The sequence below is a fragment of the Bordetella sp. BOR01 genome, from assembly GCF_019218885.1.
Classification (GTDB): Bacteria; Pseudomonadota; Gammaproteobacteria; order Burkholderiales; family Burkholderiaceae_B; genus Bordetella_A.
Genome location: NZ_JAHUWT010000001.1, coordinates 1,355,064 through 1,465,875 on the forward strand (window position 1 = coordinate 1,355,064; position 110,812 = coordinate 1,465,875).

The 110,812-nt window shown below is 66.5% G+C and carries 110 protein-coding genes (2 of these 110 only partly in view); 50 read left to right on the forward strand and 60 right to left on the reverse strand.

Features of this window, described 5'->3' with window-relative positions; all coding sequences use genetic code 11:
- The 4 genes in view from KW845_RS06535 to KW845_RS06550 are tightly spaced (at most 33 nt apart) and all read left to right on the forward strand, a layout consistent with a single transcriptional unit that may run on beyond the window.
- A protein-coding gene (locus KW845_RS06535; RefSeq protein ID WP_218368324.1) for a type I restriction-modification system subunit M crosses the window boundary here: on the forward strand, positions 1–348 show its final stretch. 2,166 nt of this gene lie to the left of the window's left edge; the window shows 348 of its 2,514 coding nt (coding positions 2,167–2,514); its start codon lies off the left edge, out of view; it ends in the stop codon at positions 346–348.
- Positions 339–2,240 carry a restriction endonuclease subunit S gene (locus tag KW845_RS06540; protein WP_218368325.1) on the forward strand — a complete coding sequence of 634 codons (1,902 nt, stop codon included), beginning with the start codon at positions 339–341 and terminating at the stop codon, positions 2,238–2,240. The genes KW845_RS06535 and KW845_RS06540 overlap by 10 nt, the downstream gene beginning before the upstream one ends.
- Positions 2,241–2,273: 33 nt before the next feature.
- Positions 2,274–5,426, forward strand: a complete 3,153-nt coding sequence (locus KW845_RS06545; protein ID WP_218368326.1) for a type I restriction endonuclease subunit R — start codon at positions 2,274–2,276, stop codon at positions 5,424–5,426.
- A complete protein-coding gene (locus KW845_RS06550; RefSeq protein ID WP_218368327.1) occupies positions 5,426–6,142 on the forward strand; it encodes a M48 family metallopeptidase in 717 nt (238 codons plus the stop codon). Before KW845_RS06545 ends, KW845_RS06550 begins: the two co-directional genes overlap by 1 nt.
- Here the strand turns inward: KW845_RS06550 and KW845_RS06555 are convergent.
- Positions 6,136–6,456 (reverse strand): hypothetical protein, encoded by a 321-nt coding sequence (locus KW845_RS06555; protein WP_218368328.1) that lies wholly within the window; start codon positions 6,454–6,456, stop codon positions 6,136–6,138. The two genes, KW845_RS06550 and KW845_RS06555, sit on opposite strands and share 7 nt — an antisense overlap.
- A gap of 216 nt (positions 6,457–6,672) precedes the next feature.
- Here KW845_RS06555 and KW845_RS06560 point away from each other — a divergent pair, with 216 nt between their 5' ends.
- Positions 6,673–7,509: an alpha/beta fold hydrolase gene (locus tag KW845_RS06560; protein ID WP_218368329.1), complete on the forward strand. Its 837-nt coding sequence runs from the start codon at positions 6,673–6,675 to the stop codon at positions 7,507–7,509.
- A gap of 15 nt (positions 7,510–7,524) precedes the next feature.
- Here KW845_RS06560 and KW845_RS06565 read toward each other — a convergent pair whose 3' ends face one another.
- From KW845_RS06565 to KW845_RS06595, 7 genes are all read right to left on the reverse strand, one after another.
- Positions 7,525–8,430, reverse strand: a complete 906-nt coding sequence (locus KW845_RS06565) for a LysR family transcriptional regulator (RefSeq protein ID WP_218368330.1) — start codon at positions 8,428–8,430, stop codon at positions 7,525–7,527.
- Between the two features lie 71 nt (positions 8,431–8,501).
- On the reverse strand, positions 8,502–8,966 hold the full coding sequence (locus tag KW845_RS06570; protein WP_218368331.1) for a DUF1348 family protein: 465 nt from the start codon (positions 8,964–8,966) through the stop codon (positions 8,502–8,504).
- A 29-nt stretch (positions 8,967–8,995) separates the two neighbouring features.
- The gene (locus KW845_RS06575) at positions 8,996–11,062 is read right to left on the reverse strand and encodes a pyridoxamine 5'-phosphate oxidase family protein (protein WP_218368332.1); all 2,067 of its coding nucleotides are present in this window, start codon (positions 11,060–11,062) and stop codon (positions 8,996–8,998) included.
- Positions 11,063–11,126: 64 nt separating this feature from the next.
- On the reverse strand, positions 11,127–11,744 hold the full coding sequence (locus KW845_RS06580) for a glutathione S-transferase family protein (protein ID WP_218368333.1): 618 nt from the start codon (positions 11,742–11,744) through the stop codon (positions 11,127–11,129).
- Between the two features lie 158 nt (positions 11,745–11,902).
- Positions 11,903–12,223, reverse strand: a complete 321-nt coding sequence (locus KW845_RS06585) for a chaperone modulator CbpM (RefSeq protein WP_218368334.1) — start codon at positions 12,221–12,223, stop codon at positions 11,903–11,905.
- Entirely contained in the window at positions 12,220–13,161 is a 942-nt protein-coding gene (locus tag KW845_RS06590; RefSeq protein WP_218368335.1) for a DnaJ C-terminal domain-containing protein, read from the reverse strand. The genes KW845_RS06585 and KW845_RS06590 overlap by 4 nt, the downstream gene beginning before the upstream one ends.
- Positions 13,162–13,298: 137 nt before the next feature.
- On the reverse strand, positions 13,299–14,477 hold the full coding sequence (locus tag KW845_RS06595) for a LacI family DNA-binding transcriptional regulator (RefSeq protein ID WP_218368336.1): 1,179 nt from the start codon (positions 14,475–14,477) through the stop codon (positions 13,299–13,301).
- Positions 14,478–14,597: 120 nt separating this feature from the next.
- Between KW845_RS06595 and KW845_RS06600 the strand changes: the two genes are divergently transcribed.
- From KW845_RS06600 to KW845_RS06610, 3 genes are read left to right on the forward strand one after another with little or no spacing between them, the layout of a single operon-like run.
- Positions 14,598–15,572, forward strand: coding sequence for a tripartite tricarboxylate transporter substrate binding protein (locus tag KW845_RS06600; RefSeq protein ID WP_218368337.1), 975 nt, complete (start codon positions 14,598–14,600; stop codon positions 15,570–15,572).
- A gap of 16 nt (positions 15,573–15,588) precedes the next feature.
- Positions 15,589–16,392, forward strand: a complete 804-nt coding sequence (locus tag KW845_RS06605; protein WP_218368338.1) for an aldolase/citrate lyase family protein — start codon at positions 15,589–15,591, stop codon at positions 16,390–16,392.
- A gap of 19 nt (positions 16,393–16,411) precedes the next feature.
- The gene (locus KW845_RS06610; protein ID WP_370628187.1) at positions 16,412–18,172 is read left to right on the forward strand and encodes an IlvD/Edd family dehydratase; all 1,761 of its coding nucleotides are present in this window, start codon (positions 16,412–16,414) and stop codon (positions 18,170–18,172) included.
- A 71-nt stretch (positions 18,173–18,243) separates the two neighbouring features.
- On the opposite strand, the gene KW845_RS06615 is transcribed toward KW845_RS06610, so the two are convergent.
- A complete protein-coding gene (locus tag KW845_RS06615) occupies positions 18,244–19,233 on the reverse strand; it encodes a tripartite tricarboxylate transporter substrate binding protein (protein WP_218368339.1) in 990 nt (329 codons plus the stop codon).
- A gap of 111 nt (positions 19,234–19,344) precedes the next feature.
- Between KW845_RS06615 and KW845_RS06620 the strand changes: the two genes are divergently transcribed.
- Complete coding sequence (locus KW845_RS06620; RefSeq protein ID WP_218368340.1) at positions 19,345–20,277, forward strand: LysR family transcriptional regulator; 933 nt, start codon at positions 19,345–19,347, stop codon at positions 20,275–20,277.
- Between the two features lie 20 nt (positions 20,278–20,297).
- On the opposite strand, the gene KW845_RS06625 is transcribed toward KW845_RS06620, so the two are convergent.
- From KW845_RS06625 to KW845_RS06650, 6 genes are all read right to left on the reverse strand, one after another.
- The gene (locus KW845_RS06625) at positions 20,298–21,275 is read right to left on the reverse strand and encodes a tripartite tricarboxylate transporter substrate binding protein (RefSeq protein ID WP_218368341.1); all 978 of its coding nucleotides are present in this window, start codon (positions 21,273–21,275) and stop codon (positions 20,298–20,300) included.
- Positions 21,272–22,567 carry an amidase gene (locus KW845_RS06630; protein WP_218368342.1) on the reverse strand — a complete coding sequence of 432 codons (1,296 nt, stop codon included), beginning with the start codon at positions 22,565–22,567 and terminating at the stop codon, positions 21,272–21,274. Before KW845_RS06630 ends, KW845_RS06625 begins: the two co-directional genes overlap by 4 nt.
- A 189-nt stretch (positions 22,568–22,756) precedes the next feature.
- A complete protein-coding gene (locus KW845_RS06635) occupies positions 22,757–23,521 on the reverse strand; it encodes a citryl-CoA lyase (RefSeq protein ID WP_218368343.1) in 765 nt (254 codons plus the stop codon).
- Between the two features lie 32 nt (positions 23,522–23,553).
- Positions 23,554–25,269 carry an AMP-binding protein gene (locus tag KW845_RS06640; protein WP_218368344.1) on the reverse strand — a complete coding sequence of 572 codons (1,716 nt, stop codon included), beginning with the start codon at positions 25,267–25,269 and terminating at the stop codon, positions 23,554–23,556.
- The gene (locus tag KW845_RS06645; RefSeq protein ID WP_218368345.1) at positions 25,262–26,245 is read right to left on the reverse strand and encodes a tripartite tricarboxylate transporter substrate binding protein; all 984 of its coding nucleotides are present in this window, start codon (positions 26,243–26,245) and stop codon (positions 25,262–25,264) included. Before KW845_RS06645 ends, KW845_RS06640 begins: the two co-directional genes overlap by 8 nt.
- A gap of 204 nt (positions 26,246–26,449) precedes the next feature.
- Complete coding sequence (locus KW845_RS06650) at positions 26,450–27,355, reverse strand: LysR family transcriptional regulator (protein ID WP_218368346.1); 906 nt, start codon at positions 27,353–27,355, stop codon at positions 26,450–26,452.
- 89 nt (positions 27,356–27,444) lie between these two features.
- Between KW845_RS06650 and KW845_RS06655 the strand changes: the two genes are divergently transcribed.
- The 6 genes from KW845_RS06655 to KW845_RS06680 all read left to right on the forward strand — a co-directional run bounded on the left by KW845_RS06655 (position 27,445) and on the right by KW845_RS06680 (position 34,069).
- Positions 27,445–28,263, forward strand: a complete 819-nt coding sequence (locus KW845_RS06655; RefSeq protein WP_218368347.1) for an SDR family oxidoreductase — start codon at positions 27,445–27,447, stop codon at positions 28,261–28,263.
- A 74-nt stretch (positions 28,264–28,337) separates the two neighbouring features.
- On the forward strand, positions 28,338–29,543 hold the full coding sequence (locus tag KW845_RS06660; protein ID WP_255592404.1) for a Rieske 2Fe-2S domain-containing protein: 1,206 nt from the start codon (positions 28,338–28,340) through the stop codon (positions 29,541–29,543).
- Positions 29,544–29,582: 39 nt separating this feature from the next.
- A complete protein-coding gene (locus tag KW845_RS06665) occupies positions 29,583–30,563 on the forward strand; it encodes a tripartite tricarboxylate transporter substrate binding protein (protein ID WP_218368348.1) in 981 nt (326 codons plus the stop codon).
- 11 nt (positions 30,564–30,574) lie between these two features.
- Positions 30,575–32,281 carry a thiamine pyrophosphate-requiring protein gene (locus tag KW845_RS06670; RefSeq protein ID WP_218368349.1) on the forward strand — a complete coding sequence of 569 codons (1,707 nt, stop codon included), beginning with the start codon at positions 30,575–30,577 and terminating at the stop codon, positions 32,279–32,281.
- 3 nt (positions 32,282–32,284) lie between these two features.
- Entirely contained in the window at positions 32,285–33,244 is a 960-nt protein-coding gene (locus tag KW845_RS06675) for a PDR/VanB family oxidoreductase (RefSeq protein ID WP_218368350.1), read from the forward strand.
- Between the two features lie 15 nt (positions 33,245–33,259).
- Positions 33,260–34,069 (forward strand): HpcH/HpaI aldolase/citrate lyase family protein, encoded by an 810-nt coding sequence (locus KW845_RS06680; RefSeq protein ID WP_218368351.1) that lies wholly within the window; start codon positions 33,260–33,262, stop codon positions 34,067–34,069.
- Positions 34,070–34,082: 13 nt separating this feature from the next.
- Here KW845_RS06680 and KW845_RS06685 read toward each other — a convergent pair whose 3' ends face one another.
- Positions 34,083–35,063: a tripartite tricarboxylate transporter substrate binding protein gene (locus KW845_RS06685; protein WP_218368352.1), complete on the reverse strand. Its 981-nt coding sequence runs from the start codon at positions 35,061–35,063 to the stop codon at positions 34,083–34,085.
- A 199-nt stretch (positions 35,064–35,262) separates the two neighbouring features.
- Here KW845_RS06685 and KW845_RS06690 point away from each other — a divergent pair, with 199 nt between their 5' ends.
- From KW845_RS06690 to KW845_RS06710, 5 genes are all read left to right on the forward strand, one after another.
- A complete protein-coding gene (locus KW845_RS06690; RefSeq protein ID WP_218368353.1) occupies positions 35,263–36,171 on the forward strand; it encodes a LysR family transcriptional regulator in 909 nt (302 codons plus the stop codon).
- Between the two features lie 202 nt (positions 36,172–36,373).
- Entirely contained in the window at positions 36,374–39,730 is a 3,357-nt protein-coding gene (locus KW845_RS06695; protein WP_218368354.1) for an acetate--CoA ligase family protein, read from the forward strand.
- 36 nt (positions 39,731–39,766) lie between these two features.
- Positions 39,767–40,657: an SDR family NAD(P)-dependent oxidoreductase gene (locus KW845_RS06700; protein ID WP_218368355.1), complete on the forward strand. Its 891-nt coding sequence runs from the start codon at positions 39,767–39,769 to the stop codon at positions 40,655–40,657.
- Positions 40,658–40,694: 37 nt separating this feature from the next.
- Positions 40,695–41,144, forward strand: coding sequence for an Rrf2 family transcriptional regulator (locus KW845_RS06705; protein WP_218368356.1), 450 nt, complete (start codon positions 40,695–40,697; stop codon positions 41,142–41,144).
- A gap of 124 nt (positions 41,145–41,268) precedes the next feature.
- Positions 41,269–42,156, forward strand: a complete 888-nt coding sequence (locus KW845_RS06710; protein ID WP_218368645.1) for an NAD(P)/FAD-dependent oxidoreductase — start codon at positions 41,269–41,271, stop codon at positions 42,154–42,156.
- Between the two features lie 22 nt (positions 42,157–42,178).
- On the opposite strand, the gene KW845_RS06715 is transcribed toward KW845_RS06710, so the two are convergent.
- Positions 42,179–43,393, reverse strand: coding sequence for an MFS transporter (locus KW845_RS06715; RefSeq protein ID WP_218368357.1), 1,215 nt, complete (start codon positions 43,391–43,393; stop codon positions 42,179–42,181).
- A 106-nt stretch (positions 43,394–43,499) separates the two neighbouring features.
- Between KW845_RS06715 and KW845_RS06720 the strand changes: the two genes are divergently transcribed.
- Positions 43,500–44,093 (forward strand): TetR/AcrR family transcriptional regulator, encoded by a 594-nt coding sequence (locus KW845_RS06720; protein ID WP_218368358.1) that lies wholly within the window; start codon positions 43,500–43,502, stop codon positions 44,091–44,093.
- 4 nt (positions 44,094–44,097) lie between these two features.
- Here the strand turns inward: KW845_RS06720 and KW845_RS06725 are convergent, their stop codons facing one another.
- Genes KW845_RS06725 through KW845_RS06735 form a run of 3 tightly spaced genes read right to left on the reverse strand, consistent with a single transcriptional unit; the run spans position 44,098 to position 45,566 of the window.
- Positions 44,098–44,772 carry a glutathione S-transferase family protein gene (locus KW845_RS06725; RefSeq protein ID WP_218368359.1) on the reverse strand — a complete coding sequence of 225 codons (675 nt, stop codon included), beginning with the start codon at positions 44,770–44,772 and terminating at the stop codon, positions 44,098–44,100.
- Positions 44,773–44,790: 18 nt separating this feature from the next.
- Positions 44,791–45,219, reverse strand: coding sequence for an SRPBCC domain-containing protein (locus KW845_RS06730; protein WP_218368360.1), 429 nt, complete (start codon positions 45,217–45,219; stop codon positions 44,791–44,793).
- The gene (locus tag KW845_RS06735; RefSeq protein WP_218368361.1) at positions 45,216–45,566 is read right to left on the reverse strand and encodes a helix-turn-helix transcriptional regulator; all 351 of its coding nucleotides are present in this window, start codon (positions 45,564–45,566) and stop codon (positions 45,216–45,218) included. Before KW845_RS06735 ends, KW845_RS06730 begins: the two co-directional genes overlap by 4 nt.
- A gap of 136 nt (positions 45,567–45,702) precedes the next feature.
- Between KW845_RS06735 and KW845_RS06740 the strand changes: the two genes are divergently transcribed.
- Positions 45,703–46,110, forward strand: a complete 408-nt coding sequence (locus tag KW845_RS06740) for a YbaN family protein (RefSeq protein ID WP_218368362.1) — start codon at positions 45,703–45,705, stop codon at positions 46,108–46,110.
- A gap of 50 nt (positions 46,111–46,160) precedes the next feature.
- Here KW845_RS06740 and KW845_RS06745 read toward each other — a convergent pair whose 3' ends face one another.
- From KW845_RS06745 to KW845_RS06755, 3 genes are all read right to left on the reverse strand, one after another.
- Positions 46,161–46,484, reverse strand: coding sequence for a multidrug efflux SMR transporter (locus KW845_RS06745; RefSeq protein WP_218368363.1), 324 nt, complete (start codon positions 46,482–46,484; stop codon positions 46,161–46,163).
- Position 46,485: 1 nt separating this feature from the next.
- Entirely contained in the window at positions 46,486–47,127 is a 642-nt protein-coding gene (locus tag KW845_RS06750) for a glutathione S-transferase family protein (RefSeq protein WP_218368364.1), read from the reverse strand.
- 153 nt (positions 47,128–47,280) lie between these two features.
- On the reverse strand, positions 47,281–47,733 hold the full coding sequence (locus KW845_RS06755) for a MarR family winged helix-turn-helix transcriptional regulator (RefSeq protein WP_218368365.1): 453 nt from the start codon (positions 47,731–47,733) through the stop codon (positions 47,281–47,283).
- 121 nt (positions 47,734–47,854) lie between these two features.
- On the opposite strand from KW845_RS06755, the gene KW845_RS06760 reads away from it, so the two are divergent.
- A complete protein-coding gene (locus tag KW845_RS06760) occupies positions 47,855–48,472 on the forward strand; it encodes a hypothetical protein (protein ID WP_218368366.1) in 618 nt (205 codons plus the stop codon).
- Between the two features lie 20 nt (positions 48,473–48,492).
- On the opposite strand, the gene KW845_RS06765 is transcribed toward KW845_RS06760, so the two are convergent.
- Together KW845_RS06765 and KW845_RS06770 are read right to left on the reverse strand one after the other, a co-directional pair.
- A complete protein-coding gene (locus KW845_RS06765) occupies positions 48,493–49,200 on the reverse strand; it encodes a glutathione S-transferase N-terminal domain-containing protein (protein WP_218368367.1) in 708 nt (235 codons plus the stop codon).
- A 106-nt stretch (positions 49,201–49,306) separates the two neighbouring features.
- On the reverse strand, positions 49,307–49,513 hold the full coding sequence (locus KW845_RS06770) for a hypothetical protein (RefSeq protein ID WP_218368368.1): 207 nt from the start codon (positions 49,511–49,513) through the stop codon (positions 49,307–49,309).
- Positions 49,514–49,735: 222 nt separating this feature from the next.
- On the opposite strand from KW845_RS06770, the gene KW845_RS06775 reads away from it, so the two are divergent.
- The 3 genes from KW845_RS06775 to KW845_RS06785 all read left to right on the forward strand — a co-directional run bounded on the left by KW845_RS06775 (position 49,736) and on the right by KW845_RS06785 (position 52,101).
- Entirely contained in the window at positions 49,736–50,335 is a 600-nt protein-coding gene (locus tag KW845_RS06775; protein ID WP_218368369.1) for a UdgX family uracil-DNA binding protein, read from the forward strand.
- A 90-nt stretch (positions 50,336–50,425) separates the two neighbouring features.
- Complete coding sequence (locus tag KW845_RS06780) at positions 50,426–50,878, forward strand: MarR family winged helix-turn-helix transcriptional regulator (RefSeq protein WP_218368370.1); 453 nt, start codon at positions 50,426–50,428, stop codon at positions 50,876–50,878.
- Positions 50,875–52,101: a multidrug effflux MFS transporter gene (locus KW845_RS06785; protein ID WP_218368371.1), complete on the forward strand. Its 1,227-nt coding sequence runs from the start codon at positions 50,875–50,877 to the stop codon at positions 52,099–52,101. The genes KW845_RS06780 and KW845_RS06785 overlap by 4 nt, the downstream gene beginning before the upstream one ends.
- A gap of 30 nt (positions 52,102–52,131) precedes the next feature.
- On the opposite strand, the gene KW845_RS06790 is transcribed toward KW845_RS06785, so the two are convergent.
- The 3 genes from KW845_RS06790 to KW845_RS06800 all read right to left on the reverse strand — a co-directional run bounded on the left by KW845_RS06790 (position 52,132) and on the right by KW845_RS06800 (position 55,807).
- Positions 52,132–53,982, reverse strand: coding sequence for a choice-of-anchor I family protein (locus KW845_RS06790; protein WP_218368372.1), 1,851 nt, complete (start codon positions 53,980–53,982; stop codon positions 52,132–52,134).
- A 101-nt stretch (positions 53,983–54,083) separates the two neighbouring features.
- The gene (locus KW845_RS06795) at positions 54,084–54,986 is read right to left on the reverse strand and encodes a DMT family transporter (RefSeq protein WP_218368373.1); all 903 of its coding nucleotides are present in this window, start codon (positions 54,984–54,986) and stop codon (positions 54,084–54,086) included.
- The gene (locus tag KW845_RS06800) at positions 54,983–55,807 is read right to left on the reverse strand and encodes a helix-turn-helix domain-containing protein (RefSeq protein ID WP_218368374.1); all 825 of its coding nucleotides are present in this window, start codon (positions 55,805–55,807) and stop codon (positions 54,983–54,985) included. The genes KW845_RS06795 and KW845_RS06800 overlap by 4 nt, the downstream gene beginning before the upstream one ends.
- A 98-nt stretch (positions 55,808–55,905) precedes the next feature.
- On the opposite strand from KW845_RS06800, the gene KW845_RS06805 reads away from it, so the two are divergent.
- Positions 55,906–56,166, forward strand: a complete 261-nt coding sequence (locus KW845_RS06805) for a hypothetical protein (RefSeq protein WP_218368375.1) — start codon at positions 55,906–55,908, stop codon at positions 56,164–56,166.
- A gap of 88 nt (positions 56,167–56,254) precedes the next feature.
- Positions 56,255–57,484 carry a zinc metallochaperone GTPase ZigA gene (zigA, locus tag KW845_RS06810; protein WP_218368376.1) on the forward strand — a complete coding sequence of 410 codons (1,230 nt, stop codon included), beginning with the start codon at positions 56,255–56,257 and terminating at the stop codon, positions 57,482–57,484.
- Positions 57,485–57,516: 32 nt separating this feature from the next.
- Here zigA and KW845_RS06815 read toward each other — a convergent pair whose 3' ends face one another.
- The 7 genes from KW845_RS06815 to KW845_RS06845 form a co-directional block, all read right to left on the reverse strand.
- Entirely contained in the window at positions 57,517–58,500 is a 984-nt protein-coding gene (locus KW845_RS06815; RefSeq protein WP_218368377.1) for a tripartite tricarboxylate transporter substrate binding protein, read from the reverse strand.
- A 145-nt stretch (positions 58,501–58,645) separates the two neighbouring features.
- The gene (locus KW845_RS06820; protein WP_218368378.1) at positions 58,646–59,638 is read right to left on the reverse strand and encodes a tripartite tricarboxylate transporter substrate binding protein; all 993 of its coding nucleotides are present in this window, start codon (positions 59,636–59,638) and stop codon (positions 58,646–58,648) included.
- A 75-nt stretch (positions 59,639–59,713) separates the two neighbouring features.
- On the reverse strand, positions 59,714–60,991 hold the full coding sequence (locus KW845_RS06825) for a CaiB/BaiF CoA-transferase family protein (protein ID WP_218368379.1): 1,278 nt from the start codon (positions 60,989–60,991) through the stop codon (positions 59,714–59,716).
- Positions 60,992–60,995: 4 nt separating this feature from the next.
- Positions 60,996–62,135, reverse strand: a complete 1,140-nt coding sequence (locus tag KW845_RS06830) for an acyl-CoA dehydrogenase family protein (RefSeq protein ID WP_218368380.1) — start codon at positions 62,133–62,135, stop codon at positions 60,996–60,998.
- A 12-nt stretch (positions 62,136–62,147) separates the two neighbouring features.
- Positions 62,148–63,344 (reverse strand): acyl-CoA dehydrogenase family protein, encoded by a 1,197-nt coding sequence (locus KW845_RS06835; RefSeq protein ID WP_218368381.1) that lies wholly within the window; start codon positions 63,342–63,344, stop codon positions 62,148–62,150.
- A gap of 14 nt (positions 63,345–63,358) precedes the next feature.
- On the reverse strand, positions 63,359–64,540 hold the full coding sequence (locus tag KW845_RS06840) for an acetyl-CoA C-acyltransferase (protein WP_218368382.1): 1,182 nt from the start codon (positions 64,538–64,540) through the stop codon (positions 63,359–63,361).
- A 42-nt stretch (positions 64,541–64,582) separates the two neighbouring features.
- On the reverse strand, positions 64,583–66,703 hold the full coding sequence (locus KW845_RS06845; protein WP_218368383.1) for a 3-hydroxyacyl-CoA dehydrogenase NAD-binding domain-containing protein: 2,121 nt from the start codon (positions 66,701–66,703) through the stop codon (positions 64,583–64,585).
- A 148-nt stretch (positions 66,704–66,851) separates the two neighbouring features.
- Between KW845_RS06845 and KW845_RS06850 the strand changes: the two genes are divergently transcribed.
- Positions 66,852–67,775 carry a LysR family transcriptional regulator gene (locus KW845_RS06850; protein ID WP_218368384.1) on the forward strand — a complete coding sequence of 308 codons (924 nt, stop codon included), beginning with the start codon at positions 66,852–66,854 and terminating at the stop codon, positions 67,773–67,775.
- A gap of 18 nt (positions 67,776–67,793) precedes the next feature.
- Here KW845_RS06850 and KW845_RS06855 read toward each other — a convergent pair whose 3' ends face one another.
- Positions 67,794–69,068 (reverse strand): allantoate amidohydrolase, encoded by a 1,275-nt coding sequence (locus KW845_RS06855; RefSeq protein ID WP_218368385.1) that lies wholly within the window; start codon positions 69,066–69,068, stop codon positions 67,794–67,796.
- Between the two features lie 96 nt (positions 69,069–69,164).
- Between KW845_RS06855 and KW845_RS06860 the strand changes: the two genes are divergently transcribed.
- A complete protein-coding gene (locus tag KW845_RS06860) occupies positions 69,165–69,896 on the forward strand; it encodes a bifunctional 2-polyprenyl-6-hydroxyphenol methylase/3-demethylubiquinol 3-O-methyltransferase UbiG (protein WP_218368386.1) in 732 nt (243 codons plus the stop codon).
- 21 nt (positions 69,897–69,917) lie between these two features.
- Here KW845_RS06860 and KW845_RS06865 read toward each other — a convergent pair whose 3' ends face one another.
- A complete protein-coding gene (locus tag KW845_RS06865) occupies positions 69,918–70,661 on the reverse strand; it encodes a class I SAM-dependent methyltransferase (protein ID WP_218368387.1) in 744 nt (247 codons plus the stop codon).
- A gap of 45 nt (positions 70,662–70,706) precedes the next feature.
- On the opposite strand from KW845_RS06865, the gene KW845_RS06870 reads away from it, so the two are divergent.
- The 5 genes from KW845_RS06870 (at position 70,707) to KW845_RS06890 (ending at position 74,334) form a co-directional block, all read left to right on the forward strand.
- Complete coding sequence (locus tag KW845_RS06870; RefSeq protein ID WP_218368388.1) at positions 70,707–71,387, forward strand: glutathione S-transferase family protein; 681 nt, start codon at positions 70,707–70,709, stop codon at positions 71,385–71,387.
- Between the two features lie 29 nt (positions 71,388–71,416).
- Positions 71,417–71,767, forward strand: a complete 351-nt coding sequence (locus tag KW845_RS06875) for a GFA family protein (protein WP_218368389.1) — start codon at positions 71,417–71,419, stop codon at positions 71,765–71,767.
- Between the two features lie 93 nt (positions 71,768–71,860).
- Positions 71,861–73,144: an MFS transporter gene (locus tag KW845_RS06880; RefSeq protein WP_218368390.1), complete on the forward strand. Its 1,284-nt coding sequence runs from the start codon at positions 71,861–71,863 to the stop codon at positions 73,142–73,144.
- Positions 73,145–73,175: 31 nt separating this feature from the next.
- Entirely contained in the window at positions 73,176–73,751 is a 576-nt protein-coding gene (locus KW845_RS06885; RefSeq protein ID WP_218368391.1) for a flavin reductase family protein, read from the forward strand.
- An 82-nt stretch (positions 73,752–73,833) separates the two neighbouring features.
- Complete coding sequence (locus KW845_RS06890; RefSeq protein ID WP_218368646.1) at positions 73,834–74,334, forward strand: DinB family protein; 501 nt, start codon at positions 73,834–73,836, stop codon at positions 74,332–74,334.
- Positions 74,335–74,359: 25 nt separating this feature from the next.
- On the opposite strand, the gene KW845_RS06895 is transcribed toward KW845_RS06890, so the two are convergent.
- Complete coding sequence (locus KW845_RS06895) at positions 74,360–75,637, reverse strand: MFS transporter (protein WP_218368392.1); 1,278 nt, start codon at positions 75,635–75,637, stop codon at positions 74,360–74,362.
- A 131-nt stretch (positions 75,638–75,768) separates the two neighbouring features.
- Between KW845_RS06895 and garD the strand changes: the two genes are divergently transcribed.
- The 4 genes from garD to KW845_RS06915 are packed head-to-tail and all read left to right on the forward strand — an operon-like array spanning position 75,769 to position 80,028.
- Positions 75,769–77,331, forward strand: coding sequence for a galactarate dehydratase (gene garD, locus KW845_RS06900; RefSeq protein ID WP_218368393.1), 1,563 nt, complete (start codon positions 75,769–75,771; stop codon positions 77,329–77,331).
- 50 nt (positions 77,332–77,381) lie between these two features.
- Positions 77,382–78,020: a GNAT family N-acetyltransferase gene (locus KW845_RS06905; protein WP_255592411.1), complete on the forward strand. Its 639-nt coding sequence runs from the start codon at positions 77,382–77,384 to the stop codon at positions 78,018–78,020.
- Between the two features lie 23 nt (positions 78,021–78,043).
- Entirely contained in the window at positions 78,044–78,262 is a 219-nt protein-coding gene (locus KW845_RS06910) for a SlyX family protein (protein ID WP_218368394.1), read from the forward strand.
- 5 nt (positions 78,263–78,267) lie between these two features.
- Positions 78,268–80,028, forward strand: a complete 1,761-nt coding sequence (locus KW845_RS06915; protein WP_218368395.1) for an ABC transporter ATP-binding protein — start codon at positions 78,268–78,270, stop codon at positions 80,026–80,028.
- A 21-nt stretch (positions 80,029–80,049) separates the two neighbouring features.
- Here KW845_RS06915 and KW845_RS06920 read toward each other — a convergent pair whose 3' ends face one another.
- Positions 80,050–80,676, reverse strand: coding sequence for a TetR/AcrR family transcriptional regulator (locus tag KW845_RS06920; RefSeq protein ID WP_218368396.1), 627 nt, complete (start codon positions 80,674–80,676; stop codon positions 80,050–80,052).
- A gap of 79 nt (positions 80,677–80,755) precedes the next feature.
- On the opposite strand from KW845_RS06920, the gene KW845_RS06925 reads away from it, so the two are divergent.
- Both KW845_RS06925 and KW845_RS06930 read left to right on the forward strand, forming a co-directional pair.
- A complete protein-coding gene (locus KW845_RS06925) occupies positions 80,756–81,961 on the forward strand; it encodes an ABA4-like family protein (RefSeq protein WP_218368397.1) in 1,206 nt (401 codons plus the stop codon).
- 544 nt (positions 81,962–82,505) lie between these two features.
- Positions 82,506–83,999: a Hint domain-containing protein gene (locus KW845_RS06930; protein ID WP_370628188.1), complete on the forward strand. Its 1,494-nt coding sequence runs from the start codon at positions 82,506–82,508 to the stop codon at positions 83,997–83,999.
- On the opposite strand, the gene KW845_RS06935 is transcribed toward KW845_RS06930, so the two are convergent.
- Together KW845_RS06935 and KW845_RS06940 are read right to left on the reverse strand one after the other, a co-directional pair.
- Complete coding sequence (locus tag KW845_RS06935) at positions 83,996–84,997, reverse strand: OmpA family protein (protein ID WP_218368399.1); 1,002 nt, start codon at positions 84,995–84,997, stop codon at positions 83,996–83,998. The genes KW845_RS06930 and KW845_RS06935 overlap by 4 nt on opposite strands.
- Entirely contained in the window at positions 84,994–85,923 is a 930-nt protein-coding gene (locus tag KW845_RS06940) for a motility protein A (protein WP_255592412.1), read from the reverse strand. The genes KW845_RS06935 and KW845_RS06940 overlap by 4 nt, the downstream gene beginning before the upstream one ends.
- 176 nt (positions 85,924–86,099) lie before the next feature.
- On the opposite strand from KW845_RS06940, the gene KW845_RS06945 reads away from it, so the two are divergent.
- Together KW845_RS06945 and KW845_RS06950 are read left to right on the forward strand one after the other, a co-directional pair.
- Positions 86,100–86,483 (forward strand): helix-turn-helix transcriptional regulator, encoded by a 384-nt coding sequence (locus tag KW845_RS06945; RefSeq protein WP_218368400.1) that lies wholly within the window; start codon positions 86,100–86,102, stop codon positions 86,481–86,483.
- Positions 86,480–87,064 (forward strand): SRPBCC family protein, encoded by a 585-nt coding sequence (locus KW845_RS06950; protein ID WP_218368401.1) that lies wholly within the window; start codon positions 86,480–86,482, stop codon positions 87,062–87,064. The genes KW845_RS06945 and KW845_RS06950 overlap by 4 nt, the downstream gene beginning before the upstream one ends.
- A 9-nt stretch (positions 87,065–87,073) precedes the next feature.
- Here the strand turns inward: KW845_RS06950 and KW845_RS06955 are convergent, their stop codons facing one another.
- From KW845_RS06955 to KW845_RS06975, 5 genes are all read right to left on the reverse strand, one after another.
- Positions 87,074–87,487, reverse strand: a complete 414-nt coding sequence (locus KW845_RS06955; RefSeq protein WP_218368402.1) for a DUF4168 domain-containing protein — start codon at positions 87,485–87,487, stop codon at positions 87,074–87,076.
- Positions 87,488–87,619: 132 nt separating this feature from the next.
- Positions 87,620–88,897: an RNA polymerase sigma factor gene (locus tag KW845_RS06960; RefSeq protein WP_218368403.1), complete on the reverse strand. Its 1,278-nt coding sequence runs from the start codon at positions 88,895–88,897 to the stop codon at positions 87,620–87,622.
- Positions 88,894–89,304 (reverse strand): VOC family protein, encoded by a 411-nt coding sequence (locus KW845_RS06965; RefSeq protein WP_218368404.1) that lies wholly within the window; start codon positions 89,302–89,304, stop codon positions 88,894–88,896. Before KW845_RS06965 ends, KW845_RS06960 begins: the two co-directional genes overlap by 4 nt.
- 41 nt (positions 89,305–89,345) lie before the next feature.
- Positions 89,346–89,756 (reverse strand): YciI family protein, encoded by a 411-nt coding sequence (locus tag KW845_RS06970; RefSeq protein ID WP_218368648.1) that lies wholly within the window; start codon positions 89,754–89,756, stop codon positions 89,346–89,348.
- A gap of 131 nt (positions 89,757–89,887) precedes the next feature.
- Positions 89,888–90,241, reverse strand: coding sequence for a YciI family protein (locus tag KW845_RS06975; RefSeq protein ID WP_218368405.1), 354 nt, complete (start codon positions 90,239–90,241; stop codon positions 89,888–89,890).
- 134 nt (positions 90,242–90,375) lie between these two features.
- On the opposite strand from KW845_RS06975, the gene KW845_RS06980 reads away from it, so the two are divergent.
- The 4 genes from KW845_RS06980 to KW845_RS06995 are packed head-to-tail and all read left to right on the forward strand — an operon-like array spanning position 90,376 to position 94,671.
- Complete coding sequence (locus tag KW845_RS06980; RefSeq protein ID WP_218368406.1) at positions 90,376–91,476, forward strand: NYN domain-containing protein; 1,101 nt, start codon at positions 90,376–90,378, stop codon at positions 91,474–91,476.
- Between the two features lie 40 nt (positions 91,477–91,516).
- A complete protein-coding gene (locus KW845_RS06985) occupies positions 91,517–91,963 on the forward strand; it encodes a GNAT family N-acetyltransferase (RefSeq protein WP_218368407.1) in 447 nt (148 codons plus the stop codon).
- Positions 91,964–91,999: 36 nt separating this feature from the next.
- On the forward strand, positions 92,000–92,929 hold the full coding sequence (locus KW845_RS06990) for a ZIP family metal transporter (protein WP_218368408.1): 930 nt from the start codon (positions 92,000–92,002) through the stop codon (positions 92,927–92,929).
- A gap of 32 nt (positions 92,930–92,961) precedes the next feature.
- On the forward strand, positions 92,962–94,671 hold the full coding sequence (locus KW845_RS06995) for a SulP family inorganic anion transporter (protein WP_218368409.1): 1,710 nt from the start codon (positions 92,962–92,964) through the stop codon (positions 94,669–94,671).
- An 11-nt stretch (positions 94,672–94,682) separates the two neighbouring features.
- On the opposite strand, the gene KW845_RS07000 is transcribed toward KW845_RS06995, so the two are convergent.
- Genes KW845_RS07000 through KW845_RS07010 form a run of 3 tightly spaced genes read right to left on the reverse strand, consistent with a single transcriptional unit; the run spans position 94,683 to position 97,232 of the window.
- The gene (locus tag KW845_RS07000) at positions 94,683–95,309 is read right to left on the reverse strand and encodes a DUF937 domain-containing protein (RefSeq protein WP_218368410.1); all 627 of its coding nucleotides are present in this window, start codon (positions 95,307–95,309) and stop codon (positions 94,683–94,685) included.
- Positions 95,306–96,781: a DHA2 family efflux MFS transporter permease subunit gene (locus KW845_RS07005; RefSeq protein WP_218368411.1), complete on the reverse strand. Its 1,476-nt coding sequence runs from the start codon at positions 96,779–96,781 to the stop codon at positions 95,306–95,308. The genes KW845_RS07000 and KW845_RS07005 overlap by 4 nt, the downstream gene beginning before the upstream one ends.
- 31 nt (positions 96,782–96,812) lie before the next feature.
- A complete protein-coding gene (locus tag KW845_RS07010; RefSeq protein ID WP_218368412.1) occupies positions 96,813–97,232 on the reverse strand; it encodes a VOC family protein in 420 nt (139 codons plus the stop codon).
- Positions 97,233–97,337: 105 nt separating this feature from the next.
- On the opposite strand from KW845_RS07010, the gene KW845_RS07015 reads away from it, so the two are divergent.
- Positions 97,338–98,165: a hypothetical protein gene (locus tag KW845_RS07015; protein ID WP_218368413.1), complete on the forward strand. Its 828-nt coding sequence runs from the start codon at positions 97,338–97,340 to the stop codon at positions 98,163–98,165.
- Between the two features lie 46 nt (positions 98,166–98,211).
- On the opposite strand, the gene alkB is transcribed toward KW845_RS07015, so the two are convergent.
- The 9 genes from alkB to gorA all read right to left on the reverse strand — a co-directional run bounded on the left by alkB (position 98,212) and on the right by gorA (position 107,258).
- Positions 98,212–98,862: a DNA oxidative demethylase AlkB gene (gene alkB, locus KW845_RS07020; RefSeq protein WP_218368414.1), complete on the reverse strand. Its 651-nt coding sequence runs from the start codon at positions 98,860–98,862 to the stop codon at positions 98,212–98,214.
- 34 nt (positions 98,863–98,896) lie between these two features.
- On the reverse strand, positions 98,897–99,622 hold the full coding sequence (locus KW845_RS07025; protein WP_218368415.1) for a 2OG-Fe(II) oxygenase: 726 nt from the start codon (positions 99,620–99,622) through the stop codon (positions 98,897–98,899).
- 69 nt (positions 99,623–99,691) lie between these two features.
- Positions 99,692–100,030, reverse strand: a complete 339-nt coding sequence (locus tag KW845_RS07030) for an I78 family peptidase inhibitor (RefSeq protein WP_218368416.1) — start codon at positions 100,028–100,030, stop codon at positions 99,692–99,694.
- 84 nt (positions 100,031–100,114) lie between these two features.
- Complete coding sequence (locus tag KW845_RS07035; RefSeq protein WP_218368417.1) at positions 100,115–101,092, reverse strand: AraC family transcriptional regulator; 978 nt, start codon at positions 101,090–101,092, stop codon at positions 100,115–100,117.
- 31 nt (positions 101,093–101,123) lie between these two features.
- Positions 101,124–103,385 carry a xanthine dehydrogenase family protein molybdopterin-binding subunit gene (locus KW845_RS07040; protein ID WP_218368418.1) on the reverse strand — a complete coding sequence of 754 codons (2,262 nt, stop codon included), beginning with the start codon at positions 103,383–103,385 and terminating at the stop codon, positions 101,124–101,126.
- Positions 103,386–103,396: 11 nt separating this feature from the next.
- Positions 103,397–103,855: a (2Fe-2S)-binding protein gene (locus KW845_RS07045; protein WP_218368419.1), complete on the reverse strand. Its 459-nt coding sequence runs from the start codon at positions 103,853–103,855 to the stop codon at positions 103,397–103,399.
- A gap of 137 nt (positions 103,856–103,992) precedes the next feature.
- Complete coding sequence (locus tag KW845_RS07050) at positions 103,993–105,120, reverse strand: 3-deoxy-7-phosphoheptulonate synthase (RefSeq protein ID WP_255592414.1); 1,128 nt, start codon at positions 105,118–105,120, stop codon at positions 103,993–103,995.
- 74 nt (positions 105,121–105,194) lie between these two features.
- Positions 105,195–105,827, reverse strand: coding sequence for a LysE family translocator (locus tag KW845_RS07055; protein WP_218368420.1), 633 nt, complete (start codon positions 105,825–105,827; stop codon positions 105,195–105,197).
- A gap of 72 nt (positions 105,828–105,899) precedes the next feature.
- Positions 105,900–107,258, reverse strand: a complete 1,359-nt coding sequence (gorA, locus tag KW845_RS07060; protein ID WP_218368421.1) for a glutathione-disulfide reductase — start codon at positions 107,256–107,258, stop codon at positions 105,900–105,902.
- A gap of 179 nt (positions 107,259–107,437) precedes the next feature.
- Between gorA and KW845_RS07065 the strand changes: the two genes are divergently transcribed.
- Complete coding sequence (locus tag KW845_RS07065) at positions 107,438–107,734, forward strand: hypothetical protein (RefSeq protein ID WP_218368422.1); 297 nt, start codon at positions 107,438–107,440, stop codon at positions 107,732–107,734.
- A gap of 28 nt (positions 107,735–107,762) precedes the next feature.
- On the opposite strand, the gene KW845_RS07070 is transcribed toward KW845_RS07065, so the two are convergent.
- Positions 107,763–109,250 carry a PLP-dependent aminotransferase family protein gene (locus KW845_RS07070; protein ID WP_218368423.1) on the reverse strand — a complete coding sequence of 496 codons (1,488 nt, stop codon included), beginning with the start codon at positions 109,248–109,250 and terminating at the stop codon, positions 107,763–107,765.
- 64 nt (positions 109,251–109,314) lie between these two features.
- Here KW845_RS07070 and KW845_RS07075 point away from each other — a divergent pair, with 64 nt between their 5' ends.
- Positions 109,315–110,028: a GNAT family N-acetyltransferase gene (locus tag KW845_RS07075; protein ID WP_218368424.1), complete on the forward strand. Its 714-nt coding sequence runs from the start codon at positions 109,315–109,317 to the stop codon at positions 110,026–110,028.
- Positions 110,029–110,054: 26 nt separating this feature from the next.
- Here the strand turns inward: KW845_RS07075 and KW845_RS07080 are convergent, their stop codons facing one another.
- Positions 110,055–110,812, reverse strand: partial view of a DMT family transporter gene (locus KW845_RS07080; protein WP_218368425.1) — the 3' portion only. 148 nt of this gene lie beyond the right edge of the window; the window shows 758 of its 906 coding nt (coding positions 149–906); the start codon falls outside the window, past its right edge — the gene reads right to left on this strand; it ends in the stop codon at positions 110,055–110,057.

Sequence of the window (110,812 nt, forward strand, 5' to 3'; positions counted from 1 at the left end):
GACGAACTACGGGTGCTGCTGGATTGGTTGAAGCTGGCCGCCGAGGAGTCGGCGCTGAAGAGGCATGTGAAGGAGGCCGATGCCGCGCTGGACGCGGCCGCCTATGCCCAGTACCCCAAGCTCGCTGAAGCGGAGGTGCAGGCGCTGGTGGTGGACGGCAAATGGCTCGCCACTTTGGACGCGGCCGTGCATGGCGAGATGGACCGATTGAGCCATCAGCTTACGGCGTGGGTGAGGGAGTTGGCAGAACGATACCAGGCGCCGCTTCCTAAACTAAATGAGCGGGTCATGGAATTGGAAGCGCGAGTGAATCAGCATCTGGAAAAGATGGGGTTCGCATGGAAGTGAGTGAGTTCAGCGCGGCCTACAAAGTATCGGTCGGTTTTAAACAAACCGAGGTTGGCTTAATCCCGACCGATTGGGTAATCAAGCCTGCAAAGCAGATAAGCGAACCGGTGAGAGGTAGCTCCCCCCGGCCCGCAGGTGACCCACGATTCTTCAATGGTGACTTCTTGCCATGGCTGACCGTGGCTTCACTAACGAATGTACCCGAATCGCAGCTCTTTATCTCAGAGACTGCAACTTCACTTACTGAGGAAGGAGCGAACTACAGTCGCACGCTGCAGCCCGGCACGCTGATTATTGCGAATAGCGGGGCTACGCTCGGGGTGGCGAAGATTCTGGGTATAAAGTGTTGCGCGAACGACGGTATTGCCGCGCTATTGCGAATTGAAAAAGATATTTGTCCAGAGTACTTGGTTCACTTCCTCAATACTCAGACAAAGAGACTCCGAGAGGTAATTGCTACCGGAAACGGGCAGCCGAATTTGAACACGGGATTGATCGGCGAACTCAAGTTCCCATTTCCGCCGACCTTCGGTGAACAGAAAGCCATCGCCGACGCGCTCTCCGACGCGGATGCCCTGATCGAATCGCTGTCGCAGCTGCTGGCCAAGAAGCGCCAAGTCAAACAAGGCGCCATGCAGGAACTGCTCTCCGGCAAGAAACGCCTGCCGGGGTTCAATGCTCCCTGGGGCAGAAAAAATATTGGAAGCTTTACTGATTGCACAGCGGGTGGCACACCCAGCACAAACATCGACGCGTACTGGGGCGGCGACATTCCCTGGATGAGTTCTGGGGATCTCCACTTGAAGCATGTGAATAAGGTTGACGGGAGGATCACGGACGAAGGACTACGAAACTCGAGCACGAAGTGGATTCCCCCGAACTGCGTCTTGATTGGTCTTGCTGGCCAAGGAAAGACCAGAGGAACGGTCGCAATCAATCAAATCCCGCTATGCATCAATCAGTCGATTGCAGCGATATTCCCAGTGGACTCGTACGATCCCAATTTCCTATATTTCTATTTGGATAGCAGGTACGAAGAATTGCGGGAACTATCGGCAGGTGATGGTGGACGAGGGGGTTTAAACCTTAGTCTCATTCGAGGGCTGGAGGTTCCCGTTCCGCACCTTGATGAGCAGCAAGCCATAGTCCAAGCGCTTTCTGATTTGGACTCTGACATCGCTATTGCTGAAGCGCGACTTGCCAAAGCGCGCGATATCAAGCGAGGAATGATGCAAGAGCTACTGACCGGTCGCATTCGGCTGGTCCAGCCTGGTTCTAACGTCATTCCGCTGCCGATCAAGCCCGCCGCCGCCAATCCCCCCTCATCCCAACCCGGTCACAGCTGGCAGATCAACGAAGCCGTTGTTATCGGTGTACTAGCCCAGCGTTTTGGCAACGAGAGGTTCCCGCTGCCTCGAAAGCGCCGCGTGAAGCTGATGTACCTGCTGCACCGCCACGTTGAAGGCCGTGCAGAGGGCTATCTGAAGAAGGCTGCCGGTCCCTATGACTCGAACACCAAGTACAAGGGTCCGGAGGCGATTGCGTTGAAGAACGGTTACGTTCGGGCGTTGCGCAACGACAAATACGAGGGCTTTGTGGCAGGCGACAAAATCCATCAGGCGCAGCACTACTTTGAACAGTGGTACGGCACGACCACGCTGGAATGGCTGGAGCGCTTCCACTACCGAAAGACCGATGACCTCGAACTGCTGGCGACGGTGGATATGGCGGTGGTGGATCTGACCGCCGCCAGCCAGCCGGCTGACGTGGTCGACGTCAAACGCGTCATTGCTACCCACCCGGAATGGGCGCCCAAGCTGTCTCGCGAACTGTTCTCGGACGACCGTATCGCCAGTGCCATTGCCGAGTGCCAGGCGCTATTCAACGGCTGACCCGGCTGCTGCCAAATTGAGAGGAGCCCTGCCATGACATCAATCGGACAAGCGGAACGTGCCACACAGAACCGTGTGGTGGCGCTGTTTCGCGATGAGCTGGGTTGGCGCTACCTCGGTGACTGGTCAGACCGCGAGGGCAACGCCAACGTCGAAGAGCACCTGCTTTCGCCCTGGCTGCAGAAGCGCGGAGCCACGCCGGCGCAGATTGGCGGCGCGCTGCTGCGCCTCCGTACCGAGGCGGGCAACCACCACCGCACACTGTATGCGAATAACCAGGCTGTCTACGGCCTGCTGCGCTACGGCGTGCCGGTGAAGACTGCTGCCGGCGCACCGACCGAGACTGTGCATCTGATCGACTGGCAGCATCCGGAAGCGAACGACTTTGCGATTGCTGAGGAGGTGACGTTCAAGGGCGACCGCACGCGCCGACCCGACCTAGTGCTGTACGCCAATGGCATCGCCATTGGTGTTATCGAGCTGAAGAACAGCCGGGTATCGGTGGGTGACGGCATTCGTCAATGCTTGTCCAACCAGTTGCCGATGTTCCATGAGACTTTCTTCAGTACGGTGCAGTTCGTCTTCGCGGGCAACGATTCGGAAGGGCTGCGCTACGGCACCGTCAAGACCGAAGAGAAGATGTTCCTGAGGTGGAAGGAAGACGAGACCGACGACAGCCGCTTCAAGCTGGATAAATACCTGCTGAAGCTGTGCGACAAGGCGCGGCTGGTCGAACTGATGCACGACTTCGTGCTGTTCGACGGAGGCGTGAAGAAGCTGCCGCGTGTGCACCAGTACTTCGGCATCAAGGCGGCGCAAGCACATGTACGGGAGCGCAAAGGTGGCATCCTCTGGCACACGCAGGGCAGTGGTAAGAGCATCGTGATGGTGCTGTTGGCGCGCTGGATTCTAGAAAACCGACCGCAGGCGCGGGTGGTCATCGTGACCGACCGAGACGAACTGGACAAGCAGATCCAGCGCGTGTTCACCGATGCCGGTGAGAAGCCGCACCGCAGCCGCAGCGGACGTGACCTGATGACGCAACTGTCTCACCGCGCACCGCGCTTGCTGTGTTCGCTAGTGCACAAGTTCGGTGTGGAGGCGCGCGGGCGCGACAAGCACGAGTTCGAAGCCTTTATCCAGGAACTGGAGGCGCAACCTGCAACGGCGGTGGGCGAACTGTTCGTGTTCGTGGACGAATGCCACCGTACCCAGAGCGGCCGGCTGCACCGGGTGATGAAGGCGCTAATGCCTGAGGCCGTTTTCATCGGCTTCACTGGTACGCCGCTGCTCAAGGACGACAAGCAGTCCAGTCTGGAGGTGTTCGGCGGCTACATTCACACCTACAAGTTCAGCGAGGCGGTAGAAGATGAGGTGGTGCTGGACTTGGTGTACGAGGCGCGCGACATTGACCAGCGGCTGGGTTCGCCCGCGAGGATCGATGCCTGGTTCGAGGCGGCGACCGAAGACCTGAATACCTGGCAAAAGAACGAACTCAAGGCCAAGTGGGGCACAATGCAGCAAGTGCTGAGTTCGCGTTCGCGCATGCAGCGTGTGGTGGACGATATCAAGTTCGACTTCAGCGTCACCAAGTTCGGCAGGCCCCGGTTGTCCAGCGGGCGGGGCAACGCCATCCTGGTGGCTTCCAGTATTTACGAGGCCTGTAAGTACTTCACACTGTTCAACGCGGCGGGCACCGGTTTCAAGGGAAAGTGCGCCATCGTCACCTCGTACAACCCGCTCGCCAAGGACGTGACCACCGAAGAAGTGGGTGCCAATACCGAGAGCGACAAGCAGTTCATCTTCAACACCTACACCGAGCTGCTGAAGGGTGTGGAAGCCAAGTCCGGCATGAGCGCTACCGAGACCTACGAGGAATGGGCTAAGGCCTTGTTCGCCAAGGAGCCGGCCAACATGAAACTGCTGGTGGTGGTGGACAAACTGCTCACCGGCTTCGACGCGCCGCCGTGCAGCTACCTGTACATCGACAAGTCCATGCAGGACCACGGCCTGTTCCAGGCCATCTGCCGCACCAACCGGCTGGACGGCGAGGACAAGGAGTTCGGCTACATCGTCGACTACAAGGACCTGTTCAAGAAGGTGGAGAAGGCCATTGCCGTCTACACCTCGGAGCTAGACCACAGCGCGGGTGGCGCCGACCCCGAGGTGATGATGAAAGCCCGGCTGGATACCGGCCGCAAGAGGCTGGACGACGCGGTGGAAGCGCTGGCTCTGCTATGCGAGCCTGTGGCACCACCGCGCGGGGAACTGGAGCACATCCGCTACTTCTGCGGCAACTCTGAGATCGCCACCGACCTGGCAGTCCACGAACCGCAGCGGGTGATGCTGTACAAGGGCGTGGTGGCTCTGCTGCGTGCCTGGGCGAACGTGGTTGACGAGTTGGAGACTGCCGGTTACTCGGAAGCCGATGGCATACGCCTTCGCGCGCTTCTGGATCACTATGTGAAGCTGCGCGAAATCGTGCGCAAGGCCAGCGGCGAGACGCTGGACCTGAAGCCCTACGAGGCTGACATGCGGCACCTGATCGATACCTACATCGAAGCCGATGAGCCACGGCAGATTTCGCCCTTCGAGGGCGTCGGCTTGTTGGACCTGATCGTGAAGACCGGCATTGCGGATGCCATCGCCGCCAAGCTGGGTGAACTGAAAGGCAGTCGCGATGCGATTGCCGAGACGATCGAAAACAACGTACGCAGCAAGATCGTTCGGGAGCACCTGAACGACCCGGCGTTTTATGAGCGCATGTCGGCGTTGCTGGACAGCATCATCAAGCAACGCAAGGAGAAGGCAGACGAGTACGAACAGTACCTGCAGCGCATTGCGCACCTGGTGCAGCAGGTGGAAGCGGGGAGGGCAGAGAATGCTCCTATCGAACTGACCACACCGGGGCGGCGGGCTCTCTACAACAATCTGCAGCCTTGGCTAGCGGCTCAGCCTGAAAAGCACTCTGCCGAGTCGGCGTCGTCATCTGGCGCAGAAAGCGCGAACCCTGCATTGACCTTGGCACTGCGAATCGACCAGACCATCAAGGCAGTGCGGCCCGATGGCTGGCGAGGCAATCCTGCGAAAGAAAACACGATCAAGGCAGCCCTGTTCGTGCTGCTGCAGGATACAGATCAGGTCGAACGTATCTTCCTGATAGTCAAGACGCAGGGAGAGTACTAATGCCATCCCGCATCACCTTGGGCGCGATCGAAGCGGATGTCGTGTTCAAGGACATCCGCAATGTACATCTGACGGTGTTGCCACCTAAGGGGCGAGTTCGTATTTCTGCGCCACGACACATGGCGCTCGATACGGTCCGTGTCTTCGCGCTGTCCAAACTCGGCTGGATCAAGGCGCAGCGCGAAAACATGGCGGCCCAGGAACGAGAGGCGCCGCGCGAGTATCTGGAACGCGAGAGCCACTACGTCTGGGGCCGACGCTACTTGCTGAAGTTGGTCGAGGTGGATGCCGCTCCCTCGGTCGAGCTTCGCCATCGAGCGCTGGTTCTCGCGACACGATCAAGCGCTGACGCCGCAGCCAGGGATACTGTGCTTGCGCGGTGGTATAGGGAACAGGTCAGACTCCGCGCCGCGACACTGGTGGCTGAGTGGAGTCGTACCCTCGGTTTGGATACCCCCCGCATTCATGTCCAACACATGAAGACGAAGTGGGGAAGTTGTTCCCCGGCTCGCAGGTCGATCCGTCTCAACACTGAGTTGGCCAAAAAGCCGCCCGGATGTCTTGAGTACATCGTGGTGCATGAACTCGTACATCTGTTGGAGCCGACCCACAACGAACGCTTCAGGGCGCTTATGCGTACTTTCCTGCCAGAGTGGGAGGAGCGACGACGTGAACTGAATCAGTTGCCCGTTAGGCATGAAGAATGGGACTACTGAAGAATGTAGTCAGCTTCGGAAGGAAGCCTTGGTGTTGTCGTTCGAGTTAGGTACCATTCGATGCGGTTGATCATGGTGTCGCCAGAGTCGTCACCCCGCAAATCGCTCCATCTCCCGCGCCAGCAAAAGATGTGCGTTTCTGACGGTAAAAGCGACGGTAAGGCTTCATGTCGATCACAGCCAATCCCTTTAATCACGCGGGCTTGCGAGCCCCGTTGATGATGGAGTGGGAGTAATCCCACATCTGAAACAGGCCCGGCACGAAAATCGATCAAACCCTTGTTATCAAGGGTTTTTTCTTTTTCGCGCGGCATGGCCCTGTACCGTCCGGCACCACCGTACAGATTCTGCGACAGGACTTACTCTTTAAACCAGCATGCCGGTAGAATTAAGCGGCCCAGGACTCCTCTTTCAGCCGTCGTAGCGTGCTGATTTCGGGAGCGGCCGTCGCCGCGGCCCCTTTCCAAGGCGTTTTTACTTTCGAGGCTGAAGCTGCATTTGCCGCCCACCTAACTGAAGGAGAAGAAACCATGGGCTTCACTACTACTAAAGACGGTACCGAAATCTTCTACAAGGACTGGGGGCCGAAGGATGCCCAGCCGGTCATGTTCCACCATGGCTGGCCGCTTTCGTCGGATGATTGGGACGCACAGATGCTGTTCTTCCTGTCGAAGGGTTATCGCGTTGTCGCGCATGACCGTCGTGGGCACGGCCGCTCTGCGCAGGTCTCGGAAGGCCACGATATGGATCACTATGCCGCCGACGCCTTCGCGGTCGTCGAGGCGCTCGATTTGAAGAGCGCCGTCCACATCGGCCATTCCACCGGCGGCGGCGAGGTCGCCCGCTATGTGGCAAAGCACGGTCAGCCTGCCGGCCGCGTGGCCAAGGCGGTTCTCGTTTCTGCCGTCCCGCCGCTGATGCTGAAGACGGCATCCAACCCGGAAGGCCTGCCAATCGACGTGTTCGATGGCTTCCGCTCGGCGCTGGCCGCCAATCGTGCGCAGTTCTTCCGCGATGTGCCGGCCGGCCCGTTCTACGGCTTCAACCGTGACGGCGCGGCCGTGTCCGAAGGCGTGATCCAGAACTGGTGGCGGCAGGGAATGCTGGGCAGCGCCAAGGCCCACTACGAAGGCATCAAGGCTTTCTCGGAAACCGACCAGACGGAAGACCTGAAGGCGATCACCGTGCCGACCCTTGTGTTGCATGGGGAAGACGACCAGATCGTGCCAATTGCGGACTCGGCGCTGAAATCGGTCAAGCTCTTGAAGAACGGCCAGCTCAAGACCTATCCCGGCTTTTCGCATGGGATGCTGACGGTCAACGCTGATGTCCTGAACAAAGACCTGCTTGCCTTTGTGAAGAGCTGATTCGCTTGAGTCGGGTCAGAAATCGCCGTCTGCGTTGAGCAAGCGGTTTCCTCGCAGGCGCGACACCGCCAGGTCGACGAAGGTCCTGACCTTGGCGGGCGCCTGGCGGCCCTCTGGGTACAGCACATGGATGGGCAGGGGCGGCGCTTCATAGTCGCTGAGCACGACCTGCAGTTTTCCCGCGAGCAGGGCGGGGCCGATCTGGTAATGAAGCACTCTGGTCAGGCCTCGGCCGGTGCTGGCCGTTGCGATGGCGGCTTCATTGGTATTGCACTGGAGCACTGGATCGACGATGACCCGCTGGTCGCGGGCGAATCGCCATTCTGGCGATGCCCAGGCGCTGTTCGAGGACGCAATGCGATGATTCTTCAGGCCTGCCGGCGTGGTGGGGGTGCCATGGCGCTCGAAGTATTCCGGCGCGCCGCAGATCACGTGGCGGACCGCGCCGACCTTGATCGCGGTAAAGCCGGAGTCCGGTAGATGGCCGATGCGCACGGCGACGTCGATGCCTTCTTCAACGATGTTGACGGGGCGGTCGACAAAGAAGGTTCGGGCGCGCATGGTGGGATAGGTATCCAGGTACTCGGTGACGATGGGCAGCACGTACATCTGCCCAAACATCGCGGAGGCCGTGATGACCAGGGTTCCGGACGGCTTGGCATAAGAGCCGGCCGCCGCTGCCTCGGCTTCGGAGATGTCTGCCAGGATGCGCCGGCAGTCGTCGAAGTAGCGTGCGCCTGCCTCGGTCATTTTCACCGAGCGGGTGGTTCGCACAAAGAGGCGGGCGCCGATCAGTTCTTCAAGGCCGGCGACGGCCCGCGTAACTGCCGGGGCGCTCATGTGCAGATGGCGAGCGGCCGCGGCGAAGCTTTCCGTTTCTGCGACTTTTACAAAAATCCGCATCGCCTGCCATCGATCCATTCGCCTTCTCCCTGGGCCGGACGGTATGCAGGCATTATCCCCCAAGGCGCAGCTTGCGTGGTGGCCGCGTGCTAGAAGCCGAAGTCGCTGAGGCCGGGATGGTCGCCGGGCCGGCGGCCGAGTGGCCAGCGGAATTTGCGTTCGGTTTCCGTAATGGGATGTTCGTTGATGCTCGCGTGCCGCGCGCGCATCAACCCGTCTTCGGCGAATTCCCAGTTTTCATTGCCGTAGGCCCGGAACCATTGGCCGCTGTCGTTGTGATATTCGTAGGCATAACGCACGGCGATACGATTGCCCGTATGCGCCCACAACTCTTTGATGAGCCGGTATTCAAGTTCAGCATTCCATTTGCGCGTGAGAAAAGCTTCTGCTTGTGCGCGGTTGCTCACGAACTCGACACGATTGCGCCACCGGGTATCGAGTGTGTAGGCGAGCGCGACCTTGGCGGCGTCGCGGCTGTTCCAGCCGTCTTCGGCAAGACGCACTTTTTCGATGGCGGTCTGTTCATTGAAAGGGGGCAGTGGCGGGCGGGACATGGTGTTCTCCTTGAGCAGGGTTGCGTGCCTCATAGCGCGAGCTGGATGAGATTCTCGGTGCCGGTTTGCTGTTGCGCCGGGACTGCGCAGCAGATGAGTACTTCGCCGGCCTCTACCTTCGCGGTCGGCTCTTTCACGTAGGTGACAGCGCCCTTGATCAGCCGGGTGCTGCAAGTGCCGCAATTGCCTTCGCGACAGCTGAATTCGGGTTCCAGGCCGCGCGCTTGCGCAAGGTCGAGCAATGTGCCGGTGTCCGGCATCCAGCGCGACTCTTTGAGTGCGTTCATGAAGGTGACCGATACGGGCTTGCTTGACGGTGGCGGCCGGGTTGGCGCGCAGGCATGGGCGTCTGTGGTTCGCGCAAGCGACGCAGGCCCGAACGCTTCAGCGTGGATCCTGCTGTCGGCGATGTTGTAGCCCCGCAAGCCGTCGTAGATTGCCTGCATGAACGATGGCGGGCCGCAAAGGTAGAAGTCGTAGTCGTCGAACGCCAGGAAGCGGCCAAAAAGCGCCATATCGATGCGGCCGGCCGCGTCGTAGTCGACACCGTCCTCGGCGTCGGTGGTGTCGCTTAGCACTTGAACGCGTTTGACTGCGCCTTGCGCGGCGGCGACCAGTTCGGCCAGCTCGTCGTCGAAGGCGCGATCCCGCTTCGAGCGGGCCGCATAGAACAGTGTGGTGGGCCGGATCCGTTGCTTGCGCAGCCCTTCGTAAACGATGTGCCGCAGCATCGCAAGCATCGGTGTGATCCCTACGCCTGCGGCCAGCAGCACCACCGGGCGGTTGGCGCGGGCGTCGATGGTGAAAGCCCCGGCTGGCGCGCGGGCTTCGATGGTGTCGCCCACGCGGAGCTGGTCGTGCAGGTGTTGCGAGACCAGGCCGTCACGTTTGACGCTGATGCGGTAGCTATCGTCCGAGGGCGCGACCGAGAGCGTATAGGTGCGGATAACGGGCTTGTCCGAGCCCGGCAGGGTGATGCGCATGGGTAGGTGTTGCCCCGCCAGATGCGGCAAGAGCCCTGCGCCGTCGTCGGGCGTCAAATAGAAAGAACGGATCGAGGCGCTTTCCTGGACAATCCGGGAAACCTTCAGCGGGCGCCAGCGAGTCGCCGCCTGGGCTGCGCGCAACCGGTCTTGCGCTTGGCGCCAGTCGCCCGTCATCAACGAATTGGCCGACCATCCTTCATTCTGGAAAGCCCAGCGCAGCGCGAGCGCGTCGCGCCGCCGCACGATCCGGCGGGGCCGGAACGTCCAAAGCCGCTCGGCGCCCTGAAACGCGGCGATTTCCGGGGATTCCAGCACCACTTGGGCATCGCCTGTCAGTTGAAGCACGTCACCAGTCTGGAAATCAACGAAAAGAAGTCCCGCCTTGCCATTGAGCAAGATATTGCCCAGGGTCGCGAAAAAGAGGTTGCCGTCGAAATCGGGAACGGTGAACGTGCCATCCTTTGCGACACGAACGAAACCCGCCTTGCCGCCGCGGTGCGAGACGTCCACTTGACGGCCGTCTGCACGATCGGCGTAAGAGGCAACGAAAAAGGTGTCGGCCGCCTCGATGAGCGCGCGGGCCGCCGCATCCAGCGCCGGCAGTTCTTCGATTGCCCCGGTGCAGGCCTGGCCGGGATCGCGGTCGAAAGCCACGTCGCGCAGTTGAATATACCGAGGGCAGTTGCCGAAGCTCTGGTCTACGTCGACCCGCAACCCATCGGCCGCGGCCGACAGGAATCCGTTCATGCGGTTGCGGCGGCGCGTGCCCATATCGATTCCGAGCAGGCCGACAGCGGCCCCCTCGGTCATGTCCTGACTGGCAGGATCGGCGGGATCGGGCCGCGCGGCGATGTCGAGGACGGTTGGCGCGGGCGAGGACATGAAGCCTGGCCTGCCCTCGAGGAGGGTCGCCCAGGCATCGCCCTGGCGATCCACGCTGCCCAGCACGATGAACGGAAGCAGCGCGTAGAAGTCGCGATGCTGGTCGGGCATGTAGTCGCGTACGACCCGCTGGCCGACCACCGCCATCCGCTCGGCGACGCCGAGTTTCTCTTGAATGAACTTCTCGCCGTCGTGCCAGACCGCCGGCTTTGCCAGTCTCTTGCCCATTGCCGTTTTCCTTTCGGTATTCGGTATTACGGGCGCGCCGCCAGAGGCGCCCCGCGCCGGGAGGTCACGCTGCAGCGGTGAGGCCGGCAGGTGTCTGCACGAAGGAGACAAAGCCCGGCAACGCCTCTACCCGGCGCAGAAAACGGTTGACTGCCGGATAAGCGGCGAGATCGACGTTGCCCTCGGGGGCGCGGGCAACGTAGCTATAGATTGCGACATCGGCGATGGTCGGGTGGTCGCTGGCCAACCAGTCGCGGTCCGCCAGGTGTTTCTCGAGCCTGGCCAACAGGACATGCGCTCGTTCCACCACTTCTGTGGCGTTGTATCCCGCGCCGAAAACCGTGATCAGCCTGGCCGCGGCCGGCCCGTAGGCGAGCTCGCCGGCCGCGACGGATAACCAGCGCTGCACCGCGGCAGCGCCGCGCGCGTCTTCGGGCAGCCATTCACGGCGGCCAGCCTTCTTGGCCAGGTAGACGAGGATGGCATTCGAGTCCGCGATGGCGACGCCGTCATCCTCGAGCACCGGCACCTGGCCGAATGGGTTGAGCGCGAGGAACTCGGGTTTTTTGTGCGCGCCCGATTTGAGGTCGACTTCGACCAATTGGTGCGGCAGGCCGAGCAGCGACACGAAAAGCACGACCCGGTGCGCATGTCCCGACAAGGGGTGATGATGGATTTTCATGGTTCCTGATCCGGTTTGCTGGGCCGGGCTGATTCCCGATCCATATCGCCAGTCTGGGACCAGATGTCCTTGAGGGGAATAAGCTCTCTGGACACTTCATCATTGCGCCAGATGGAATAATCGCGGGATGCCGAGCAATGGCCTGAAGGCTTGCCCGGCTAGCCGTCGGACCTGTCCAGCGCGCGCAACTGCGCCCGCAATTGCCGCACTTCCTGGCTCAGGTCCAGGATCAGCGCCGCCGCATCCAGGCAAGCGCCGAAGTCGCGCTCGAGCCGGCGGGTTTCCAGGGCGCGCTGCAGGTCGCCGCTGTGAAAGCGCCAGTCCACGGGCCGCGAGCCTTGCGCCTGGACGATGCCTACCTGCACCAACTGCGTTACCCATTCCACTTCTGCCCCGCAGGCGCGCGCGAGATCGTCTGCGCTAAGCGGTTCGGCCTTGCCCACGAGGGTGCCGCTGGCGGCGATGACTACCGTTTTCATGATTGCACCTCCAGGTGGCGCCGCGGGTTGAAGGGCAGGTCTTGCTGCAGCTTGCGGTAGGCGGCACGCGCGGCCTCGGTGTCGGCGGGCGGCAACACCAGTTCCAGCACCAGGTACAGGTCTCCGGGCGGGTCGCCTGGAATGCCCCGGCCGCGCAGGCGCAGCTTGCGGCCGTTGCCGGAACCGGCGGGCACGCTTACTTCCACCATGCCACCGGGCGTGGGGGCGTTGACGCTGGCGCCCAGCGCCGCCTCCCAGGGGGTGACCGGCAGAGTCATGTACAGGTCGCGCCCTTCGGCGCGATAGCGGGAATGGGGCTTGAAGCGCACCTCGAGGTACAGGTCGCCGTTTTCACCGCCACCGTGGCCGGGCATGCCCTGGCCGGCCAGGCGTATGTACTGGCCTTCGCGCACGCCAGCCGGGATGCGCACGTTGAGTGTGCGCGTTTGCATTTGCGGGCGGCCCTGGTCGTCCATATGCACCGAACGCAGGCTGATGTCGCGGGTGGCGCCCTTGAGGGCGTCTTCCAGGTCGATGTCGATGACGGCATGGTGGTCTTCGCCGCGGGCGCGGAAATCTTGCCGCGGGGCGTGGCGCGCCCGGTTGCCAAACAGCGATGAGAAAAATTCGCTGAACTGGGCCTCTTCGCCCGGCGCGGTGGCGTGGTGGAATTCGAAGCCCTCGTCCCAGCCGGGCGGTGGCTGGAAGTCGCCGTTGGGCGATGCGCCTGTGGCGAGTTTGTCGTAGGCCTGGCGCTTTTCCGTGTCGCGCAGCACGTCGTAGGCTTCATTGATGTCGCGCATGCGTGCCTCGGCATCGCTTTCCTTGCTGACATCGGGATGATATTTGCGGGCAAGCTTGCGATAGGCGCGCCTGACGTCGTCATTGGACGCATCTTGCTTGACGCCCAGCGTTTGGTAGTAGTCCTTGAATTCCATGCAGATTCTCCCGCTTATCTCGGCAGAGGTAGCAACTGATCCCGGAGAAGGGCTGGCTTTGCACAGGGACCATGGGGTGCCGGCCGCAAATCGCATGCCGGCCGGCCTTGCCATGATCTCGCCCGCCTACCCGCTTGTTATAGCACCTTGCCGTGGACGCTCGACGGACCTGGCGCCGCGGCGCCTGGTGTGCGCCTGGCTTGATCGATCTTGCTGCTGGGCCGCACCGCTAACTGGCATGCCACATGATGCACGGTAGGCGGGACGGCCTCTTGCGGCGGTGCCTGCATGGCGGCAAGCAGGGCGGCCGCGGCCTGTTGCCCGATTTCGTAGGGGCGCGTGCGTACGCTGGTCAGGCCGGGTTCGATAATTTCCGCCAGGGGCACATCGCCAAAGCCGGCCACCGCGCAGTCGCGCGGAATCGATATCCCCATGGCAGGCGCGCGCAACAGGGCGCCGATGGCCAGATGGTCGTGCGCGAACACGATGGCTTCGGGCCGCTGCGCCGGCGATTCCTGGACCAGCCGGGCCATGTGCGAGACGCCGGCGGCGTAGTCGTCGGCATCTGCTACCCGCACGATGTCGGCCACCAGCCCGGCTTGCGTCATCGCCTGGGCATAGCCTTGCGCGCGGCGTTCGGCCCGGGTGTCGTGCGCGGCGCCACCCAGGGCGAAGCGGATGCGGCGTGCGCCTTGCTGCAGGAAATGCTCGGCCAGCATCTTGCCCACGTCGCGCTGCGCAAAGCCCACTTGGTGGTAGGGGCGGCCTGCCAGGATTTCCCAAGCCTCGACCACCGGAATGCGCAGGGTTTGCAGCAAAGTCTCGATGGCGGGATCGTGATCGCCGCGGGTCAGCACCAGGCCGCTGGGATGCCAGCCCACGAAGGCGCGTATCGCGCGCGCTTCGGTGTCTAGCGAGTATTCGCTGTTGGCCAGCAGCAGTTGCAGGCCCTGGGCCTCGAGCGTGTCGTCCATGCCGCGCACCATGTGCGCGAAGGTGGGGCTGCTGACGTTCTGCATGACGGCGCCGACCGGCCCACCGTGGGTCGAGGCCAGGCGGCGGGCCACCTGGCTGGGCATGTAGCCGGTGCGGGCGACCACGGCGTCCAGGCGTTCGCGCAGCTTCTGCGAGACCTTGTGGGGCGCGTTGAAGTAGCGCGACGCCGTAACGGAAGACACGCCGGCCAGGGCAGCCACGTCGTGGATCGTGTAGTGGCCGAGCTTGGGCCGTGAGCGGGCGCGTGCCTGGGGTTCGGCATCGTCGGCGGCGGACGAGGCGCCGCCAGGATGGCGGCCGGGCCGGGGAGAGGTCGTCATGGCTTGCACTATACCCTTGCAAGCACAAAATGGCACCGGTACCATTACGAATGGAACCGGTATCATTTTGGCCGGTTACTGCATAACGACGCCCCTTATCCGGCAATCTGGAGACACACCATGACGATTTCAAGCCTGTGCAGCGCGCTCTTGGCCGCGGCGACACTGGCCGCCGTGCCGTTGGCCCACGCGGCCGGCTACCCCGGCAAGCCCATCACGCTGGTGGTGCCGCAGCCCCCGGGCGGCGCCGCCGACGCGGTGGCGCGGCCCTTTGCACAGGCGCTGGCCGACCGGCTGGGCCAGCCGGTCGTGGTCGAGAACCGGGCGGGCGCCAACGGCAACATCGCGGCCGCCTATGTGGCGCAGCGGCCGGCCGACGGCTACACCATTTTCTACGGGTCGATCAGCACACTGGCGGTCAACCCCCACTTGTATAAATCGCCCGGCTTCGATCCCTTCAAGGACTTCCAACCCGTTACGCTGACCAACCAGACGCCCAATGTGCTGGTGGTCGGCGCGCAGACGCCTTACCAATCGGTGGCCGATGTGGTGAAGGCGGCCAAGGCCCAGCCTGGCCAGCTTGCGTTCGGGTCGGCCGGCAACGGCAACACCATGCACCTGACCGGGCTGCAGTTCCAGGCCAGCACCGGAACCGACCTGGTGCACGTGCCCTACAAGGGCGGACCGGCCGCGCTGACGGATGTCATGGGCGGGCAGATTCCGATGATGTTCCATAACCTGTCGGCCGTGTTGCCGGTGGCGCAGTCGGGCAAGGTGCGCATCCTGGCCGTGGCAGACGAGAAGCGCTCGCCCTTGGCGCCCGACGTGCCCACCATGGCCGAGGCCGGTGCGCCGGACACGGTGCAGATCGCCTGGAGCGGCATGCTGGTGCGGCGCGGCACCCCGGCGCCCATCGTAGAGCGCCTGCACAAGGAAATGGTGGCCATTCTGGCCACGCCGGAATTCCGCAAGCCTCAGGAAGCCCAGGGCAGCGAGATCCTTTCTTCCACCCCCGAGGAATTCGAGGCCCGCCTGAAGGCCGATTCCCAGCGCATGGCCGAGGTCATCAAGGCCGGCAACGTGCATATCGACTGAGATCCATCCCTATCCCATGCCTGCTTCCAATCTTTTCAAGCGCGCCTTGCAGGCGCGCCAGGCACAGATCGGCCTGTGGTCGACTTTGCCGTTTCCCATGGTGTCCGAGTTGATCGCCGGCGCCGGCTTCGACTGGTTGCTGATCGACACCGAGCACACGCCCAGCGATCCGATCGTGGTGCAGCAGTTGCTGCAGGCCGTGGCGGCCGAGCACGACCGGCCGGCGTCGGCCGTGGTGCGTCCGGCCTGGAACGACACGGTGCTGATCAAGCGCCATCTGGATGTGGGGGCGCAGTCGCTGCTGCTGCCCTTTGTGCAGAACCGCGCTGAAGCCGAGGCGGCGGTGGCCGCCACGCGGTATCCGCCGCGCGGCGTGCGCGGCATGGGCGGTTCGATGCGCGCGTCGCGTTTTGGCCGCGATGCCGGCTACGTGCAGGATGCCGAGCGCGAGCTTTGCGTGCTGGTGCAGATCGAGACCATGGATGCCCTGGAGCAGCTCGAGCAGATTGCCTCGGTCGAGGGGGTGGATGGCGTCTTTGTCGGCCCGGCGGATTTATCCGCCAGCCTGGGCGTGGCCGGTGAATTGCAGCACCCGAAGGTGCGGGCGGCGATCGACAGCGCCATTGCCCGCATCCTGGCCTGCGGCAAGGCGCCAGGCATCTTGATGCTGGACGAGCCGCGTGCGCGCGAATGCCTGGACCTGGGGGCCTTGTTCGTGGCGGTGGCCACTGACCAGGTCCTGCTGCGCAAGGCCTGCGACGACACCGCGGCACGCTTTGCGGCACGCCAGGCCGGCGATACGGCGCCCGCCACCTACTGAGCTGCAAGGAGACCCCCTCGTGACCACTCCCTCACGCAAGACGCCCGAGACCCTGCGCAGCCACCGCTGGTTCGCCAGCGACGATATCCGTGGCTTCGCGCATCGCCAGCGCATGCAGCAGCAAGGCTTGAACCGTGAAGAGTTCATGGGACGGCCGGTGATTGCCATCATCAACACCTGGAGCGATTTGTCGCCGTGCCACGTGCACCTGCGCGAGCGCGCCGAAGCCGTCAAGCGCGGCGTGCTGCAAGCAGGCGGCTATCCGCTGGAATTGCCGGCGCTCAGCCTGGGCGAAGTGATGGTCAAGCCCACCACCATGCTGTATCGCAACCTGCTGTCCGTCGAATGCGAAGAACTGCTGCGCAGCCTGCCCATCGACGGCGCGGTACTGATGGGCGGTTGCGACAAGACGCCTCCCGCGCTGGTGATGGGCGCGCTGTCCATGGATTTGCCCGTCATTTTCATGCCGGCCGGCCCCATGCTGAACGACCGGTACCGGCGCGAGGCGGTGGGCGCCGGCACGCACACCAAGAAATTCTTCGCCGAATACACCATCGGCGCCATCGACCAGCGCGAGTGGGTGGCGATGGAATCGCGCATGACGCGCAGTGTCGGCACCTGCAACACCATGGGAACCGCCAGCACCATGACCGCCATTGTCGAGGCGCTGGGGCTGTCGCTGCCGGGCGCCATGGCGATCCCGGCCGTGGATGCGGCGCATACCCGCATGGCCTGGCAGTGCGGGTACCGCGCGGTGGAGATGGTGTGGGAAGACCTGAAGCCGTCGCGTATTTGCACGGCCGCGGCGTTTCGCAACGCCGTGGTCACCTATGTGGCGCTGGGCGGGTCGACCAACGCGGCCGTGCATTTGCCGGCAATGGCCGGGCGCGCCGGCATCGAGCTGGGCCTGGACCAGATCGATGCCATCGCGCGCGACGTGCCCGTGATCGCCAACCTATATCCGTCGGGTACCCGCCTGATGGAAGACTTTTTCTACGCGGGGGGCTTGCCGGCCGTGCTGCGCAAGGTGGCGGCGCATCTGGATCTGTCGACCCTGACCTGTACCGGCCGCACGCTGGGCGAGAACCTGGCCGATTGGCCGCAGGCGGACGATGACGGCACCATCCTGGATCCCGCCGCGCCGCTCGGGCATGGAGTGGCCGATTGCGCCGAGGCCGGGCTGGCCATGGCGGTCGTGCGCGGCAACCTGGCCCCCGACGGCGCGGTCATCAAGCCGTCTGCGGCCAGCCCGCATTTGCTGCGCCATACCGGCCCGGCCCTGGTATTCGATTCCAACGCCGAGATGTTCGCGGCCATGGCCGATCCGGACCTGGACGTGGACCAGAACACGGTGCTGGTGCTGCGCAATGGCGGGCCGATCGGCGGGCCCGGCATGCCGGAATGGGGCAATCTGCCCATCCCGAAGAAGCTGCTGCAAAAGGGCGTGCGCGACATGCTGCGTATTTCGGATTCGCGCATGAGCGGTACCCACTACGGTACCTGCGTGCTGCACGTGTCGCCCGAGTCGGCCGTGGGCGGGCCGCTGGCACTGCTGCGCACCGGCGACCAGGTGCGGCTGGACGTCGGCGCGCGCAGCCTGGACATGCTGGTGTCCGAGGCCGAGCTGGCCGAACGCCGCCGCCAGTGGTCGCCGCCGCCGCGCCCGCATGTGCGCGGCTTCACCCGCATCTACCAGAACGAAGTGACACAAGCCCACCTGGGGTGCGATTTCGCCAGCCTGTCGGGCAATGCGCCCACGCCCGAGCCGCCCATCTACTGACTGGCGCCATGTCCATGCCTGGCATTACCGAGCGCCATGCCATCGAGGTGCCGCCGATCGTGGGGCAATGGTCAGTGCGCCTGGATGCCGGCCGCCTTGATGACGGTGCCCCAGCGGCGGGATTCCGATTCGACGAAGCCGGCGAAATCGGCGGGGCTGCCCGTCATGACTTCGGCGCCTTGCCCGGTTACGGTGCCGGCATAGGCCGGGTCTTTGACGACCTGGCCGACCGCGCTGTTGAGCTTGCTTACGATGTCATCCGGCAGGCCCGCGGGGCCGATGACGCCGAACCAGTTCGAGGCCACCATGTCCGGCAGGCCTTGTTCGCGAAAAGTGGGAACATCGGGCAGCGCGGGCAGGCGCTGCTCTGACGTGACGGCCAGGATCTTTATCTTCGGATCGGCGCCGCCCGCATGCGGCATGAAGAGGCTGGCCAGGTCCATCATGAAGTCCACATTGCCGCCGATCAGGTCGTTGATGGCGGGCGCGCCTCCGCGATAGGGCACGTGCACTGCATCGATGCCGGCCTCGCGCTTGAACAATTCGGCCACCAGGTGCGACGCGCCGCCCGCGCCCGTGGACGCGTAGTCGATTTCGCCGCGCCGGGCCTTGGCATAGGCCAGGAACTCGGGCAAGGTCGAGTAGGGTGATGATGCCGCCACTGCCAGTACCAACGGGCCTTTTTCCAGCGGAGCCACTTTAGTGATCCGGGCCGGGTCGTAGGAAAGGTGCTGATACAAGGCCGCGTTGATCGCCATGGGGGCGAAATTGCCCAGCCCGATTACATAGCCATCCGGGGTGGCCCGCGCAATCGCGTCGGTGCCGATGTTCCCGCTGGCGCCAGGCCGGTTCTCGACCACGACCGCCTGCCCGAAATGCGTGGCGAGCCGCTGGGCGAGTTGCCGCGAACGGGTGTCGGAACTGCCGCCCGCCGCGTAAGGAACTATGAAAGTGATGGGTTTCGTGGGATATTGCTGGCCATGCGCGGGCTGCAAGGCAGCACCCAGAGCGAGCATCGCGGGCAATGCAAATCGGGTCAGAGCAAGCTTGGTGTGGTTCATGCAACCCCCTGTATGTGGACTGGCGGGCCATGAGGCCAGGCCCTCTTTCTTGTTGCCGTTCATTCTAGGGACGCGCCCGTGCAAGCGTCCAATTTGAGATTCCATCCGATTATGTTGAACTCCGAATCAATCGCACTCGACGGGCGCATCCTCCAATGCTTTTGCGCCGTGGCCGAAGAGCTGCATTTCGGACGCGCGTCGGCCCGCCTTTTCATCAGCCAGCCCGCGCTCAGCCAGCAGATCAGGCGCCTGGAAGACTTGGTCGGCCATCCGCTGTTCGTGCGTACTACCCGTAGCGTCCGACTGACGCCGGCCGGCGAGGCCATGTATGTGCATGCCCGCCGGATCACGGCCGAAATGGAAGTCTTGCTGCATGCCGCGCGTCGCGCCGCGCTGGGCGAGACAGGGTCGATATCGCTGGGCCTGAACGCCAGTGCCACGTGTTCCCCGGTAGTGGACGCGCTGCATTCGTTCACGCAAGCGCACCCGCTGGTGAAGGTGGAGTTGCGCGAGATGAACTCGAACGTGATGGAGTTGGCCCTGCTGCAGGGCGCGCTGGATGTGGGCGTCATGCGGCCGGCCGACTGGGACACCGATACCGGTACCGAGCTCGACGCCACGGTCGTCTACGAAGAAAACTTGATGCTGGCCGTCAGAACCGACCATCCCTTGAACCTGGGCCGCGAGATCACGGTGCAAGAGATTGCGCAATTCCCGCTGATCGGCTATTTCGAGGCCACTTCGCCCTATGTGCGGCGAACCGTGCAGGCCATGTTCGCCGAAGCAGGCGTGGTGCCGGAGTTCGTGCAGGAAAGCCTGCTGCCCACTGTGCTGACACTGGTCGAGGCGGGCGTCGGCGTGGCCATCGTGCCGTCTTCGCTCGAGCGTGCGTTCCAGCCGGCCTTGTCGTTCTTGCCGATTGCCGGGCAATCGCATCGCCGGCTCGAGCTCGTGGTAGCGACCCTGAAATCGCAGAAAAACGTTGCCGTGCGCAACCTGATCGCGTGCCTGGTCAGCATGGCGTCGGCCCCGGGGCGCCGATAGGGCCGGGGGCTGACGCGGGCTTATTCGGCCTGGGCGTTGGCGGCCGCGACCACTTCTTTCCATTGCTGGAATTCCGCCTGCTGGCGCTTGGCCAGTTCGGCCGGGCCGTCATGCAGCATGCTCACACCCAGCTTCTGGAACCTGGCGGCCGTGTCAGGGTCGGCCAGCACCGACTCGATCGCCGCGTACAGGCGATCGACGGCGGCCTGGGGCGTGCCCTTGGCTGCATAGAAAGCCACCCACAAGTCACCGGTGACGCCGGGGATTTCTTCGTTCAGGGTCGGCACGTCGGGCAGCAGCGGATCTCGCGATTCGCTGCTGACGGCCAGGGCCCGCAGTTTGCCCGATTTGACGTTCTCCACGGCCGACGGCAGGCTGGCGAAAACAATGGGGACCTGGTTGCCCAGCACGTCGGCCATGGCGGGTGCGACGCCGCGATACGGCACGTGCTGCAGTTCGAGCTTGCCGCGCGATTTCAGCATTTCGCCCAGCAGGTGATTCAAGGTGCCCGAGCCTGACGAGGCATACGAATACTTGCCAGGATTGGCCTTGACTAGGGCGACGAACTCTTTCAGGTTCTGCGCTGGAAACTCGGCATTGACGCACAACACGTTCGGCACCACCCCCACGGCGGCGATGGGCATGAAATCTTCAATGGGGTCGAATTTCGCGTCCTTGTATACCCACGGCACGATCAACTGATTGCTGTTGCCCGTGAACAGGATGGAATAGCCGTCGGCCGGCTCGCGCAGCAGGGCCTGGGTGCCTACCACGCCGCCCGCGCCGGGCTTGTTGTTGACGATCATGGGCTGGCCCAGGGCCGGAGCCAGCTTCTCGGCCATGATGCGGGCCACGATATCCACCGTGCCCCCGGGCGCGGTGGGGGTGATGAGGTTGATGGGGCGCTGCGGGTAGCTGTCGGCCGCGCAGGCGGTGCCGGCGACCAACAGGGTGGCGGTGAACGCCAGGCTCTTGGCCAGGATAGTCTTGAGAGTCATGCCAGGTTCCCCTGTTCAGTAATGAGTTTGTGTATGTCATTGCCCCAGGCCAGCAGGTGCGCGTCGGCGTTCCAGTTGGCCACGAGTTGTACTCCTATCGGCAAGCCGTCGGGCGTGGTGCCGGCGGGCAGGTGCAGGCACGGCCATCCCAATACCGACCAGATCTTGTTGAAGGCCGACGAACCCGTGCTGCCCAGCCCGCGCGGCGCGGCACCCGGTGTGCTGGGGGTCAATATCAGGTCGGCATCGCCGGCCAGTTCGTGCCAGTCCGTCCTCAGCCTGGCCTGCAGACGGCGCATGTCGCGGTAGTCGCGAACAGGGATGGCCAGGCCGGCCTTCACCGTGTCCAGCAAGTTTTTGCTGAGCTTGTCGGCGTGTACGCGTGCTACCGGCGCCAGGCTGCGGGCGAATTCGTATTCCATGATCACGGCGTGTGCCCGGGCCAGCGCCGCCATGTGCGGGCTTTCCGGCACAAGTGTGCACGACACGCCATGTGCGGCCAGTTTTTCCCGGGCGGACTGCAATGCCGCCTGTCCATCCGGGTCCAGGCCCTGGATCGGGCTATACGGAAACACGGCGATCCTGAGACTGTGTACCGGCTTGGGCGCCGCATCGCTTTCGTACGGCAGCAATACTCTGGCCACCTCATCGACATCGCCGACCGCCTGGCCATACCAGCCGATGACGTCCAGCGATTCGCAAGTGACTTTCATGCCGTCGCGCAGCAGCGCGGCGTACGAGGGCTTGAAACCCACCACCCCGCAGAACGCCGCGGGCCGGATCACCGAACCGCCGGTCTGGGTGCCCAGTGCCAGGGGCACCATGCCCGCCGCTACGGCAGCGGCCGATCCGCTGGATGATCCGCCTGGCGTGTGCTGCGGCGCGTGCGGGTTGCGGGTGGGCCCGGGGCGCCGGAAAGCGAATTCAGTGGTTACTGTCTTGCCCAACGGCACGGCGCCGGCGGCCCGCAACAGGCCGACGCTGCCAGCGTCAAAAGCGGCGCAAGTGGCCGCGGTGGCCGGCGAGCCGCAGCGGGTGGGCATGGCGGCGACATCGATGATGTCTTTCACGCCGAATGGAACGCCCGCCAGCGGCCCTTGCCGGTTCATGTTCCTGGCGGTCTCGGCGAGCGCGGCTTCCGATTCCACGTGCGCCCAGGCATGAATATCGGGTTCGCGCCGCGCAATGGCCTGCAACGCATGCCGCGCGGTATCGAGCGGGTCGTCCAGGCCCGCACGCACACGCTGGGCGATGGCATGAACGGAGACTTCGTGGGGGGCGGCAATACTCATGGGCGGATTCGCGGCGGTCAGTTACTGGCCCGGCCAAGTGCCGGGTGACTGGCGAATGATAGGAACGCGCCTGTGAGCCGTCCAATTCGAAGTTCGGGCGGATTGAGTTGCAGCCGTGATGAATCGAAGCGGCCTTGCGCTGCTGGCCGCAGCGCAAGGCCGATGTACCCTTCAACCCGATAACCCGGTTCAGTCGGCCGAGTACGGGATGGCTTCGTCGACTGTTTCCCAGATGTAGGCGCCCGAGGGCTCGCGGCTTTCTTCCAGGATGTGGCCGACCAACCCGGCCGAACGGCTGATCACGGCGACGCCGCGCATGATCTTCTGCGGGATGTCGATCTCGCCCAGCAGGGCGGCCGTGGCGCCGGTGGCGTTGATGGTGATGTGGCGGCCGTAGACGGCGTCGACCTCGGCGGACAGCGTGCGCAGCGCCTCGATGTGCCGGCCCGGCACGCCCGCGCTTTCGGCAATGGCCAGTAGCTTGGGCGTGCGCGGGTCGTCCGGCTTGTGGTGAGGGTGGCCGAAGCCGTGCAGGGGCTTGCGGGCCTGGTGGTGGCGTTCGGCGATGGCGCGGGCCCGGGCCTGCATGCCCTCGGGGGCGGCCAGTATCTCTTCCAGGCTGGCCGCGCAGCCTTCCATCGTGCCGATGAATGTCGTGCCCACGCCCAGCAGGCCGGCGGCCACGGCCGCCTGCAACGCATCGGGCGCCGAGTGATAGATCAGGCGCGTGGCAATCACGCTGGGCGTGATGCCGTGTTCCATCAGTGTTACCAGCACCGCGTCCAGCACGCGCGTTTCGGTGGCTGTGGGCTTGCGGCCATACAGGTGGAACAGCGTCATCTCGGTGAAAGTCAGCTCGCCGATCAGTTCGTTGACCAGGTCGGCTTCGCGGATGTAGATCGCCTTGCTGTCGGAGCGGGCGATGGATGTCTTGGGGACGGGTTTGGTTCTCATGTAGGCGAACTCCAGTAAATGCGTTGCGGGGGTCAGCGCGCCACCAGGACGCCGGCGCGTTCGCGGTCCCAGAGCGTATCCAGGCGCGCTTCGGCTTGCTGGCGCAGCTTGTATTTTTCGATCTTCTGGCTCAGCGTCATGGGCATGCTCTCGACCACGTCGATGTAGCGCGGCACCATGAAGTAAGCCAGGTTGCGGTTGCAGTGTTCCAGCAAGTCGGCGCCGTCGAACGATGCGCCCGGACGCAGGGTGATGCTGGCGGCCACTTCGTCTTCGCTGGCCGCCCGCACCGGATAGACCGCCACATCGGCGACGGCGGGATGAGTGCGGATGACTTCCTCGACCTCGAAGGCCGAGATATTCTCGCCACGGCGCCGGATGGCATCCTTGATGCGGTCGGTGTACCAGACGTAGCCGTCTTCGTCCATCCAGCCGCGGTCGCCGGTATGGAACCACAGGTTGCGGCGGCTGGCCAGGGTGGCATCGGGCTGCTTGTAGTAGCCCAGCGATGCCCCCCAGGGGTTGTTGTTGCGCAGCAGGATCTCGCCCGGCGTGCGCAGCGGCATGTCGAAGTCATCTTCGTCCACGATGCGCACCTCTACGCCTGCGCGCGGCAGCCCGCAAGAACCCAGCTTGTCGCGCCGGCTTTGCGTGTTGTAGGCTGCGCCCAGGCAGTAGTCGGTCAGGCCGAACGCACTCATGATCTGCATGCCGAAGCGCTGTTCGAATTCCGCCGCGAAACTGGGCACGGGGGCCAAATGGCAGCGCCGCACGCGGTGGTTGCGGTCGTCGGGCGAGGGCGCTTGCTTCCACAAGAAGTTGGTGACTGCTCCGACGCCGTTGAAGACGGTGGCGCCGCTTTCGCGCACGTGCCGCCAGAAATTGCTGACCGAGAACCGCGCCGCCAGCGCGATGGCGGAACCCGCCATCAGCGATCCCATGGTGCTGCCCAGGAAGGCATTGCCATGAAACAGCGGCAGGCAGACATAGGCAATGTCGTCGGGCGTGTACTCGTGATGGAAAGCCACGTCAGTGCCCCAGTAGACGAGCTGGGCATGGCTGAACATGATGGCCTTGGACGGGCCCGTGGTGCCCGAGGTGAACATCAGCATGGCCAGGTCGGAAAAGCGCGGGGCTTCGCGCGGGGCGGCGGGTTCGCCTGCCGGCATCGGGGTGGCTGGCGGCGCCATGAGATCGGCGAAATCAACCAGGCGTGCGCCCGAGGCCAGCGCCTGGCCGGGTTGCCAGGCGGCCGGGGCGGCCGGGGTGGCCGCGCCGTCGCGCGGCACGCGCACCACGAATACCTGTGTCACCAGCGGCACGGTTTCACAGATTTCCAGAAAGCGCGGCAGCAGCGCTTCTTCGACGATCAGCGCGGCGCAATCGGCATGGCTGAGGAAGTAGGCCAGCAGCTGGCCCTTGGCGGCCGCGTTGACGGGCACTGTGACATAGCCGGCGCGCGCGGCGCCCCACATGGCCAGCAACTGCTCGGGGCAGTTGTCCATCAGTACCGCGACATGGCTGCGCGTGGCCACGCCATGCCGGGCCAGGCCCGCGCCCAGGCGGCGCGTCTGCGCGTCGATGTCGCCATACGACCACTGTTGGCCGGTGGGCAGCCAGGTCATGAAGGTCTTGCCGGCACAGCGCCGGGCACGCTCGGCCAGCACCTCGTCCAGCGTGGCAGTGCGGGCGTCGAAGTCCAGGCGGGGCGGGCGATGCTCGCCGTTGTCGTATGCGATGCTATTCAAGTCTGGCTCCACTGATGCGTATCATCTCTAACCATTTCTTGCGCTCGGCCGGCAAGGCGGCGCCCCATTCCCGCATGTCGGCGAAGTCGGTCTCGAAACCTTGTTGCCGGGCCAACTGGGCATATTCAGGCGAGCGGGCGATGGCCGACAGGCCGTCGGACAATTTCTGCACGGCTTCGTCCGGCGCGGCGGCGGGGGCGAAGACGGCGTTGAACGAGAAGAACTCATAGCCCGGAAATCCGAGTTCGGCCACGGTGGGCAGGTCGGGCAGGCTGACCGAGCGCCGCGGCCCGGTTACGGCCAGGGCGCGCACATTGCCCGCCTTGATCTGCGCGGCAGCGGTCGTCAGTGCCGAGAAAGTGAAATCGACGCGGCCGCCGATGGTGTCCATCAGGGCCTGCGGCTGGGTCTTGTAGGGCACGTGCAGGACGTTGATGCCGGCGCTGGCCAGGAACAGCGCGGCGGAAAGGTGTTGCGCGCTGCCGCTGCCGGCCGATGCGTAGCTGAGCTTGCCGGGATTGTTGCGCGCGTGCTCGACCAGATCCTGCACCGACTGGAAGGGCGATCGGCGGGGCACGACCAACACCAGCATCACCGACGCCAGCCGCGCCACCGGCCGGAAATCCTTGACCGGATCGAAGGGGACGCTGTTCATCAGCGCCTGGTTGGTGTAGTGGCCCGGGCCCGTGAACAGAAAGGTGTAGCCGTCGGGCGTGGAGCGGGCCACGTAGTCGGTGCCGATCACCCCATTGGCGCCCGCCTTGTTCTCGACCACGATGGGTACTTTCCATTGCGGCCCCAGCCGTTCGGCCACGAAGCGGGTGATGGCGTCCAGGTTGGTTCCCGGTCCATAGGGCTGCAGGAATGTGACGGGGCGCGTGGGCCAGCCGTTCGCGCGCGCGGCGGGTGCCACGAGCCAGGCCGCCGAGGCGGCCCCTGCGGCGAGCAGGCGGCGGCGTTGGCTTTGAAAAGCCATGAGGGGGTCTCCTTTCTGTAGTTCTTGGATCAGGCAGGGCGCCCGTTCGAAAGAGGGGGCACTCGCGCGGGTACGGCATGATATGGTCAATATTCCGAACAAAGGTTCGATATTTCGAACAAATGGTACTGCCTGCCGGTGCCCCGGCATGCAGCCCTCGGTAATTCGAAATATCGAACGCAGCCTGCCGCGCGGCGATGACGGCTATGGGTGCTGCGCTGCCGTGCGGCGGCGCGGCCAGGCTCGCACGTGCTTGATGAAGCGCGCCAGCGCCGGATCGTCGTCGTCTTTTCGCCAGGCGAAGTGGGCCAGCGATTCGCTGACGTTTTCGCGGATGCCAAGATACTTGACCCCGGGAATGCCGGACGCCGTGAAAGCGCGCGGCACCACCGCCACGCCGCCGCCCTGGGCCACCAGCAGCACGGCGCTGATCCAGTGCGTGACATTGTGCTGGATGTGCGGCGAGAAACCGGCGGCGGTACTCATGGCCAGCACGCTGTCGAAGTAGCTGGGCGACGTGTCGCGCGCGAACAGGATCCAGGGCTCATCGGCCAGCATGCGCAAGCTGATGGTCTTGTGCCGCGCCACGGGGTGGCCGGCGGGAACGCAGCACACGAAGGATTCGCGCCGCACGGTGATGTAGTCGAGCACGGGCGGCAGCACCGATGCATGCAGGAAGCCGCCGGCAAGCCGGCGATGCTCGATGGCATCGGCCTGCGCCGCCGAGCCCATCTCGCACAGGGAGACGTCCACGCCGGGTTGCTGCGCTTCGTATGAGCGCATCATTTGCGGCAGGCCGCGCAACAGCATGCCGCCGGTGTATCCCAGCCGCAATTGGCCCAGGGCCCCGCCGCCGGTGCGCCGCGTGATGGCGCACGCCAGCTCGAACTGTGCCAGCGTGCGCTGCGCCTGCGGGTACAGCGCACGCCCCGCTGCCGTGAGCGTGACCGACTTGGTGTTGCGTTCGAACAGCTGCGTGCCCAGCTCGGATTCCATCTGCTTGATGGCGGTGCTGAGGGGCGGCTGCGAAATGCACAGGCGCGCGGCGGCCTTGCGAAAGTGCAGTTCTTCGGCCAGGACGACAAAGTACTTGAGTTGGCGGATTTCCATCACTGATTCGGCATGAGTATCAGTTGAGCCAAATATTCAATTGGACTGGATCAATAGTCAAGCCATAAAGTGCCTGCAGGCGGTCACCCATGAACCGCCACAAGGCCAAGATGAACGAGACAAAATCCCCCGAGAGCGAAGGTTCCTGTACGCGTACGGCCATCGTCACCGGCGCCGCGCGCGGCATAGGCGCCGCCACCGCCATCGCGCTGGCGCGGCGCGGCATACACCCCGTGCTTGCCGTGCGCGACCCAGCTGCCGCCGAGCCGGTGCGCGCGCAGATCGAGGCGCTGGGCGCCACCTGTACGATCGAACCGTGCGATGTTACCCGCGATGCCGATGTCGCCGCGCTGGTCGCGCACACGCTGCAGTCGCGCGGGCGGCTGGACGCGGTTGTGAACAACGCCGGCATGATCGGCCCCATTGCGCACCTGGCCGAGGGCGACGCCGACGCGTGGGCGGCCAATGTCGCCACCAACCTGCTGGGACCTTACCGGCTGGCGCGCGCCGCGCTGCCGGCGCTGCAGGCGCAGGGCGGCACGGTGCTGAACGTGAGCACCGGCGCGGCCCACACGCCGCGCGAGGGCTGGTCGGCCTATTGCAGCGCCAAGGCCGCGCTGGCGATGCTGAGCCGCTGCATGGCGCATGAATACGGGGCGCTCGGCATCGCCGTCTACAGCTTCCAGCCCGGTGTCGTCGATACCGACATGCAGGTGCAGATACGCGCATCGGGCATGAACGAGATCAGCCGCATTCCGCGGGAAAAACTGGCCGCCGCGGATCATCCCGCGCGCGTCATGGCGTGGCTGGTGGAGACGCGTCCCGAAGACCTGCGGGGCCAGGAACTTTCCATTGCCGACGAGTCGCTGCTGGCCCGCGCGATGGCCGCTGCCTCTGCAGGCGCATGAGCCGTTGCAACTGAATGGCGCCGAGGCGGCTTCCAGATGCCGCCGGGCTTCAATGCTTTGACACTGGAGATCCAATGAGTGCATCCGCCCCCGCGCCAAGCCGCGCGGAACAACTCAAGCTGCTGACACAGACCGCCCGCGATAGCGAGATGGGGCGCCTGCTGCGCATGTTCTGGCACCCCGTGGCCCTGTCCAGGGACGTTGCGCCGGGCGACGCCATCCCCGTCCGGGCCTTCTGTGCAGAGCTGACCTTGTATCGGGGCGACACGGGCACCGTGCACCTGGTGGGCGGGCGCTGCCGGCACCGCCAGACCGTGCTGCATACAGGCTGGGTACAGGGCGACACCATACGCTGCATGTACCATGGCTGGCAGTATGACGGCGACGGGCAGTGCGTGCAGCGGCCGGCCGAGAAAGAAGCGCGCGTGCCGCCGGCGTGCAAGATTCCCGGCTACCCGGTGCGCGAGTATTGCGGGCTGGTGTTTGCCTACCTGGGCGACGGGCCGGCGCCCGAGTTCGATCTGCCGCGCAAGGATGTCTATGAAGTGCCCGGCGCGCTGATCGTGGCTACGCGCGAAACCTGGAACCTGAACTGGTTCCAGCAGATCGAGAACTCGCTCGATGCGGTGCATGTGAGCTTCGTGCACCAGGCATTGCGGGTGGGGCCGTTTGGCGATGCGGTCACGACCATGATGCCGGACCTGTCGTATGAAGAGAACGAGGCCGGCATCGAGCAGACCGCCACGCGGGCGCACGACAACATCCGCAAGAGCGACTGGACCTTTCCCAACAATAATCACGTGGTGGTGCCCGGCCTGGAAAAAGGCGACCCGTGGATCGACTTCGGCATCTGGATGGTGCCGCAGGACGACGAGCACAGCACGCGCTTTACCTTGTACGTGATGGCGCCGGGCAGCGACGCGGCCAACGAGCGGTTCAATGATTACTTCCGCAAATTCGGCACCTACAACGCGGACGATCATCATGATGAGCTGTTCCACCAGCGCAAGGGCCCGCCCGAAGAAGACTTCCTGGCCGGGCTGATCTCGGCGCAGGATTACGTCGCGCAGAAAGGGCAGGGCACGATCGCGGATCGCAGCCTGGAGCTGCTGGGCAAGTCGGACCTGGGGGTGGTGACGCTGCGGCGCATATTCTGGCGTGAACTGGATGCGCTGCGCAACGGGCAGCCCACCAAACAGTGGCGCAAGCGCGCCGTGCCGTTGTCGCTGCCGACGCAGCCCGGATCGAAACCGGCTGCCGAGAAAGAATCGGTCGCATAACAGGGGCCATCGCCCCAGCCAGGAAAAAGGAGACAACAAATGAATGCATGGACATGCGCGCTGGCGGGCGCAACCTGTCTGGCGCTGTGCCCGCACGTGGTGCTGGCACAGGACGACGTGGCGAAGGACTACCCGTCCAGGCCGATTCGGCTGGTTGTTCCCTATTCGGTGGGAGGCGGCACCGATGTCCTGGCCCGCCTGGCGGCCAAAGAGATATCAGATCAGCTTGGCCAGGCCGTGGTGGTGGAAAACCGGGCCGGGGCCTCGGGCATCGCCGGCACCGAGCACGTTGCCCGGGCCGTGCCCGACGGCTACACGCTGCTGATGGCTCCGTCGGGCCCGCTGGTGATGAATCCGGTGCTGCGCAAGAGCCTGCCGTATTCGTCGCAGAAAGACTTTGTGCCCATTTCGGTGCTGGGGCGCCTGCCGCTGTTGATCACCGTGAATGCATCATTGCCGGTGCATTCCGTCAAGGAGCTGGTGGCGTATGCCAAAGCCCGCCCCGATGAGGTGACCTATGCGTCGAGCGCGCCGTTGTTCCAGCTTGCTACCGAGCTGTTCAAGCAGAAGACCGGCACCGAATTCCTGGCGATTCCCTACAAGAGCAGCGGCGAATCCACGACTGCGCTGATGGGAGGGCAGGTCACCATCGCGATCGCCGATGTGCCGCCGCTGACGGGCCTGATCAAGTCCGGCAAGCTGCGCGCGCTGGCCTACACCAACGACACGCGCAGCGAGACGTTTCCCGATGTGCCCACCGTGGCCGAGGCGGGCGTGCCCGGCACCGAGGTGGCGACGCTGGTTGGCGTGGTGGCGCCCGCCGGCACGCCCATGCCGATCGTGCGCAAGCTGCAGGACGTGCTGGTGAAAATGGTACAGAAACCGGAAACCAAGGAACGGTTCATGGCGATAGGCGTCGAGCCGGTGGGCAGCACATCTGAAGAGTTCGCCCAGGCCATCGAGCATGACCTGGCACGCTGGGCCGATGTCGCCCGGCGCGCCGGCATCGAGCCCAACTAGGAGCCCGCACGATGACCCAGGCGCCGTCGGTGGCGGAGCGCTACTTGTCGCTCTTGAAGCAGCGCGGCATCGATTGCCTGTATGTCGGTGCCGGAACGGACACCGCGCCGCTGGTGGAAGCCTACGCCGGTGCACCGGATGCGGCGCGGCGTTTTCCCCGCCCCGTCGTGGCTACGCACGAGAATCTGGCGGTGGGCATGGCCCATGGCTACGCCATGGTCACCGGGCGGCCCCAGGCCGTGATGCTGCACGTCAGCGTGGGCACGGCCAACGCGGCCTGCGCGCTGATGAATGCCTCGCGCGCCCAGGTGCCGATGCTGTTCACCGCCGGGCGCACGCCGCTGTTCGAGCAGGGGCGGCTGGGGGCCCGCGACAGCGAGATCCATTGGGCACAAGAGATGTACGACCAGGCCGGCATGGTGCGCGAACTGGTCAAGTGGGATTACGAACTGCGCGATGGCGTGCAGCTCGATGTCGTGGTGGGCCGCGCGCTGGCGATTGCCTCTACGTACCCGCAGGGGCCGGTGTACTTGAGCCTGCCGCGCGAGGTGCTGGCGGCGCCGGCGCCCTGCAGCGCGCCGGATGCCATCGTCACGCCTGCCGCGCCGCCCGCGCCCGACCCGGCGGCTCTGGCCAGGCTGGCCGATGCGCTGTCGACGGCGCGCTTTCCGGTGGTGCTTTGCACGGCAAGCGGCGCCGACTCCTCGACCCTGCCGTTGTTGGCCGAGCTTGCCGATCGATTCGGTATAGGCGTGGGCGAAGCGCGCTCGCGCCACGTCTGCTTTCCGGCCAGCCACCCGCTGCATCTGGGCCACGACATGGCCGCCGTGTACGCCCGTGCCGATGCGCTGCTCTACCTGGAGAGCGATGTGCCCTGGGTGCCGTCGCGCTCGAGCCCGGCCGGGCAGGCCTTCGTCGCGCAGTCGGGTTGCGATCCGCTTTTCCAGCGCTATCCGATCCGCAGCCATCGCGCGTCGCTGATACTGACCAGTTCCACGCGCGCGCTGCTGCCGGCATTGATAGCCAGGCTGGCGGCGTGCGGCGCCGAACGCCACGCGGCAGAGCGCCGGGCGCGCATGGCGCAATGGGCCGGCGAACTGCGCGAGGCGGTCGCGGCGCGCGCCGCGCGCGACCAGGAACAGGGCGGCCCCATCAGCAAGGCCTTCCTGTCGCGCTGCGTGTACCAGGCGCTGCCGCCGCTGGCGATCGTGGTCAATGAATATCCGGCAGTACGCGAATGCCTGCCTTTCGAGCACGCCGGGCAGTACTACGCGCATGCGACCTCGGCCGGGCTGGGCTGGGGGTTTCCGGCCGCGCTGGGTGCGCAGCAGGCCGCGCCCGATCGGACCGTGGTCGCGCTGATGGGCGACGGCGCCTACCTGTTTGCCAATCCGGCGGCCTGCCATCACGCGGCGGCGATGCACGGGCTGCCGGTGGTGGCGGTGGTGTTCGACAACGGCGGATGGCAGGCGGTGCGGAACGCCGCGGTGGCTGTCTATCCGCAGGGCAGCGCGGCGGCGATCGGCCGCAACGAGAATGGCGCGACGCCCATGGCCACGCTGGCGCCGATGCCCGACTTCCGCCTGTATGCGCAGGCGTCGGGCGCGCTGGGGCTGCGGGTGGACCGCCGCGACGAGCTGGCGGGCGCGCTGGCCGAAGCCCTGTCCGCAGCACGCGCCAGCCGGCCCGCGCTGGTTCATGTCATAGGAAAGGATTGAGTCTTGGAATTGCTTGCGCTGCAACTGCGCGCCATACGCTATGAAGCCGAAGGCGTCAGCTCCTTCGAATTTCGCCACGCGGATGGGGGCACGCTGCCGGCCTTCACAGCGGGCGCGCATATCGATCTGCACCTGGGCAACGGGCTGGTACGCAGTTATTCGCTATGCAACTCGCCAGACGAGTCGCATCGCTATGTGATCGGCGTGAACCGGGACAGGACCAGCCGGGGCGGCTCGGCGTTCGTGCATGAGCGCCTGCGCGTGGGCGACAGGCTTGCCGCCAGCGTACCGCGCAATAATTTTCCGCTGGCGCACGGCGCCGCGTATTCCGTGCTGGTGGCCGGCGGCATAGGCATCACGCCGCTGTGGTGCATGGCGCAGCGCCTGGAGGCCCTGGGGCGTGCCTGGGAACTGCACTACTGCGCGCGCAGCGAGGCCAGCGCCGCATTCCTGGACGGCATCCGCGCCTTGGCGGCCCGCTCGCGGCATGGGCGCCTGCACCCGCACTTCGACGACCGGATGCAAGGCAGGCTGCTCGACCTGGACGCGGTGATTGCCGGGGCCCCCGGCGATGCGCATTTCTATTGCTGCGGGCCGGTTGCCATGCTGCACGCTTTCGAGCGCTGCACGGCCGGGCTGTCGCCGGCCCAGGTGCACGTGGAATATTTCGCGGCCCAGGCGCCCGCGTCTACTGAAGGCGGCTTCAAGGTGGAGCTGGCGCGCTCGGGCAAGGTGCTGGACGTGCCGGCCGGGAAAACCATACTCGACGTGCTGCTCGAGGCTGGCGTGGATGTTCCTTATTCGTGCCTGGAGGGCGTCTGCGCCACTTGCGAGACCCGTGTAATGGCCGGCGTACCGGACCATCGCGACCTGGTGCTGACCAAAGAAGAGCAGGCCTCTAACAACGTGATGATGGTGTGTTGCTCGGGCTCGCGCACACCTGTCCTGGTGCTTGACCGCTGAACTGGAGAGACGCGCATGAATCCCTTTATCGAACGCTTGAAGCCGGAACAGGGCCCGGCACCCCTGGGCACGTTCCTGATGTCCGCCAGCCCGCTGGTAGCCGAGGCCATGGGCTGCAGTGGCTTCGAGTGGGCCATCATCGACGCCGAGCATGCGCCCATCGATGTGGCCGACGTGGCGCACCTGTTGCAGGCCATCGGCAATACCGCCATGCTGCCCGTGGTGCGCGCGCCCTGGAACGAACCGGTCGTGGTCAAGCGCTTGCTCGATGCCGGTGCGCCGACCCTGCTTTTCCCCTTCATCCAGAATGCCGATGATGCGCGCAGCGCCGTGGCCGCCACGCGCTATCCGCCGGAAGGCATCCGCGGCATGGCGGGCTTGAGCCGTGCATCGCGATTCGGCGCCCGGCCGAACCACTTTCGCACGGCGAATGCCTCGATCGGCGTGGTGGTGCAGATCGAAACCCCCCAGGCGGTCGAGCAGCTCGAGGCTATTGCCGGGGTGCCCGGCGTGGACGCCTTGTTCGTGGGGCCAACCGACCTGTCGGGCGGCATGGGCCTGTATGGCGATGCCAGCCACGCCCGGGTGCGTGAAGTGGTGGCCGATGTGGCGCGCCGGTGCAAGGCGCTGGGCAAGCCGGTGGGTACCCTGGCCCCCACCACGCAAGCGGCGCTGCAATGCGCTGACCAGGGATTCGATTTCGTGGTGCTGTCTTCCGACCTGGGCATGATGCTGGCGCAAGCCAGGGCGGCCAAGGCCGAATGGGACAAGCAACTAGGCGGTGGCGATGCAGTATCCGGGCGCCCGGTGCGCGCGCCGGGCTGAGCGCGGCGCCAGGCTACTCGCCCCGGATGCTTGCCTTCTGGATCACATCCGTCCACTTGGCCATTTCGGCGTCGATGAATTTGCCGAACTCGGCGGCGCTGCCTGGGTGCGGTTCCATGCCTTGGGCCAGGAAGCGCTTGCTGATTCCGGGGTCCACCAGTGCGCGGTTGATTTCCGTGTCCAGGCGCTGGACGACGGTGGCGGGCACGCCGGCCGGCGCCATGAATCCATACCATCCGGCAGCGATCACATTGGGTAGGCCCTGCTCGCGCAATGTGGGCGCTTGCGGGTAGATCGCGCTGCGTTCGGCCGACGCGACGCCCAGCACGCGCAGTTTGCCGCTTTCGATATGCGGCAGCGCGGCCGTGATGGCAGTCAGCGTGGCATCGAGGCGGCCGGCCAGCAGGTCGGTGTAGGCCATGACATCGCCGCGGTACTGCACCGTCAGGCCTTTGACATCGGCATCGCGCAGGAACAGTTCCGCGGCCAGGTGAGGCAGCGAGCCATTGCCGGGCGAACCGAAGGTCAGGCCGTTGGCCTGTGACTTGCCGTAGGCAATCAATTCTTGTGCGGTCTTGGCCGGCGATTGCGCGTTGACGACCAGAAAAAGCGGAACCGTGGCTGACATGGCCACCGGCTGGAGATCTTTCTTGGGGTCGTAGCCCAGCTTGCCGTACAGCGCCTGCAGCGTGGAATAGGGGGCGGCGGCGTACAGGATGGTGTAGCCGTCGGCCGGGGCCTGGGCCACGAACTCATTGCCCAGCCGGGTGCCCGCGCCGGCCTTGTTTTCGACGATGAAAGTCTGGCCGAGACGTTTCGCCAGGTACTCGCCCAGCAGCCGCGCCGACAGATCGTTGGGGCCCCCGGCCCCGTACGGCGCCACGATCTTCACGGTGCGGGCAGGCCATTCGTCCTGCGCGAACACGCGCGGCGCCGCACCGGCGCAGGCGGCCGCGGCAGCTGCGCCCAACAAGGTCCTTCGGCTCATTTTCATGCTTGTCTCTCCTGTTGTTCGAATAAGAATAAGTAGGGAGCGTTCGCCGCGGTATCCGCCGGAAATCGAAGCCTGCACGAAGCTCGAGAGGCGATGATAGATGCCGGGTTCTATTAGGACAATTTTCAAATTATTGATGACCTAGAACCCTGGGTTATAAATTGGCTTTTACTTCCCGACAGGCGGCAAAGGACACTCCATGGCGCTCGAAGTCACAGTGAGGCAACTGCGCGCTTTCATCACCGTACTCGAATGCGGCAGCTTTTCAGAGGCGGCCGACACGATGCATCTGTCGCAGGCGGCGTTGAGCGGCCTGGTCAAGGAACTGGAAAACCGGCTGGGCGTGCGGCTGCTGGACCGCAACACGCGCAGCGTCGGCGCCTCGGTGGTGGGCGCCGCGTTCGAGCCCATGGTGCGCCGCGTGCTGGTTAACCTGGATGAAGCCCTGGACAGCGTGACCAACTTGAAAGAGCTGCGCCGGGGCCTGGTGCGGGTGGCCGCGCCCGAGACCTTGTCGTGCACGCTGTTGCCCGAACTGATCGCCGGCTACGGGGCGCGCTATCCGGGCGTGGATGTCCGGTTCGATGACGTGCCGATCGAGCAAGTGCTGGCCGGCCTGCACAACGGCAGTGCCGATCTCGGCTTCGGCCCGGCGGGTGTACTGGCCGACGATGCGGTGCAGGCCCACTTGATCCGCATCGACCCGCTGTGGGCGGCGCTGCGCGCTGATGATCCGCTGGCGGCAGGGGAATCGGTAAGCTGGAAGGCGCTGCGCACGCGGCCACTGATCAATTACATGCCCAACCTGGCGCTCAATGTGCTGAGCAATGTGCCGTCGCGCCACCATCCCGAGGAAATCGTGCCGGTGCATCGTGTCAATACGGCCTTGGCCTTGTTGCGGGTGAGGCCGGGCTTTGTGATCTGCCCATCCATGGCGCGATCGCTGGTCGAGGGCTTTGGCCTGGTGTTCCGGCCGCTATGCCAGCCTACCGTGACGTGGCGCATTGCGCTGTTCGCCCGCGACCGGTCGACTTTGTCGCCCGCGGTGGAGAGCTTTCTGGACTATGCCCTGGAAACCGCCCAGGCCGGCGAAGGTGGCCGTGCGTAGGGCGCGCGCCAGGTGCCAGCCGCATGGGGCGCCGCTGGCGGGGATTGGCAATAAATAAGATGAACTTATAAAAAGCTCGGAAATCTCGTATTGTCTGATAAAAAGCGGACGCGTATCTTAGGCGGCCGGCCTCGAGTGTCCGCATGGTGTGGATGCCGATTGCAGTTCGCAGGGGCCCGCCTCGATCCTTGCCCCGCCGCCCATGACTTTGCCAGACCTCGATTCTTTCCTGTCGCCGCGCTCCATCGCCATCGTTGGCGCTTCGTCCCATTCCAGCAAGGTTGGCGCCGCACCGGTGCGATACCTGGTCGAGCACGGCTACCGTGGCGACATCTATCCGGTCAACGCCAGGGTAGAGGCAATCGAAGGGTGCCGGGCCTATGCGTCGCTGCGCGCCATCGGCCGGCCGATCGACCTGGCGATCTTCGCCATTCCGGCCTCGGGCGCCGATGCGGCGCTCGATGACGCGATTGCGGCAAGCGTGAAGAATATCGTCATGTTTTCGGCGGGCTACGCCGAGATGGGCGCGCAGGGTGAAATGGCGCAGCGCGCGTTTGCGGAGAAGGCCCGGGCGGCAGGCATCCGCCTGCTGGGCCCCAACTGCCTGGGCTTCATGAATGTTGCGCAGTCGGTGTATGCGACCTTCTCGCCGGTGGTGTCGACCGGGCTGGCCAAGACAGGCAAGGTAGGGCTGGTCAGCCAAAGCGGTGCGTTCGGCGCCTATGCCTATGCAATGGCGCGCCAGCGCGATGTGGGCCTTTCCATGTGGGTGACCACCGGCAACGAGTCGGATATCGACGTGGCGGACTGCATTGCGTGGATGGCACGCGACCCGGCAACGCAGGTCATCATGGCCTATCTGGAAGGATGCCGCGACGGCCGGAAACTCAGGCAGGCACTGGACCTGGCGCGCGCCGCGGACAAGCCGGTCGTGGTGGTGAAAGTGGGCCGCACGGCGCTGGGCGCCGTCGCGGCGGCATCGCATACCGCTGCCTTGGCGGGGGACGATGAGGTATACCAGGCGCTGTTTCGCCAGCATGGCGCGTGGCGGGCCCGCACGATAGAAGAGTTCTTCGACATCGCCCATTGCCTTGCGGTGTCTGGCCGGCCGGCCAATACCCGGGTGGGCTTGTTGACGGTGTCGGGCGGCGTCGGAGTGATGATGGCCGACGATGCGACCGAGGCGGGACTGGATGTCGCCGAGCTGCCCGCCGCCGCGCAAGCGATGATCCGCGCCCGCGTGCCATTGGCGGCAACCCAGAATCCGGTCGACCTGACCGGCCAGGTGACGGCCGACCCTACGCTGCTGGAGACGGCCGCGCGCGCGATGTTGGGCGAGGCGGGCCACGGAAGCCTGTTGATCTTCCTGGCGGCGTTTGGCAGCACACCCGCCATGCTCGCCATCCAGCAGAAGTTGGCCCGCGACTTGCGGCAGGAGTTTCCGGGGGCATTGGTGATGTTCAGCACCTTGGCCGACGCGGCGCAGCAGCGCGCGCTGCAAGAGCAGGGATGCCTGTGCTATTCCGATCCGGCCAGGGCCATTCGTGTGCTGGCCGCCATGCGTTTTTTCCATGCCCACAGGCAGCGGCCGGCAGTGTCTGCGCCAAGCGCGCCGGCGCCGTCGGTGATGCTGCGGCCGGGGGCCTATAGCGAGGCCGAGGCAATGCAGGTGCTGCGGGACAGCGGGATACCGGTGGTGCCCGCGTGCCGCGCGCATTCCCGTGCAGACGCAATGGACCATGCGCGTAGCCTCGGCTTCCCGGTAGCGATGAAGGTGTTGTCGGCCGATATCACGCACAAGAGCGACATGGGCGGCGTGATATTGAACGTGGGCGATGCGGACGAGGCCGGTGCGGCGTACGACCGCATCATGGCTGCTGCCGCTGCGGCGGCCCCGGACGCACGGATCCAGGGCGTGCTGGTCGCGCCGATGGTGCGGGGTGGCGTGGAATGCATCCTGGGGGTGCGCCGGGATCCTGTCCTGGGGGCTGTGGTGATGCTGGGGTCGGGAGGCGTCAATGTCGAACTATTGCGGGATGTGGCTTTCCGGCTGGCCCCGGTCGATCATCGGCAGGCGCGCGACATGATCGGCGAACTGAAGACCGCGCCGCTGTTCAGCGGTTTCCGCGGTGCGCCACCTGCGGACGTGGATGGCCTGGCCGAGGCCATCGTGCGGCTCTCGCAGTTTGCGCTGGCGGCCGGAGACACCCTGGATGCCGTCGAGCTGAACCCGTTCGTGGTGCTGCCCGAAGGGCAGGGGGCATGCGCGCTGGATGCGGTGTTGCTGACCCGCGCCGCGCCTGTCGCGACACCGGCCGCGCGGACAGCGGTACTGGCTACCCTGCCGCTGTTCGAGATGGCGCGCATGCGCGCGTCGAACACGGCGCGCAAGCACCCGGCCGCCGGTTTCGCGGGCGACAGCGCGGTGTCGAGAATGCGCTGGGTGAACCAGTTCACGCATACCCGGCGATTGCGCAGCCCGGACGACAAAGAAGTCGTGACGCCGAATAACGACACGCTGTTTACCAATGCGTGGCTGGACCTGTCGGCAGGGCCGCTGGTCATCGACGTTCCGGAAATGGGGCGGCGGTACTGGGTACTTGGTTTTCTCGACGCCTGGACCAATCCCTGGGCCTATGCCGGACGGCGCACCACCGGCGGCGATGCGCAGCGCCTGTTCGTGCACGGCCCCGGCTGGCAAGGCGATGTGCCGGCCGGCATGCACTGCATCAGCGCGCCCAGCGACGATGTGTGGATCATAGGCCGCATCCTGGTCGATGCCGACCCGGCGGACCTGGCGGAAGTCCATGCACTGCAGGATCGCTTTGCCATTCATCGGCTCGATGGGAAGGTTGCGCTGTCGCGCATCGATACCCTGCTCGGCAATCGCGACACCGGTGTGCCCGACGCCCGTGAATACCTGCGCGTGCTTGGCGTCATGCTGGAACGCAACCCACCCGCTGCCGCCTTGCCGTCATGGCCGCCCGCAATGGAAGACCTGCAGGCCGCCTTGAATGAGGTCTACACCGAATTGCGCGACGTCGCCCAGCCGTCGGAATTGGGCGGCGGCTGGACGACGGCTGTTGCCGTACGCACCAGCTTTGGCGATGACATCGTGACGCGCGCACGCGTGGCGCGCAACTGGATCGGCACGCTGGGTATCGACGAGGCCATGTACATCATGGCTGAAGTCGATGCCGATGGCGAGCCTTTGACGGGCGCGCGACGCTATGTGCTGCGCTTTCCTTCGGACGGGGGGCCGCGGGTGGGTGCATTCTGGTCGATCACCCTGTATCGCCGCAGCGATTGCCTGCTGGCGGCGAACCCCATCGGCCGGCACTCGATCGGCGACCGCACGCCAGGGCTGCGCCACGACGAGGATGGCGGCCTGAGTATCCGGATTCAGGCCGAGGATCCCGGGCCGGGCAAGAACTGGCTGCCCGCGCCCGCCGGCCAGGGTTTCTATCTGACACTGCGGCTGTACCAGCCCCGGCACGAGCATCTGGATGGTACTTTCGATTACCCGGCGGTGCGGCGCGTGGACCGAGGCCAGGCCTGAACAGGCTCGGGACTATCCGCAAACACAGGAGGCAGTATGTCGAAACGACTGGAGCACCGCGTGGCCATCGTGACCGGTGCCGGCGGCGGGCTGGGGCGCACCCATGCCCTGGAACTGGCAAGGCAGGGCGCGCGGGTGGTGATCAATGACCTGGGCGATGCGGCACAGGCCGTGGCGGGCGAGATCCGCGCGGCCGGCGGCCAGGCCATGGCGCTGGCGGGCGACGTGACGCGGTACGCCGACATGGAAAGCCTGGCTGCGCTTGCGGTGTCGACCTTCGGCCGTATCGACATCCTGGTGAACAATGCAGGCATCTTGCGCGACAGGACTTTCGCCAAGATGTCCCTGGAAGATTTTCGCCTGATGCTGGATGTCCATGTCATGGGAGCCGTCAACGCAACCAGGGCCGTGTGGCCCCGGATGCAGGCGCAGGCTTATGGGCGCATCGTGATGACGACTTCTTCGTCGGGCTTGTATGGCAACTTCGGGCAATCGAACTATGGCGCGGCCAAGATGGCGCTGGTCGGCCTGATGCAGACCCTGTCGCTCGAAGGCGCCAAATACAACGTGCGGGTGAATTGCCTGGCGCCCAGCGCCATGACAGCGATGACCGAGGGTTTGATGGATGAGGCGGCCACGGCGGTGTTGACGCCAGAGCGGGTCAGCCCCGGCCTGGTTGCCCTGGTTGGCGATGATGCGCCGACGCGCATGATCCTGCTGGCCGGCGGAGGAAGCTACGAATGTGCCCACATTACGATGACCCAGGGCATTTATGTCGGGGATGCGGACGACCAGGTCGAAGCGCTGTGCGGCCAGATGGCCCAGGTCCAGGCGCAGGCTGGCCAGTGCGTTCCGGCTTCGGGATGGGAGCAGCCGCGCCACGAGCTGGCCAAGGCCGGGGCGAACGCCCGCCCGACAGGATCGTAGATAATGCCGGGTGTGGCCCCAGCCTTGACGCACCCCCATGAGAACCGATAGCCGCCTTTCCCGCATGCTGCATGTGCTGCTGCATATGGCCCGTGCCGACCTGCCCATGACGTCCGAGCAGATCGCGGGCATGCTGGGCACCAACGCCGCTGTCGTGCGGCGTACCATGGCGGGCCTGCGCAAGGCGGGCTATGTGCAATCGGACAAGGGGCATCACGGCGGCTGGCGGCTGGCGCGCGGCCTGGACCGTATTACGCTGCTCGACGTGCACCATGCGGTGGGCGGCCCGCGCATCTTCGCGATTGGCGCCGACCGCGACAACCCCGACTGCGCGGTAGAGCGCGTGGTCAACGCGGCGCTTGCCGACGCTTTGCAGCAGGCCGAAGCCCTGCTGGTCCAGAAGCTGGGTTCGGTCAGCCTGGCTGACCTGGCGGGGCAGTTCGATGCCCTGTGCCGTGCCGACGCCGGCGCCCGCAAGCACCGCTGAACACCTGCGACGCTGCCCAGGCAGCACGCCGGGGCCGTTGCCCTGGCGGATGGCCTCTTATCTTGCGCTTTAATGTATCATTAAAAGATACGTGAAATTCGCAACCCACCTGGATGAGGTCTTCATGGATTACGAGGTGATCATTATTGGCGGCAGCTATGCCGGCTTGTCGGCCGGCCTGCAGTTGGCGCGGGCACGGCGCACGGTACTGGTGATCGATGCCGGGCAGCGCCGCAACCGCTACGCCGCGCATTCGCACGGCTTCTTGACGCAAGACGGCAAGCCGCCCGGGCAGATTGCCGCCGAAGGACGCGCGCAGTTGATGCGGTACGCCACGGTGCAGTGGCTGGACGGCCAGGTGGTCCACGCGCAGCCCATGCCGGGGGGGTTCCAGGTAAGGCTGCAAGAAGGAACCCCCCATACCGCCCAGCGCATCATCCTGGCCGCGGGTGTGGAAGACGAGTTGCCGCCGTTGCCGGGCTTGGCGCAGCGCTGGGGCAAGCACGTGTTCCATTGCCCCTATTGCCACGGCTATGAATTGCAGCAGGGTCGCATCGGCGTGCTGGCGGTTTCCGCGATGTCGCTGCACCAGGCACTGATGCTGCCCGACTGGGGGGCGACCACGCTGTTCCTGAATGGCGCCTTCGAGCCGGACGCCGAGCAGCAGGCGCACTTGCGGGCGCGCGGCGTGCAGGTGGAAGCGGGCGGGGTGCAACGCCTGGATGGCGAAACCCTGGATGTCGTCATGCAGGATGGCCGCGTGTTCGCGCTGGACGGCATGTTCGTGGCAACGCGCGTAAAACCCGGCCCGCTGGCTGCGCAATTGGGTTGCGTACTGGAAGACGGGCCGCTGGGCGCTTACGTGAAGACGGACCCGATCAAGGCGACCACGGTGCCGGGCGTGTTCGCGTGCGGCGACTTGGGGCGCGCGGCCGGCTCGGTTGCGCTGGCCGTGGGCGATGGCGCCATGGCGGGCGCGGCGGCGCATCGTACGCTGATGTTCGGGTTGTGAGGGGGCGCCGGCGCGATGCCGGCTACGCGAACGCGCCGGGGCGCGCGTACCGGTATTGGATTGCCGCGGCCACGCACAGGGCCAGGACCAGCAGGCCGCAGGCGGCCAGCACATTGGTGTGCAAGCCGTAACGGTCGACCACATTGCCGCCCATGAACGACCCGGCCGCGATGGCGGAATTGAAGGCTGTCACGGACCAGGCAGTGGCGGGCTCGAGAGCCTTGGGCGCGGCTTTCATGGTCCAGGTCATGACGGACACGGACACGCCGCCATAGGCCAGGCCCCACAGCACCAGCACCAGCGCGCCGCCCCAGGTTCCGCCCGAGGTTGCGACCAACAGCAGCAGGGTCGTTGCCAAGCCCGCCGCGATCACGATCAGCGTCCAGCCGGCCCGCCGGGCGGCATTGACCCCGGCGATGAAGTTGCCGGCGATGCCGGCTGTGCCGTAGGCGAACAGCAGCGCGCCGATCCATTCGGGATGGAAACCCGAGACGGCCAGCAGCCAGGGGCGCACGAAGGTGAATGCCATGAAATGGCCCGCCACCAACAGCATGGTCAGGATCAGGCCCAGCCGCAGGCGCTGATTGGACAGGGCATCGCGCAGCCCCCGTACCGACACCGACTGGCCGACGGGCAGCGAGGGCATGGACCACAGGTGCAGCGCCAGCACGATGGCCGCCAGTATGGCCATGCTGCCGAAGGCCATGCGCCAGCCGGCCAGGTCGCCGATCAGGGCGCCCAGGGGAACGCCCAGCACCGAGGCGGCCGCCACGCCGCCGAAAATGATGGACGTGGCCAGGCCCACCGAGGCGGCCGGCACCAGCCGTACTGCCAAGGTGCCGGAAATGGCCCAGATGCCTCCCATGCACAAGCCCACCAGGACACGCGAAGCCAGCAGCCACGCCATGCTGGGCGCCAGGGCGCTGGCCAGATTGGCGGCGATGAGCAGGACAAACAGCACGGACAGGATATGGCGCCGGTCGATATTGCCGGCGGCAACCACCACCAGCGGCGCGAACAGGGCGGCCAGCAGGGCGGGAACCGTCAGCAGCAGCCCGGCGGTGCCGGTGGACGCCCCCACGGTGTCGGCGATAGAGGTCAGCAGGCCGACCGGCAGCATTTCGGTCGTGACGATGGCAAAAGTGGCCAGCCCGCCGCAAGCGACCGCCATCCAGGGGTGGGATGAGCCTGGCGGCTGGCTGGCGGGGCGGGAGCGGGAACGTCTTGAGTCAGTCATGGTGCATGAAGATGCGGTGGATGACCTGGGCGGCGCAGGTAATGCATAATAGAAACATACGCAACGTATGTCAATTTACATACGTTACGTATGTAAAGGAGACGCCATGCCCCGCCGCACCCGTGCCGAAATGATCGAGCAAACCCGCGCCAAACTGGTCGCGGCCGCGCGGGTGGCCTTTGGCACGCAGGGCTACGCCAATACCTCGATGGATGATTTCACGGCATCGGTGGGCCTGACGCGCGGGGCGCTGTATCACCATTTTGGCGACAAGACCGGCTTGCTGGCCGCCGTGGTCGAGCAGATCGACGAGGAAACCGATGCGCGGCTGCAGGCCGTATCCGACGCGGCGCCAGACACCTGGGAGGGATTCCGCAATCGCTGCCGGGCTTATCTGCAAATGGCGCAGGAACCGGAAATGCGGCGCATTGTGCTGCAGGATGCGCGCGCGGTGCTGGGCGGCGCCTCGGCAGTGTCGCAGCAGTTCTGCGTGGTGTCGATGGCCGAACTGCTGGATACGCTGATGCAGAAAGGCGTGATCAGGCGCGCCGAGCCGCAGGCGCTGGCCCGCCTGATCTATGGCGCGCTGGCCGAGGGCGCGTTCTGGGTCGCGGAACCGGCGGGCGCCGGCGATGGGCAGCGGCTGGCCCAGGCGCAGGGAGCGCTGGACGTGCTGCTGGATGCACTGCCGGTCGCGTGACGGCTCAGCCAGCCGCGCGCTGCGATGATGCCCGGCTGGCTTCGTATTCGGCGAATGGCCGCAACTGGGCGGCCAGGGCCTTGCCGAAGGCCGGGCGCGCTTCGCAGCGATCGCGGTAGGCCTGCAGCGTGGGCCGGTCGGCCACCAGCGTGGTGTTGTGCAGGATGCGCAGCACGCTGGCCATCATCAGGTCGCCCGCGGTGTAGCGATCTTCAAGATAGTCGCGTTCGCCCAGCCAGGCCGCCAGTTCATCCAGCCGCTTGCATACGGCCTGCTGCGCGGTAGGGCGGGCAGGCGCGGCCCAGGGCTGGTCGGCATGGAACACATCCAGGGCAGCCAGTTGCATGATGGGCGGTTCAAGCGTGTTCAGGGCTGCCAGGGTCCAGGCGCGTGCCCGCGCGCGGCCCTGGGCGTCGGAGGGCATCAGGGCCGTGCTGCGTTCGGCGATTTCCAGCACGATGGCGCCGGATTCGAACAGCTTGAGCTCGCCTTCTTCGATGGCCGGGACTTGGCCGAAGGGCTGCAGCGCCCGGTATTCGGGGCTGGCCTGGTCTTTCGTGCCGATCAGGCGTTCGCGATAGGCGATGCCGGCTTCTTCCAGCGCCCAGCGCACGCGCAGGTCGCGCACCTGGCCCTGCGCGAAGGGCGGCACCCAGCGGAATGCGGTCAGCGTGATCATGTCGTGTTCCCCCGGTGTTCAGGCGGCGAAATGCCGCACCAGTTTGTCCAGCGCACCGCTCCAGCCTTCTTCGTGGCCGCGCCGCGTGGCTTCGTCTTGCAGGCCGGCGTGAGTGAAGGTGAGCTCGGTGCCCGTGTCGATGGCGCGCAGCGCGATATCGACGCGCGATTCGCCGCCGCCGTCTTCATCGCCCGACCAGCGCCAACTCATTTCCAGGTGATGGGGAGGGTCGACACGCAAGTATTCGCCGCTGCTTTCGTGTTCGCTGCCATCGAGCATGCGAAAGCACACCCGGAAGCGGCCCCCGACCCGGACATCGGTTTCGGCGACCAGTACGGGGCCGCCGTCCGGGCCCCACCAGCGCGCGATGCCGTCGGGCGTGGTCAGGGCGTCGAATACAGTGGTCGGTTGTGCGTTGATGCGTCGTACCAAAGTCAGGCTGGTCATGGCTGGGGTCTCCGTTGGGCTTCCTGGCTTTCTGCATAGGCCGCCAGACGATCGAGGCTGTGAGTCCAGAAGTGTTCGTAGCGGCGCAGCCAGTCCATCGCGGCTTGCATGGGCGCGGGCGACAGGCGGACCGTGACGGTGCGCCCGGCCTTGCTGCGCACGATGAGGCCGGCGTCATCGAGTACGTCCAGGTGCTTCATGACCGCCGGCAGCTTGATGGCAAAGGGTTGCGCCAACTGGCTGACCGTGGCGCTGCCTTCGTGCTCGAGACGCGCCAGGATGGCCCGGCGGGTGGGGTCGCCCAGCGCCGCAAACGTCTGGTCCAGGGATTCGAAATAGTTCACCATATGGTGAAGTATCTGCCCGGGCCGCGCGCTTGTCAACCTGCGCGGGCGCCATGCCTGGTGCGCGGTACCATTGCTTCCTGGCTCGGCCGGCACCACGCCGGCAGGCGGTACAGGGGGCGGGGAAATCGTCGTGCGCATGGCCGATAAGCAGGACAAGACCGGGCGGGGCGGGCGCTGGAAGCGCAGGGCATATTGGGCGCTGGGCATGCTGATGCTGGCGCTGGCGATCGTGGGCGCGGTATTGCCGGTCATGCCCACGACCATTTTCGTGATCCTGGCGGCGGCATGCTTCGGCCGTGCATCGCCGCGCTGGGAGGCCTACCTGCTGCAGCATCCCCGTTTCGGTCCGTCGCTGGTGGCCTGGCGCGAACAAGGCGCTATTTCGGTGCGCGGCAAATCGTTCGCGGTCGCGGGCATCTCGCTGGGCCTCGTGGTGTTCTGGTACACCACGCAGCCAGTGCTGTGGCTGGGCTTGCTGGTCAGCGGCTTCATGGCGGGCTGCGCGATCTGGGTGGTCAGCCGTCCCGCGCCACGGGTGGATTGAGCATGGCCTGTTCTTTGCGGCGCGTGGCGCCCGCTGGATGCCGCCCCGGATCAAGCCGCGCCGTCCACATAGCGCAGCCCGATCAAGCCCGCGGCCGTCAGCGCCAGGAACAGCAGCCGCTGCCAATGCGCGCTTTCGCCGAAGGCGACGATGCCGATGACGACCAGGCCCACGGCGCCCAGGCCGGTCCAGATGGCATAGGCCGTGCCCACCGGCAGCGTTTGCAGGGCCTTGGCCAGCAGATAGATGCTGCCCAGGCCGGCCACGATGGCAAGCGCGCTGGGCAGGGGGCGGGTCCAGCCCTGGTTCAGTTTCAGGCCCAGGCCCATCACGATTTCCAGCCCGGCGGCGGCCAATAGATAGGTCCAGGCCATGTCAGGCCTCTGCCGGGTCCAGGCGCGCTGCCGCCAGCGCCTGTTGCACGGCGGGCCGGGACTCGATCTGCTCCAGCCAGCGCCGCAGCCGCGGGTAGGGCGACAGGTCCAGTTGCAGTTCGGCATGGGTGCGCAGCCACGGGAAGGCGGCGATATCGGCAATGGAGTAGTCGTTCAGCGCCAGGTAGGCCGATTCGGCCAGGCGCTGGTCGGCCACCCCGCACAGCCGCAGCGCTTCTTTGGTGTAGCGCTGGATGGCTTCGCGGTTCTGGTGCGGCGATGCATGCAGGAACCACCACAGCTGGCCCAGCATGGGGCCTATGCCGCCGATCTGGAAGTGCAGCCATTGCTGGACTTGCCATTGCTCGGTGGGCATGGCCGGATGCAGGTGCCCATGGCGCGCCGACAGATAGCTGAGGATAGCGCCGGACTCGAAGACCGTGAAGCCATGGGCGTGATCGACGATGGCGGGGATCTTGCCGTTGGGGTTGATGGCCAGGTAATCGGGGCGGTGCTGGTCGCCGCGGTTCAGGTCCAGGACGACTTGCCGGTGCGGCAGGTTCGCCTCGTGCAGGTAGATGCCGACCTTTTGGCCGTTGGGGGTATTGGCGGTGTAGAAAGTAAGGGGATGTTCGGCGGGCATGTCGGTTCCTTGTGAATCGCAATTTAAATTGCAATTGCAATCGTTGCAATTGCAACTCTAGCGCCGGCGTGAGAATTGCGCAAGAGGCAAACCGATGGCGTTGGGGCGGTGCCTGATCCCCGAAGGGGATCGCCGCACCTGCGGGCAGCTTGGCTACGCTGCCTGGCCGGACTGCCGGGCGGCTTGCGCGGCCTTGTCCAGGGCGGTGGCGAAACGGATTTTTTCGCCCGCGTCGAAGCGCGCCAGGAACAGGTCGGCCACGGCGGCCTGGTAGACCTTCCACATTTTCTTGCGCAGCGTCCGGCCTTCGCGAGTGATGGTGGCGTAGGCGGCGCGGCCGTCCTGCGGAGAACGGGCGCGGGTGACCAGGCCATCTTGTTCCAGCCGGTCGATCAGGCGGGTCAGGTTGTAGCGCTCGACGGCCAGCACATCGGCGAGTTCGTGCATGCGCCGCGTGCCCGCCGGCCCGCTTTCCAGGCCCCATAGCGCGTCGTACCACGCATACGCCGGCAGCCCGGCTTCGGCCAGGCGCCGTTCGACTTCGCGGATCACCAGGCGGTGAGCGCGGACGAACGAAAACCATAGATCGGGCGTTTCAGGGGACATGGCGGATTTTCCTTGTGGATACGCTTCTGTGCCGCAAGAGGGTAGCAAACATATGGGCTGGCGGGGCGCGCGCCGTGGGCTCCGCTATGCTGTGGGGACGCACCAACTACGGAGAATCGCTGTGTTCCGTCCTGTCTCTTTGGGGCCGCTGCTGGCGGTCATTGCCATCGGGGGGTGCGGCACGCCCCACCATGCCGCTGCGCCGGATGGCCCGGCCGTGCCGCGAGCCGCCGCGGTACACACCGACAAGCTGTACGGATTCCGCATGCAGATACCGGCGGGCGTGACGCCACGCCCGGATTTTTCCGGCGGCTACCTGGCCGCGGCGCAATGGAAGGCCTATGCGGGTCCGGACAGCCGGGGCGTGCCGCGCCTGGCCCTGGCCCTGCCGGGGTCGAACCAGGTCACCTCGGCCGAACTGCGCATCGGCGTCAGCGACGATGCCCAGGAAGCGCGGCGCTGCGCGCAGCCGCCAGAGGGCATGGCGGGCCAGGTCGACAAGGTGTCCATCAACGGTATCGACTACGCACGGTTTCGCGCCCAGGATGCGGCAATGAGCCATTACCTGGTGGTCGATGCCTACCGCACCGTGCATGCCGGCCGCTGCTATGCGCTGGACTTGATGGTGTATGGCGTGAACCCGCAGGTATACAGCCCGCCGGCTACCCCGCCGTTTTCGCAAGACCAGGCGCTGCAGCAACTGCGCGCCTGGCTGGACGGCTTTGCGTTCGTGCCGTAGCGCCGGCCGGCGCGATGCGCCTAGGTCTTGGCCGCGGGGATTTCCAGGCCGCGCTTGACGGCCGGGCGCTCGAGGAAGGCATCCAGCGTCCGCAGCACGCTGGGGAAGTCGGCAATGCCGACCAGGTCGCCGGCTTCATAGAAGCCGACAAGGTTGCGCACCCACGGAAAGGTGGCGATATCGACGATGCTGTAGTTATCGCCCATGATCCAGGGGCGGTCCACCAGCCGTCCTTCCAGCACGTTCAGCAGGCGTTTCGATTCGGCCACGTAGCGGTCGCGCGGCCGCTTGTCTTCGTAGTCTTTGCCGGCGAAGCGATGGAAGAAGCCCAACTGGCCGAACATGGGGCCGATGCCGCCCATCTGGAACATCAGCCATTGCAGTGTCTGGTAGCGGCCGACGGCGTCCTGCGCGATGAACAGGCCGCTTTTGTCGGCCAGGTACATCAGGATGGCGCCAGACTCGAACAAGGCCATGGGTTCGCCATTGGGGCCGTGCGGGTCGAGAATGGCCGGAATCTTGTTATTGGGATTCAACGACAGGAATTCCGTCGACATCTGGTCTTGCGTATCGAATGAAACGCGGTGCGCTTCGTAAGGCAGGCCCGTTTCTTCAAGCATGATCGATACCTTGACCCCATTGGGTGTAGGCAGCGAATAAAGCTGAATGCGTTCCGGGTCGCGTGCCCGCCATTTGCGCGTAATGGGAAAGTCGTCAAGCTCGGCCATTGCGGTCCTTTTTCATGGGACTGAGACCTGCCTATCGTAGCTGATGGCGGGATCGCATGCCGGCCGCGCGCGCAGGGGCGCATGGCCGGCATGCGTGCAATGCAGCCTAGCGGCTGCCGCCGGTGGTGGGATATTGCGAACCCGGGGTATTGCTGTTGTTGTCGGGCATGCTGGCAGGGGGCGGGGGTGGCGTGGTGCTTTGCGTCTGCGAGCGGTCGTAGGTGGAGTCGCCGTCGTGGCCACGGTGGCCGCCGCAACCGGCCAGGACGAGGCTGGCGGCAACAACGGGCAAGGCAAGCATGCTGAGCTTCATAACAATCTCCTGTAAGTAGGAGCTGATCACTCAGCACATGGCGTGCCTGCACGCCTGTGGCCCCGGGGGGCGCAGGCCTGCCGCAGGGTAGTTATTGCCTGGGTTGTAATTTCTGTGCCTGGCCCAGCGTGGGTTCGCGCCAGCCGCCGGCAGGCACGGGTGGCACGCGGTTTGCGCCGCGCCGGATTCCGCGGCAACCTGCCCAACCCCTGGGGACCCGCCATGACCCGTGATCCGGCTGACACCGACCCCGGCCAGCATCCGCAGCGGCTGCAGGATTGCCGCCGCTGCGGCCTGTGGCGCGATGCCACGCAGGCGGTGGCGGGCGAGGGCAGGCGCTCGGCTCACATCATGCTGGTGGGAGAACAGCCTGGCGACAAGGAAGACCTGGCCGGCCAACCCTTCGTGGGCCCGGCGGGTGCCCTGCTGGACCGGGCCTTGCGCCAGGCCGGGGTGCAACGCACGTCGGTGTACATCACGAACGCCGTCAAGCATTTCAAATGGCAGGCCCGCGGCAAGCGGCGCATGCACAAGACGCCGGCGCAGCGCGAGATCGAGGCCTGCCATTATTGGCTGGAAGACGAACTGCGTGCGATACGGCCGCGGGTGGTGGTGGCCTTGGGCGCCACGGCCCTGCATTCGGTGATGCAGGCGAAGTCCGTCGCCTTGACGCCGGTACTGGGCCAGGTGCTGGAGCATGACGGCCTGGCGGTGATCCCCACCTACCACCCGTCGTTTGCCTTGCGTGCCCCCGATGCCCAGGCGCGACAGCGCGCGTTTGATGCCATCGTGGATGCGCTGGCCAAGGCCGGCCGGATGTAGCGCGACCCGTAACGGCGGCAGCTTCGGCAGGGGCAAAAAAATTCATGATATACAATTAATTGATATGTCATTTATTTTTAGACGAGTTTCATGACCGATTCTTTACGCGCCCAATTTGCTTCGTCCGTGGCGCAGGCGGCGCGCAGTATGCGCCGCGCGGTCGACCGGCGCCTGCAACCGTATGGCTTGACCGAGGCCACCTGGCTGCCTCTCTTGCACCTGTCTCGATCGGCCGGACCCATGCGGCAGAAAGACCTGGCTGCCTCGCTGGGCCTGGACAGTTCTTCGGTGGTGCGCCTGATCGATGCCCTGCAGGCCGCCGGCCTGGTGCAGCGCAAGGAAGAAGACCAGGATCGGCGCGCCAAGTCCATTGTGCTGACCGCGCGCGGGCAGGCGACCGTGGCCCAGGTCGAGCGGGTGGCCAAGGAAGTGCGCGACAACGCCATGAGCGATATCCCCGATGCCGAGCTGCAGCGCGCGGGGCGCTTGCTGGCGCGCTTGCGCGCGGCGCTGGAAGCCGATATCGCGGGGGGGGCGCCATGACGGCCGGCACGCATACCCTGTCGGACAGCTTCATGGGCGAGCGCAGCCCGCCGCCACATGTGCCGCTGTGGCTGCTGGCGCTGTTCACGTTCAGCGGCACGCTGGCCATGCATATCTTCGTGCCGGCGCTGGCCATGGCGGGCCGCGACCTGGGTGCCGGCAACGGCGCCATGCAGATGACGGTCAGCCTGTACATCATCGGGCTGGCGGTGGGGCAGCTGATCTACGGCCCGCTGTCCGATCGCTATGGACGCCGCCGCGTGCTGATGGTGGGGCTGGCCATTTATACGGTGGCCGGCCTGGCCGCCGCGCTGGCGCCGCAAGTCTATGCGCTGATCGCCGCGCGGCTGTTCCAGGCGCTGGGCGGCTGCGCCGGACTGGTGCTGGGGCGTGCCATGGTGCGCGATACTGCGGCGCCGTCCGAGGCGGCCAAGCGGCTGGCGCTGATGAATCTGATGGTGACAGTGGCGCCCGGCATCGCCCCGATCGTGGGCGGTGCGCTGGCCACGTCGCTGGGCTGGCGGGCCGTGTTGCTCGTGTTGTGCGTGCTGGGGGTGGTGAATTTCGTATTGGCCTGGCGCCTGTTGCCCGAGACCGGAGCGGCCATGGTGCGCGTGACCACCACGACGCTGGCGCACCGCTACCGCCAGTTGCTGGCCTCGCGCGAGTTCCTGGGTTATGCGGTGGGCGGTGGTTGCGCCACGACCTCGATGTTTGCTTTTGTGGCGTCGGCGCCGTTCATTTTCGTGGACCAGCTGCATCGTCCGGCCGACGAGGTGGGGCTGTACCTGGCGGTGCTGGTATCGGGTGTGTGGCTGGGTAGCATGCTGACCACTCGCCTGATCGGCAAGTTGCCGATGGAGCGTCTGCTGGTGGCCGGCAATGCGCTCAGCGCGGTCGCGGCGGTTGCGTTCCTGGTGCTGGTATTGTCGGGCCACGTCGCGGTGGCGCCGATCATCGTGATGATGTTCTTCTATACATTCGGCGCCGGCATCGCCGGGCCCACCGCGCTGACCTTGGCGATAGGCGTGAACCCCCGGGCAATTGGCTCGGCCTCGGGCCTGTACGGCGCCGTGCAGATGGGGGTGGGCGCTTTGTGCACGGCACTGGCGGGGTTGGGCCCGTCGCCGGCCTTGTCGACCGCACTGGTGCTGGCCGGGGCCGGCGTGCTGGGCCAGTTGTCTTTCTGGGTGGCATCGCGCGGGCGCGGCGCGGCGGCGTAGTGTTCGCCGGCCGCGCGCCGCGCGGCTGTATCAGCTTGCGTCGTCTGCCAGCACGATGCGGTAGATGGCCGTGGTGCCGCTGACTTCATAGCCCACGATCAGCAGCGGCTCGCCGGTGGGCGAGTCGGCGGCAGATACGAAGGCCAGGCCCTCGGGGCCCAGGTCGCCAGCCGCGCCGGGATCGGCCGCCGAGTCGACGTTGAAGTCGCGCGAATTCACGTACGTGGCAAAGCGGGGCTGGGCTGGGTCGCTGATGTCGTACACCATGATGCCGCCGATGCGTTCCAGGCCGACGAAGGCGTAGGTCTTGTCGCCGATATTGCCCAGTACGATGCCTTCGGGTTCGGGGCCCTTGTTGTCGCTGCGGTCATCGAACAGGGTTTCGTCATGCCCCGAGTTGAACCAGTCGGGATAGCGCTCGGCCGTGATGCGCTCGAATTGGTCGCCCGAATCCCACACCAGCTTGCCGTCGGCGTCGCGGATCGAGAACGACCGTGCGCCATAGGCATACAGCGTGTCGTAGACCAGCCGGCCGTCGGCGCTGAGTTGCGGCGAGCCGTCGGGGTTCTGCTTGTAGCCCATGGTCCACGTTACGGTCAGGCGGCCCAGCAGGTCGTCGTCGCGGCAGTCGCCCGGATCGGTGGCGGTTGCGCCGCAATAGCCGAACACGGCGGGATCGAGCAGGCCGCCAACGGCCAGTTTGCGCAGTTGCGGCGGCAGGTCGTCGCCGGCGCGGCGGTCGAAGCCGTCTTTGTGCACCAGATGCTTGACGCGGAATTCATCGACGAAGCCCGGCGCCAGATCGGCGTCCTGGTCCAGCCAGGTGCCGGCCGGATCGCGGCCCCAGTTCCAATAGGCCGGGTTGTCTTCGCCCCAGGGTCGGCCATCGCCTTCGTTGGCGGTGACCAGGTAGGTGGCGCCGCCGGCCTTATAGGCGGCGATGGCGTCCGGCATGTACAGGCCTTTGACGCCGGGCCAGGTGCGAATGTCGATGGCGCCGTCGGTGTCACTGACATCCAGGCCGTTGCCTTCCACGCCGTGGTCTTTGGCGCCCAGCGGCAGGATGTCGGTGACGCGCGCGTTGGCCACGTCCAGCCTGGCCAGCGCATTGTTTTCCTGCAGCGTGACCCAGGCCGTGGCGCCGTCGGCGTCCACGGCAATGTATTCGGGTTCGATGTCCTGCGCGGCGCTGGCGCGCGGGCCGACCAGGCGCACGCCCTGGCTGCGCAGCATGGCTTCCTGGCCGTTCCAGGCGGTGAAGCCGGCCGTGCGCGCGGTGGGTGCCGCCGGATTGGAAATATCGATCACGCTGACCGAGCCTTCAGGGTCGATGGTGTAGTCGTCGGAAGGCTCGCCTTCATTGGCGACCAGCACGGTCTTGGCGTCGGGCGTGAACGTCAGCATGTCGGGCTGGGCCCCCACGGGCACCGACCCCAGCAATGCCAGGCTGGCCGCGTCATACAGCGCCATGTACCCCGTATCGGTCTTGACGGCTGCCTGGATGGCGACGGCGACCTTGCCGTCGCGCACGGCCACGCTGTTGATCTCGGCGCCGGGCGACACGGCTTCGGCATCGAGCGTGCCCATATGGGTGGGGCTGGCGGGGGTGCTCAAGTCCAGCACGTCGATCTTGCCGGACTGGGCATTGACCACGAAAGCACGGCGGGTGGCCGCGTCGTAAGCCGGAATCTCGGCGGCGCTGACGCCATAGCTGCCGCTTTCGTAGCGGCCGAGCAAATCGAGCGAAGCGATGTGCCGCGGCGCTTCGGCGACGGGCGGTGGCGGTTCCGCATCATCATCATCGTCGCTACTGCTGCTGCCGCAAGCGGCCAGGATCAGGGGCAGCAAGGCAGAGGCCGCGGCCAGTTTCCAGTTTTTCATGTTGTGAGCGCTCTGTTCAGGTTTTTGCAAGAGCGGACAGACTAGGGGCCCTTTGTTGCGGTTTCCTTACTGTGCATCGTGTTTTGCGCGGCAGGGGCCGGTCAGGCGCGCCCGCGCATGACCAGGTAGATGCCGGTCACGGCCAGCAGCATGCCGGGCCAGGCCAGGGGCGGAATGGTCTCGCCCAGCACCAGGAATGCGATGACGGCCGTGGTGGGCGGCACCAGGAAGAACAGCGCCGACACGCGCGAGGCCTTGCCATGGCGGATCATGGCCAGCAGCAGCGTGATGGCGATCAGCGAATTGCACAGCACCAGGTAGGCCAGCGAACCGAACAGCGCGGGAGTCCAGTCGATGCGCATGGGCTCGAGCCACAACGCCAACGGCGCCGACACCGCCAGGCCCACGGAATACTGCACCAGGTTGGCGGTCAGGGGGTGCGTGTCGCTGCCATAGCGCTTTTCCCACAGGGTGCCGGCCACGATGGACAGCAGCGCCAGCACGGCAAACAGCAGGCCGGCCGCCGATGCGGCGCCGATCGACGATTTCGCCAGGATCACCAGCGCGGCGCCGGCCACGCCCAGCAGCAGCCCGGTCCAATGGCGCAGCCCGACTCGCTCGCCCGCCAGCAACGGCGCCAGCAGGCCGACCAGGATGGGTTGCTGGGATGTGATCAGGGCCACCGCGCCCGCCGACAGGCCGAACTTCAGGCTGAGATAGGTGAAGGCAAAATAGCCGGCCTGCAGGAACAGGCCCACCAGGGCCAGGTGCATCCAGATGCGTGGCGTGGCGGGCAATGCCGGCCGCAACCACGCGAAGGCGATGCCCACTAGCGTCACCACGCAGGCGTAGCGCAGGGCCAGGAACGTCAGCGGATCGGCATAGGCCAGGCCCAGCTTCAGGAACACGAAGCCGGACGACCACAGCAGCAGGAACAGGGCCGGCGCGTACTTCAGCCAGGCAGGCGCGGATGTGCGGCGGTTGGACAGCGCCTGGGGTGTCATGCGTCGGCTGCACCTGATTCGAGCGCCGCAGCCGGCGGCGGCAATTGCGGCGGCTGGTCGAAGTAGCGCGCGGGCGTAGTGCCGTAGGCGCGCCGGAACATGGCAATGAATGCGCTGACGTTGTCGTAGCCAAGGTCCAGCGCCACGGTGGTGACGGCCTTGCCTGCCGCGAGCATTTCCAGCGCGCGCATCAGACGCAGGCGCTGCCGCCAGTCGCCGAACGATAGCCCGGTTTCGTGGGCGTAGCGCCGGATGAGCGTGCGCGGCGCGATGGCTGCCCAGCATGCCCACTCGTCCAGGCGGCGCGGGTCGGCCGGGTCATCGGCCAGGGCCTGCGCAATGCGCAGCAGGCGCGGATCGCGCGGCATCGGCAGCCCCGGCGAGCTGCGCGGCAAGCTCTGGATTTCGTCCAGGATCACGCCAGCCAGGCGGTCTTGCGCGGGGCCGGCGCGGCCATCGCCGGCCGCGGCGCGCATGACGGCAGCCCGCAGCAATTCGGAGCTTTGCAGGACGCACGCGGTATCGGGCAGGCCCGCGCAGGCCTGCGGCGCAAGATAGACGCTCCAGCCGGCAAAGGGGCCATGCGAACGCAGGCCATGCGGCACGTCCGGCGGCAACCAGATAGCCTGCGCGGCCGGCACGATCCACAGACCATCCCCGGTATCCACCGACAGCAGCCCGCGCAGCGAACCCAGCAACTGCCCGCGGGCATGGCGATGCATGGCGGTGGCACGCGGCTGCGGGCCGGCCGCGGCTGCCGCGATCAGGGGCGGGCCGTCCGGGGATTGCGCGCGATGGGGAGGCAGCAGCGGTTCGGGCATGGCGCAAATGGCGTATGGATTGGCTGTTATACCGCAGCGCGGCCGGTCGGCCGTATTTACAGTACTGCTACCCCCTACACAGACGAGGACACATCATCATGCAAGCAGAAGACATGTTGCCGGACCGCCAGGACTGGGCGGACCTGAACGGCGTGGCAGTGCGCAAGGGCACCGTGGCCGCCTTCCTGGCCAATGCGCGCCTGTGGCTGGACCCGCTGGCCGACGGTGCCGCCCGGGCGGCTGCGCAGCGCGACATCATGGCGGCCGTTCCGGCGCTGCGTGCGCTGGGCCTGTTCCAGGTGCTGGCCGTGCGCGATCCGGATTTGCGCAAGCTGGTGGAGCAGGCCGCCAGCGGCTAGCCTGGGCGAGCGCTCTTTTTAGTTATGATATAACATAACAAAATGAGCTGCGACGTCAGTTCGCCCACCTTCCTCCTGTTCATCCGCCATGGCCAGAAAACTTCCCGTCACTGTCTTGTCCGGCTTTCTCGGGGCCGGCAAGACCACACTGTTGAATCACATCCTGAATAACCGCGAGGGCCGCCGCGTGGCGGTCATCGTCAATGACATGAGCGAGGTGAATATCGATGCGGAACTGGTGCGCCAGGGCGGGGCCGAGCTGTCGCGCACCGATGAGAAGCTGGTCGAGATGAGCAACGGCTGCATCTGCTGTACCTTGCGCGAAGACCTGCTGCTGGAAGTGGGCCGGCTGGCCCAGGAAGGCCGCTTCGACCAGTTGGTGATCGAGTCCACCGGCATATCCGAACCGCTGCCGGTGGCCGAGACTTTCACGTTCGCCGACGACTCGGGCCGCAGCCTGTCGGATGCGGCGTGCCTGGACACCATGGTGACAGTGGTGGACGCCTACAACTTCCTGCGCGACTACAGTTCATACGACAGCCTGCAGGCGCGCGGCGAGTCGCTGGGCGAAGAGGACAAGCGCACCGTGGTCGACCTGTTGATCGAGCAGGTCGAGTTCTGCGATGTGATCGTGGTGAACAAGACCGACCTGGTGGATGCCGACGGGCGTGCGCGCTTGATGGCCATCTTGCGGCACCTGAACCCCCGTGCGCGCATCGTCGCTGCCGAGTTCGGCAGCGTGCCGCTGGACCAGGTGCTGGACACGGGCTTGTTCGATTTCGAACAGGCGTCGCAAGCGCCCGGCTGGCTGAAAGAATTGCGGGGCGAGCACACGCCCGAAACCCTGGAATACGGTATCGGCAGTTTCGTCTACCGCGCCCGCCGGCCGTTTCATCCCCTGCGTTTTCATCGCCTGATCGAATCCGACTGGCCCGGCGTCGTGCGTTCCAAGGGCTACTTCTGGCTGGCCAGCCGGCCAGCCCTGGCCGGCTCGTGGTCGCAAGCCGGCGGCATATGCCGCCACGGCCTGGCAGGCCGCTGGTGGGCGGCCGTACCCCTGGAACAATGGCCCGACGACCCCGAGGCCATCACCCGCATCCGCGCCCGCTGGCAGGAGGGCACCGGCGACGCGCGGCAGGAACTGGTGCTGATCGGCATGGACATGGACAAGCCCGCCCTGCGTGCCAGGCTGGACCACTGCTTGCTGGACGACGCCGAAATGGCCCAGGGCCCGCACGCATGGATGGCATACCCAGACCCGTTCCCGCAGTGGGAATTCGCCGATGAACATGACCAAGAGCCCGGGCGCCGTATCTGACACCAGACACAGCGCCCCGCAAATAACGGCAACTACTTAGCCATCAACCCCAGATGCTCAATCAAGCCTTTATCCTTGGCATAAGTCGCCTCCGCCCATGCCTGGTAGTCCTGGCTGTCGCGATATGCCGGCTCCTGGTTCAACTGCTGCATCACTTCCATGCTGCGTGTCGAGAACAGCGCCTGCTTGAAGGCATCATGCAGAATCTGCACCACCTTCGGATCCATGCCCTTGGGGCCGGCCAGGCCGTAGGGTGAACTGGACACCACGCCATAGCCCAGTTCCTGGGCGGTGGGCACATCCGGCCAGCGCTTGGTGCGCTGTTCGCCGAAGGTGACCAGCAGGCGCATCTTGCCCGCGTCCACAAACTGGTCCCAGCCGGTGGCATCGCTTTGCGCCATGATGTGCCCGCCCAGCAGTGCCTGCTGCATGTCGGCATTGCCCTTGAACGGCACATGGTTCAACTTCACCTTGGCGTTGATGGCGATTTCTTCCATCAGCAGGTGCGGCGACGAGCCCACGCCCGTCGAACCGTAATCGATGGTGCCGGGCTTGGCGCGCGCCGCTTCGATATAGTCGTTGAAGGTCTTGAAGGGGGAGTCGCTGCGCACCGTGAAGCCGAAGGTGTAGCCGGACAGGCCCACGATGAAGGTGAAATCCTTGATGGGGTCCCAGTCGGTCTTCATCATGTAGGGCATGCGCAGCATGCCCAGCGGGTACAGGCTGACGGTGTAGCCGTCGGGCTTGGCGGTCTTGGCCATATTGGCCGGGCCCAGCGTGCCGCCCGCGCCCGGGCGGTTTTCCACGATCACGTTCTGTCCCAGGTGCTTGCTGGCGTCTTCGGCAATGGCGCGCAGATGGCGGTCGGTAGAGCCGCCGGCGGGAAAGGGCACGATCAGCGTGATGGGCTTGGTGGGGAACTTGTCTTGCGCCAGGGCCGGCAAAGGCAGCGCCGCACTCAGCGCGGCGGTCAGTGCCAGCCCCAGGCAGGCGCGACGGGTGGTTTTTTGATGCATGATGGTTTGTCTCCTTTCCTTTATGGTGGTGGCCGGATCCGGCCGTCCTGTTGGACGGCCGGGCCCGGTAAGGCCGGCATCCTGTGTGTGGCAGGACGCCGGCAAGAACGCGCCGGTGCAGGCTGGCGCGCCGGGGGGCTGGACGCTACTCGGCTGTCATGCCTTTGTCGCGCGCCAGCGTTCCCCATTTTTGATAATCGTCGGCAATGCGCCGGGCCATGCCGGGCGCTGGTTCGAAGCGTGCCAGGGTGCCGGCATTGATCAGTTTTTCTTGTAAAACGGGATCGGCCAGGATGGCCTGCAGCTCGGTATCCAGGCGTTCGACCACGGGCTGCGGCGTGCCCAGCGGCGCCAGCAAGCCGCCCCACGACACGGCATTGAAGCCGGCGAATCCCTGTTCGGCAATGGTGGGCACGTCGGGCAGCACCGATACCCGTTCGGGCGAACCGACCGCCAGCGCGCGCAGCTTGCCGGCCTGGATATGCGGCAGGGCGGCCACCAGGTCGGCGTACATCATGGAAATCTGTCCGCCGATGGTGTCGGTGATGGCGGGCACGCCTCCTTTGTAGGCCACGTGCTGCATCTCGAACCCGCCCACGTCCTGCAGCAGCTCCATCGTCATGTGGCCGAAGCTGCCGGCGCCCGAGCTGGCATAGTTGAGTTCGCCGGGATGCGCCTTGGCATAGTCCACCAATTGCGTCAGGCTGGCGATGCCGGGCAGCTTCTGCGGGTTGACCACCACCACGATGGGCAGGTCGTAGACCGTAGCCACCGGCTGGAAATCCTTGGGGGTTTCGTAGCCGGTGTTCTTGTAGAAGAAGGGCGCGAACAGGGTGGGCGTGGCCAGCATCATCAGCGTGTAGCCGTCGGCCGGCGAGCGCTTGAGCAGGTTGGCCGCGATGGAACCCGACGCGCCGGGACGGTTTTCAACAATGACCGGCTGCTTCAGGCGTGCCTCGAGCTGCTGGCTGACCAGTCGCGAGGCGACGTCGGTGGGGCCGCCGGGCGGGAAAGGCACGATCAGCTTGATGGGGCGGCTGGGCCAGGATTCGGCCGCGGCAGTGCCCGCCATCAGGCAGGTGGCCGCCAGCGCCGCCAGGCCGCGGCGCGCGATCGTAAGAAGATATCGGGTAGTCATGCTTGTTTCTGAAGCTCCACGGGTGTTGTGCGCCTGGCGGTGGCGGATAAGGGCGCGGGTGTCGGCGGCGGATATTCAGCCGCCGCTCTGGGACGGGGCGGTCGCATCCGGCGTGTCGGGTAGGGTCAGCACGCCCTTGGCCTGCAGGGCCTGCAATTCGGCTTCGGGCAATTGCAGCAGGCGCTGCAGCACTTCCTTGGTGCCTTCGCCCAGCGTGGGTGGCGCGCACCGGATCGGCAGGCGCTGGCCATCCAGGCGATATGGGGGGGCGTAGACATGCGTGCTGCCTGCCGCGGGATGCGGCATTTCGCGCAGCATGCCGCCCTGCCGCGTGCGTTCGCTGGTCAGCGCCTCGTGCAGGCCCAGCACCTTGCCGCAGGGAATGCCGCAGGACGTCAGGCGTTGCAGCAACACGTCGCGCGCGAATTCACGGAACAGCTCGGTCACCATGGGCAGCAGCGTCAGGCGGTTCTTGGCGCGTTCGACGTTGGTGGCGTAGCGCGGATCGTCGACGATGTCGGGGCGCATGACGACCTGCCGGCAGAATTTGTCGAATTGCGCGTTGGTGCCCACGGCAACGATCAGCGGCCCGTCGGCGCATTCGAACATGCCGTACGGCACGATCGAGGGATGGGCGTTGCCATAGCGTTGCGGATCTTGGCCCAGCAGCATGGCGTCCAGCCCGTAGTAGCTGCTGATCGTGATGCCGCAGTCGTAGAGCGCCATTTCGATCAGGCGCCCGCGGCCGGTCCGGTCGCGGCGGAACAGCGCCGCCAGCACGGCCTGGGCAGCATACATGCCGGTCATCATGTCGACGACCGCCACGCCGAACTTCAAGGGCGATTGGTGCGCTTCCCCATTGATGGCCATGATGCCGGTTTCGCCCTGGATGACCAGGTCGTAGCCGGGCCGCGCGGCTTCGGGCCCGGCACTGTTGTAGCCGCCGACCGCGCAATAGACCAGGTCAGGCTTGAGGGCCTTGAGTTGTTCATAGCCCAGGCCCAGTTTCTCGGCGCCGCCGCTCTTGAAGTTGTGGATCACGACATCGAACTGCGGCAGCAGGTCGTGGACGATCTTGACCCCTTCCGCAGACTGCAGGTCCAGCGTGATGGACCGCTTGTTGCGGTTCATGCTGTTGTAGTAAGTAGTCTCGGTGCGGCCGATGCGCATGCCCCAGTCACGGGTGTCGTCGCCGCGCACGGGATGTTCGACCTTGACGACTTCCGCGCCAAAGTCGGCCAGCACCTGGCCGCACAGGGGGCCGGCGAACACGCGGGAAAGATCCAGTACCCGTATGCCTTCCAGCGGGAAGTCCAGGTCGTCGGCGGGCGGGGTTGCGGTGGGCGAACTCATGGTGTCAGGCCTCTTGGGGAGCCAGGGCGATGAAACGGGCCAGATGGTGGTCTTCGTCGCCCAACTGGTGGTCGATCATGACCAGGCGCTTGGCGTAATGGGCCAGCGGCAGTTCCCAGGTCATGCCGATGCCGCCGTGCAACTGGATGCATTCTTCGGCGACCAGCGTGCCGACGCGGCCTATGGTGACCTTGGCGGCCGACAGCGCGCGTTCGCGCACCTGGCGGTCGGCATGGCCGAGCTGCGCGGCGGCATTGATCACGGCCGAGCGCGCCTGCTCGATTTCAAGCAGCACGTCGGCCATGCGGTGCTGCAGGGCCTGGAAGCGGCCGATGGGCACACCGAACTGCTTGCGTGTCTGCAGGTATTCGAGCGTGGCATCGCGCGCGGCATCCATGGCGCCGACGGCTTCGGCGCACAGCGCCAGCAAGCCCTTGCCGATGCTGCGCTCGAGCACCGCATGGCCTGCGCCGGCCCGGCCCAGCAGCGCATCGGCGCCCACCTGTACGCTGGCCAGCGTCAGGTCGCCGGCGCGGCCGCCGTCGATCAGCGGATAGCCCTGCACGTGCAGGCCAGGCGTTCCGGCCGGCACCAGGAACAGCGAAATGCCTTCGGCATCATCGTCCTGGCCGGCGGTGCGCGCCGACACGACGAACAGGCCCGCATGCTCGGCCTGCGCCACCACGGCCTTGGCGCCGTCCAGGCACCAGCCATCGCCGTCGGGCTGCGCGCGCGTTGCGACGCGCGCCAGTTCGTAGTGGGCCTGGGGTTCGGCATGAGCCAGCGTCACGATGGCGGTGCCGGCCAGCAGGTCTGCCAGTGTTTGCTTCTGTGCTGGCGTGCCGGCGGCGGCGATGGCATCGCCGGCCATCAGCGCGTCGAGAAAGGGCTCGACGACCAGGCCGCGGCCCAGCGCCTCGAACACGACGGCGATATCGAAGCCGCCGCCGCCCAGGCCGCCGTCGGCTTCAGCGAACAGCGCGCCGATGGCGCCCAGTTCGGCATAGCGCTGCCAGAATTCCGCGCTGTAGCCTTCGGGCGAGCCCGCGATACGGTCGCGCACGGCAAACCCGTACTGCTCGGCCACGAAGCGTTTCAACATGTCAGACAGCATGCGCCGGTCTTCGGTATGGTCGAAATTCATGCGGATTCTTCCTTACAGTCCGAGGATCATCTTCGAGATGATGTTCTTCTGGATTTCGTTCGAGCCGCCGAAGATCGACAGCTTGCGGTTGTTGAAGTACTGGGCGGCGGCGCTGTCGGCACCCTGGGGCCCGATGTGCGGGCCGTCGTAGCCGTCTTCCAGTGCCTGCGCGATATACGGGCGGGCATGGACACCCATGGCGCGGCGATTCAGCGCCGTGATTTCCTGGCGGATCTGGGTACCGCGGATTTTCAGCATCGAGCTTTCGGCGCCGGGCGCGCCGCCGTTTGCGGCCGCGGCCAGCACGCGCAGATTGGTCGTGCGCATGTTGTCGAGCTCGATCTCGACGCGCGCCAGCCGTGCCGCGAAAGCCGGGTCCTGCGCCAGCGGCCGGCCATTCTTGCGCTGGCGGGCCGCCACGGCCTTGAGCTGTTGCAGGGCGGCGGTAGACAAGCCCACGCCGGCGATATTGGTGCGTTCGTAGGTCAGCAGGTACTTGGCGCAGGACCAGCCGCGGTTTTCTTCGCCCACCAGGTTCAGCGCCGGCACGCGCACGTCGGAGAAGAACACTTCATTGACTTCGTGCTCGCCATCCAGGGTGATGATGGGCCGTACTTCGATGCCCGGCGTGCTCATGTCGATGAGCAGGAAGCTGATCCCTTCCTGCGGCTTGCCTTCGCTGCGGGTGCGCACCAGGCAGAAGATCATGTTGGCGTGCTGGCCCAGCGTGGTCCAGGTTTTCTGCCCATTGACGATGTAGTGCTCGCCGTCGCGTACCGCGGTGGTCTTCAGCGAGGCCAGGTCCGATCCCGCGCCGGGTTCGGAATAGCCCTGGCACCACCAGTCGGATCCGTCCAGGATGCGCGGCAGCCAGTAGCGTTTTTGCGCCTCGTCGCCGTACTTGATCAGCACAGGCCCCAGCATGCTCAGGCCGAAAGGCACGATGCGCGGGGCGTGGGCCAGCGCACATTCGTTTTCGAAGATGAACTTCTGCACCGCAGTCCAGCCGGTGCCGCCGTACTCGCGCGGCCAATGGCTGGCCAGCCAGCCGCGTGCATTCAGGATGGCGTGCCAGGCCTCCATGTCAACCTTGGTCAGATGCCGGCTCTCGCGCACTTTGCGCGCCAGTCCTGGCGGCAGTTCGGCTGCCAGGAAGGCGCGTACTTCGGCGCGGAAGGCTTCTTCTTCGGGAGTGAAATTCAAGTCCATGGATGCTCTCGTGTTCAGTAGATTTCAAACAGGCCAGCCGCGCCCATGCCGCCGCCCACGCACATGGTGACCACGGCATGGCGCGCCCCGCGGCGGCGGCCTTCGATCAGGACGTGGCCGGCCAGCCGGGCGCCGGTCACGCCGAACGGGTGGCCCAATGAGATGGCGCCGCCATCGACATTGAGTTTTTCGGGGGCAATGCCCAGGGTTTGCTGGCAGTACAGCGCTTGCGACGCGAAGGCTTCGTTCAGTTCCCAGAGATCGATGTCGTCGACCTTCAGGCCATGGCGGGCCAGCAGGCGCGGTACCGCATAGACCGGGCCGATACCCATTTCGTCGGGCTCGCAGCTGGCGATGGCCAGGCCGCGGAATGCACCCAGCGGCTGCAGGCCGGCGCGTTCGGCTTCGCGTGCTTCCATCAGGACGCAGGCGGCGGCGCCGTCGGACAATTGCGAGGCATTGCCGGCCGTGACGAACTGGCCCGCGCCGCGCACGGGTTCCAGCCTGGCCAGGCTTTCGTAGGTGGTGCCGGGCCGGTTGCAGGTGTCGGCATCCACCGTGACCTCGCGCTGCGTGACGGCGCCAGTGGCCTGGTCTTTCACGGCCATGGTGGTGGCGACGGCGATGATCTCGTCGCGATAGCGGCCGGCCGCCTGGGCTTCGGCCGTGCGGCGCTGGCTTTCCTCGCTGAGCCGGTCTTGCGCTTCGCGGCTGATGCCGTAGCGCGCCGCGACGATGTCGGCGGTTTCTATCATGGGCAGGTACAGCGCCGGCTTGTTTTCCAGGATCCAGGGGTCGGTGCCGGCATCGGGATCGTCGCGCGTGCGGATGTGCGACACGCTTTCGACGCCGCCCGCGATCATGGCGGGCGCACCGTCCATGACGATACGGGCCGCGGCGCTGGCGATGGCTTGCAGGCCGGATGCGCAAAAGCGGTTGACGGTGGCGCCGCCTACGCTGACGGGCAGCCCGGCGCGGATCACGGCCTGGCGGCCGATGTTGCGCCCGGTCGTGCCTTCGGGGTAGCCGCAACCCAGGATGGCGTCTTCGATCAGGGCCGGGTCGATGCCGGCGCGCTCGACCGCGGCGCGCACGGCAAAGGCGGCCAGGGTGGGGCCCGGCGTCAGGTTGAATTCGCCGCGATGGGCCTTGGTGATGGGCGTGCGGGCGGTAGAGACGATGACGGCTTCGCGCATGGCGTAGGCTCCGGAAAGATGGAAGTGGGCGCGGCGAGCGGCTCAGGCGCGGTTCAGGCTGGCGAAGGCCTGGCCCTTGTCGGCCAGTTCGACCAGCAATGGCGAGGGCTTCCAGAAGTGCGGATCTTCGTGCGCGAATTCGCGGATGTCGGCCAGGATGCGGGGCAGGCCGACCTGGTCGGCGTAGTGCAGCGGCCCGCCGCGATGGCGCGGAAAACCATAGCCGGCCAGGAACACCACGTCGATGTCCAGCGGGCGCAGGGCAATGCCCTCGCGCAGCACATTGGCGGCTTCGTTGATCATGGCGGCCAGGTAGCGGCGCAGGATGTCTTCCTGGCTGAACTGCCGCGCGGTGACGCCGGCGCGTTGGCGTTCGGCATCGACGATGGCCAGCACTTCGGGGTCGGGCGTACCGGTGCGTGCGCCATCGGGATACAGGTAGAAGCCACGGCCGGTCTTCTGGCCGAACCAGCCGCGTTCGCATAGCCGGTCGGGAATCTGCACATAGCGCAGCTTGGGGTCGCGCGTGGCGGCGCGGCGCTTGCGCGTGGCCCAGCCGATGTCGCCGCCGGCCAGGTCGGCCACCTGGTAGGGCCCCATGGGATAGCCGAACGCGCGCGCCGCGTCGTCGATCTGGTAAGGCGAGGCGCCGTCTTCCAGCATCAGGTCGGCGGCCTGGCGGTATACCGCCAGGATGCGGTTGCCGATGAAGCCGTCGCACACGCCGGCGCGCACCGGTGTCTTGCGCAGGCGGCGCGCCAGTTCGAAACCGGTGGCCACGGTATCTGGCGCGCTGCTGGCGCCCACCACGATCTCGAGCAGCTTCATGATGTTGGCCGGCGAGAAGAAATGCAGGCCCAGCACATCGGCGGGCCGGCGGGTGGCGGCGGCGATACGGTCGATATCCAGGTACGAGGTATTGGTGGCCAGCACCGCGCCCGGCTTGGCGATGCGGTCGAGTTCGGAAAACACGGCGGTCTTGACGTCGATGTCTTCGAACACGGCTTCGACGATCAGGTCGGCATCGGCCAGGGCATCGTATTGGGTGGCGCCGGTGTAGCGCGCCATGCGTTCAGCCTTGCCGGCGGCATCCAGGCGGCCTTTCTTGATGAGCAGGTCGTAGACCTGCTCGACACGCGCACGGCCGCGTGCCAGGGCTTCGTCATTCTGTTCGACCATCACGACCGGCAGGCCGGCATCCAGCATGGCCACGGCGATGCCGGCGCCCATGGTGCCGCCGCCGATCACGCCGGCGCTTTGCAGCGGGCGGGGCTGGGCCTGGCGCGTTTCGGGAGCCTTGGCGGTTTCGCGCTCGGCAAAGAAGGCATGCACCAGCGCGGCGCGCTGCGGGCTGTCCAGGCATTGCAGAAACAGGGCGCGTTCGGTACGCAGGCCTTCGTCGAAGGGCTGGTCCAGCGCCGCCTGCACGGCGTCGACAATCTTGCCGGGCGAGAACAGGCCGCGCTGGCGCGCCCGGACCTGGGCGCGCGCGGCATCGATGGCGGCCTGCGCGGCCGCGCGATCGGCCAGCGCCGCCGAGGCATCGCGGGTGCGGCGCGGGCCGGCGCCCCGCGCCAGCAGTTCGCGTGCATAGGCCAGGCCGGCTGCCTGCGCGTCGCGGCCGGTGTCGATGCGGTCGGCCAGGCTCCAGGACAAGGCTTCGTCGGTGCTGGCGTGGCGGCCCGACAGCATCAGGTCCAGGGCGGCCGCGGCACCAGCCAGGCGGGGAGTGCGCTGCGTGCCGCCCGCACCGGGCAGCAGGCCCAGGTTGACCTCGGGCAGGCCCAGCCTGGCGCCGGGCAGGGCCACGCGATAATGCGCGGCCAGGGCGATTTCCAGGCCGCCGCCCAGGGCGGCGCCGTGCAGCGCGGCAATCACCGGCTTGGTGCTGGCTTCAATGGCATTGCAGACATCGGGCAGCGCCGGCGGCTGGGGCGGCTTGCCGAATTCGCGGATGTCGGCGCCGGCGATGAAGTTGCGCCCTGCACCCACCAGCACGATGGCCTGGATGGCTGTGTCGGCCTGCGCCGCCTGGATCGCGTCGGCCAGGCCGCGCCGCACGTCTGCGCTCAGCGCGTTGACCGGGGGGTGATCGATGGTAAGGACCAGGATGCCGTCGTGCCGCTGCGATGCAACGGCGCCATAGGGCGCGCGTTCTGCCATGGGTCGTGTCTCCGGGGGTGCAGGCCATGCGGCCTGTCTGGTGTGATGGGCATGCGGATATCGCTCTTTATTCTTGATCAGCAAGTTAATCTTGACAATGGCATCAAGAGTTGACACTGCGTACAAGAAAATTTGACAATAGCCGACCATGGACACCAAAGCACTGACTCTGCTGGTCGAAATCCTGGACGCCGGCAACCTGAGCGAAGCCGCGCGCCGGCTGAAGATGACGCGCGCCAATGTCAGCTATCACCTGGGCCAGCTGGAACGCGCCGTGGGCATGCAGCTGGTGCGCCGCACGACGCGCCGGGTCGAGCCCACCGAAATCGGCCTGAAGCTGTACCAGCATGGCTGCAGCATCCGCGATGAACTGGCGGCCGCGCACGAGTCGGTGGAAACGCTGGGCAATACGCCGCAGGGCCGCGTGCGCCTGAGCGTGCCCAGCGGCTACGGCCAGTTCGTCATGTCGCCCTGGCTGCTGGAATTCAAGCGCAACTATCCGGGCATCGTGCTCGATGTGCTGTTCGAGAACAGCGTGGAAGACCTGCTGCGCGACGAAGTGGATATTGCCGTGCGCATCACCTCTGAGCCGCCCGGCCACCTGGTGGCGCGCGAGCTCGGCAAAGTGCGCTATGTGGCTTGCGCGTCGCCCGCTTATGCGGCGCGGCGCGGGCTGCCGCAGCGGCCCGAGGCACTATGCGGCGCGCCCATCATCAGCGCGGCCGTGATCGGCCGGCCGCTGCGGCTGTCGGCCTACCAGGGCAGCCAGCGCCAGCAGGTCACGCTGGACCCCACCGTGGTGTCGCGCAACTATCCATTCTTGCGCGATGCCGCGCTGGCCGGGTTGGGCGTGGCAGTGGTGCCCGATTACGTTGTGTACGAAGACGTGGCGCAGGGGCGCCTGCTGACGGCCCTGGATGCCTGGCGCCTGAGCATCTTCGGCCGCAGCATGTACCTGCTGTACATGCCCAGCCGCCATCACCCTCGCGCGCTGTCGATGTTGATCGAGTTCATCCTGGACAAGGCCCATGCCGCGCACGAAGGCAGGCCGGGGCTGTTGCCGCAAAAATGAAGATCAGGACGCGGCGTGTCAGGTGTCGGGCGCATAGTGCGCCAGGAATTCCATCACCGCCTGCCCGGCCAGCTGCGCGTCGTCGGCGGTCATGGTTTCCTGCGGGTTGTGGCTGACTCCGCCGTTGCCGCAGCGCACGAACAGCATGCTGACCGGTACCACGCGGCCCAGCAGCATGGCGTCGTGGCCGGCGCCCGAAGGCAGTTCGGCCACGGTCAACCCTTGGGCCGCGACCGCCTGCCGCCACTGCGCCTGGTGCGGCGGCGAACAGGGCGAGGCAGGCACGCGCATCAGGTCTTCCAACGTATGTTCGATACCGCGGCGCGCACAGATTTGGTCGATGCTGGCTTCGATATCGGCCAGCGCGCGATCGCGTTCGGCATCGTGCGCGGCGCGTACGTCCAGGGTCAGGTGGCAGGCGCCGGGAATGACGTTGATCGACCCGTCGGGTACGTGCAGCATGCCCACTGTGCCGACCAGCCCGGGTTCTTGCCGGCAGCGCGTCTCGACCGCCAGCACGATTTCCGCGGCCGCGCAGGCAGCATCGCGGCGCAGGTCCATCGGTGTGGTGCCGGCATGGCCGGCCGCGCCGGCAAGCGCCAGCCGGCGCCGTACGCAGCCGGCGATCGAGGTGACCACGCCCAGCGGCAGCGCGCGCTGGTGCAGCACCGGCCCCTGTTCGATATGCACCTCGAAGTAATGGCGCAGGCGCGGATCGGCCGTCTGGCCGGCGGCCTGCGCAGGGTCCAGTCCGGCATCCAGCATCGCCTGGCGCATCGTGATGCCGTCGGCATCGCGCTTGTCGAGCTGGGCCGGGTCGAACTGGCCGATGTAGGCCGACGAGCCCAGGAACGAGCCGCCATAGCGCACGCCTTCTTCTTCGGCAAAGCCGATGACTTCGAAATCGAAAGGCAGGCGCTGGCCACGCCGGCTTAGCTGTGCCACGACGGCGATGGGCAGCAGGATGCCCAGCCGGCCATCGTATTTGCCACCGTTGCGCACCGTGTCGTAATGGCTGCCGGTGGCCACGAGTACCGGGTCGGCGATGGCAGGGGCGGCCCGGTAGCGGCCGATGATATTGCCCACCGCGTCTTGCCGCACGCTGTCGAACCCGGCCGTACGCATCCAGTCTTCCAGTTGGCGTGCCGTGGCGCGATGCGCGGGCGTGAGATAGGTACAGGTCAGGTTGCCGGGATGGTCGGACCAGCGCGACAGGGCTTCGGCATGGGCCATGACGGGATCGCCATAGTCGGCGGTGGCGGGCGGCGTGGTGGCAGAGGCAGGGGTAGGCATGGGCGCGCGGATGACGGTCGAGTCTTTGCTTATAACACCGTAGCACCGCATGCCAGGCGCCGTAAAATGCCGGTTCATGCCTGGACGGATTGGCTGATGACTGTCTTCGATGCGGGCGCCGACCAGGCGCACTGGTCGCGCGTGGCCGACCAATGGATCGCCTGGGCGCGTGCGCCCGGCCACGATGCGTTCTGGGCTTATCGCGATGCGCTGCGCTCGTATATCGGCCCGGGCACGGGCAGAGCGATCGACGTGGGTTGTGGCGAGGGGCGCGGCGCGCGCGTGCTGAAAGAACTGGGCTACCACGTCGCCGCGGTCGATCCGGTCGAGCGCTTCGTGGCGGCTGCCGCGCAGGCGGACTCGGCCCACGACTATGCCGTGGCCACGGCGGCAGCGCTGCCGTTCGCCTCTGCCAGCTTCGACCTGGCCATGGCTTACAACGTATTGATGGATGTCGCCGATGTGGGCGCGAGCCTGGCGGGTATCCGGCGCGCGCTGCGGGCATCCGGCACGCTGCTCGTGTCCATTGTGCATCCCTTCGTCGATCGCGGCCGGTTTGCCGATGCGCGGCCCGATGCGCCGTTCATGCTGGAAGACTCGTACTTTGGCCGCCGGCACTTCCACGGCACGGAAGCACGCGATGGGCTGAGCATGGATTTCGCGGGCTGGTCGCAACCGCTGGAAAACTATATGGCCGCACTGGAACAGGCGGGGTTTGCGGTGGTGTCGCTGCGCGAACCCCGGCCCGATGTGGCCCAGCGCCCCGACATGGCGCGCTGGTGCCGCGTGCCGTTGTTCTTGTGGCTGAAGGCGCGGCCACTGGCTTGAGCCTGGCCGCGGGCCCGGTGCTCAGCGCCGCGCCGCCACCAGCAGCATCATGGGCCGGTCCTGCTCGTCGTGCAGAGCAGGCTGCGCAGCCAACTGCCCGGCGCTGGGGCCCCAGTCCTCGACGTGGGCCAGGGTGAAGCCGGCGCGCATGACCGCGTTGAGCAGCGTGCCCAACGTGCGATGCTGCTTGATCACGCCCGGCGCCAGCCAGTCGGTGCGGCGCGGACCTTCGTTCTGGTAGTTGTCCACCGGCCAGGTGCGATGGCCCTGGGCGTCGGCGATCCAATCGGGATGGCGCGAGGCCATGTAGATGGGATGCTCGATCGAGAATACCAGGCGGCCGCCTGGTACCAAGGCGCGGTACACAATGCCGAGCAGCCGGTCCAGGTTTGCCAGGTAGTGCAGGGTCAGCGAACTGTAGGCCAGGCCGAAGGCGGCTTCGGGCAGCGCCACGGTTTCCAGGTCTGCCTGCCGATAGGTGATGCCGGCGTCTTGCTGGCCGGCTTGGACGTCGAGCTGCGCGGCGCGTTCGAGCATGCGGGCGGACACGTCCAGTCCCAGCACGCGGCGTGCGCCATGCGCGGCCGCCCAGCGGCAGAACCAGCCGTAGCCACAGCCCAGATCGACCACGTCCAGTCCTTGCAGGCGGGGCAGCAGGGCACGTAGCGCCGGCCATTCTGGTGCGCCATCCAGGCCGTCGATCGAGCGGCGCAATTGGGCGTAGCCGGCGAAGAAGCCGGGGTCGTCGTAGATGTTCTGTGTCATTCAAAGAGTTATAACCCGGCGCCGCTGCGCAGTAGACTTGGCGCCATGTCTACCTTGCATACATCCGATCCGGGCCCCGCGCTTACCGTCTGGGGCCGCGCCAGTTCGTTCAACCTGCAGAAAGTCATGTGGCTGGTGGACGAGCTGGGGCTGGCGCATCGGCATATTCCCGCCGGCGGGCGCCATGGAGGCAACGACACGGCCGAGTTCCTGGCCATGAACCCGCATGGCAAGGTGCCGGTCATCGATGACGGGGGCGTGGTGGTGTGGGAATCGCACGCCATTTTGCGCTATCTGGCGGCGCGCCATGGACGCCCGGCGTTCTGGCACGACGACCCTGCGAGCCGTTCGGTGGCCGAGCGCTGGATGGACTGGGCGCAGACCAGCCTGCAACCCGACTTCCTGAACGGCGTGTTCTGGGGCTATTACCGCACGCCGGAGCCGCAGCGCGACCTGGCCGCCATCGCGGGCAGCGTGGCGCGTTGCGCCGCGCATTTCCAGGTGCTGGATGCGCAACTGGCACGGCAGCCTTTCCTGGCCGGCGACACGCTGACGCTGGCCGACATCGCGGCGGGCACCAGCCTGTACCGCTACTTCGGGCTGGACATCCCGCGCCCGCCGCTGCCGCATGTGCAAGCCTGGTATGCGCGCTTGCAGGCCAGGCCCGCATACCGCCGGCATGTCATGATTCCGTTTGAAGAACTGCGCGGCCGGCTGGAATACTGAGCCGTTTCTTTATCCCCCAGGAGACCATCATGTCGTTTCAAGGTAGCTGTCATTGTGGCGCCGTCCGGTTTACCGTTGATGCCGCCCCGCCGACCTCGGCCATCAGTTGCAACTGTTCGCATTGCCGCCGCAAAGGGTTCCTGCTGAGTTTTGTCCCGGCCGATATCTTCACGCTGGATGCCGGCGCCGACGACCTGCAGTCATACCGGTTCAACACCCACAAGATCGATCATCGTTTCTGCCGCCATTGCGGCTCGCAGCCGGTGGCCTACGGCGCCAATCCGGACGGATCGCAGGTGCGGGCCGTGAACCTGCGCTGCGTGCCGGACATCGACCTGGACGGGTTGACGCTGCAGAAGTTCGATGGCGCGTCCCACTAGCCAGGCTGGGCACGCGATGCTTCGTTGCGGGCCGCAGCATCGGCGGTCCGCCGGCAGGCAGACTTCGGGCTCTGAAACAGCCAGGACAAGCTGATGCGAAGATACTCGCAAGCGGTGCCGCATACCGCCGCCCCGCAAGGGTTTTTTGGGTGGCGGGTGGTAGGGGCGGCGTTCGTCATCGCGCTGTTCGCGTGGGGTATCGGTTTCTATGGGCCGCCCATTTTCCTGGGCGTGCTGCATGCCACGCGCGGCTGGCCGGTGTCGCTGCTGTCGGCGGCGATCACCGTGCATTTTCTTTGCGGCGCCGCGGTGGTGGCCTGCCTGGGTACGCTGCATCGCCACTACGGCGTGGCCGGCGTGACCGGGGCAGGTGCCTTGCTGACCGTCGTGGGACTGCTGGGCTGGGGCTATGCGCGCGAACCCTGGCAACTGTTCCTGGCCATGCCGTTCGGCGGCGCGGGCTGGGCCATGACCAGCGGCGCGGCGCTCAATGCCATGGTGTCGCCGTGGTTCGAGCGCCGCCGGCCCGTGGCATTGGGCATGGCGTTCAACGGAGCCAGCCTGGGCGGGGTCGTGTTCTCGCCCTTGTGGGTGGCCCTGATTGCCGTCGCTGGTTTCGATGGCGCCGTGCTGGCGGTTGCGCTGGCCATGGTGGCCACCATCGGCAGCCTGGCCTGGCTTTATCTACGGCAGACGCCGGCTGCACTGGGCGTGGCGCCCGATGGCGACACCGCGCCGGTTGCGCTTGCCGGCGACCCGGCGCCGCCCGTTCATGCGGTGGCCCTGGACGCGCCGCGCCGCGACCGGCGCTTTTACACCTTGGCATTGGGCGCCTCGCTGGGCTTGTTCGCCCAGGTGGGGCTGGTAGCGCATTTGTTCTCGATGCTGGTGCCGGTGCTGGGCAGTGGCGCGGCGGGCGCGGCCATGGGGCTGGCTACCGCCTGCGCCATCGGCGGCCGGATCCTGCTGGGCCGGCTGATGTCGCCGCTGATGGACCGGCGCAAGGCGGCGGCCGTCAACCTGGGCTTGCAGGCGCTGGGTTCGGTGGTGCTGCTGGGGGCCGGCTCGTCGGGCGCCGGGATGGTGCTGGGGTGCTGCCTGTTTGGCATGGGCCTGGGCAATGTGACCTCGTTGCCGCCGTTGATCGCGCAGGCGGACTTCCGGCCGGCCGATGTGGCCCGCGTCGTGGCGTGGGTAACCGCGGTGGGCCAGGCCGGCTATGCATTCGCGCCGGCGGCCTTCGGCCTGTTGCGCGAATGGGGGGCCGCGTCCGGGCAGGGCGGGCTGCTGTTGTTCTTGGGGGCCGGGCTGATCCAACTGGCCGCGGCCGCGGTCATGCTGGCCGGGCGCGCCCGCCGTGCGGACGCGGTAGGATAGGTGCCTGCGCCTTCCCTGATCGAAGCCTTGCATGTCAATCACACCGTTGCGCCAGCCTGTCGAACTCGCCAAATGCTATCGCCTGCTCAATCATGGGCCCACGGTGCTGGTGGGCAGCGCCCATGCGGGGCGTCGTAACGTGATGGCGGCCGCCTGGTCGATGCCGCTGGATTTCTCGCCGCCCAAAGTGGCGGTGGTCATCGATCGCCACACGCTGACCCGCGAACTGGTGGAAGGCTCGGGCGAGTTCTCGTTGAATGTGCCGTCGCGCGCCGTGGCGGCGGCGACCTTGTCGGTAGGGTCCGTATCGGGCCGCGAGCGCGACAAGTCGCAGACCCCCGGACTGGCCATGCTGCCGGCCGAACGCATCGGCGCGCCGCTGATCGATGGCTGCCTGGCCTGGCTGGAGTGCCGCGTCATCGCCGAACCGCATATCCAGGACACCTATGACTTGTTCCTGGGCGAGGTCGTGGCGGCGTGGGCCGACCCGCGCGTGTTTTGCGATGGGCACTGGGTGTTTCCCGACAGCGGCCCGCGCAGCATCCACTACATCGCCGGCGGCAATTTCTTCGAAACCGGGTCGGCATTCGACGTGACACCGGAATAGACAAACCGGCCGCACCGGGTTCCACGCCGGGCGCCGCCGGCTTATCATGGTCGGCCCATTTGCCTGCATGCCTGTCCCGATGATAGACGCCGCCACCTTGCATGCCCTGCGCGAATTCCCCGATCAGTTTGAAGCCTTCTATGCCGCCGTGCCGGATGGCTTTGCCACCTGGAGCCCGGCATCCTGGGAAGGCATTCCCAGCGAGCCGTTTTGCCCCATCGGCCAGCTATGCCATGTGCGGGATATTGAAATCGACGGCTATCACGTGCGGCTGGCACGCGCCCTGCGGGAAACGCATCCGCTGCTGGCGTCGATAGACGGCGACGCGCTGGCCATCGAGCGCGGCTACGCTGATGCCGATGCGCACCAGGTGCTGGCCACGTTTCGCCAGGCGCGTGCCCATACCCTGGAACGCATAGCGGGGCTGGACGACAGGCAATTGGCCCGCACCGCCGAATTCGAGGGCTATGGCACGCTGACGGTGCGCAGCCTGGTCCACTACTTGTGCAGCCACGACCAACAGCACCTGGCCGGCCTGCAATGGTTGCTGGGCAAGATGCACGCGTGCCGGCAAGCCGCATAGGCGGCGTCGCGCCGTCGTGTTGCCGTCAGGATACGGCAGGCGCCGCCGCAGGGGCGCCGGGCTGCTGTTGCAAGCGCAGCACGGGCGAACTGAACAGCACGCCGAACTGCACGGCGAATCCCGCGGCCATGGCCCACAAGCAGGCCGGCGTGCCATAACGTGCGGCCAGCAGTGCCCCCAGCGCCGCGCCCACCGGACGCGCCCCGAAAGTTGCCGTCACGATAATGGCCGATACCCGCCCCAGCATGGCGTTGGGCGTGACCGCCTGGCGCAGTGTCGTGGTTGCGATCGTCCAAAGTATGGGGCCGGCGCCGAACAGGAAAAACGCCGCGCCCGCCAGCAAGCCGGATGGTTGCGCCAGCGTGGCCAGCATCAGCAGCGCGGCCGCCAGGGCGGCCAGCGGGCCGGCGCCGATCAGGGCGCCGAATGGCAGCCGGCGCGCCAGGCGGGGCGCGGCCAGTGCTCCGGCCACCATGCCGGCTCCGTAGATACCCAGCGTCAATCCGACCTGTGCCGCGTCCAGGCGCAGCGCGTCGATAGCGTAGGCCACGTACACGGCCTGCAGGATGAACCAGGCCGTGTTGAAGAAGACGGCCGTTACCAATACGGGCCGCAACAAGGCGTGGCTGGCGACGAAGCGCGCGCCTTCGGCCAGGTCGCGCAGCGGATGCAAGGCGCGGCGCGGGGGCGCCGGGCTGGCGGGCAGGCCGGCCAGGCATGCCACCGCCAGCAGTGACAGTGCAACGGCCAGTACATAGGCTGTCGATGCGCCCATCGCGCCCACCAGCGCGCCGCCCACGGCCGGGCCAGCCGCAAAGGCGGTGCTGCGGGCCAGTTCCAGCCAGCGATTGGCCGCCGCCAACTGAGTGCCTGGCACCAGCGTAGGGACCAGGGCCGGGGCCGCCACGTTGTATGCCACGGTGCCGATGGCCCCCGCGAAGCCCAGGGCCGCCAGCCATGGCAGGCTGAGTCCGTGCGCCCATAGCAACAGCAGCAGCCCCAGCAACGAGGCCGTGCGCAAAGCCTCGGCCGCGGCCATCAGGCCGCGCCGCGAGACCCGGTCGGCCAGCACCCCGGCCGGCAACGACAGCAGCAGGAAGGGCAGTGTCTGCGCCGTCTGCAAGTAGCCGGTTTGCGCGGCGCCGGCGCCCAGGGCCAGCACGGCCACCAGGGGCGCCGCCGCCAGGGCCAGTTGTTCGGAAAACTGTGCACACAGGCTGGACCAGGCCAGGCGGTGGAAAGCCGGCGGCAGCGGCGGAGCGGACGGGGGCATGTAGGCAAGGGGCAAGGGCGACGCCGCCATGCTAGAGGCGGGCCCGTCGAAGTGCCTCCCGTTCGTTGCGGTGTAATTCCACGGCGCAGCCTGCCCGGCCGGAACTGCGATAATGGCGCATCGGCGGCGCGGTGCCGCCTTGTGCTTTCCAGGACCCCCGCATGACAGTCGCCACTCGCCCGCTGTACATCAAAGTCCACGATGCCGACAACGTCGCCATCATCGTCAACGACGGCGGCCTGCCCGCCGGCGCCGAACTGCCCGATGGCCTGATACTGCGCGAAGCCATTCCCCAGGGCCACAAAGTGTCGCTGCGCGACCTGGCCGAAGGCGACGCGGTGGTGCGCTACAACGTCACGGTGGGCTACGCCGCGCAGGCCTTGCCGTGCGGCAGCTGGGTCAACGAAAGGGTCACCACGATGCCCACGGCCCGTTCGCTCGACGACCTGCCCATGGCCACGCGCGCCGCGCCGGCCATGCCGCCGCTGGAAGGCCATACGTTCATGGGCTACCGCAACGCCGACGGCACGGTCGGCACGCGCAACATCCTGGCCATTACCACCACCGTTCAATGTGTGCAGGGCGTGGTCGAGCATGCGGTGGACCGCATCAAGGCCGAATTGCTGCCGCGCTACCCCAATGTGGATGACGTGGTGGGCCTGGAACACACGTACGGCTGCGGGGTCGCGATCGACGCCCCGGGCGCGGCGGTGCCTATCCGCACCCTGCGCAACATCAGCCGCAATCCCAATTTCGGCGGCACGGCCATGATGGTCAGCCTGGGCTGTGAAAAATTGCAGCCCGAGCGCCTGATGCCGGCCGGCAGCATTCCCATCGCCGCGGGCGCGGGCATGGGCGACGCGGTGGACACCGTCTGCCTGCAAGATGAGGAAAACGTCGGCTTCGATTCGATGATCCGTTCCATCATGCAAACCGCCGAAAAACACCTGGCCATCCTGGATCGCCGCCGGCGCGAACCCTGTCCGGTGTCGGACCTGGTGGTGGGCGTGCAGTGCGGCGGCAGCGATGCGTTTTCTGGGCTGACGGCCAATCCGGCAGTGGGCTATGCCGCCGACCTGGTCGTGCGTGCCGGCGGCACGGTGATGTTCTCGGAAAACACCGAAGTGCGCGATGGCATCGACCAGCTTACCGCGCGGGCCGCCACCCCCGCCGTGGCCGAGGCCCTGGTGCGCGAAATGGACTGGTACGACCGCTACCTGAGCCTGGGCATGGCCGACCGCAGCGCCAATACTTCGCCGGGCAACAAGAAGGGCGGCCTGTCGAATATCGTCGAGAAAGCCATGGGGTCGATCGTGAAGTCGGGCTCGGCCCCGATTTCCGGCGTGCTGTCGCCGGGCGAGAGGCTGGCCGGCAAGGGCCTGGTGTTCTGTGCCACCCCGGCCAGCGATTTCATCTGCGGCACCCTGCAGCTGGCGGCGGGCATGAACCTGCACATCTTCACCACCGGCCGCGGCACGCCCTATGGCCTGGCGCAAGTGCCGGTGATCAAGGTGGCCACGCGCAGCGACCTGGCGCGCCGCTGGCACGACCTGATGGACATCGACGCAGGCCGCATTGCCACCGGCGCCGCTTCCATCGAAGACGTGGGCTGGGAACTGTTCCGCCTGATGCTGGACGTGGCCAGCGGCAAGCAGCAGACCTGCGCCGAAAAACTGAAACTGCACAATGCCCTGGCCTTGTTCAACCCGGGGCCGGTGACTTGAGCGCCGCCTTGCCCATGAACGCGGCATGCCCGCCCGAGGCCCGCCCGGCGATGCCTGCGGCCCGATTCCCCGAGCGCCTGACACTGGCGGGCCAGGCGGCCGTGCTGGAGCCTCTGTGCGTCGCGCATACCGATGCGCTGTGGCAGGCTGCCCAGGGGGCCGACGCGTCGTGGCGCAATTTGCGTTATGGCCCGTTCGCCGACGCTGCGGCCATGCGGGCGCACGTATGCGAGCTGGCCGACCGTGCGCACCAACCCTTCTGGGCGGTGTGCCCGCGTCCGGGTAGCGCGCCGCTGGGCTGGGCGTCGCTGTGCGACATCTACCCCGAAGATGCGGCCATCGAGATCGGCAGCATCTGGTTCAGCCCTGCGCTGCAGCGCAGCCGGGCCGCGACCGAGGCGGTGTTCTTGCTGCTGCGCTATGCCTTTGACGACTTGGGATACCGGCGCATGGTCTGGCGCTGCCTGGCCGACAACGGGCCTTCGGCAGCCGCGGCGCTGCGCTACGGCTTCAAGCCCGAAGGGGTATGGCGTTCGGCCGTGAACGTCAAGGGGCGGCGTGGCGACGTGGCCTGGCATTCGATGCTGGCCGACGAATGGCCGGCGCGGCGCACGGCGCTGCAGGCCTGGCTGGCGCCTGGCAATTTCGATGCGGCCGGCCGGCCGCGCGGCCCGCTGGTACGGGGCTGACACTGTTTTAGGCGTGAACTTCCATGATTGCACCCACTGATACCGAACGACGCCTGGCCGACCTGGAGATCAAGCTGGGCCTGGCCGACGATATGCTCGACCAACTGAACCAGGCGCTGTTTCGCCAGCAGCAGCAGATCGACCGCCTGCTGCGCGAACTGGCCGAGCTGCGCCAGCAGATGCCAGACGGTGCGGGCGCGGGCTTTCGCAGCCTGCGCGACGAACTGCCGCCGCATTACTGAACGCCATGCACATCCTGTGGGCCTATCTGCGTCCGCATGGCCGGCTGGCCGTGCTGGCGCTGCTGCTGGCCGCCACCAGCCAGGTGCTGGCGCTGGTCGACCCGATCATCTTCGGCAAGATCATCGACGAATACGCCATCAACCGCGCCGGCAAGACCGATGACGAGCTGGTGTCGGGCGTGCTGGCCCTGTTGGGCCTGGCGGTGTTGATTGCCGTGCTGTCGCGGCTGGCCAAGGCGCTGCAGGAATACGTGACGCGCCTGGTGGTGCAGAAGTTCGGCACGCAGCTGTTCAACGATGGGCTGCGGCAGGCGCTGCGCCTGAAGTTCCAGGAATTCGAAGACCTGCGCAGCGGCGAGACGCTGTCGTTATTGCAGAAGGTGCGCAGCGACAGCGAGCGTTTCATCAACGCCTTCATCAACACGGTGTTCGCGGCGCTGGTGGGCATGGGGTTCCTGGTGTGGTACGCGGTTACGCGGCATTGGCTGCTGGTGCCGGTCTTCCTGGTCGGCGTGCTGGTGCTGGGCGGCCTGACCGGCCTGCTCAGCCGCGAGATCAAGAGCCAGCAGCGTTCGATCGTGCGCGAGACCAACCGCAGTTCAGGCTTCATTGCCGAATCGCTGCGCAATATCGAACTGATCAAGAGCCTGGGGCTGACGTTCCCCGAGATTCGCCGCTTGCAGGCGCAGACGGTGCGCATCTTTGAACTCGAGATGCAGAAGGTCAAGCGCATTCGCCTGCTGTCGTTCTTGCAGGGCGTGACGCTCAGCCTGTTGAAGCTGGCCATCCTTTTTGCCTTGCTATGGCTGATTTTTCGCGACGTGCTCAGCACCGGCGAACTGATTGCCATGCAGTTCATCTCGGTGGCGATCTTCGCGCCGCTGCAGGAACTGGGCAACATCATCCTGGCGTATCGCGAGGCCGAAGCCTCGTTGTCGAATTTCGACCAATTGATGAAAAAGCCGATCGACCGGCGCCCCGAAACACCGCAAGACAGCGGGCCCATCGCGCACGTACGCTTTGCCGACGTGGCGTTTCGCCACAAGGGGGCGGCCGACAATGCGCTGGACGGCGTGTCGTTCTCGGCGGCGCTGGGCGACACGATTGCCTTCGTGGGGCCGTCGGGCTCGGGCAAGTCGACGCTGGTGAAGCTGTTGCTGGGCCTGTACACGCCCGCGGTCGGCGAGGTGTTCTACAACGATATCTCGACGCGGGTGCTGCGCTACAACCGTGCGCGCCGGCAGGTGGGCCTGGTGACACAGGAACCCTACTTGTTCGCCGGCACGCTGCGCGACAACATCCGGTTGGTGAAGTCCGATGCCACCGATGCCGAGATCGTGGCGGCCATGGAGCAGTCGGCCTGCGCCTACCTGCTGCAGAAGTCGCCCGAAGGCCTGGGCACGCATATCGGCGAAATGGGCCTGAAGCTGTCAGGGGGCGAAAAGCAGCGCCTGTCGATCGCCCGCGCGCTGATACGCCAGCCGCGCCTGCTGATTTTCGACGAGGCGACCTCGGCGCTGGACTCGCTGACCGAAGAGCAGATCACTGACACGGTGCGGCGCATCTCGGCCAGCCGCAACCGGATCACCATCCTGATCGCGCACCGCTTGTCGACCATCATGCACGCCGACACGATCTTCGTGCTGGAAAAGGGCCGCATCGTGGAGCGCGGCACGCATGCCGAACTGCTGGCCCGTACCGGCCTGTACTACGCCATGTGGCGCCAGCAGATCGGCGAGCGGCCCGGCGCTGCTGCGCATCAATAGCGGTGCGCCGTGCGCCGTGTGTCATGGCCAGCCGTGCTCCAGGATGCGGCGCAGCGTTGCCTCGAGCACCTGTGGGTCGGCACGCGGGCCGCCCGGCACGTCGAATTTCCCATCCAGCGCCAGGTGTGCAAAACCATGCACCGTAGACCAGGCGCCCAGTAGCAGCGCCTGCGTAGAGGCATCGAGCGGCTGCCCGGCTGGAAAGCCGGTGTAGTCGCGGATGGCATTTTCCAGTTCGGCGAAAGCCGCCTGGCCGGCCGCCAGCAAGCGGGCATCGTCGATCAGCCGGTCTTTGCGGAACATCAGCTGGAAACGTGCCGGGTAGGCCAGCGCAAAGCGCACATAGCCCAGGCCCTGGGCGCGCAATCGCGCAGCGGGGTCGTTGCCACCCGCCTGCGCGCCCTCGTGCAGGTATTGCGTCAGTGCCTCGAATCCCAGTATGGCGACCTCGGTCAGCAGCCCGGCCGCGCTGCCGAAGTGATGCAGCGGCGCGGCCGGCGATACATCGACGCGGCGCGCCGCCTCGCGCAGCGTGAACCCTTCCAGGCCACGTTCGGCCAGGATGGCCTCGGTGGCCTCGGTCAGGGCATCGCGCAGGGCGCCATGGTGATACGCGGCATGGGCAGTGGCGGCTTTCTGTCTGGGCATGGCCTGGGCGGGTGGATCTTTACATTGTTCAAAACCGATGCTACCTTATTTAAACGCTGTTTAGATTGGGCGGTGCATCATGATCGAAACACTATTCGGCGCGGGTGGCGCGCTGGCGCTGCCCGCCTGGGTGGCCCTGTCGGTATCGCCCTGGCTGGGCCGCTGGCGGCCGGCCATCTGGGCCGCGACAGGGCGGGTTATCCCGCTGGTGCTGGCGGCGGCATACCTGGGGCTGGTGCTGGCTTATTGGCCGGTGCCAGGCGGCGGCTACGATACGCTCGGCGCCGTGCAGGCGCTGTTCGCCCATCCCGGCATGCTGACGGCAGGCTGGTATCACTTCCTGGCATTCGACCTGTTCGTGGGCACCTGGATCGCCCGCGAGGGGGTGCGCCTGGGCATGCCTCGCATACTGCTGGTGCCGTGCTTCGTGCTGACCTTCTGGTTCGGGCCGGTCGGCTTGCTGGCATTCTTCGGACTGCGCGCCGCGCCCTGGGGCCTGCAGGCGGCGCGCGTGCTATTGCAGCGCCAGCGGGGGCTTGCAATCTTCGGCATGGTGCTGTGGGTGGCGCTGGCGCTGGCGGCTATTGCGGCCATGCTGGATCCGCGCACCCTGGCGGGCGTGGGTGTGTGGGCCAAGCCCATGAAATTCATGGCCGCCATTGGCCTGTATGCGCTGACCCTGGCATGGCTGATCGGCGAACTGCCGGCCGCGCGGCGCCATGCGCTGCCGATGCGCGCCACCGTGTGGCTTGCCGTGGCGAGCGGTGCGTTCGAGGCGCTCTACATCACGTGGCAGGGCGCGCTGGGGCAGGCCTCGCATTTCAATGTCGATACGCCGTTTCACGCCGCGATGTACATCTTGATGGGTATCGCCGCGCTGCTGTTCGCTGCTACGGCGCTGCCGGTCGCGCATCAGCTATGGCGTCATGCCGACGGCATGGCGCCAGCCTATCGGCTGGGCGCGATATTGGGCCTGGTATTGACTTTCGTGGCGGGGGCGGGGGTCGGCGTGGCCATCAGCGCGCATGGCGGGCCACTGGTGGGCGCTGCCGCCGGGCCAGGCTTGCCTGTCGTGGGCTGGTCGATAAGCGGTGGCGATTTGCGGGTGGCGCACTTCCTGGGTGTGCATGCGCAGCAGGTCTTGCCGGTGGCGGGCTGGCTGCTGGCGCGCGCGGTCGGGCGCGGTGCTGTGCCCGCGATGGCGTTGTGCGGGGCGGGGTATGCCGGCCTGGTGGCGTTGGCCCTGGCGCAGGCCTATGCGGGCGGTCCGCTGATCGCCTTTTAGTTGCCGGGGTCGCGGCACGGCGATATTCATTTTTTTTGAAAAAAGATTATTTTGAAAATAAATGTATCTTCGGTTTATTTAAACGCTTTTAAACGCCCCTTTAAACGATTTTTAAACGAACCGGGATATTGATGGTTTTCGTAAATACGCTAGGATGATTAATCAGGTAAAGCGGCTGTCCAACAAAAGTATTTATTTGAATGGAACGGTCACGGGCATTGCCTGCTTGCTTCGGTCCAGAGCGATATGCATTAACTCGTGGGTTTTCTGTTTTCTGTTTTATGGGTGAGTGATGGCTACTGAAGAAACCGTACGCATGAGCGCAGAAGACCCGCTAGTTTGCGATTTTCCGTTTTCTACCGCTTTTATGAATGAGTGACCAATGGCTGACCAAGATATATCCGTAGGCGGGCCATCCCCTTCCAGTGTGACGATCGATCAAGGCGACTACGCTGAAGATACAGCAGTTCATTCAACTTTCTACACCCTGGGCACTTTGAACATTGCTAACGAATCGGATTCTGCCGATGTCCTGGATGTTAGCGTGCATTTGGCTGAGTTTGCGGCTGGCATCAAGTTGAACGTGGAAGAGAATGCAAACGTCAACCTGACCAGCCTGTCGCTTGACGATCGTCCCTTCATTCCGGGCGATTATCCCGTATACGAATTCAGCGTTGCAGACGGCGCCACATTGGATATGTCGTCTGGCTTCCTCAGGCATGTCCTGGGACAGGACGCCATGCCCAATCAAGGCCAGATTTTTGTCGATCTTAGCGGCCCGGGCACCTCGACCTTGATTTTTGATAGTGCGGACATTGTTTATTTTTCCGACGATCCCGGTGCCTCCGCCACGTTCACCGGAATATCTGCCGGCGACCAGGTCGTGGTTCCGGGCGCCGCCAGCGCTACCTATGCGAATGGCATGCTGACTTTTCAGGATGCGTCCGGTGGTACTCTCGCGGACTTCCATGCCGCGGGCCTGAACCCGGAAGATATTACCTTCGAAAATGGCACGATGACCTACGCGTGCTACCTGAAGGGTACGCATATCGCCACGCCAGGCGGCGAAGTCCAAATCGAGAATATCAAGGCAGGCGATCGGGTCCTGACCGCCAGTGGCGACGTTGCCACCGTGAAATGGCTGGGCCACCGCACGCTGCGCAAGCAGCGTATTCCGACAAAAGACGCGATTCGCGCCTTTCCCGTTCTGTTCAAGAAAGACTCGATCGCCAAGAACCGGCCCCATCGGGACCTGATGCTGTCACCCGGGCATCACGTCTATTTCGATGGCGCGCTGATTCCGGCCATGCTGCTGGTGAATGGCCGGACGATTATCCAGCAGTTCGATATGAAGGTCTTCGAGTATTTTCATATTGAACTGGAACGGTTCGACATTATCCTGGCCGAGGGCGTGCCGGCGGAATCGTATGTGGATACGGGCAACCGCAAGATGTTCCAGAATGCCAAGGCCGTGGCTTTGCATCCGGATTTCGCGCCTGCTGAAGGGCGCCCGGTAATCGAGGGCATCGAGGTGGTGCGATCGGGGCCCGTGGTGGAAGCGGTGCGCAAGCGCCTGTTTCAGCGGGCCCAGGCCTTGACCCAGTCCGTGCGCGTAGCGGATCCCGACCTGCGCATCGAAGTCAATGGCCAGGAAATCCGGGCTCAGGACCCTCGCCAAGGGGAAGGCGTCATCCGCTTCGTCTTGCCGGCCGGCATTGGCGATGTGCGTATCCGCTCTCGTTCGGCGGTGGTGCGCGAAACATCGCTCAGTGCCCGCCGCGATTTGCGGCAAGTGGGCGTGGGCCTGGTACGCATCACCATCGAAGACCAGGAAGGCCGCCGCGATATCGACCTGCAGAGTACGCGACTGGGCGGCATGCATGCGCCACAGGACGTGCATGGCGTTGCCATGCGCTGGACCACCGGCGACGCAGTGATCCCGGCCGCATTGCATGGCGTCAACGGCCCGGCGGTGCTGGAACTGCATGTGCTGCGTACTTACTCGTACTGGGACGACGCCCTGCAACGCGCAGCCTAGCCGGGCTCTAGCGCGGCCATCTCGTTTCCGTGCTCGTGCCGCGGTGTAATTTCCATGATGAGTTCCACCCGGCGGTTGGCCGCACGCCCGGCCGAGGTGTCATTGGATGCGATGGGGCGCGTGTCGGCATAGCCCACGGCACGCAGCCGTGCCGGTGCCACGCCATCGCGCACCAGCTCGCGCAGCACGCTGGCGGCGCGGCCGGCGGACAGTTCCCAGTTCGACGGAAACTGGCGTGTCTGGATCGGCACGGGATCGCTGTGGCCTTCTACCGACACAGGATAGCCCTGGCTGCGGTTGATGACCCCGGCCATGCGCTGGATCAGGCCCAGCCCGTTCGGGCTGAGCATGGCCTGGCCCGAGGGGAACAGCAATTCATTGCTGATGCGAAAGCTGATGGATTTTTCGTTGACGATGACGTCCACGCCGTCGCCCAGATCGTCCAGGCCCAGCTCGGCGATAGTGGGCGGGGCGGGCTCGGGCTCGGCGGGTTCCGCGGGCGGCGCATCGCTGGTTGCGGCGCCGGGGGCTTGCTGGATGCTCGGAACCGGCGGGGCGAGTGCATCGGTGGCGATGGCGTCAGGGCTTGCAAGCGTGCCTGATGTCTGCGGGGCCGCCGCTGCCATATGCCCAGGCATGGCAAGTGCCGCCATGGCGTCCGTCAGCGCGGTGTCCAGCGCCGCCCATGCGGCTGGCGGCGCGCCGGCCTGGGCAACAGATCCCACCAGCTCGACCGGCAGGTCTGCCGCCTGCGCGGGCCCGGGCAGTTTCGATACGGCCAGCAGCACGACCAGCATGGCCAGCAGCAGGGTGATCAAGTCCAGATACGTCAGCAGCCAGCTTTCGGATTCGGGCTCGTTGGGCGGCTCGACGTGCCAGCGCGCGAAGCGCCCGCCGCCGTGCAGCACGGGCCGGCCGGCCGGCGCTGCAATGCGGGGGCCGGGCCGGCGCTGCTGGTGCTGCCTGCGCAGGGCGTCGATGCGGTCGGCCAGGCTCATGGGCGCGCGGCGGCCGTGCGGGCCAGCGATGCCGTCGCGCCAGCGGCGGGCCGGGCCGGCTTGGCGGGGCTTGGCCTGGTTGCGGCATGGGCGGCCTTCACGGCCTTGTTCGCAGCCTTGCCGGCGGCCTTGGTCCTGGCGGTGACGGCGTGGCCGCCATCATAGACCTCGTCCTCGATGTCCATCATGAACGAGTTCAGTGTTTCGCGCACCACGGCCGGCCCTCGGCGCGCGCACATCATGGAAATGCCTTGCAGCACCATGTTCATCAGCATCAGGCGTTGTTCGGTGCGGCGTTCCAGCTTGACTGCAATCGGCTTGCAGACCAGGTTGGCCAGCAGGATGCCGTAGAACGTGGTCATCAGCGCCACCGCCAATTGCTGGCCGATCAGCACCATGTCGCCGCTGCCCAGCACCGCCATCAGGTTGATCAGCCCCACCAGCGTGCCCAGCATGCCGAAGGCCGGTGCGAAGCCCGCCATGATGCGGAACATCTGCGCCTCGGCGTGTTCGCGCGCGCGCAGGCGGGCGATGCGCCATTGCAGCAGCTCGATGATCTGGTCTTCCGGCGTATGGTCGATCACCAATTGCACGCCGGTGCGCAGGAATGGATTCGATACTTGCTTGAGCGCCTGTTCGACCTTGTGCACGTCGTCGTTCATCCATAGCTGCGCCATGGAGACCAGTTCGTCGATATCGCGGCGCGAATCGATCTGTTCGCTGCGAAATACGGTGCGCACCAAAGCGAACACGCGCGCGACTTCGCGCAACGGATAGCTGATGAACAAGGCGGCGCAGGTGCCGCCCAGCACGACCACCAGGCCGGCCAGGTTGATGTACAGGGTCGGATCCGTGGCGGAAAACGCCAGCGCGGCCGCCAGCGTGACGACCGCGACCACGATGCCGATGAGGGTAGAGGGGTTCATGGAAAGTGAGCCTTGTGCAGGGATCTGCTGCGGAATGGACTCATTCTAGAAAGCGGCAGGGCGGGGCAATCGGCGGAGAACGGGACGAAAACGGCCGTTTTGCCGCATTCGCGCTTGTCACAAAAAAATATAACCACATGGTTGAATATTGGCGTGCAAGCGCATAACATAACCAAATGGTTGAATATAACGTCCCCCCTCTGGACCGTATCTTTCATGCGCTGGCCGACCCTACGCGGCGCGCCATGCTGCGTGCGCTGGCCGATGGCGAACGGCCCATCGGCGAACTGGCGGCACCCTTCGATATGTCGTTTGCCGCTGCTTCCAAGCACGTCAAGGTGCTGGAATCGGCCGGCCTGGTCAGCCGCCGCGTGCAGGGCCGGCTGCATTTCTGCCGTATCGAGGCCAGCCCGCTGGCGCAAGCGCAGGCCTGGCTGCGCCATTACGAACCCTTCTGGACCCACAGGCTGGACACGCTGCAAGCGCTGCTGCAATCCGAGCCGGATGCCGATGCACGGCCGCCGGCATCTTCTTCTTCCGACCGAGGACCACGCTCATGAATACCGATGCTTCGTCTTACCGTAGCGGCTATGGTGAATTTGTCGAGTCAGGCGCTCTGCAGTTCGTGCGGGTGTTGCCGGGGCCGGTTGAACGCGTGTGGGCGTGGCTGGCCGATTCCGGCAAGCGCGCGCAATGGCTGGCTGCCGGCGAACTGCCGGCGCAGCCAGGCATGTGGTTCGAGATGCGCTTCGACCACAATGGCCTGACGCCCGATACCGGACCGGTGCCCGAGCGGTTTCGCGCCTATGAAGCAGGGGTTGCCACCCGGCACCGGTTATTGCGTTGCGAGCCGCCGCACCTGCTGTCGATCAGCTGGGGCGGGGGCAATGAAGAATTGTCGGAAGTGACGTTTGAGTTGTCGCCGCAAGGCGAACAGGTGCGGCTGGTGCTGACGCACCGCCGCCTGGTGCGCGGCGACACCTTGCGCAGCGTATCCAGCGGGTGGCATACGCATTTGCAGGTATTGGCCGACAAGCTGGCCGGCCGCGTGCCGCCACCGTTCTGGACGATGGTCGACACACTGGAACAAGACTATGCGGCCCGGCTGGGCCAGGCGGCGGCGGGCAATTCCCCGCCGTAACCGGAAAGCTTATTGCGGCGCGCTGCCGGCCGGCGCGTTCTTCTTGGCCATCTCGATAACGCGCTGGCGCAGTTGCGGATCTTGTTCCACAGCCTGGCCGATGCCATTGAATTCGTCGACGGTCAGGCCGTCGGCGTTGACCATCTTCACCATTTTTTCATCGGCTTCGCGGTAGACCTTCTCGCGCGCGGCATCGTCCTTGGCGGCTTGCAGCTTGGGCCGGTATTCGTCGGCCACCATGGCCACCTTCTGCGAGGCGACGGCGAATTTCTGCAGTTGCGTATCCGAGGGCTGGATGGCCGGTTGCGCCTGGGCAGGGGGCTGCGCAGCGGGGGCGGGGGCGGCCTGCGCCAGTGCCGCGACGGGCGACAGGCTCGCGGCCAGGACGGCAGCGGCAAAAAAAGCATGGGTCGAACGCGGCATGAAGCCTCCTTGATCGAGTTGACGACGTATAGCGCATGATGACAAGCCCGACCCCTGCGGTTCAAGCTTTGCGATGTTTGCGCATGTGTCGGCGGCCCGGGGACGCCCGGTTACTGAGCGTTTCAAGGGGGATCAGGAATTCAGCGAACGGGCCCGTGCCAGCAGCAATTCGCGCTCTCGCGCGTTGCGTGCCATGCCTGCGGCACGCTGGAATTCGGCGCTGGCCTCGTCGCGGCGGCCCAGGCGCGCCAGGAAGTCGGCCCTGACACTGGGCAGCAGGTGATAACCCGCCAGCGCGGGTTCGGCAGCCAGCGCGTCGGCCAGCGCCAGTCCGGCCTGCGGGCCGAATGCCATACCCACCGCCACTGCGCGATTCAGTTCTACGACAGGCGATGGGGCCACCTGCGCCAGGGCATCGTACAGTGCCACGATCTGCTGCCAGTCGGTGTCTTCGGGGCGTGCCGCGCGCGCGTGGCAGGCTGCCAGCGCGCCTTGCAGGGCGTAGGGGCCCAGGCTGCCGGCCTGCGCCTCGGCCTGTTGCAGCGCCGCCAGGCCGCGGCGGATCAAGAGCGGATCCCAGCGGGCGCGATCCTGGTCCATCAGCAGCACGGGCCGGCCTTCGGCGTCGATGCGGGCGGCCAGGCGCGAGGCCTGGATTTCCATCAGCGCCACCAGGCCATGCACCTCGCTTTCGCGGGGGGCCAGCCCGGCCAGGATCCGGCCCAGCCGCAAGGCTTCGTCGCAGAGCGCCGGCCGCATCCAGTCATCGCCGGCGGTGGCGGCATAGCCTTCATTGAAGATCAAATACACCACCTCAAGCACAGAGGCCAGGCGCGCCGCCAATTCTGCGCCGCGCGGCACCTCGAAGGGCACGCGGGCTTCGCGCAAGCTGCGCTTGGCGCGCACGATGCGCTGGGCGATAGTGGACTCGGACACCAGGAAGGCGCGCGCGATTTCATCGGTGCGCAGTCCGCCCAGCAGGCGCAGCGTCAGCGCCACGCGAGCCTCGGTGGACAGCACGGGATGGCAGGCGGTGAACACCAGGCGCAGCAGGTCGTCGCCGATGTCGTCCTGGCGCGCCGCGTCCAGCGCATCGACGAAGTCGGGCTCGACGTGGGCTTGCAGCGCATCCATCTCGTGGCCCAGCTGTTCGCGCTTGCGGGCGTGCAGCGAGTCTTGCCGCAACCGGTCCAGCGCGCGGTTCTTGGCGGCGGTCATCAGCCAGGCTCCGGGATTGTCGGGGATGCCGTCGCCAGGCCAGCGCTCCAGCGCCGTGACCAAGGCGTCCTGCGCCAGCTCTTCGGCCAGGCCCACGTCGCGCACCAGGCGCGCGACACCGGCGATGACCTTGGCCGACTCGATACGCCAGACGGCCTCGATAGCCTGGTGGACGGCATCGCGCGAGCTCATTGCTGCAGGATCTCGGCGTTGGGGTCCATGTACATCAGTTCCCAGACGTGGCCGTCGGGGTCCTCGAACCCGTGGCCGTACATGAAGCCATAGTCTTGCGGCTGGCGCGGCACCGATCCGCCGGCCGCCCGGGCACGGGCGACCAGGTCGTCGACTTCGGCGCGGCTTTCGCATGACAGGCAGACCAGCACTTCAGTGCTTTGCTTCGGGTCGCTCAGCGGCTTGTCGACGAAGGTCTTGAAATAATCGCGGGTCAGCAGCATGGCGTGCAGGTTTTCGCCCAGCACCAGGCAGGCCGCGTTCTGGTCGGTAAAGCGCGGGTCGACATCCAGGCCCAGTTGCTTGAAGAAGTCGATGGATTTCTGCAGGTCGGCAACGGCCAGGTTCACGAAGATCTGTTTGTGCATGATGGGTCTCGGAATAGATGAAGGAGGGCGGGGTGGATGGGTCAGTGCGGTTGGAGGGCGCGAAACCGCCCGGCCGACGGGTTGGCGTGGGCCAGGTCATCGATTTCATAGAGCGGGCGCACCTCGATCTCGGCCTGTACGCCGGCCCCCATGGGCGCGGGAAAGCGCCGCGTCCACTCCAGTGCTTCTTCGCGCGATCGTGCCTGGATGACGGTGTAGCCGGCCACCAATTCGCGGGTCTGGGCAAACGGCCCGTCGATGATGCTGCGCTGTCCGTCGGCATAGCGGATGCGCCAGCCAGCCGAACTGGGCTGCAGCCCGGCGGCGTCGAGCAGGGCGCCGGCCTGGGCCAGGGCCTCGTGATAGGCGGCCATTTCGGCGAACAAGGCGTCATCGGGCAGGCGGCCTGCCTCGGTGTCGGCAGTGGCTTTGACGATGATCATGAAGCGCATGGCGGTTTCTCCTGTCGGGTAGGTGCCCGCCGGTTCGGCGGCGCTCATGGGCACGACGACGGGCGGGCGGCGAGATCGACAGAAAACCGGCCAGATCAGGGAAAACCCCTATGCATGGCCGTCATGCGGGATCAGGCGAAGCAAGGTCCCAATTCGCGTATCTCGACCGTGCACCACTGCGCGGCGGGACATTCGGCCGCGATGGCCACCGCTTCTTCACGGGTGGCGCAGTTCAACAGGAAAAAACCGCCGATCATTTCCTTCGCTTCGGCGTAGGGGCCGTCGAGCAGGCGCTGGCGCCCGTCGCGCACTTGCAGTTTCACGCCGTCGGCTTCCGACTTGAGCGACTGGGCGTCTTGCAGCAGGCCACGGGCTTTCAGGTCGGCGGCGTAGCGCAGCATGCCGTCGTAGGCGGCGCGGCCGGCCTCGGGCGTGCGCTGGGCCCGCTGGCCGATGGGTTCGACGATAAGCAGCATATAAGACATGGGGGCTCCGCGTGAAAGAACGGCTGGTGGCGGGTAGGCATATTTCGCCGAGTTTATCCGCCCGGCTTGCGGCTTTGGAAGGCCCGGCATGGTTTTCAGGTGTATCGTCAGCCTGTTGCATCACGGAGACCTTCATGACCGCCACCCAGGAAAGCATCAGCATGGCGCTTTTCTGCGACTTTGAAAACGTCGCATTGGGCGTACGCGACGCCAATTACCAGAGATTCGACATCAAGCCGGTACTGGAACGCTTGTTGCTCAAGGGCAGCATCGTGGTCAAGAAAGCCTATTGCGACTGGGAACGCTATCGCGAATTCAAGGCCACCATGCACGAGGCCAATTTCGAATTGATCGAGATTCCGCATGTGCGCCAATCGGGCAAGAATTCCGCCGACATCCGGCTGGTGGTCGATGCGCTCGACCTCTGCTATACCAAGCTGCACGTCGATACCTTTGTGATCATCAGCGGCGATTCCGATTTTTCCCCGCTGGTGTCCAAGCTGCGCGAGAACGCCAAGCAGGTGATCGGGGTGGGGGTCAAGCGGTCGACCTCTGACTTGCTGATCGCCAATTGCGACGAGTTCATCTTCTACGACGACCTGGTGCGCGAACGCCCGCGCGCCGAGCCGAAGACGGGGGCGGCGCGCGAGCCGGGCGGTGCGGCCCGGCGCGGCACCGATGAGGATCCCGGCCGCAAGGCCGAACTCGAGGCGCGCCGTACGCAGGGCATCGAGATCGCCGTCGAGACCTTCGACGACCTGGTGTCCGAACGCGGCGACGGCGGCAAGATATGGGCCTCGGTGCTGAAAGAAGCCATCAAGCGCAGAAAGCCCGATTTCAACGAGTCGTACCATGGTTTTCGCGCGTTCGGCAACCTGCTCGAAGAAGCCCAGGCGCGGGGGTTGCTGGCGTTCGGGCGCGATGAGAAATCAGGCGCGTACGTGTACCGCACGCCGGCGCCCGAACCCGCCGCGCCCGCGCCCACACCTGCGCCCACAGCCGCGCGCGGCGCTGGCCGGACCTCGCGCAAGACGGCCGCGCGCAAGACGCCGGCAGCCAAGAAGCCAGTATCCCAGGCGCCGACACCCAAGGCCGACGCCGCGGTGCCACGCAGCGCCGACATGCCGGCGGACGCCATCGTGCCGGCTGCCGCCGCGGTCGACGAACCTGCGCCACCCGCACGCAAGACGTCTTCGCGGGGCAGGCGCCCACGCAAGACCAGCGAGGCGCAATAGACCGGGCTTTTGCGCGCCCGCCGGGGCGCTTTCTGTCTTTATGCTGACGCTGCGTCCTGCTCTTGAATCCGACCTGCCTTACCTGCTGGCGCTGCGGCGCCAGACCATGGATGCGCACCTGGCCAGCAGCGGCTTGCCCGCCGATGATGCTGCGCACCTGACGCGCATCTGCTATCACTGGGAAGATGCCCGGGTCGTGTTGCTCGATGGCGCACCGGCCGGCCTGTTGAAGTCGTATCGCGGGCCATCGGCCTGGCATGTGGTGCAGCTGCAGGTCGCGCCCGAATACCAGGGGCAGGGCCTGGGCGCGCGCCTGTTGCGCCAGGTGCTGACGCAGGCCGATGCGGCGGGGCTGCCCACCCAGCTCGACGTGCTCAAGACCAACCCCGCCCGCCGGTTGTACGAACGCCTGGGTTTTCGCATCGTGGCCGATACCGGCGTCGAATACCATATGGAACGCGCCGCCGGCTGCGATGCCGGCCAGTAAACTCTTGCTTATCCGGGTTATCGAGCTGGCATCACCATGAACCATACCGACACTGTCGCGCGCGACTGGCGCACCGCCTGGCGTACCCAGGCCCAGGCCCGTCCGCTGGTGGCCCTGGGCCTGGCGGCGGCGAGCCTGGCGGTGCTCTGGCTGTTGGGTTCGGGCCTGTATCACGGCCTGACCGGTGTCGAACGCAACTATATCCGCTACGCCTTCGCGGGCGGCATGGCCGGCTTCGCCGCGACGGCCTTGGGTGCGCTGGCCGCGATCGGCCTGCGCACCATCCATGCGCGCACCCAGGACACCATGCTGGGGTTCGCCGCCGGCATGATGCTGGCGGCCAGCGCTTTTTCGCTGATCCTGCCGGGCCTGGAAGCCGCGGGTGGGCTGGTGGGCGAGGGGCCCGCGGCCGCCGGCGTGGTGGTGCTGGGGCTGGCGCTGGGCGTACTGCTGATGCTGGGGCTGGATGCCTTCACGCCGCACGAACACGACAGCACCGGGCCGTGCGGCCCGCAGGCCGAGCGCGTCAACCGGGTATGGCTCTTCGTGCTGGCCATCACGCTGCACAACCTGCCCGAGGGCATGGCCATCGGCGTGGGCTTCGCCAATGGCGATATGCAGGTCGGTATCCCCCTGACGTCGGCCATTGCCATCCAGGATATTCCCGAGGGCCTGGCCGTTGCCATGGCGCTGCGGGCCACCGGCCTGTCGCCCATCCGGGCGGCGCTGGTGGCGGTGGCCTCGGGCCTGATGGAGCCGCTGGGCGCACTGGTGGGCCTGGGCATGTCCAGTGGCCTGGCGCTGGCGTATCCGGTCAGCCTGGGCCTGGCCGCGGGCGCAATGATTTTCGTCGTGTCGCACGAAGTGATTCCGGAAACCCACCGCAACGGACACCAGACCTCGGCCACGGTCGGTCTGATGGCCGGCTTTGCGGTAATGATGTTCCTGGACACGGCGCTGGGTTAAGCGTTTCTTTTTTCTATCCAAGAGGACCAATCGTGATCGCGCTGCTCGAGGCCCAACGGGCCGGGTTGTTCCAACGCCAGCACTGGTTGCCCAACATCGTGTCGGGCATCATCGTGGGCGTGGTGGCATTGCCGCTGGCCATGGCGTTTGCCATCGCATCGGGGGTCAAGCCCGAGCAGGGCCTGTATACCGCCATCGTGGCCGGGCTGCTGGTGGCAATGTTCGGCGGCAGCCGGCTGCAGATCGCGGGGCCCACCGGCGCGTTCATCGTCATCCTGGCCGCAGTGGTGGCCGAGCATGGCGTGGGCGGGCTGCAGATCGCCACCTTGATGGCCGGCGTCATTTTGTTGCTGCTGGGCGTGGCGCGCCTGGGCGCGGTCATCAAGTTCATCCCGGCGCCGGTGATCGTGGGCTTTACCGCCGGCATCGGCGTGATCATCTGGGTGGGGCAATGGAAAGATTTCTTCGGCCTGCCCGGCGTTACCGCGGCGCACTTCCACGAGAAGCTCTGGCAATTGGTGCAGGCCCTGCCTCATCTGCACCTGGCCACCACGGCCCTGGCCGTGGGCAGCCTGGCGTTGCTGATCCTGTCGGCGCGCGTGCCATACCTGAAGCGCGTGCCCGGGCCGCTGGTGGCGCTGGTGGTGGCCACCGCGCTGCAGGCGGTGTTCCGGTTCGATGGGGTGGCCACCATAGGCTCGGCTTTCGGCGGCGTGCCGCAGGGGCTGCCAAGCTGGCAGTGGCCCGATGTCACGCTATCGCGCGTGATCGAACTGATCGGCCCGGCCTTCGCCATCGCCATGCTGGGCGCCATCGAATCCCTGCTGTCGGCCGTGGTGGCCGATGGCATGGCCGGCACCCGCCACCAGTCCAACCAGGAACTGATCGGGCAGGGCATCGCCAATATCGTGGCGCCACTGTTCGGCGGCATCGCCGCCACCGGCGCCATCGCGCGTACTGCCACCAACATCCGCAACGGTGGCACCAGCCCCCTGGCGGGCATGGTGCACGCGGCCACCCTGCTGGCTATTGTGGTGCTGTTGGCGCCCCTGGCCGAGAACGTGCCCCTGGCCGCGCTGGCGGCCATCCTGTTCGTGGTGGCGTGGAACATGAGCGACGTGCGGCATTTTGCCAAGATGCTGCGCCGGGCGCCGCGTGCCGACGTGGTGATCCTGCTGGTCACCTTCTTGCTGACCGTGTTCGCCGACCTGGTCGTGGCGGTCAATATCGGGGTGATCCTGGCAACGCTGCACTTCCTGCGCCGCATGGCCGCCAGCGTGGGCGTGCAGCCGGTCGAAGGCGATGAACTGCGCTACGAACTGGCTGCCAGCGGCATGACCGAGCTGCCCGAGGGCGTGCTGGTGTTCACCGTGGAAGGGCCCTTGTTCTTTGCCGCAGTCGAGAACTTCGAGCACGCGCTGGCCTGCACCCGCAGCGATCCGCGCGTGCTGGTGATCCGTTTGCGGCGCGTGCCTTTCATCGACGTGACGGGCTTGCAGATGCTCGAAGAGGTCATCGCGCGCCTGCACCGGCGTGGCGTGCGCGTGTTGCTGGCCGAGGCCAATGCGCGGGTGCGCGGCAAATTGCAGAAAGCCATGATTGCCGACCTGGTGGGCCCCGATGCCCTGTTCGATACGCTGGTGCAGGCGCTGGCCGCTTGCGGCGCGCCTGCGCCGCAAGCATCGGGCGCGGCCGGCAGTTCGTTGCCGGCCAGCCCGGATGCGCAAGCGCCTGCCCGCTGAGGCAGCGCGGCTTAGCGGCGGCCGTTGAGCAGGCCGCCGCCGATCTGCAGCAGATCGTTCAGGCCGACCTGGCCGTCGCCGTCCTGGTCCAGCAGCGAGCCCAACAGCCCGCCGCCCGGGCCTCCCTGTTGGCGGGCGACGTCGCGTTCCTGGCCGAGCGTGGTGCTCAGGCCGCCGGCGTCCATGCCGTCGCCCTGCATGCGCTTGGCCAGGAACGCCATGACGATGGGCGCCAGCAGTTTCAGCAGGCCGGCGGCGTTATTGCCGCCCAGGCCGGTGGCCTGGCCCAGGTTGTCTTCGGCGCGTTGCTGGTTGTCGCCGAAGATATGGCCCAGGATGGCGCCGCTGTTGGCCGGGCTGCTGCCCGCCTCGGCACCGCCGCCCAATAGCGAACCCAGCAGGCCGCCCAGGTCGGCGCCGCCGCCGGCGTGGTCGCGCTGCAGGGCGCCGAACAAGGCCTCGGCGCCTTGCGGCTGGGCGGCATTGTGGCCCAGCGTGCCCAGCAGCATCGGCAATGCGGCGCCGACGGCGTCGCGGGTTTGCGCGGCGTCGGTGCCCAACTGCTGGGAAATCTGTTGCATGGGCGCGCCTTGAAGCTGCGCGAAAAGCTCGTCGGAAAGCGTGGCGGGAGAGTTCATGGCGTTTCTTCCTGATGAACGGGTTTGGTTAGCGTACCACCGGATGAGGCGGGGTGGGGCGCGGCGCGCGGCGCATTGCGCAGCAGCAGCCCGCCCAGCAGGGCGGCCGTGGCGGCGCAGATGGCGCCCAGCATGAACGCCAGGCGGTAGCCGCCATTGAGCGCATCGGGCAGCACGGCGCCGGCCGAGGCCAGGGCACCCGTGCGCGCTGCCGCCAGGCTGGCCAATATCGCCAGGCCCAGTGCGCCGCCCATCATGAACGCGGTGTTGACCACGCCCGAGGCCAGGCCCGATTCGTGCGGCGGCACGTCGTTCATGGCGGCCAGCAGCAGCGGGTTGAACGCGATGCCGGCCCCCAGCCCCAGCAGCAGCATGCCGGGCAGGATGTGCACGGCAAATCGGCCGTCGATGGGGGCCTGCGCGAACAGCGCCAGGCCCAGCGCGGCGATCGCCAGCCCGGCCGCCAGCGGTGCGCGGATACCGAAGCGCATCACCAGCCTGGCCGATACGCCCAGCGAACAGACGGCCATGATCAGGTTGCCGGGCAGGAAGGCCAGGCCGACCTGCAAGGCGCTGTAGCCCAGCACCAATTGCATGTATAGCGCCGAAATGAAGAACCACGCGAACATGGCGCCTGCCCACAGCACGCCCACCACGTTGGCGGTGGCCAGGTTGCGCAGCCGGAACAGGCCCAGCGGCATCAGCGGCGCCTCGCTGCGCGACTCGATGAACAAGAACGCCGCCAGCAGGACGGCCGCGGCGATCAGCAGCCCCAGTGACTGGGGCGAGGTCCAGCCGACCTCGTTGCCGTTCACCACGGCGTATACCGCCAGCATCAGCGACAGCGTCACGGTGGCGGCGCCTGCCAGGTCGAGCCGGATGCCGCTGCTGGCGGAACGTCCGCCGGGCAGCAGCACCAGGCACAGGCCGAACACCACGGCGCCGATCGGCAGGTTCACCAGGAAGATCCAGTGCCAGCTCAGGACGCTGGTCAGCAGGCCGCCCAGCAGTACGCCCACGCTGCCGCCACCGGCGCATACAAAACCGTACACGCCCATGGCCTTGGCGCGCTCGGCCGGTTCGGAAAACAGGTTCATGATCAGCGACAACGACACCGCCGAGACCACGGCGCCGCCCAGGCCCTGCACGGCACGCGCGGCCACCAGCAGTTCCTGGCTGCCTGCCACCCCGCACGCCAGCGAGGCCGCGGTAAACAGCGTCAGGCCCGCCAGGAAGACGCGGCGGGCACCGAACAGGTCGCCCAGCCGGCCGCCCAGCAGCAGGAAGCCGCCGAAGGTCAGCATGTAGGCGTTCACCACCCACACCAGGGCGGTTTCGGAAAACTGCAGGTCGGCGCGGATCGAGGGTAGCGCCACATTGACGATGGTGGTATCCAGGACGATCATCAGCACGCCCAGGCACAGCACCATCAGTGCCAGCCAGCGTTGCCTGTCTTGGAGAGAATGCTGCATGCAAGAGCTCCGTCAAAGGGAAAGGGGGGAATCAGCCCGCCATCTGGCCGCCGTTGATCAGCCACGACGTGCCGTAGCGGTCGGTCAGCGCGCCGAAGGCCTCGGCCCAGAAGGTTTTCTGCAGGGGCATGGTCACAGTGCCGCCCTCGGCCAGGTTATTGAAAATGCGGGTCGCGTCGGACACAGTGGGGAAAGCCAGCACCAGCGACACGCCCTGCTGGCCCTGGTAGGGTTGGTTGCCCGCGGCGTCCGAGGCCATCAGGGTCTGGCCGTCCAGGCTCAGCCGGGCATGCATGATGCGGTCTTGCGCGCCGGCCGGAATATCGGTGCCGTCGGGGGCCTGGCCGTATGTCAGCATCGCTTCGATGCGACCGCTCAAAGTATGTTCGTAGAAGCGCATGGCGTCGGCGCAGTTGCCGTCGAAGGTCAGGTAGGCGCAGAGCTGGGGCATGATGGATTCTCCGGTTGTGGGCGGGGCGGCGGCCCGTGTGGCCAACGGTGCGCGGCCAGTGTTGTAATGGCGGTCGCGCCGATGAACCATGAATGAAGCGTCACGATGACCATACAGATTAATGAAGAACTGCGAACCTATATAGACCCGCTCAGCGCGGACGAATACGCCGCGCTCGAGCGCAGCCTGCTGGCCGAAGGTTGCCGCGACGCGCTGGTGCTATGGAACGATGTATTGGTCGACGGCCACAACCGCTACGAGTTGTGTCGCAACCACGGCATCGAATTCAAGACTATCCAGAATACCCGTTTTACGTCCTTCGATGATGTCAGGCTGTGGATGATAGAGAACCACCTGGGCCGGCGCAGCGTGTCGGATTTCCAGCGCGGGGTGCTGGCATTGCGCAAGAAAGAAATCTTGCAGGCGCGCCAGGCGGAGCAGGCGCAGGCCGCCCTGCAGGCCTCGGCAGACGTGCCGGCCCCGCAAGCGGCCGAGCCAGCCCCGCTGCCCACCCGCCAGGCGTTGGCGCGGGCCGCGCGCGTCAGCAGCAATACGCTGGGGCAGATCGAGAAAATCCACAAGGACGCCGCGCCAGAGCTGGTGCGGGCGGTGAAGGCCGGGGATATTTCCATCAATGCGGCCGCCGCCGTGGCGACGCTGCCGGCCGATCAACAAGTGGCGGCCGCGGCGCAAGGGCGCAAGGCGCTGCGCGAGCTGGCGCGCCAGGCCCGCGAGGCCAAGGCGGCCTCGCGCGACAGCGATGCCGATGCTCCGCCCGCCGCCGACGAGCCCGTCGATGCCATCGACGATTATCCGGCCGAAGTGGCGCGCCTGCGCCGCCTGCTGGCCGCGCTGACCGAAGAACGCGATGCGCTGAAGAAGAAAGTCATGCACTTGACGGTGGCGTTGAGCGAAGCGCGCAACAACGCCTAGGGTCTCTGCACACGAAAAGCGCCCGCACTGGCCGGATATGGGGCCCTCATCCGGCCTGGCGGAATGTCAGGTTGATGCGGATCGCGCCCAGGCGCGGGTGGCTGGCGTCTTTCAGGGGCAGCACGCCGTGGTAGCGCAGGCGGTCGGGGCCGCCCCAGACCGCCACGTCGCCGTGGTGCAGCGGCACCCGCCGGGCCGGGTCGCCGCGCCGGCCGCCGCCGAACAGGAATACCGCCGGGATACCCAGCGAGACCGACACGATGGGGGCGCCGAAGTCGCGCTCGTTCTTGTCCTGGTGCAGGCCCATGCGCGCACCCGGCACATAGCGGTTGACCAGGCAGGCGTCGGGCCGGAAGCCGGCGAAGCCTGCGGCGTCGGCAGCGGCCTGCGCCAGGCGCAGGAAAGCGGCCGGCATGGCGGGCCAGGGCAGGCCGGTCTGCGGATCGTGGCGTGCATAGCGGTAGCCGTGGCGATCAGAAGCCCAGCCCAGCGCGCCGCAGTTGCTCAGCGCGGCCGACATGCGCAAGCCGCCCGGGGTTTCCATGTGTCGCAGCGGCGCGGCGGCCAGCACGCCGTCCAGTGCCGGCAGCACCGCATCGACGTATGGCAGGGCGTAGCCGCGCAGCACGACGGCGGCGGGGCCCAGGTCGATGCGGACGGGGGCAGTGTCATGCGGGTCGAACAGTTCCAGGTTCATGAGGGGGGCTGGCCGTGGTGGGTGCTGCCAGGCGCTACTGCGCGTCGTGGAAGATGATGCCCAACGTGTAGCGCCTGCCCGAGCGCACCTGGCTGACGCCGTGGCGCTGGTTGACGCGATAGTAGCCGCGCGCGCCCGGCACCGGCCGGTGGTGCACGGCGAACGCCACCGCGTCGCCCTGGCGCAGCGGCACCACCTCGGCGCGCGACTGCATGCGCGGACGCTGCGTGGTCAGCACGAATTCGCCGCCGGTGAAGTCGCGCTGCGGCTCGGACAGCAAGATGGCGACTTGCAGCGGGAACACGTGCTCGCCGTACAGGTCCTGGTGCAGGCAGTTGTAGTCGCCAGGGCCGTAGGCCAGGATCAGCGGCGTGGGGCGGTGCTGTCCGGCGGCATGGCAGCGCCGCAGGAACTGCGCATGGCTGGCGGGATAGCGCACGTCGATGCCCATGGCTTCGTTCCAGCGGTTGGCCAGCGGCGCCAGCAGGGGATACAGCGCCGTGCGCAATTGCGTGATGGGCTCGGGCAAGGGATAGGCAAAGTACTTGTATTCGCCTTGCCCGAAACCATGCCGCGCCATGACCACGCGGCTGCGATAGCGCGCGTCGTCGGCGTAGCCGGCAGACAGTTCCGCGCAGGCGCGGGCATCGAGCAGCGCGGGCAGCACTGCATGGCCGTCCCGGTCCAGGGCGGTTTCCAGGGCTGGCCAATCAAGCGCGGCCAGGCGGTCGGCGGCCGGCGGGGGGGCGGTGCAGTTCATGGCCCCAGTGTAGGCAGCGTGCCGGCTACGGGGCACCCCGGCTCTTGCGGCCGAACTTCCGGGCCGCGTTCAGCCGCAGCGCAGCGCGGTGATGGCGTCGCCGCCGTCAAGAATGATGTTCAGGCGCGCTGGGTTGTATTCCATGGTCATGACCTGGCCCGGCCGCAGGACGCGCAGCTCGCTGGATTGCGAGCGGGAACGCGCGTCGTCGCCTATCGATTCGGCATATTTCTGGCCGATCAGGTCTTGCACGGGCTGAGCGTCGCAGGTAGAGGTCGGGGCGGTGCCGCCCGATGGCGTGCCGGCGCTGTCGGCGGCAGGGGTATCGGACGAGGCGCGCTGGCTTCCGGGCGCGGCGCAGGCAGTCAGGCCGGCAACGAGGAAAACGGGAATCAGCTTGCGGATCATGGGGGCTCCTTCGGGCTGGATAGACATCCATGATAGACCAGCGCGGCAGTTGATTTGTTCAACGAGCCGGCCGGCCCCCGAAAGTCAGCCGGCGTCGCCCGCCAGTACCAGTGAAGCGCCCGCGGCGATTGTCGTCGCTGTGCCTCGCAGGCGGGCCACGTCGCGCAGCGGCGGCGCCCCGTATTGGCGGCTGTATTCGCGGCTGAATTGCGAGGCGCTTTCGTAGCCCACCTGGCGGGCCGCCGCGCCGGCGTCCGCCAGTCCGGCCAGCAGCAGGCGGCGCGCCTCTTGCAGGCGCAATTGCTTCTGGTATTGCAGTGGGCTCATGGCTGTCACCGCCTTGAAATGGTGGTGCAGCGACGACGTGCTCATGTTGACCGTATGGGCAAGCTGGTCGATGCGCAGGGGGTGGTCGAAATGCGTCTGCAGCCATTCGATGGCCTGGCGTACCTGGTGGGTGGGGCCCTCGTGGCGCGCGATGTGCCGCAGCCGTCCGCCCAGTTCGCCGTTCAGCAGGCGGTAGCTGATTTCGCGCCGCAATAGCGGCGCCAGCACCTGGATGTCTTGCGGCGTATCGAGCAGGCGCGCCAGCCGCAGCGCCGCGTCGAGCAGGGGCGGGCAGACCCGCGCCACGGCCAGGCCGCGCCCCGCGTCGGACTCGGCAGGCTGCGGCAGGCCGGTCTCGGCCAGCAGGTCGGCGGTGATGCGCGCGTCCAGGTCGAGCACGAAACACATATAGGGCGTGTCGGGACTGGCCAGGGTCACGCGCGAGGCCACCGGCAGGTCGATCGAGGTCAGCAGGTAGTGCGACGCGTTGTATTCGTAGACGTCCTCGCCCACTTCGACGCGCTTGGCGCCCTGCACCAGCAGCGCCAGCGACGGCCGGTACACGCCGAAAGTCAGTTCGCTGGGCTGTGACGAACGAAAGAACGACAAGCCCTCTATGGCGGTGGGATACAGGCCGTCGGCCTGCGCATGCCGGCCGATCAGCGCGGCCAGCTCGCCCAGGCCGTCGGCCAGGGCGGGCGGACAGGCTGCGGCATTGGTAGAGAAGGGGGCCATATTCACTGCCGATGTATCGGACCACGCCATATTACGCTTGCTCCGCCGGCGCCTTGATCTGGGCCGCGAAGGGCAGGGTGCGGATGCGCTGCCCCGTTGCGGCGTACAGGGCGTTGGCCACCGCCGGCGCCACCGGGGGCACGCCGGGTTCGCCCACGCCGGTGGGCTTTTCCGTGGATGCGACGGTGTGCACTTCAATGGCCGGCATTTCGTTGATGCGCATGACCGGGTAGTCGTGGAAGTTGCTTTGTTCGACCTGCCCGTCTTTCAAGGTCAGGGCGCCATGCAGCGCGGTCGACAGGCCGAAGCCGATGCCGCCTTCCATCTGGGCGCGCACGACATCGGGGTTCACCACCACGCCGCAGTCCAGCGCGCACACGATGCGATCGACCTTGAACGAGCCATCGGCCTTGACGGTGACTTCGGCCACTTGCGCCACGATGGTGTTGAACGATTCGTGCAGCGCGACGCCCCGGCCGCGCCGTTCGCCCTGCGCGCCGTCCGCCAGGGGCCGGGCCCAGCCGGCGCGTTCGGCCGCCAGTTCCAGCACCTTGCGGTGGCGCGGGTGCTGCTCGAGCAAGGCGGCGCGGTAGGCCACCGGATCTTGCCCGGCCGCCATCGCGGCTTCATCCATCAGGCCTTCGGCCGAAAATGCGGTGTGCGTGTGGCCGACCGACCGATACCACAGCACGGGCACGCCGATGTCCTTCGGGGTGTACGACTCGACCCGCAGATTGGGCACGGCATAGCGCAGGTCGGCCTGGCCTTCCACCGACGTGGGGTCGATGCCGTCTTTCATGGCGGCCTCGAACGGGCCGCCCAGGAAGATCGATTGCCCCGCCAGGCGAACGTGCCAGGCCTGCAGCTTGCCCTGCGCGTCCAGGCCGATACGCGCGCGGTGCACATTCAATGGCCGGTAGTAGCCGCCGCGCGTGTCGTCCTCGCGGGTCCAGACCAGCTTGATGGGCGCATGCACGCCCTGGTCGCGCGCGGCCTTGGCAATGGACACGGCCTCGGTCACGTAGTCGGCATGCGCGTTGGCGCGCCGGCCGAAACTGCCGCCGGCATAGAGCTGGGTGATGAACACTTGGTCCGGGGCCAGGCCCAGCATCTTGGCCACCGCCGCCTGGTCGACGCTCTGGAATTGCTCGCCGTTCCAGATGTCGCAGCGCCCATCGCCAAGCTGCACCAGGCAGTTCATGGGTTCCATCGCGGCATGGGCCAGGTAGGGCACTTCGTATTCGGCTTCGATGACTTTGGCGGCCTGCGCCAGCGCGGCATCCACGTCGCCGTGGCTGGCCGCCACGGTGCCGGGGCTGTCCAGCGCCTTGCGGTACTGCGCACGGATCTCGTCGGTGCCCTTGCGGTGGGCCTGGCTGTCGTCCCATTGCACTTGCAGCGCATCGCGCGCGGTGCGCGCGGCCCAGGTGTTGTCGGCCAACACGGCCACGCCCTCGAAGTTGTGCCCGGTGCCGGCAAACTGCAGCACATGGCGCACGCCGGGCACGGCCTTCGCCTTGCTGGCATCGAAACTGGCGACCTTGCCGCCGAAGCGGGGCGGGTGTGCGGCCATTGCGACCAGCATGCCGGGCAGCTTCATGTCCTGGGTGAACAGGGCCGTGCCGTTGGTCTTGGCAATGCCGTCCACGCGGCGCGGCGCTTCATTGCCGATCAGCTTGAAATCGGCCTGCGCCTTCAGCGGCACCGATTCGGGCACGGGCTGCCTGGCGGCGGCGGCCGCCAGTTCGCCAAAGCCTGCCTGCCGCTGCGACGCGGCATGGCGCACGATGCCCGCCGATACCGTGATGTCCTTGGGGTCGACCTGCCATCGTTCGGCCGCAGCGGCAACCAACATGGCGCGCGCCGTGGCGCCGGCACGGCGCATCTGTTCATACGAGTTGGCGATGGCGGTGCTGCCGCCGGTGCCTTGGAGGCCCAGCGCCAGGTTCTTGTACAAGTCGGTGTTGGCGGGGGCGCCTTCGACACGCACGCGAGACCAGTCGGCGTCGAGTTCCTCGGCCACCAGCGTGGCCAGGCCGGTGTAGGCCCCCTGGCCCATTTCCAGATGCTTGGACAGCACCGTCACGCTACCGTCGGTGCCGACGCGCACGAAGGCATTGGGAGCGAAGGCGTCGGCACTCGCCTGGTTGGTGGCGCCGCCGGCGGCACGCGCGGCCGCGGGGCCAAGCGCAATACCGAGCACCAGTCCGCCCGCGCCTTGCATGAAGCGGCGGCGGCTGACATTACGCACCGGCAGGATAGCCGCAGTGTGGGAACGCACGATGGGATGCATGACGGGCTCCTTCAGGCCAGCGCGCGCGCGGCTTCGTGGATGGCGGCGCGGATGCGCACATAGGTGGCGCAGCGGCACACATTGCCGCTCATGGCGCTGTCGATGTCGGTGTCGGTGGGCTGCTTGTTCTGGGCCAGCAGGGCGGTGGCCGACATGATCTGGCCCGATTGGCAATAGCCGCATTGGGCCACGTCGAGTTTGCGCCAGGCAGCCTGTACGGCTTGCCCGACTCTGTCGCCGTCCACGCCTTCGATGGTGGTGATTTTCTGGCCAGCCACGGCTGCCAGCGGCGTTACGCACGAACGGATCGGCGTGCCGTTGGCGTGCACCGTACAGGCGCCGCACAGCGCCATGCCGCAGCCGTATTTGGTGCCGGTCAGGTTGGCAACGTCGCGCAATGCCCACAGCAAGGGCATTTCATCGGGCGCGTCGAGTGCAGTGTCTTTGCCATTGATGTTCAAGCTGGCCATGGCGGATTCCTTCCTGGGCTTGCGGGGCCCGTGCCCCGCAGACGTGCAGGATAAGAAATCCGCACCGGCTACAGCAATGCCGATTACTCCGCCATTCTTGCCTGATCCTGCGAATATGCGGGACCAGGCGGCGCGCCTCAGGTGTGCTTGCGCGCGCGGCGCTGGCGCACCGCCTGGGCCAGGATGTCCAGCACCGGTTCGGTCTGCGCCCAGCCCAGGCAGGCGTCGGTGATCGATACGCCATGGCGCAGCGGCACGCCGGGCTTCAGGTCTTGGCGGCCTTCTTCCAGGTGGCTTTCGATCATGACGCCGATGATGCGCGATTCACCCTGCGCCAGCTGGCCGGCCACGTCGCGCGCCACGTCAACCTGGCGCTGGTGCGACTTGTTGGAGTTGGCGTGCGAGCAGTCGATCATGACCTGCTCGCGTTGCCCGGCCGACTTCAGGGCGGCGCAGCAGGCCGCCACGCTGGCCGCGTCGTAATTGGGGCCCTGCTTGCCGCCGCGCAGGATGACGTGGGTGTCGTCATTGCCGCGCGTCTCGAAGATGGCAGCCATGCCCATCTTGGTCATGCCCATGAAGGCATGGTGCGCGCGCGCGGCCACGATGGCATCGGCAGCGACTTGCATGCCGCCGTCGGTGCCGTTCTTGAAGCCCAGCGGGCAGCTCAGCCCCGATGCCAGCTGGCGGTGGCTGGGGCTTTCGGTGGTGCGGGCCCCGATGGCGCCCCAGGCGATCAGGTCGGCGATGTATTGCGGGCTGAGCAGGTCCAGGAATTCGGTGGCGATGGGCAGGCCCAGTGCGCCGATTTCCAGCAGCAGTTCGCGCGCGCGCCGCAGGCCTTCGTTGATGCGGAAGCTGCCGTCCAGGCGCGGATCATTGATATAACCCTTCCAGCCCACTGTGGTGCGCGGCTTTTCGAAGTACACGCGCATCACGACCAGCAGGTCGTCGCGCAGCGCCGGGGCGGCCGCTTGCAGGCGGCTGGCGTATTCCAGGGCCTGGTCGTGGTCGTGGATGGAACAGGGGCCCACCACCACCACCAGCCGGTCATCGCGGCCGTGCAGCACGTCGGCGATGCGGGCGCGGGCGTCTTCGACCAAGGCCAGCGTCGTTGCCGGTATCGGCAGTTCGTCTTGCAACAGGGCGGGGGAAATCAGGGGGCGTACCGCGCCGATGCGGACATCGTCGATACGCGTGGTGTCTTGGGTGGAATCAGCCTGGCCGGCCTCGCGGTCGTGCAGGGGGTCGTCGATACGGGTCATGACAGTCTCGGGAAAGCGGAATTCGGGGCTGCGGCATTATCGCACTCCGCGCCCCGCCCGCCATGCAGACCGTGTCAGCGGCGCGAGTCCAGCGCCATGCGCACGGCCAGGCCTGCCAGCACGGTGCCCATCAGCCAGCGCTGTATCACCAGCCACAGGGGCCGGCTGCCCAGGAAGCTGGCGATCGAGCCGGCCGCCAGGGCGATCAGGGCGTTGACGGTCAGGCTGATCAGCACCTGGGTGAATCCCAGCGTCAGCGATTGCAGCAGTACGCTGCCGTGCCCGGGGGAAATGAACTGCGGCAGCAGCGACAGGTACAGGATGGCGATCTTGGGGTTGAGCAGGTTGGTGACCAGCCCCATGGTGAACAACTGGCGCGGGCTGCTGCGTGGCAGTTCGCGCACCTGGAAGGGCGAGCGGCCACCCGGGCGCAGCGCCTGCCAGGCCAGGTAGCCCAGGTACAGCGCGCCGCCCAGGCGCAGGGCATCGTAGGCATAGGGCACCGACATCAGCAGGGCGGTGATGCCCAGCGCCGCGCACAGTACGTAGAACACGAAGCCCACCGCCACCCCGCCCAGCGAGACCAGGCCGGCGCGCGAGCCCTGCGAGATCGAGCGCGAGATCAGATACATCATGTTGGGGCCGGGTGTCAGCACCATGCCCAGCGATACCAGGGCGAAAGCCAGCAGATTGGATAACTCGGGCATGCGGCGCTCCAGGGCGGAAGGGGGTGGGGTTCCGCCAGAAAGCGTACCGCAAATCTGTATCGCAACAGCAGCTTATTCTGGCACCGGCGTGCGCAGCGTGACGAACTCTTCGGCCGCCGTGGGGTGGATGCCGATGGTTTCGTCGAACACCTGCTTGGTGGCGCCGGCTTTCAGGGCCACCGCCAGGCCCTGCATGATCTCGCCCGCGTCGGGGCCCACCATGTGGCACCCCAGCACGCGGTCGGTATCGGCGTCGACCACCAGCTTCATCAGGGACTTTTCCTGGTCGCCGGTCAGTGTCAGCTTCATGGGGCGGAAGCGGCTTTCGAAGCGCTTGACGCGGTAGCCGGCCTCTTGGGCCGCCTCGGTGGTCAGGCCCACGGTGCCGATATTCGGCAGGCTGAATACGGCCGTGGGGATCAGGTCGTAATCGACCTTGCGGTATTCCTCGGGGCGGAACAGCCGGCGCGCCACCGCCATGCCTTCGGCCAGGGCCACCGGCGTCAGGGGGACGCGGCCGATGACATCGCCGACTGCCAGGATCGACGGTTCGCTGCTGCGGTATTCGTCGTCGACGGCGATGAAGCCTTCGCCGTTGAGCTTCACGCCGGTATTTTCCAGGCCCAGGTTGTCCAGCATGGGGCGCCGGCCGGTGGCGTAGAACACGCAGTCGGTCTCGATGACATCGCCGCTTTTCAGGGTGGCCGCCAACGTGCCGTCGGGGCGCTTGTCGATGCGCGCCACGTCGGCATTGAAGCGCAGGTCCAGGCCTTTCTTGGTCAGTTCGTCGCGCAAGTGTTCGCGCACGCTGCCGTCGAATCCGCGCAGGAACAGCTCGCGCCGGTACACCTGTACGGTCTGCGCGCCCAGCCCGTTGAAAATCGAGGCGAATTCCACGGCGATATAGCCGCCGCCCACGACCAGCACCCGGCGCGGCAGGGTCTTCAGGAAGAACGCCTCGTTCGAGGTGATGGCATGTTCTCTGCCGGGAATGTCGGGCACCTGCGGCCATCCACCCGTGGCCACCAGAATGTGCCCGGCCGTGCAGCGCTGGCCGTTGACCTCGATCGTGTGCGCATCCAGCAGCCGGGCGTGGCCCTCGTACAAGGTGACGCCGTTGCCCACCAGCAGGTTGCGGTAGATACCGTTAAGGCGTTCGATCTCGCGGTTCTTGTTGGAGATCAGGGTCGGCCAGTCGAAGCCGGGTTGGCCGGCGCTCCAGCCGTAGCCCGAGGCCTGTTCGAAGTCTTCGCGATAGTGGGCGCCGTAGACCAGCAGTTTCTTGGGCACGCAGCCCACGTTCACGCAAGTGCCGCCCAGGTAGCGGCTTTCGGCCACGGCCACGCGTGCGCCGAAGCCGGCGGCAAAACGGGCCGCACGTACGCCGCCCGAGCCGGCGCCAATCACGAAGAGGTCAAAATCGAAAGCCATCGTGGTCCTTTGGCGGCGCCTGGCGCCGCGCACAAAATCTGACAAGAGCTGTATTAAACCTCTAAACGCCCCAGTCCCGCCCGCGCTGGGCAAGGCTGGCGCGGATCGGATACATTGCAGGCGATGGCTTCGCCAATAGCGGAGCCGCGTTCGGGGTGGGTACCCCGGTATAGGAACGCATGCAGACTGAAGACAGTTTTTTCGGCTCGGTGGGCGCCATGCTGGGCGAAGTCATCCGCGCCTTCGTGGCGGGGTTGCGCTATGTATTCGGCGGCCTGGGCTCGGCCCTGGGCGATTTTTTCTCGGGGCTGGCCGGCGCGCTGGGCATGAGCCCGTCGGTGTTCAATTTCGCCTTGCTGGTGCTGGGCCTGGTGCTGCTCTGGGCGGCCGTCAAGGCCTTCATGGGGCGCGCCATCGTGGCCGGCATCTTCTGGCTGGTATTGGCGATGCTGCTGCTGGGCGGCCTGATAGGCTAGAGCCTGTGTGAACAGGCCCTAGCTGCCGTCAGGCCGCGGCAATCACGTCCGCCAGGCGCCTGACCAGGGGCTCGAACAGTTCGGCCGACGTATTGCCGTAGCCCAGCACCAGGCCGTTGTCCAGGCGGGTCGGGCGCAGCGCGAAGGCCGACAGGGCGGCTGGCCCCAGGCCGGCGCGGCGGGCTGCCGCCGCGATGGCCCGATCGACATGGGCGGACGGCAGGCGCAGCGTCAGGTGCAGGCCGCCGTGGCCGCCCAGCACTTCGTGTTTGATCGGCAGGTGGCGCGCCAGCGCGGCGCGCAAGGCCTGTTGCCGGTCGCGATACAGGCGCCGCATGCGCCCCAGGTGACGGGCGAACTGGCCGCTGTCGATGAAGGCGGCCAGGGCCAGTTGCTCGTGCCGATGGCCGCCGCGCAGCAGTTCGTGCACCGCGGTGCGCAGGGGTTCGGCCAAGGCCGCAGGCAAGACCAGGAAGCCGATGCGCAAGGCGGGGAACATCGTCTTGCTGAACGTTCCCACATAAAGCACCGGCGCATCTGCGGCCAGCCCCTGCATGGCTGGAATCGGTTCGCCTTGGTGGCGGAACTCGCTGTCGTAGTCGTCTTCGATGATCCAGGCGCCGGCACGGCGCGCATGTTCCAGCAGTTCCAGGCGTCGCGCGGCGGCCAGCACCGCGCCGGTAGGGTACTGGTGCGAAGGGGTGGCGTAGATCAGCCGCGGCGGCTGGGTGCGCCACAAGGCTTCGGGCACGGCAATGCCTTGGGCATCGACCCGCACCGGCACCACCCGCAAGTCGCCGGCCTGGAAGGCGGCCTTGGCGCCGCGGTAACCCGGGTCTTCGACCCAGGCGGTATCGCCCGGGTTGCCCAGCAAGCGCACGCACAGTGCCAGGGCTTCCTGCGCCCCTTCGGTGATGACGATCTGCCCGGCGGTGCAGCGCACGCCGCGCGACACGCCCAGGTGCTGGGCAATGGCCTGGCGCAAGGCCGGTTCGCCGGCCGGGTCGCCATAGCCCAGTGTGGCCATGGACATGTCGCGCAGGGCGCGGTCCACCGCGCGGCGCCAGGCGCCCAGCGGAAAATGGCTGAGCGCCGGCGTGCCGGGGCGCAGGGCCACGCCCGCATCGGTGTGCGGGGCAGAGGGTGCGATGCGCGTCACGCGCCGCGCCGCGGGCGCGCTGGGCAACGGGGGCGCCGCGCGCGCACCGGGGGACGGCGGCAGCGGCGCTATGCGGGTGCCCTGGCGGTCGGCCCGCACATAGCCTTCCGCCGTCAGTTGGCCATAGGCCAGCAGCACGGTATTGCGTGAAATGCCCAACTGTTCGGCCAGCGTGCGCGATGCCGGCAGCCGGCTGCCCGGCGGCATGCGGCCGTCCAGGATGGATTGCTTCAGGCGCTGCAGCAGTTGCCGCTGCAGCGTGTGCCGGCCATGGGGTGCGGCCAGGGGGCTGTCGAGCAGGGCGGCGCGAGGTTCCATGGCACCATGAAATAAGCATTGTTTGGTGCTTTTTAGCATGCCACGAATCCGATAGCGTATGGCATGTTTTTCCCACATGCCGCTCTTGATAAGGATCTACAGCATGTCCACTGCCATGTCGCCGCAGCAGCCGGTCGGTCAGCCCGTTCCCAACTGGACCCCGCGCCCGCGTCCTCCGCGCGAACCGATCGCCGGGCACTATTGCCGCCTGGAACCGCTGGACGCGGCGCGCCACGGCGCCGACCTGCATGCCGCCTTCAACCAGACCCCTGATGGTAGCGACTGGACCTACACCTATGCCGGACCGTTTCCCGACGAAGCCAGCTACCTGGCCTACGCACACACGGCGCAGGCCTCCGAAGATCCGCAGCATTTCGCCATCATCGACCTGGCCAGCGGCCGCGCCGTGGGCACCCTGGCCGCCATGCGCATCGATGCCGCCAACGGCGTGATCGAAGTGGGCAGCGTGGCGTATTCACGCCGCCTCAAGCGCACGCCGGCCGCCACGGAAGCGCAGTACCTGCTGATGCGGCGCGCCTTCGACCAACTGGGCTACCGGCGCTATGAGTGGAAGTGCGACAGCCTGAACGCCCCATCGCGGGCCGCCGCGTTGCGGCTGGGCTTCCAGTTCGAGGGCATTTTCCGCCAGGCCGTGGTGTACAAGGGCCGCAACCGCGACACCGCCTGGTTCTCGATCATCGACGGCGAATGGCCGGCGGTGCGCAGCGGGCTGGAACAGTGGCTGGCCCCCGACAACTTTGATGCCCAGGGCAAGCAGCGCCGGCGGCTGGGGGACTTGATCGCGCAAGCCCGGTAGCGGGACGGGACCGCGGGCGTCCCGGCCTACGGCGCCTTCATCCGTATGCCGATGACGATCAGTATCCCCACCATCACCATCAGCGCGCCCGCCACGAACGCCGCATCCAGCGGCTCGTCCAGGATCAGCACCCCGAACGCCACGCCGAACAGCGGGGTCATGAACGACAGGATGGACAGGCGCGTGGCCAGGTAGCGGCGCAGCAGCCAGAACCAGACCAGCAGGCTGAACAAGGCTACCCCAAATGCCTGGAAGGCCAGGCTGGCCAGGGCCGGCGGCGAGAACACGGGGTTGCCCTGGCCAGTGGCCCAGGCGAATAGCGGTAGCGCCACGCCGGCCACGACCATCTGGTACAGCAGCGTCTTGGTGGGCGGCGCTTCAGACAGCCGCGACTTGCGGATGGCGACAGTGGTGGTGCCCCAGGCAGCGCCGGCCAGCACGCCCAGCAGGTCGCCCAGCAGCATCGCAGGCGCCGAGACTTCCTGGCTGCGGCCCAGGAATGCCAGCGCGATGCCGGCAAAAGCGATGGCTACACCCAGCCATTGCGCGGGTCGCAGGCGTTCTTCGCGCAGGGTGAAGTGCAGGCCCAGCGCCGTGAAGATCGGGGCCGTGTACAGGAACACCGACATATGCGAGGCGGTGGTGTACAGCAGGCCCTGTGCCACCAGCAAGAACTCCGCGGCAAACAAGGCGCCGGCCACCAGGCCCGGCACCAGCGTGCCATCGGCGAACACCGCCCATCCTTCCTTGCGCAACACAATGCATGCCAGCACCACGGCGGCGA

Coding starts and splice junctions, on each gene's coding strand:
- KW845_RS06540 (WP_218368325.1), top strand. CDS start 339: ATGGAAGTGAGTGAGTTCAGCGCGGCCTACAAAGTATCGGTCGGTTTT.
- KW845_RS06545 (WP_218368326.1), top strand. CDS start 2,274: ATGACATCAATCGGACAAGCGGAACGTGCCACACAGAACCGTGTGGTG.
- KW845_RS06550 (WP_218368327.1), top strand. CDS start 5,426: ATGCCATCCCGCATCACCTTGGGCGCGATCGAAGCGGATGTCGTGTTC.
- KW845_RS06555 (WP_218368328.1), bottom strand. CDS start 6,456: ATGCCGCGCGAAAAAGAAAAAACCCTTGATAACAAGGGTTTGATCGAT.
- KW845_RS06560 (WP_218368329.1), top strand. CDS start 6,673: ATGGGCTTCACTACTACTAAAGACGGTACCGAAATCTTCTACAAGGAC.
- KW845_RS06565 (WP_218368330.1), bottom strand. CDS start 8,430: ATGGATCGATGGCAGGCGATGCGGATTTTTGTAAAAGTCGCAGAAACG.
- KW845_RS06570 (WP_218368331.1), bottom strand. CDS start 8,966: ATGTCCCGCCCGCCACTGCCCCCTTTCAATGAACAGACCGCCATCGAA.
- KW845_RS06575 (WP_218368332.1), bottom strand. CDS start 11,062: ATGGGCAAGAGACTGGCAAAGCCGGCGGTCTGGCACGACGGCGAGAAG.
- KW845_RS06580 (WP_218368333.1), bottom strand. CDS start 11,744: ATGAAAATCCATCATCACCCCTTGTCGGGACATGCGCACCGGGTCGTG.
- KW845_RS06585 (WP_218368334.1), bottom strand. CDS start 12,223: ATGAAAACGGTAGTCATCGCCGCCAGCGGCACCCTCGTGGGCAAGGCC.
- KW845_RS06590 (WP_218368335.1), bottom strand. CDS start 13,161: ATGGAATTCAAGGACTACTACCAAACGCTGGGCGTCAAGCAAGATGCG.
- KW845_RS06595 (WP_218368336.1), bottom strand. CDS start 14,477: ATGACGACCTCTCCCCGGCCCGGCCGCCATCCTGGCGGCGCCTCGTCC.
- KW845_RS06600 (WP_218368337.1), top strand. CDS start 14,598: ATGACGATTTCAAGCCTGTGCAGCGCGCTCTTGGCCGCGGCGACACTG.
- KW845_RS06605 (WP_218368338.1), top strand. CDS start 15,589: ATGCCTGCTTCCAATCTTTTCAAGCGCGCCTTGCAGGCGCGCCAGGCA.
- KW845_RS06615 (WP_218368339.1), bottom strand. CDS start 19,233: ATGAACCACACCAAGCTTGCTCTGACCCGATTTGCATTGCCCGCGATG.
- KW845_RS06620 (WP_218368340.1), top strand. CDS start 19,345: ATGTTGAACTCCGAATCAATCGCACTCGACGGGCGCATCCTCCAATGC.
- KW845_RS06625 (WP_218368341.1), bottom strand. CDS start 21,275: ATGACTCTCAAGACTATCCTGGCCAAGAGCCTGGCGTTCACCGCCACC.
- KW845_RS06630 (WP_218368342.1), bottom strand. CDS start 22,567: ATGAGTATTGCCGCCCCCCACGAAGTCTCCGTTCATGCCATCGCCCAG.
- KW845_RS06635 (WP_218368343.1), bottom strand. CDS start 23,521: ATGAGAACCAAACCCGTCCCCAAGACATCCATCGCCCGCTCCGACAGC.
- KW845_RS06645 (WP_218368345.1), bottom strand. CDS start 26,245: ATGGCTTTTCAAAGCCAACGCCGCCGCCTGCTCGCCGCAGGGGCCGCC.
- KW845_RS06650 (WP_218368346.1), bottom strand. CDS start 27,355: ATGGAAATCCGCCAACTCAAGTACTTTGTCGTCCTGGCCGAAGAACTG.
- KW845_RS06655 (WP_218368347.1), top strand. CDS start 27,445: ATGAACCGCCACAAGGCCAAGATGAACGAGACAAAATCCCCCGAGAGC.
- KW845_RS06660 (WP_255592404.1), top strand. CDS start 28,338: ATGAGTGCATCCGCCCCCGCGCCAAGCCGCGCGGAACAACTCAAGCTG.
- KW845_RS06665 (WP_218368348.1), top strand. CDS start 29,583: ATGAATGCATGGACATGCGCGCTGGCGGGCGCAACCTGTCTGGCGCTG.
- KW845_RS06670 (WP_218368349.1), top strand. CDS start 30,575: ATGACCCAGGCGCCGTCGGTGGCGGAGCGCTACTTGTCGCTCTTGAAG.
- KW845_RS06680 (WP_218368351.1), top strand. CDS start 33,260: ATGAATCCCTTTATCGAACGCTTGAAGCCGGAACAGGGCCCGGCACCC.
- KW845_RS06685 (WP_218368352.1), bottom strand. CDS start 35,063: ATGAAAATGAGCCGAAGGACCTTGTTGGGCGCAGCTGCCGCGGCCGCC.
- KW845_RS06690 (WP_218368353.1), top strand. CDS start 35,263: ATGGCGCTCGAAGTCACAGTGAGGCAACTGCGCGCTTTCATCACCGTA.
- KW845_RS06695 (WP_218368354.1), top strand. CDS start 36,374: ATGACTTTGCCAGACCTCGATTCTTTCCTGTCGCCGCGCTCCATCGCC.
- KW845_RS06700 (WP_218368355.1), top strand. CDS start 39,767: ATGTCGAAACGACTGGAGCACCGCGTGGCCATCGTGACCGGTGCCGGC.
- KW845_RS06705 (WP_218368356.1), top strand. CDS start 40,695: ATGAGAACCGATAGCCGCCTTTCCCGCATGCTGCATGTGCTGCTGCAT.
- KW845_RS06710 (WP_218368645.1), top strand. CDS start 41,269: ATGGATTACGAGGTGATCATTATTGGCGGCAGCTATGCCGGCTTGTCG.
- KW845_RS06715 (WP_218368357.1), bottom strand. CDS start 43,393: ATGACTGACTCAAGACGTTCCCGCTCCCGCCCCGCCAGCCAGCCGCCA.
- KW845_RS06720 (WP_218368358.1), top strand. CDS start 43,500: ATGCCCCGCCGCACCCGTGCCGAAATGATCGAGCAAACCCGCGCCAAA.
- KW845_RS06725 (WP_218368359.1), bottom strand. CDS start 44,772: ATGATCACGCTGACCGCATTCCGCTGGGTGCCGCCCTTCGCGCAGGGC.
- KW845_RS06730 (WP_218368360.1), bottom strand. CDS start 45,219: ATGACCAGCCTGACTTTGGTACGACGCATCAACGCACAACCGACCACT.
- KW845_RS06735 (WP_218368361.1), bottom strand. CDS start 45,566: ATGGTGAACTATTTCGAATCCCTGGACCAGACGTTTGCGGCGCTGGGC.
- KW845_RS06740 (WP_218368362.1), top strand. CDS start 45,703: ATGGCCGATAAGCAGGACAAGACCGGGCGGGGCGGGCGCTGGAAGCGC.
- KW845_RS06745 (WP_218368363.1), bottom strand. CDS start 46,484: ATGGCCTGGACCTATCTATTGGCCGCCGCCGGGCTGGAAATCGTGATG.
- KW845_RS06750 (WP_218368364.1), bottom strand. CDS start 47,127: ATGCCCGCCGAACATCCCCTTACTTTCTACACCGCCAATACCCCCAAC.
- KW845_RS06755 (WP_218368365.1), bottom strand. CDS start 47,733: ATGTCCCCTGAAACGCCCGATCTATGGTTTTCGTTCGTCCGCGCTCAC.
- KW845_RS06765 (WP_218368367.1), bottom strand. CDS start 49,200: ATGGCCGAGCTTGACGACTTTCCCATTACGCGCAAATGGCGGGCACGC.
- KW845_RS06770 (WP_218368368.1), bottom strand. CDS start 49,513: ATGAAGCTCAGCATGCTTGCCTTGCCCGTTGTTGCCGCCAGCCTCGTC.
- KW845_RS06775 (WP_218368369.1), top strand. CDS start 49,736: ATGACCCGTGATCCGGCTGACACCGACCCCGGCCAGCATCCGCAGCGG.
- KW845_RS06780 (WP_218368370.1), top strand. CDS start 50,426: ATGACCGATTCTTTACGCGCCCAATTTGCTTCGTCCGTGGCGCAGGCG.
- KW845_RS06785 (WP_218368371.1), top strand. CDS start 50,875: ATGACGGCCGGCACGCATACCCTGTCGGACAGCTTCATGGGCGAGCGC.
- KW845_RS06790 (WP_218368372.1), bottom strand. CDS start 53,982: ATGAAAAACTGGAAACTGGCCGCGGCCTCTGCCTTGCTGCCCCTGATC.
- KW845_RS06795 (WP_218368373.1), bottom strand. CDS start 54,986: ATGACACCCCAGGCGCTGTCCAACCGCCGCACATCCGCGCCTGCCTGG.
- KW845_RS06800 (WP_218368374.1), bottom strand. CDS start 55,807: ATGCCCGAACCGCTGCTGCCTCCCCATCGCGCGCAATCCCCGGACGGC.
- KW845_RS06805 (WP_218368375.1), top strand. CDS start 55,906: ATGCAAGCAGAAGACATGTTGCCGGACCGCCAGGACTGGGCGGACCTG.
- zigA (WP_218368376.1), top strand. CDS start 56,255: ATGGCCAGAAAACTTCCCGTCACTGTCTTGTCCGGCTTTCTCGGGGCC.
- KW845_RS06815 (WP_218368377.1), bottom strand. CDS start 58,500: ATGCATCAAAAAACCACCCGTCGCGCCTGCCTGGGGCTGGCACTGACC.
- KW845_RS06820 (WP_218368378.1), bottom strand. CDS start 59,638: ATGACTACCCGATATCTTCTTACGATCGCGCGCCGCGGCCTGGCGGCG.
- KW845_RS06825 (WP_218368379.1), bottom strand. CDS start 60,991: ATGAGTTCGCCCACCGCAACCCCGCCCGCCGACGACCTGGACTTCCCG.
- KW845_RS06830 (WP_218368380.1), bottom strand. CDS start 62,135: ATGAATTTCGACCATACCGAAGACCGGCGCATGCTGTCTGACATGTTG.
- KW845_RS06835 (WP_218368381.1), bottom strand. CDS start 63,344: ATGGACTTGAATTTCACTCCCGAAGAAGAAGCCTTCCGCGCCGAAGTA.
- KW845_RS06840 (WP_218368382.1), bottom strand. CDS start 64,540: ATGCGCGAAGCCGTCATCGTCTCTACCGCCCGCACGCCCATCACCAAG.
- KW845_RS06845 (WP_218368383.1), bottom strand. CDS start 66,703: ATGGCAGAACGCGCGCCCTATGGCGCCGTTGCATCGCAGCGGCACGAC.
- KW845_RS06850 (WP_218368384.1), top strand. CDS start 66,852: ATGGACACCAAAGCACTGACTCTGCTGGTCGAAATCCTGGACGCCGGC.
- KW845_RS06855 (WP_218368385.1), bottom strand. CDS start 69,068: ATGCCTACCCCTGCCTCTGCCACCACGCCGCCCGCCACCGCCGACTAT.
- KW845_RS06860 (WP_218368386.1), top strand. CDS start 69,165: ATGACTGTCTTCGATGCGGGCGCCGACCAGGCGCACTGGTCGCGCGTG.
- KW845_RS06865 (WP_218368387.1), bottom strand. CDS start 70,661: ATGACACAGAACATCTACGACGACCCCGGCTTCTTCGCCGGCTACGCC.
- KW845_RS06870 (WP_218368388.1), top strand. CDS start 70,707: ATGTCTACCTTGCATACATCCGATCCGGGCCCCGCGCTTACCGTCTGG.
- KW845_RS06875 (WP_218368389.1), top strand. CDS start 71,417: ATGTCGTTTCAAGGTAGCTGTCATTGTGGCGCCGTCCGGTTTACCGTT.
- KW845_RS06880 (WP_218368390.1), top strand. CDS start 71,861: ATGCGAAGATACTCGCAAGCGGTGCCGCATACCGCCGCCCCGCAAGGG.
- KW845_RS06885 (WP_218368391.1), top strand. CDS start 73,176: ATGTCAATCACACCGTTGCGCCAGCCTGTCGAACTCGCCAAATGCTAT.
- KW845_RS06895 (WP_218368392.1), bottom strand. CDS start 75,637: ATGGCGGCGTCGCCCTTGCCCCTTGCCTACATGCCCCCGTCCGCTCCG.
- garD (WP_218368393.1), top strand. CDS start 75,769: ATGACAGTCGCCACTCGCCCGCTGTACATCAAAGTCCACGATGCCGAC.
- KW845_RS06905 (WP_255592411.1), top strand. CDS start 77,382: ATGCCTGCGGCCCGATTCCCCGAGCGCCTGACACTGGCGGGCCAGGCG.
- KW845_RS06910 (WP_218368394.1), top strand. CDS start 78,044: ATGATTGCACCCACTGATACCGAACGACGCCTGGCCGACCTGGAGATC.
- KW845_RS06915 (WP_218368395.1), top strand. CDS start 78,268: ATGCACATCCTGTGGGCCTATCTGCGTCCGCATGGCCGGCTGGCCGTG.
- KW845_RS06920 (WP_218368396.1), bottom strand. CDS start 80,676: ATGCCCAGACAGAAAGCCGCCACTGCCCATGCCGCGTATCACCATGGC.
- KW845_RS06925 (WP_218368397.1), top strand. CDS start 80,756: ATGATCGAAACACTATTCGGCGCGGGTGGCGCGCTGGCGCTGCCCGCC.
- KW845_RS06935 (WP_218368399.1), bottom strand. CDS start 84,997: ATGAGCCTGGCCGACCGCATCGACGCCCTGCGCAGGCAGCACCAGCAG.
- KW845_RS06940 (WP_255592412.1), bottom strand. CDS start 85,923: ATGAACCCCTCTACCCTCATCGGCATCGTGGTCGCGGTCGTCACGCTG.
- KW845_RS06945 (WP_218368400.1), top strand. CDS start 86,100: ATGGTTGAATATAACGTCCCCCCTCTGGACCGTATCTTTCATGCGCTG.
- KW845_RS06950 (WP_218368401.1), top strand. CDS start 86,480: ATGAATACCGATGCTTCGTCTTACCGTAGCGGCTATGGTGAATTTGTC.
- KW845_RS06955 (WP_218368402.1), bottom strand. CDS start 87,487: ATGCCGCGTTCGACCCATGCTTTTTTTGCCGCTGCCGTCCTGGCCGCG.
- KW845_RS06960 (WP_218368403.1), bottom strand. CDS start 88,897: ATGAGCTCGCGCGATGCCGTCCACCAGGCTATCGAGGCCGTCTGGCGT.
- KW845_RS06965 (WP_218368404.1), bottom strand. CDS start 89,304: ATGCACAAACAGATCTTCGTGAACCTGGCCGTTGCCGACCTGCAGAAA.
- KW845_RS06970 (WP_218368648.1), bottom strand. CDS start 89,756: ATGCGCTTCATGATCATCGTCAAAGCCACTGCCGACACCGAGGCAGGC.
- KW845_RS06975 (WP_218368405.1), bottom strand. CDS start 90,241: ATGTCTTATATGCTGCTTATCGTCGAACCCATCGGCCAGCGGGCCCAG.
- KW845_RS06980 (WP_218368406.1), top strand. CDS start 90,376: ATGACCGCCACCCAGGAAAGCATCAGCATGGCGCTTTTCTGCGACTTT.
- KW845_RS06985 (WP_218368407.1), top strand. CDS start 91,517: ATGCTGACGCTGCGTCCTGCTCTTGAATCCGACCTGCCTTACCTGCTG.
- KW845_RS06990 (WP_218368408.1), top strand. CDS start 92,000: ATGAACCATACCGACACTGTCGCGCGCGACTGGCGCACCGCCTGGCGT.
- KW845_RS07000 (WP_218368410.1), bottom strand. CDS start 95,309: ATGAACTCTCCCGCCACGCTTTCCGACGAGCTTTTCGCGCAGCTTCAA.
- KW845_RS07005 (WP_218368411.1), bottom strand. CDS start 96,781: ATGCAGCATTCTCTCCAAGACAGGCAACGCTGGCTGGCACTGATGGTG.
- KW845_RS07010 (WP_218368412.1), bottom strand. CDS start 97,232: ATGCCCCAGCTCTGCGCCTACCTGACCTTCGACGGCAACTGCGCCGAC.
- KW845_RS07015 (WP_218368413.1), top strand. CDS start 97,338: ATGACCATACAGATTAATGAAGAACTGCGAACCTATATAGACCCGCTC.
- alkB (WP_218368414.1), bottom strand. CDS start 98,862: ATGAACCTGGAACTGTTCGACCCGCATGACACTGCCCCCGTCCGCATC.
- KW845_RS07025 (WP_218368415.1), bottom strand. CDS start 99,622: ATGAACTGCACCGCCCCCCCGCCGGCCGCCGACCGCCTGGCCGCGCTT.
- KW845_RS07030 (WP_218368416.1), bottom strand. CDS start 100,030: ATGATCCGCAAGCTGATTCCCGTTTTCCTCGTTGCCGGCCTGACTGCC.
- KW845_RS07035 (WP_218368417.1), bottom strand. CDS start 101,092: ATGGCCCCCTTCTCTACCAATGCCGCAGCCTGTCCGCCCGCCCTGGCC.
- KW845_RS07040 (WP_218368418.1), bottom strand. CDS start 103,385: ATGCATCCCATCGTGCGTTCCCACACTGCGGCTATCCTGCCGGTGCGT.
- KW845_RS07045 (WP_218368419.1), bottom strand. CDS start 103,855: ATGGCCAGCTTGAACATCAATGGCAAAGACACTGCACTCGACGCGCCC.
- KW845_RS07050 (WP_255592414.1), bottom strand. CDS start 105,120: ATGACCCGTATCGACGACCCCCTGCACGACCGCGAGGCCGGCCAGGCT.
- KW845_RS07055 (WP_218368420.1), bottom strand. CDS start 105,827: ATGCCCGAGTTATCCAATCTGCTGGCTTTCGCCCTGGTATCGCTGGGC.
- gorA (WP_218368421.1), bottom strand. CDS start 107,258: ATGGCTTTCGATTTTGACCTCTTCGTGATTGGCGCCGGCTCGGGCGGC.
- KW845_RS07065 (WP_218368422.1), top strand. CDS start 107,438: ATGCAGACTGAAGACAGTTTTTTCGGCTCGGTGGGCGCCATGCTGGGC.
- KW845_RS07070 (WP_218368423.1), bottom strand. CDS start 109,250: ATGCTAAAAAGCACCAAACAATGCTTATTTCATGGTGCCATGGAACCT.
- KW845_RS07075 (WP_218368424.1), top strand. CDS start 109,315: ATGTCCACTGCCATGTCGCCGCAGCAGCCGGTCGGTCAGCCCGTTCCC.